We start from the raw sequence: 111,553 nt of genomic DNA on the forward strand, positions 1-111,553 counted from the left end.
GTTCCGGCCTGCCGGAAACATCGTTTCCAGGCTCACTCGCAGTCATAATTCGCAGCCTTCGTAATGCGACGCCGAAAAACCAACGCGGACGGCAGTAAACCCGTTCCTTTGATAGCACCATGCCGCCAATTGGTCGAGCCGCACGGGATGGCACCATGTTCCAATCGCTTGATCTGACGGACCCTCTGATCGCGCACCGATACATGGTGGCGATGCGCGTGCTGCACGAGCTGCCGGGCTTCGACTGGTATGACAGCCAGTTCCTCGCCAAGTTCGAAGCGGCACGCCAGATGCTGCAAATCGTCAATCCGGGCAGCGTCGCATCCTTCACGGCCGCTTTCGATGTCCTGCGCACCGCGCCGGACTTCAAGGTCTGCCACGTGCGCCCGCTTCTCGGCGATGCCCACTTCGAGACCCTGCTGGCCGAAGTCCGCGCGTTACCACCCAAGGCGCTGAAATCGCGTGAAAACGCCCAGTTCGGGCGCGACATCTTCCACGACCTTCCCGCGCTGGGCATTCTGCAACGCGAGCTCACGCCGCTGGTGTCGGAACTTGCCGGCGAAGAAGTCGAACCCTGCTACAATTTCCTCAGCCTATATCACGGCGGCGGACGGTGCCCCCCGCACATGGATGCACCCTCCGCCAAATGGACGCTCGACCTGTGCCTCGCGCAAAGCTGCGAATGGCCTATCCGGTTCAGCGACATAGTCCCCTGGCCAACCGCCGGAGAGGCTGCGACGGTATCCGACGAGACCGACCCCGCCCTGCTCGGTATCGTCTTCGAGGATCATATCCTGCATCCCAACGAAGCCTTGCTGTTCTCCGGATCCTCGCAGTGGCATTACCGCGATGCGATCCCGGATGGAGGGTTCTGCCACCTCGCTTTCCTGCATTATCACCCGGCGGGCTGCGCCGATCTCATCGACCCCGCCCGTTGGGCCACCCGTTTCGGCTTGCCCGAACTCGCCGTGCTTGACGCCGTGTTCGACGCCATGCGGCCGGTGGCGCAGTGATGACGGCAACGTACCGCGTCTTCGGCCTGGACGTCCGCTTTCCTCGCGAAGTTCCCACCTTGCGCGGTGCCCGCATCGGTGACGATACCGCCGCAGATGTCCACGTCGCCTTCGCCCCGGTCGCCCCGCTACCGGTTATGGAAACCGTCAACGACGACCTCGATACTTCGTGGAACGCCGAAGGGCTGACGATCGCGGTGGAGGAAGTGGGCCGGTTCCTGATCCGCGGCGGCCACACCATCGTCGTCGATCCCTATCCCGGCGTCAGCCAGGCCGAGATCGACCTCTACCTTGCCGGCTCGATCATGGGCGCCATCCTGCACCAGCGCGCGATCATGCCGCTGCACTGCAATGCCTTTGCCTGCGGCGGGGCAGCCGTTCTTCTGTGCGGCGATTCGGGCGCCGGCAAGTCGACCCTTGCCGCCTGGTTCGAAGGTCGAGGCCGCCCGCTTCTGACCGACGACGTCTGCGCAGTCACGTTTGACCCAAAAGGCACAGCGCTCGGCCATCCCGGAATGCCGCGCCTTCGCCTGTGGGACGATGCCCTTGAAGCCATGGAACGGATCGGCCAGGCGGCCTGTTCGGTCCCATGGGCGGACGGCAAGTTCGAACTCGAAATGTCGTCGGACCGCGTCCGGCAGCCACTCCCCATCGCCGCGATCTACCATTTGCGCGAAGCAGAGCCGGACAGCGGTTTTGCGATCACCGCGCTGCGCGGCCTGCCGGCCATCGATGCGATCACCTCCAGCATATATCGGCGGCGCATCGGCGACCTTGTCGGGCATACGGCCGGCTATTTGCAGGACACAGCACGCCTGGCGACCGGGACCCCGGTATTCCGGGTCGAGCGGACCTGGGGGATGGAACACTTCAACAGGGAAGCCGCGCTTATCGAAGATCATGCGATTGCCCTTTGCAGCCAAATCGCAGCATGAAAATTCTTTAACACCCCTGCCGCACTGCAATATAAACTTGAAGTAGACAGCAGCAATGTTAGCATTCAAATCTGCAACACAAGTAATATAAGAAAAGTATCTTTTTTGCGTTACTTAGTGTTGCTTTTTAAAGAAAGGCCGGTTCGAAATGACCAACTCCAACAATACCATGGGTACTTCGGGTCGCATGACCTGGCAGCGCCCGGCTGTCGTCCGCATGGGCGCAGCTGACGCCGAAGGTACGACGATGATGTCGATGCTCACCGACGGCGCCAACCCGCGCCGTATGATGGGCTCCTAAGGCCTTGGGGAAGCCGGCTCCGGCAGTTCTCACGAACTTTCGGAGCCGGCTTCTTTAGGTTTTCAGGTTCGAAGGCCTGCCCGGCTCGATCGTCAGGCGCCCTGCAATCTGCGCCACCGGCACCCACCTATCTTCTCTCACTTCGTCCTGCCCTGCTTTTCGGCAGTGCGCATGTGCCCCGGCAAAGGACCATCCATGACCGCTGTGATTACGAGTGTCGAAACTTTCACCAAGAACCCGACAACCGCAACGGCGGAAGTCGACGGGCAGTTGGTCGCGCTCGATATCCAGGCCGGCGTCTGCTTTGGCCTGAACGAGGTCGCCACCCGAATCTGGAAACTGCTCGACGAGCATCATGACGTGCCCGCGCTGTGCGATGCCCTTCTGGATATCTACGACGTCGACCGCGCCACCTGCGAGGAAGAAACGCTCGCGCTGCTGCGCGAACTCGTCGATGCCGGCCTGGTCGGCAGGGCCTGAAACGCAAACCATATGACGCGGCACAAGTCATCCGCTCGGGCGCAGGATCCGCTTAAGTGACTGCTATCTGCGCGCTCTGGAACCGCGACGGAGCCGACGCCACGGACATGGCCCGGCCATTCGCCATGGCATCCCGGCGTTATGGCCGCGAGCCCTGGCGTTCCTGGTCAGGCGGATCGGTGCTGCTGGGCAGGTGCCTGTTCCCGCTCCTGCCAGAGGATCGGCTAGACGAACCTTTGGACAATGAGCAGCAGCGCTGGATCGTCGCCGCCGACGTGCGGCTGGCGGAGCGCGAGGACCTTGCCGCCCAACTGAACCTCGATCCGGTGACGCTGTCAGACGGCGCGATTGTGGCGGCAGCGCTCGAACGCTGGGGCGAGGCTGCGTTCGAACGGATTTACGGCGTCTTCGCGGTGATCGCCTGGGACAGGCAGGAACGCCGCCTCGTTCTGGCCCGCGATGCCATGGGGGACCGCCCCCTTTATTACCATGCCGAGGCAGGACGCTTTGCAGCCGCCTCCATGCCGGACATCCTCCTTGCCGATCCGGCCACACCCCGCACACCCGACGTCGAGCAGTACCGCCAATTCCTGCGCATGAACTCGTTCGCGCCCGGGCGCTCTGCCTATACCGGCATCGATATCGTACGTCCGGGGCATATGCTGGCGGTGTCCAGCACGGGTCAGCAGGAAACCGCATGGTGGAAGCCTGACCTCACGCCGCTGCTGCTCAACACCCAGGCGGAATACGAAGACACCCTGTCTCAGGCGATCGAGAACGCCGTGGGCACCTGCCTGCGCCGCGCATCCGGCAAAGTCGGCGCGCACCTGAGCGGGGGTTTTGACAGTACCGCCGTCGCCACCACCGCTGCCCTCGCGCTCGCCCGTGACGGCCAGCGCATAACCGCCTTCGTCGCGGCGCCCCGCGAAGGCCCGGTGCGCACGATGGCCACGCGCCATTTTGCCGACGAATCGCATGTCGCGGCGCGCACCGCCGCCATGCATGACAATATGGACCTTGTGCGGGTCGTGCCCGGGCAAGGTCCGCTGGCCGGGCTTGACCGTACCCGCGCTCTTTACCCCTCGCCCATTGTGAACTTGTGCAACTTGCCCTGGTTCGAGGAAATCAACGACACGGCCCGCGACCATGGGGTCAGCGTCCTGCTTCACGGCCTTATGGGCAACAGTTCGATCAGCGAATCCGGCATCTGGGCCTTGCGCGAACTGGCTCGGCAACGCCGTTTCAAGCTGTGGCTGCGCACCGCGCGCGGCCTTGTGCGCGGCGGCTGGATGCGCTGGCGCGGCGTGCTGTTCAACACCGTCGAAGACCTTCTTCCCGACCGGCTCTGGCGCTGGGGCATGGTGCTTTCGGGCCGCCCTATCGAGGACGACCGCGACATGTCGCTGCTCACCGACAGCGCCTATGAAGAAGCTGCACAGGCCCATTGCCATGCTGCGGCAGAGGCCGGGGAACCAGTTCCCGATTCTGGACGATTCGGGCGGGAGCGGGGCATCTCCAGCGTCGAGGGCCGCCTGATCAGCACACGCACCAATGGCGCCGGCGACCACTACAAGGCCATGCTCGCCGAATGGGGGCTGGACCTGCGCGATCCCACCGCCGACCGCAGGCTGTTCGAACTGGCCTTGCGCATTCCGGTTGAACGGCTGGTCTGGAACGGTGAGCCGCGCGCGATCCTGCGCCGCGTGCTGGCCGACCGCGCTCCGCCCGAAGTGCTGGATAACCGCCAGCGCGGCTATCAGGGCGCCGACTGGGCCCAGGCGATCTGCCAGGACCGGCAGGCCTTCGTCGACGAGATGGAGCGGCTTGAACTGTACGAACCCACCGCCGCCTTCCTCGACACCGCCAAAGTTCGCCGCCTGATCGCCGATCTGCCCGAAGACGGTTCGTCCGATTGGGACAGTGACGAGGCCGAAAACAGTTACCGCCTGGCCTGCCTGCTCACGATCTCGGCGGCCAGCCACATGCGAAGCATCGCAAGGAGCAATCTGTGACGCCGAATACCCGGTTCCCGCGCCTGGCCGAAGCAGCGGTCGACACCCTGCTCGCCTCCGTCCACGGCAATGCGATCGCGATGATCAACTGCGCCCGCACGCTGCTGCGCGAAAACGACCAGCAGGAACGCGCCCGCGCCGTCTGCCGCGAGGCGCTGGCCCTCGCGCCGACGAACGCCGAAGCGCAGGCACTGGCGCGCCCGATTCTGTCCGAGGGTATCGGCAGTTGGTATTTCACCATGGTTCTCGACACGTATCGGCACGAACTTTACGCGCGCGCCCTGCGCCGGGTGCTGGCGAACGGCGGTGTGGTGCTGGATATCGGCGCGGGAACCGGGGTTTTCGCCATGCTGGCCGTCCAGGCCGGCGCCAGCCATGTCGTCGCCTGCGAACGCGATCCTGAAGTGGCTCGCGCAGCAAGCGAGATCATCGCACGCAATGGCTTTGCCGACAGGATAACCCTCCTGCCGATCGACTCGCGCGAACTGAACCTGGGCCGCGACCTGCCCGAACCGGCCGACGTGCTTTTGTGGGACAACCTCGCCAACAACTTCCTGGGGGCGGGCTGCGCCGCGACGCTGGCGGATGCCAAGGCCCGGCTGCTCAAGCCCGGCGCACCGGTGCTGCCGGGGCGGGCGGAACTGCTTGTCGCCCCCGTCACCAACCTCGAAGCCGCGCAGCACTGCATGGGCATCGTCGATGGACTGGACATGACGCCGTTCAACGCACTGCGTAGCACTGACTTCACACTGAGCTGCGATAAGTTCACGCTGCGCAGCGAACCTGTTACGCTGTTCGATTTCGACGTTACCGGCCCGGAGCCGATCCGCCCCGATCGGTCCAGCGCTGCTGTATCGCTTACCGCAGGGCAAGTGGACGGAATAGCCCAGTGGCTGCGCTTCCACCTTGCGGACGACATCGCCTACGATACGCTGGGCGAAGAAGTTCGTGCTTTCGGCGCGCAGTACCACGTCGTCGATTCGTTCGAGGCGGCCGAAAACCAGCAAGTGCGCCTCCACGGCGCTCATGACACGATCGACACCTGGTTCTGGATCGAGCCGTGAACCAGGACGACCTTGCTTCCCTGCGCACGAAGTTCGGTCGTTTCGACTGGGAGGAACGGCGCGCGCTGGTGGAAGCGATGGTGCTGCTGGTGCTCGCCGCCCCGCTGGTGCGGTTCCTGCCGCTGACGCTGATCGGCCGGATCGCCGCCGCCGGCCCTTTCGGCAAGCCGCCGGCCGCGACCGATCGCACCGAGGTGTTGACGTGGATGGTCGCATGGGCGGTTGACCGCGCCGCCAAACGCAGCCCCTTGCGCGCTCTGTGCTTCGAGCAGGGCCTGGCCGCGCAGATCATGCTGCGCCGGCGCGGGATCGATTCCACACTGTTTTACGGGGTCATGCCAGCATCCGGTACAGCGCGGCCGATCCGTGCCCATGTCTGGATCGAGACGGAACGCTTTCCGGTTATCGGCGATCCCGAACCCGGCGGCTTCGCGCTTCTCGCCACCTGGCCGCAAGGGCGCCGCGCCGTGTGGGCGCAGTGCCGGTCATGACGGCACCTTCCGGCACGCCTGTCCTGTGCCCTGAATTCGCATTCCTGCTGCATGCCACGCGCTGGCCGCACGACGCCGATGCGATCGAGACCATTCGCCATGCCGCAGCGGCCATTCGCGATCCTGCCCGGCTTATCGCCCTGGCCCGGCGGCACCATGTGACAGGACTGGTAGCCCGCGCCGTCGGCCATTGCGAGGGTTTGGCAGATACGCCGCTGCGCCGCGAACTGCGGCAGGACGCACTGGATCTGGCGGAGGAGCAGTTCCGCCAGCTGCTGCAAACCCGGCAGGCCGTGGCGGCTCTGCGGGCGCACGATATTCCCGTGGCGGTGCTTAAAGGAGCACCGGCCGCGCTCACCATCTACGGCGAGGTCGGGGTTCGAACGAGCATCGACATCGACCTGCTGATCGCCCGCAAGGATCTGGAACGCGCGCACGAGGTGCTGTCCCGCGTCGGCTACGAACGCAGCGAGCCGCCTTGCGGCGCAACGGCACGGCAGCTTGGAGCGGTGTCACGCTACGGCAAAGACTGGGCTTACGACCACGAGCATAGCGACACCGGCATAGAACTGCACTGGCGCCTGTTCCAGAACCCGCGCCTGCTCGGCCATGTCGGGGTGGACGATGCGGTCGATGCCGTGGTCTCCCCCGGCATCACCTTGCCTGTCCTGCCGCGCGACCTGGGCACGCTTTACCTCACCGCGCACGGGGCCGAACATGCCTGGTCACGCCTGAAGTGGCTGGCCGACCTTGCCGCCGTGTTGCGGCAGGAACCCGGCGCCGCTGACCGCCTGGTCACGGACGCCGCGGCCAATGGCATCGAACACATGACGATGGCCGCGCTTCTGCTCTGCCACGAACTCTACGCCACGCCCCTGCCTGAAAAGGACTGTGCGGCGCTGGCTCAGGAATGGCGCACCCGCAAGCTGCTGGACATCGCGCGCGCCAGCCTGATCGGCGAACAGGACGGGACCGAGCTGGAGGACCGCGCGATGGCGACCACGCGCAAGAATCTTGGCCACTATCTGTTTTCCAGCGATCCGCGCTACTGGTGGCGCGAACTGACGTATGACCTGTTCCACGATGCCGGCGCCGACCATTCCCGCAGCCTGGCCGGGCGTGTGATCCAGCGGATCGTCAACGTCATGCGCCTGCCCTCGGCCCGTGCGGCATCCTGATTTGGATGACTGTAATTTCACTTAGAAACGCCAAGTTTTAAACGTGATTTTCAGAATTTCGGGCGACAAGGGAGGCATGATGTCTTCCCTGCTCACGCCCCGGTTCCTCGTCAACGCCGCCAGGCTGGCGCTGCTGCCATGCCTGGGCGGGCTTGCCGCCGTCATCCTGGGTTTCGACGCGTCGCCCGCCTGCGCCGCCGCGGCGACGTTCCTTGCCGCCATCGTCATGCTTCAGGCGGCGCCCAAAGTGCGGGCCGCCGACATGCTTGGCATCCTCGCGCTTGTGGTCACGATGCTGGAGTGGGTCCATGCGGGAATGACCGGCGGCATCGACTTCGTACGGTGGCAGGCAGTGATCGCGGTGTCCGGCGCAATGGCGCTGCTGCTCAAGATACAGCATTTTCGTTCGCTCGCACGGGAAGACCCTTATGTGCCGCTGCGGCATCTGGAGCGGCGCGGCGCCCTGTTGAGCCGGCCCCCGCTGCGCACGGATGAAACCCCGGCGCCGCGCGCCCGGCGCGCCGCCTGAACACGGCGGGAAGCCTGCCCTTTCAATGAAAATCCCGCGACCGGGGCAGGATGCGCACATTGCGCGGATGCCCGCGCGAAGTGGGGCGACCGCGATCGTATCCGGGCTTGCGCACCTCATCGGCGGGTAGCGGCTCGGGCTTCAGCTCCGGCGACGACAGGACCGACAGCGCCGCGCTGGCATCGGTGACGCGCTCTACGATGAGGTGGACGACGTCCTCCTTGCTGCGCTGGACCGTCCCTTCAAGCACCATGAGGCGGGCCGCCATCACCGCGCGGCGCTGCTTTTCGAAATCGCGCGCCCAGAGCAGTCCGTTGACCACGCCGGTTTCGTCCTCGATCGTGATGAAGATCGCATTGCCCTTGCCAGGCCGCTGGCGAACCAGAACGACACCGGCAACGCGTACTTTCGCGCCGTCGCGGGCGGTGTCGACGGCAGCGCAGGTCCAGGCGCCCTGCCTTTCGAAATGGGGGCGCAGGAACTGCATCGGGTGGCCTTTCAGCGACAATCGCTGCGTCTGGTAATCGGCCACGACTTCCTCCGCAGGCGCCATGGCCGGCAGCGCTGCGTCCGCCTCCCGCGCCAGTTCGGGGGCTTCCAGGGCGGCAAAAAGCGGTAGCTGTGCCGGAGGTACGCGCCGCGCTTCCCATCCCGCCGAGCGCCGGCTTTGCCCGAGCGAGCCCAGCGCATCGGCATCGGCCAGCAGGTGCAGTGCACGCGAAGGCAGATCGGCGCGGCGGGCGGCGTCCTCAAGGCCGGTGATGGGGCTGACCTTGCGGGCTTCTTCCAACCCTTTCGCCCATTCTTTCTGAAAGCCGCCGATCTGGCGCAGGCCAAGGCGCAGCACGCGTTCGCCTTCCAGCGTATTGTCCCAGACGCTGGCATTGATGTCGATGGCGCGCACTTCAACCCCGTGCTGGCGCGCATCGCTCACCAGCTGCGCGGGCGCATAAAAACCCATCGGCTGGCTGTTGAGCAGCGCGCAGGTGAACACAGCCGGGTAATGGCACTTCAGCCAGGACGAGACGTAGGCCAGCCATCCGAAGGCCTGCGCATGGCTTTCGGGGAAGCCGTATTCTCCGAAACCCTTGATCTGTTCGAAGCAGCGCTCGGCGAATTCGCGGGGGTAGCCGCGTGTCACCATGCCCTCGATCAACCGTTCCTGATGATCCCCCACGTTGCCCCGGCTCTTGAAGGTCGCCATGGCGCGGCGCAGGCCGTCAGCCTCGGCAGGGGTGAAACCGGCGGCGACGATCGCCAGCTTCATCGCCTGCTCCTGGAACAGCGGCACCCCCAGCGTCTTGCCCAGAACATCGAGGAGTTGCCCCGGCGGCCCGGGAAATACGACCGCCTCTTCCCCGCAACGCCGGCGCAGATAGGGATGGACCATGCCGCCCTGGATCGGGCCGGGCCGCACGATCGCCACCTGAATGACAAGGTCGTAGAGTTCGCGCGGTTTCATGCGCGGCAGCATCGCGATCTGGGCGCGGCTTTCGACCTGAAAGGTGCCGATGCTGTCGCCCTTGCACAGCATGTCATAGGTGGCCTCGTCTTCAACCGGGACGGTAGCCAGCACCAGGTCATCCAGATGATGATCGCGCAGCAGGTCGAAGCTCTTGCGGATCGCGGTCAACATGCCGAGCGCCAGCACGTCGACTTTCATCAGCCCCAGCGCCTCCAGATCGTCCTTGTCCCATTCGATGAAGGTCCGGTCGGGCATCGCCGCATTGTGGATCGGCACCAGTTCGTCGAGCCGGGTTTCGCTCAGCACGAAACCGCCGACGTGCTGCGACAGATGGCGCGGGTATTCGAGTAGCTGGCCCACCATGTCGCGCAGGCGCTCCACCTGCGGGTTGGCGGGGTCGAAGCCGGCTTCGGTGAGGCGCTCCTCGGGCAGTTCATCGCCGCCCCAACTGCCCCAGACGGTGCCGGAAAGGCGCGCGGTCACGTCCTCGCTCAGTCCCAGCGCCTTGCCCACTTCGCGGATGGCGCTGCGCTGGCGGTAGCGGATGACGGTGGCGGCGATGCCTGCCCGATCGCGGCCATAGCGCCTGAAAATGTACTGCATCACCTCCTCGCGCCGCTGATGCTCGAAATCGACGTCGATATCGGGCGGTTCGTTGCGCTCGGTGGAGAGGAAGCGGGAGAACAGCAGCTTTTGTTGCACCGGGTCGATCGGGGTGACGCCGAGGAAATAGCAGACCAGCGAATTGGCCGCACTGCCGCGTCCCTGGCACAGGATCGGCGGTTCGAGGCTGCGCGCATGGTGCACGATGTCATGCACGGTGAGGAAGTAGCAGGCGTAGTTCTTGTGGCGGATCAGGTCGAATTCTTCGGCCAGCACCTTGTGGTATTCGGGGGCCAGGCCGTCCGGGAACCGCTCGTAGGCACCTTGCAGGACGAGGTTTTCCAGCCAGTCCTGCGGCTGCCAGCCTTCGGGTACGGGTTCGTGGGGATATTCGTAGCGGAGGTCGGTCAGGGCAAATTCGATGCAGGCCAGCAGGTCCTGCGTGGCTGCCAGAGCCTGCGGGCAGGCGTGGAACAGGCGGGCCATTTCCGCCGGGGTCTTGAGGTGACGCTCGGCATTGGCGGCGAGGCTGCGGCCGGCGGTCTGCACCGTCAGCCCTTTGCGGATGCAGGTGAGCACGTCCTGCATGGGCCGGTCGTCGGGCTCGGCATAGAGCGTGTCGTTGGTGGCGATCAGGGGCACGCCGGTGCGTTCGCCCAGCGCCATGCGCCGCGCCAGACTGCGCGCGTCCTGCCCGGCGCGCGGCATGGTGGCGGCCAGCCACAGCCGGGGGGTTGCCGCGCGCAGGGTTTCGAGCAGGGCCGCATCGCCGTCCATGGCGATGAGCGCCATGTCCTGCGCGTGGTCCAGAAGATCGGGCAGATGCAGTTCGCATTCGCCCTTTCGCGCACGGCGGTTGCCCAGGGTGAGCAGGCGGGTGAGCCGACCCCAGCCGTGCCGCGTCATCGGGTAGGCCACCACGTCGGGAGTGCCGTCCGCGAAGACCAGCCGGGCGCCGACGATCAGCTTCACGCCGCTGGCCTTGCCGCCGATATCCCGCCACCCGGCAAGCGCGCGCACCACGCCGGCCACGGTGTTGCGATCGGCGATGCCGATGCCGTTCATGCCCAGCATCTGCGCCCGTGCGACTATCTGCGCGCCCGGCGAGGCGCCGCGCAGAAAGCTGAAATTGGTGGCGGCGACCAGTTCGGCGAAGGCGGGCACGTTCATGGGAACAGGCCGTGCAGATACCAGCGCGGGCCGGGCGTTTCGCCGAACAGGCCGCTGCGGAATATCCAGTAGCGGCGGCCCTTGCCGTCCTCGATGCGGTAGTAGTCACGCGTATCGCCCGCGTTGCCGGGGATGTGGCCGCCGCGCTTTCGCCACCATTCCGCGCCGATCCGCTCAGGCCCTTCGGCCAGGCAGACATCGTGGAGGCGGCCCTGCCAGCGAAAACGCTGCGGCGGACTGTCGGGAACGCCCGCGATCACGTCCACCGGCTGGGGCGGGTCGAGCAGCAGCAGCGGGCGGGGCGGAGTCTCGCCTCCTGCCGGCCAGGGAGCGGGGCGCGCCTGCGCGGCGGGGACCAGCCCCTGCGCCTTTTCGGGCAAGTGCCGGTCGCAGGGGACGAGGCGGCTCACCCGCTCCTCGCCCAGCCGCACGCCCAGCGTATCGACCAGCGCGGCGATGCTGTCTTCGGCGTCTTCCTTGCCGCTTTCCAGCCCGATCTGGCGCGAGGGCAAATGCTCGGCGCCCAGCACCGCCAAGGTGATCGCATCGAAGCCGTACCCAGGATCGAGCGGGTCGGAAAGCGTGTCGATCCGTTCGCGCAGGAGACGCATGACGGCGGCGGGGTCGCGCACCGGCTGGCCGGTTTCCACGACGAGGCGCGGACGGACATTGTCGCTGCGGTGGAGCACCACGCGAAAGCGCCGCCCGCCGAGCTGGCGCTCCTCCATGATCCGGGCCGCCCGGGTCAGCAGTTCCTCGATCACGTCGAGCGCATCGTCGGTGCGGGCGAGCGGTTCGGGAAAGCGCGTTTCCAGCCGGATCGGTTCGGCGAGGCGGAGCGGGGTGATCGGGCTGCCCGCCTCGCCCAGAATCGCGCGCAGGCGCATGACCGCCGCTTCCCCGAAGCGCGCCGCAAGTCCTGCCATGGGCCGCGCCGCAAGATCGCCCAGAGTTTTGAGCCCGGCGCGGCGCAGGCCGGAAAGCGCGCGTTCGTCCAGTTCCAGTGCGGCAACCGGCAGCGCGCGCACATCATGGCCGGTGCCGTGCCGGGCAAGCGCCCGCGCGGCAGCGGCATGGGCGGCCAACGCGTGGCGCACGGTATACCCTGCCGCCGCCAGCACGCCGGCGACAAGTTCATCCTCGCCGCCCAGCAGGTGCGCGCAGCCGGTCACATCCAGCACCAGTCCATCGCAGGGATCGAGCGCGACGAGCGGGGTGAAGGCGATCATCGCGCCGGCCAGCCGGTCAAGCTCGCGGCTGTCGGCCACGGGATCGTGCGGCGCCGTCGCCAGATCGGGGCAGCGCGCGCGCGCATCGGCCAACGTCATGCCCGCGCTCAAACCCTGGCGGTGCGCGGCAACGCCAACCGCCGCCAGGCGCAGCGCCTGCCCGTCACGCGCCACCAGCGCGCTGGCCGCCGCCGCTTCAGGCAGTACGCCGCAGCGGCTCGCCCGCTCGCACGGCAGCCAGGGAAACCACAGCGCCAGATAACGGCGGGGCTTCGTCCGCACCGGGCTCGGCGCTGGCGGGAAGGATGGGTTCTTCGCGGAAACAGGCATTGTCTTCATTCCATTCCAGCCGCCAGTGCATTCCCGCCGGTCCGCCTCGTCGGCGCTGGAGTTCGACGAGGAGAGCGGGAGGCCCCGGCGCGCGCATTTCCAGCGGGCTGGAAGGAGCGCTGGAGACCATCCACCGGGTATGCGCGGCGCTGGCACGCGGCGGGGCATCGCCGCGCAGCATCACAACCGGGATGCGCGACTGTTCGGCGGCAAGGATCAGGCGGCGGCTGGCGACAAGGTCATATTCGCGCAGGTTCCCCCAGGTTTCCAAAACCACCGCCGCCGGCCCGGACTGGCGCGCGGCGTCCAGCCCGGCCCGCAGCAGCCCGGCATCGTCGCGCGCATCGACGATCAGCAGCCGCGCCGGGTCCAGCCCCAACGGCGCCCAGCCTTCGCCGCAAGGGTCCATCCGCATCTGGGCGCGCCGGTCCTTGCGTACCCGCAGCAGCAGGATCGGCCGCCGCGCGTCGGCCTCGATCGCGGCGAGGCAAAAGGCCATGGCCGAGGCCCAGTCGCCGGCGGCGGCATGAACTTCGTGCAACTGCGCCTTCACCAGCCAGAGAGGCCGGGGCGGCGTTTCAGGTGGGGGATCGGCGCGGGACGGCGCGTGGGTCTGGAACATTGGGGACCATGCCTCGAATCGGAGATATGTTCCTATTATGTTCCAAGATTGAGGTGTGAGTCCACTGCTTTGCGCAGACTTATCCCGCACCGCCAGCCGAAGGGGATGGTTGTCGTTTGCGTCAGGCGGCTGTGGCGAACGTGTCCGAAACGGCCAGCCCGGCATAGCGTTCGACCTGGTCGGCGGCCTCGCGCACCGCGTTGCGGCCCTTGAAAGTGGGCGTTCCATCTCGCGCCCAGGATATGCCGTCGATGGTATAGGCCATGCGCTCGCGCTGCCAGGCAAGGTAGGCGCCGTGATTGGCAAAGGCGCGGTCCAGCGCCGCAACCGGATCGGCTTCGGGCGCGATCACTTCGCCGAAGTGCCACATCGCGTAGTCCTCGCTTTCCTGCCAGTCGACGCCGTGGGCATCGACGAAGAGGCACGGACGCGGATGGGCGAGAAACTCGTAAACCTGGCTGCTGACGTCGCCGACGTAGAGATCGGCCCCCAGCGTATAACTCATGTCGTTGCAGCGCGCCGAGCCGAGGTCGACCACCACACGGCCCGGAACCGCCAAAGCCTCCCACTCGCGCCGCTCACGCGCGGACCAGCGCCGGGCGAGCCGGACATGCGGCGCGACCACCAGATTGTAGCGCCCGTCCTGCACGACCGCCTCGATCAGCTTTCGGCCAAAGACCTCAATCGACGAATGTTTTTTCGAGAAATGCGGATTGTATAGGATCGTCGGACGCGCGTTGTCGAACAGGGGCGGACGCGGGCGGGGGGAGGACAGGATCGTGGCCAGCTTGATCGGTCCGGTCACCGTGCAGGCGTCCGGCTCGACGAAGCCGCTCGCCAGCAGGCGGTCGCGGTCCTTGCGGCCGGCCACCATCACATGGTCGAACAGCGCGAAGCGTTTCTCGAAACCGACAGCGCGGTCGCCCGCGCCGTGAGGAATGTGCAGGATCGGCGGGCAATCGTCCCGCAGCCTGCCCAGCATCGTGGAAGTGCGTTCGGCGCAGAGGAGGACGGCGGCATCGCACAGGCGGGCTGCCCAGACGATCAGACGCGCCGCCTTGTGAAACCGGCGTGGCAGCAGGGCCGTGATGCCGGGCAATCGCATGACCTCCACGGCAGGGCATGGGCCGCCGAGTTCGCGGACCTGAGCCTGCGCGATTGCCGCTTCCTCCTCGCTGCAGACGAAGAAAGTCACCGAGCCGGGCTGGCGGCGTTCCAGTTCGCTGGCCACCGGCAGGATATGCGCAAACTGGTGCGCTCCGCCGATGGCCAGGACATGTATCCGCCGCAGCAACGCGTCGGGGCGACCTGAAGGGAGCAATGCGGGCATGAACCGCTCTTGCCTGATCGAGATGGGGAGCCGATGGAGCCTTCATGTGAATTTGCCCATGTCCATGGCGTGGTACTGCGCCGTCGACGCGGAGCCAGTACGCGGATAATGCTCGAGACCCCATGCAGATACTCCTGGTAGAAGACGATGCCGCCCTGGCGGCGCACATCATGGCCGGCCTGCGCGAAGCCGGGCACGTCGTGGAGCACTGCTGCGACGGGCGCGATGCGCTGGTCCGGGCGACCTGCGAGACTTACGATGCGATCGTGCTCGACCGGATGCTGCCCACGCTGGACGGCCTCAAGCTGCTGGCGGCCCTGCGCGCCACCGACGACGCGACCCCGGTGCTGATCCTCAGCGCGCTGGGCGATGTGGACGAGCGGGTGAAGGGCCTGCGCGCCGGCGGGGACGATTACATGGCCAAGCCTTTCGCGATGTCGGAACTGCTCGCCCGCCTGGAAAGCCTGGCGCGGCGCAATGCGCCGGTCGCGGAAAACGCCAGCCTGCTGCGGATCGCCGATCTGGAGATCGACCTTGCCTCGCACACCGTCACGCGGGCCGGGCGGCGCATCGCCCTCACCCTGCGCGAGCTGCGCATCGTCGCCTACCTTGCCCGCAATGCCGGGCGCGTGGTGACCCGCACGATGCTGCTGGAAAACGTGTGGGACTATAATTTCGACCCGCAGACCAACATCATCGACCAGCACATCTCCAAACTGCGGCAGAAGATCGCGGCGGAGCACGAGACGAACCTGATCCACACCGTGCGCGGTGTCGGCTACATGATGCGCGAACAATGACGCGGCTGCTGCGCAGCTTCTCGTTCCGGCTGGCACTGACCTATGCGGGGCTGTTCTGCCTCTCGGTGGCGCTGCTGATGAGCGCGGGGTACTGGCTGCGCGTGACCCTGCCGATGGACCGCACGCGCCAGTTGGTGGACGACGAATACCACAAATTCCGCGCCGCCTACCTCGCCCACGGCGTCGACGCGACGCGGATCGCACTGGACCGGAGGGCCTCCCATGCGGGGGATCGCAAGGCCTTCCATGCGCTGCTGGCACCGGATGGCCATGTCGCCACCGCCAACCTGCCGAGCTGGCCAGCAAAGCCGCTGGGCCATCTCACCATCATCGAAGCCGACACCTTCGTGGACGGGACGGAAATCGACCACAACGCCCTTGTCAGCGACCATCTGCTGCCGGGCGGCGCCCGCCTGATGATCGGGCGCGACGTCGAGGACATCACCGACGACGCCGAGGTACTGCGAACCGCCGCGATCTGGATCTTCGGTGTCACCGTGATGCTGGGCCTGTCCGGCGGCTGGCTGATGAGCCTGGCGATCGGCCGGCGTATCGAGGCGGTCACCCTGGCGGCGCGGCAGGTGATGGACGGCGACCTTGCAGGCCGCGTCCAGGTCCGGGGCACCAACGACGATTTCGACCGGCTGGGCGAAACGCTCAACCTCATGCTCTCGCGCATCCAGAGCCTGTTCAGCGCGGTGCAGAGCGTGTCCGACAACGCCGCGCATGAGCTGCGCACCCCCCTCGCCCGGCTGATCGGCCGGCTGGAGACGCTGGAACAGATCGCCGGAGACGACCCCGCGATGCGCATGGCCGCAGGCGACGCGATCGTCGAAGCCAACCGGCTCCAGCAGATCCTTTCCGCCCTGATGCGGATCTCCCGGCTGGAAAACGGGCGCCATCCGCTCGAACTGCAACGCACCGACGTGATCCAGCTGCTGGAGGACATCGTCGAATTTTACCAGCCCGAGGCCGAGCGGCTGGGCATGGAGCTGGTGGTTTCCGCGCGCCGTCCCCTCGTCGCCGACCTCGATCTCGACCTTGTATTCCAGGCCTTGTCCAACCTGCTGGACAATGCCCTGAAACATGGGGCAAGCGAGGGCCGCAGGATCGAGCTGGCCGCTGCAAAGACGAGGGACGGCCTGCACCTGAGCGTGCAGGACGACGGCCCCGGCCTGGACGCCGGCGATGCCCAACGGGTCACGCAGCAGTTCTATCGCGGGCGCTCCTCGGCCCGCGTGCCCGGTGACGGTCTGGGCCTCAGCATGGTCGCCGCGATCGCCCATGCCCACGGCGCGGCGCTGGAATTCACAGCGTCAGGCCCGGGCCTGCGCGTCTCGCTGGTATTCCCGTAAACAGCGGCATCAGGCCGCAGGCGTGCGCCATAATTTCGGCAACAGGATTTTCCTGTATCAGGATTTTCCTACATCGCCCGGCGGTGCCATGATCGCGCCCGCTCTTTCACATCGTCGTCACAAACCGCGCGCATCCTTCAACGAACGGGTGCCGCGCGCATGACTTTCATCAACAAACGCCCGGCCGGAAAATCCCGGCGCCCAAGCGACACGATCGAAACACGATTATGGGAGAAACGTAGGCCGAAACACAAAAAACCCGCTAACAAGGCGGGTGCCCGAAGGCGAAAATCAATGCTGTTTCAAATTCTGCTGGTGCGGTCGAGAAGACTCGAACTTCCACGGGCTTTCGCCCACAACGACCTCAACGTTGCGCGTCTACCAATTCCGCCACGACCGCATTTTTTCGGGGCTGGATAAACATCCGCCCCCGGCAGGAGCGCGCCATTAGCAAGGGCCTTCCCGGCTGGCAAGCGGCCAGCGCAGATTATTTTCGTTTCCTGCGATTTTCCTGAATGCGTCCCTCGGCAAGCCTCTTGCCGCGCACTGGCGCACCGTCCGCCACCGGGTTAGACGAGCCGAAACGCATTCGCCGTAACGGAAGGTAGCATGGGAGAATTCATCGATCCTGAACGCGTCTTGATCGTCGACGACCACTCGCTGGTTCGCGACGGCCTGCGATCGATCTTCGATGATGTCTTCCCCGCCTGCATCATACTTGAGGCCGACAGCCTGCAAACCGCGCTGCAGGCGCTGGACGCGGAAGGCGAGGTCGACCTCGTGCTGCTGGACCTCAATATCCCCGACGTCTCTTACCTCTCCGGCCTGGAGGCACTGCGCAGCCGTTTCCCGGCGACGCCGGTAGTGATGGTGTCGGGCATGACCGACCGCAATGTGGTGCGCGATGCTCTGGCCGCGGGCGCGGCGGGCTTCGTACCCAAGTCGCTGAAACGCGCCGCCATCGTCGATGCCCTGCAACAGGTGCTCTCGGGCGAGATCTACATGCCCGACCTGCCCGGCCACGAACGCCAGGCCGCCGAAGAAGACCTCATCCGCGCCCGCATAGATACCCTGACCCCGCAGCAGCGCGTGGTGCTGGGGCATCTGGTGGCCGGACTGCTCAACAAGCAGGTCGCCTATGAACTGAACGTCTCGATGACCACGGTGAAGGCGCACGTCTCTGCCATCCTGCAGAAGATGGACGTGTTTTCGCGCACCCAGGCGGTCATCATGGCAAACAAGATCGGATTTCGCGGCTGAGGCGTGCTTTTCGCGGCGGCGGCCTGTAGGGCGATCAGCCATGAGCCGAGAACCGCTACGCCCGCGCGGCGCCTACCGCGCCTTCGTGTCCACCCCCACGCGCTGGCATGACAACGACGTCTACGGGCACGTCAACAACGTGGTCTATTACGCCTTCTTCGATACGGCAGTAAACGCCTGGCTGGTTGAAACAGGCCTGCTCGACATCGAGAACGGCGATCCGATCGGTGTGGTGGTGGAGACCGGGTGCCGCTACGCCGCCTCGGTGCATTTCCCGCAGAAGCTGGAGGTCGGGCTCACCGTCGCCCGCCTCGGCACCAGCAGCGTGACCTATCACCTCGGCCTTTTCGTCGAGGGCGAAGACGAGCCTGCCGCCGAGGGCCACTTCACCCACGTCTACGTCGGGCGCGAAAGCCGCAGGCCCGTGTCCTTGCCCGAAAACTGGCGCGAGGTTCTTTCGCGGCTGGCCTGAGGGTTCCCAAAGGGCCTTTTCGCAGACCCCGCCCGGTCGGGATTCAAAGGTTTTGCAACGCCCCTCGGCACCGTTCAGCCCGAGCCTGTCGACGGCACCGGCAGTCGGCCCCTAAAGCACATCCATCTGCCGCAGCAGCGCGCGCAGCTGGGACGGTTTCACAGGCTTGTTCAGCAGCGGCAGCGACAGGCTTGCCAGCTGGGCCTTGGTCTGCACGCCCCTGTCGGCGGTGATGACCATCGCGGGTACATCGCGACCCGCCCTCGCCCGCAGCGCGGCGATCGCCTTGTCGCCGGTGAGATCATCGTCGAGATGATAGTCGACGATAAGCATCGCCGGTCCCTGCTCCAGCGCGGCAAGCGCGGCGGCGTCGGACGGATCGTTGGCGGTCGCCACGTCCAGCCCCCAGTTTTCCAGCAAGGCCGCCATGCCTGAAAGGATGGAGGGATCATTGTCGATCACCAGCACCAGCCCGCCCGGCCCGGCACGCGTGCCGATGACGGCGGCCCCGGCCTCGGGCAACGCCGCTGCCGAGACTGCGCGCGGCAGGCGGATCGAAAAGGCCGCGCCTTGCCCCGGCGCGGTGGTCAGGTCCATGCGGTGGCCCAGCATCGTCGTCATCCGCCGCACGATGGCGAGGCCCAGGCCCTTGCCGGGAATCGCCTGCGTCTTGCCGACGCGGCGAAACTCCTCGAAAATCTCGTCTCGGTCGCACAGCGCGATGCCGGGGCCAGTATCGCGCACCGTTACCCTCACGTCTTCGCCGTCCGGTTCCACCTCGACGGTGACGCTGCCCAGTTCGGTATAGCGGATCGCGTTGGAAACGAAGTTCTGCAGCACCCGGCGCAGCAGCCGCGCGTCGGAACGCACCCACATCAAGGTATCTGACACCACGAAAGCAAGCCCGCCCGCAGCCGCCAGCGGCGCGAACTCCACACGCAGGGCGGAAAGGATGGAGGCCAGCGGCAGGTCGGCGAACTCGGGCTGGATCGCGCCGGCATCAAGACGCGAAATCTCGAACAGGGCCTCCAGCAGGTCTTCCACCGAATCAAGCGCGGTCGACGCCTGCTGCACCAGGGCACGGGGTCGCTCCGGCATCGCGTGGCCGTCCATGGCCGAGACGAACAGCCGCGCCGCGTTCAGCGGTTGCAGCAGGTCGTGGCTGGCGGCCGCGATGAAGCTGGTCTTGGAGCGGTTGGCCGTCTCCGCCTCGTTCTTCGCCGCCACCAGCTGGCGATTGAGGTCGACCAGTTCGGCGGTGCGCTCGGCAACCCGGCGTTCGAGGGTTTCGGCGGTTTCGGTCAGCGAGCGTTCGAACTGCACGTGATCGGTCACGTCGTCGAACGTGAAGACCATGCCGCCGTTCTTCAGCGGCACCGAACGCACGGTGAAATGGCGTTCCTCGCCATCGGCTGCGCCCATGACGCAGTTGGTGGCCACCCGCGCCCCGCCGCTCTCGCGCCAGTCGAGCGCCTCCGCCCGGTCCAGTCTGCGCTGGTCGATGCACCAGCGTGCCAGTCCCTCGTGCGTATCGATGGCCGTGTCGATCCGCGATACGTCGCCTCCATCCCTATTCAATGCCAGGACCGTCAGCACCCCCTCGTTCCAGGCCTGCAACTGTCGCCGGGCATCGAACAGGCACACCCCTTCCGACAGGGTATCCAGCGTCGCCTGAAGCGCGAGGTTGCGTTCGGCCAGTTCGCGGGCGCGCTGACGGGCGTCCTCGGCCTTTACGGTGGTGATGTCGGTATAGATACCGACAGTGCCGCCCTCGCTGGTGCGCAGTTCGTTGATCTGGATCCAGCGCCCGTCCGCCAGCGCCTGTACATGCGCGCCTTTCGCGCGGCGATGCTGGGCCACACGGTCCTTGAGCCAGCGTTCGGGTGCCAGGCTGGAGCCAATCATCCCGCCCGACTGGGCAAGCCGGCTCGCCAGTTCTGCGAATTCCGGCCCATCCTCGCTGATATCCTCGAAATAGGGGAATATCTTAAGGTAGGCGCGGTTGCACAGGACCAGCCGGTCCTCGGTATCGAACAGGGCGAAACCGTCGGCCAGCGATTCGATGGCGTCGCGCAGCATCACCCTCGCGGCGGTGGCATCGGCATTCGCGGCGGCCAGCTCGGCGTTCACGGTGTTGAGCCGTTCCAGTGCCACTTCCAGCGCCCCGGTGCGTGTCCGCACCATCGCATCGAGAGAAATAGCCGTCTCGAACATCGAGAAGGCGCCGCCCTGCATGTCGGTCGATCTCTCGACCCGGTCCATCAGGGCGACGTTGATCTTCTCTAGCCGGGCCACGCGGCGGCGCAGTCCGGCCAGTTCATCGTCCCGCTCATGGCAGGCTGCACCGGCGCGCAGATGTTCTTCGACTTGCGCCATCCCCCGCCCTTTCAGCGCCCGCCGGAAGGCACGGGCGCCACCTGGTCCCCAGAACGACCGATCGCCAGCCCGCTGAAGGTCTGGTTCATGTGCGCGGCCAGAAATTGTTCGCCATAGGTGCTGAAACCCAGCACCTTGTTGTCCCTGTAGATCTGCGAAACCTCGTGCAGGATTTGTCGGTCCTCGGCATCGAGGCGGTTCAGCACGCAGTCGAACCCGATGATGTGATCGATCGCGCCGACCTTGCTGGAGACCGAACCGAACAGCTCGCGCATCCAACTGAGCCGGTCGACCGGCTTGCCGATAGTGAGGACGACGCCGGTGTCGATGGCACAATAGAAGGTCAGCGATCCGTCCGGGTTGGCCGACTGGATGGAGCGGACGTGGAACTGCCCGCCCGTGCGGACCATCGGCGGATGAGCGGCGAAGAAGTGCGCGTCCAGCGTTTCGGTCGGGCTTCCGGAAAGGCGCAGGTATTCCTCGGCGGCGGGTTCGGCGTTGATCTCGTAGACGGTGCGACTTTCCGGGTCCGCCTCGGTGATCACCATCTTGGCCGGGCCCGGGCGATAGTGGTTTGCGCAAAAGACATGCATCGGCCGCCGACTGGTCAGCACTGCGATCACTGCCGCATCGGAATGGAAGTGCCCTTCGTGCAGCACGGCGGTTTCGCGGAAGGAGAGCCCGTCGCCGCTCGACCCGCCGATCAACTGGACGTCGCCCAGCGCATGCTGCGCGGTCATCGTCAGCAGTTCCTCGCGGTGGGAAAGCCCGTCGACGAAGAACAGTGCCACCTGATGCAGATCGCCCGCAGCGGCATGGTCCAGCCGTGCGCCGGCCACCAGCTTGCGGATCGCGCCCTGCGCCGCCTCGGGATCGAAGCGATCGAGATCGTCAAAACGCAGCGAGGCCATCGAAAAACTCTCGGCCGGAAAGCCGATCAGCTGCAGACTATCGGTGTCATAGCCCCGATCGGTCAGTTCGCCCGCGCTGGTGCACCCGATCAGCGGCGCGCCCGGCAGCGCGGCCTTGAGCGCGCGGGCCAATTCATCGCTCGGGTAGGTGTACGAACAGAACAGCAGCGCGCCCGCTAACTCGACATCACCGATCGCAGCCACCAGCTCCGCGACGGCGACTTGCGGATCGGCCGCGCGCGAGGCGCAGGCAACCAGAGGTCGATCACTGCCTTGAAGAGTGGCGTTCATTCGCATGTCCCGCTCCGCGCCGGCCACCTCTTTGATCGAGCGGTCCGTGCGTTTGCGCGAAGTCTAGGCCTTGCCCGCCCCCTCGCCAAGCGCATTCGGATCATCGCCTCTCGGCGGTTCACCCGCTGCTTCGAGCGAAGCGTTCTCCGCGTCGGTGAAGATGCGGCTGCGCACGATGAAGCGCACGCCTTCGGGCGCCTCCAGGCTCATGCCCGAACCGCGCCCCGGCACCACGTCGATGGTCACCTGGGTGTGGCGCCAGTATTCGAACTGCGCCGCCCCGATCCATACCGGGGTGTCGCCGGTGACCTTGCCCAGCAGCACGTCCTGCCCGCCGACGCGAAACTCCCCGGCAACGAAACACATCGGCGCCGATCCATCGCAGCACCCGCCCGACTGATGGAACATCAGGTCGCCGTGGACGCCGCGCAGGCGCTCGATCCACTCCGCCGCCGCCGGGGAGGCGAGGATGCGGGCCGGAAGCATCAGAAGAAACCGAGCGCTTTCGGGCTGTAGCTGACGAGCAGGTTCTTGGTCTGCTGGTAGTGGTCCAGCATCATCTTGTGGTTTTCGCGCCCGATGCCCGACTGCTTGTAGCCACCGAACGCCGCGTGGGCGGGGTAGGCGTGGTAGCAATTGGTCCACACGCGCCCGGCCTGGATACCTCGGCCGATGCGATAGGCGCGGGTTCCGTCGCGGGTCCAGACCCCGGCGCCGAGGCCGTAGAGCGTGTCGTTGGCGATCGCGAGGGCCTCCTCGTCCGTCGAGAACTTCGTCACCGCCAGCACCGGGCCGAAGATCTCCTCCTGGAAGACGCGCATCTTGTTGTGGCCTTCCAGCACGGTGGGCTGGACGTAGTACCCCTGCGAAAGCTCACCTTCATGGGCGACTCGCTCGCCGCCGGTCAGAACCTTGGCGCCTTCGTCGCGGCCGATCTGGATGTAGCTGAGGATCTTTTCCAGCTGGTCGTTGGAGGCCTGCGCGCCGATCATGGTCGATGCATCGAGCGGGCTGCCCATCCTGATCGCCTCCACCCGCGCGATCGCCTTTTCCATGAAGGCGTCATAGATCGATTCGTGGACCAGCGCGCGGCTTGGGCAAGTGCAGACCTCGCCCTGATTGAGCGCGAACATGGTGAAGCCTTCCAGCGCCTTGTCGAGATAGTCGTCGTCGGCGTCCATCACGTCAGCGAAGAAGATGTTGGGGCTCTTGCCGCCCAGTTCCAGCGTGCAGGGGATCAGGTTTTCCGACGCATACTGCATGATGAGGCGGCCGGTGGTGGTCTCGCCGGTGAAGGCGATCTTGGCGATCCGCTTGTTGGCGGCCAGCGGCTTGCCCGCCTCTATGCCGAAGCCGTTGACGATGTTGAGCACGCCGGGCGGCAGGATGTCGGCCACCAGTTCGGCCAGCACCAGGATCGACATCGGCGTCTGCTCGGCAGGCTTCAGGACCACGCAGTTACCCGCAGCCAGTGCGGGGGCCAGCTTCCACGCCGCCATCAGGATCGGGAAATTCCACGGGATGATCTGGCCAACCACGCCCAGCGGCTCGTGGAAATGATAGGCCACCGTGTCGTGGTCGATCTCGGCGATGGAGCCTTCCTGCGCGCGCAGGCAGGATGCGAAGTAGCGGAAGTGGTCGATCGCCAGCGGCACGTCGGCGGCGGTCGTCTCGCGGATCGGTTTGCCGTTGTCGATCGTCTCCACCAGCGCCAGCCTGTCCAGATTGGCTTCCAGCCGGTCTGCGACCCTGAGCAGCGTGTTCGCGCGCTCGGTGGGTGATGCCTTGCCCCAGGCGTCCTTGGCGGCGTGCGCCGCATCCAGCGCCAGTTCGATATCCTCGGCCGTGCCGCGCGCCACCTGACACACCACCTGGCCGGTGACGGGCGAGACGTTGTCGAAATACCGCCCCTTGACCGGGGCCACCCACTTGCCGCCGATGAAGTTGTCGAACTTCGCGCGGATGAGCGCGTCGCCCGTGAATTTGCTCATGGCCTGTTCCAGCATCCTGGTAACTCCCTAATTTGTCGCCGGCCAATGTGGCCGCGCGGAAGCGGGCAGCCAATTGTACCTTGGGACGATGGAGGCCGGTGGGCGGGCGGGCTTCGACAAGCTCAGCCTGAGCGGGGTCCAGTAGGATAGGGGGCCCCGCTCAGGCTGAGCTTGTCGAAGCCCGCACCCCGCAGCACCGCACTTTGACGGCTTCCCCCGCCCAACCTCTGGATAAAGCCGCCTCCCCACCTTGCGCGCGCCCCGTCCCCTTTGGCAGGAGCACCTTCGTGAGCGCGAACATCGTGATCGGCCAGACGCCGCAAGGCCAGCCGATCGAGATCGACATCAAGGAACTTCTGGCGACCCGCCTGCTGGTGCAGGGCAATTCCGGGTCCGGAAAGTCGCATCTGCTGCGCCGGATCCTGGAAGAAAGCGCCAGCATCGTCCAGCAGGTGGTGATCGACCCCGAGGGCGACTTCGTCAGCCTCGCCGAGGAATTCGGCCATGTCGTGATCGACGGCTCCGCTTATGGCGAGGCCGAGATCGCCCGCCTGGGCGCGCGCATCCGCCAGCACCGCGCCTCCGTCGTGCTGGCGCTGGACGAGCTGGAAATCGACCAGCAGATGAAGTGCGCCGCGCAGTTTCTGAACGCCCTGTTCGATGCCCCGCGCGAACAGTGGTATCCCGCGCTGGTGGTGGTCGACGAGGCGCAGATGTTCGCACCCGCCGCCGCCGGTGAAGTGACCGAGGAAGCCCGCCGCGTCAGCCTTGCGGCGATGACCAACCTGATGTGCCGCGGGCGCAAGCGCGGCCTTGCCGGCGTGATCGCCACCCAGCGCCTCGCCAAACTGGCCAAGAACGTCGCGGCCGAGGCCAGCAACTTCCTGATGGGCCGCACTTTCCTCGACATCGACATGATCCGCGCCGCCGACCTGCTCGGCATGGAGCGACGCCAGGCCGAAGCCATCCGCGACCTTGCGCGCGGCCAGTTCCTGGGACTTGGCCCCGCCATCGCCCGCCGTCCGGTCTCGGTGAACGTGGGCACCGTGCGCACCGGCCAGAAGTCGGTCACGCCGGGCCTCGCCCCGCTGCCCACCGCCACGACGGAGGAACTGCGCGAGCTGCTCCACGAAAACCTCCACGTCGAGCCGGAGCGCCCCGAATTCCACCGCGCCGCCCCGAAAACCGAGGACGCCGAGACGCTGGCCCGGCGAATCGCCGAATCCGACCTGCTCGAACCGACCAGCTCGCAAGCCCGCGAGAGCGAACGCGAACGCCAGCGCCCCGAACCCGATGCGGAGGAAAGCCGCGCCGCCATGGTCGAGATCATGAACGCGATGGCGCAGGAGGACGATTGCACCTTCCAGTCGTCGACCACGCTGTTTCAGGATTTCACCATCCGCTGCCGGATGAAGGGCATTTCCGTGCGCGGCCTCGACGCGACGATGTTCCGCCGGGGCTTCGCCGCCGCACTGGCCGGTATCGACGATCCCGACGACGAGCGCTGGATGGACCTCATCAATCTGTCGAAGCATGTCCCCGACGATGCGCTGGCCACGTTCTATGTGATCGCCCGCGCCGCGATCGACGGCAAGCCCTGCCCCGACGACATGGACCTGGCCCGCATCTACGGCACCAGCAGCCCGCGCCGCGTGCAGCGCCTGCTGGATTACCTGGAAAAGGACGGGTTGATCGTGGTCCGCACCGATTTCTCGGGCAAGCGCTCGGTCGGCCTGCCGGACCTCGGGGTAACGACTTCGCCGGTCGAGGCCTGACGGACTGCTGTTTGCCGCAAGAGCACAGAAACGTGCATTTCGGATTAGTAAGCCCGCGAACTCAACTCTTTTTGATGATACTGGGCCGCCTCGCGCAAGTCCGAGACCGGTCCGAGACCGGTACGCAACACATAGTTACCGGCCTTGCCACCCGACGCCCTTCCCCGCGCATGCGATCCGCTGTAGTCGGTGATCCATGGCAGACATCATCAACCTGCGAATGGCCCGTAAGGCGCGCGAACGGGCGGCCGGGGAAACTCTGGCGCAGGCCAACCGCGCCAACTACGGTCGTACCAAGAACGAACGGACCGCGAAAAAAAACGAAGCCGCGAGAATCGAACGCATAGTCGACGGCGCTCTGCGCGAGCGTGAGGATAACTGATGCGCACGACAGACCTGGAGGCGAGCGTACGCCTCTATCATCTCGACGGAGGCCCGGAGGGCGGCGCGGCCACCACTCTGTTTTACGGCACATTGTCCGGGGCGATGGACATTGCCGCACAGCAAAGCGAAGACGTGCAGGACGGCCTGTTCATCGCGACCGACAATGACGTGGTTGCGTACCTCGACCTGATCGAAACCTGACCGGCAAGCCGCCTGCTGTCGGGTAGGCAGCGCCCAACGGGCTGTCAGGCACCGGTATCGCTTCATGCTGAAATCGCTCCATGATGGATCCAAGCCTGCCGCCGCAGAGCTGTTCCTCATGGTATGATCGGGATGCAGGGGGGAAGGGACTTCTTCCGCCCGGACCACCCGGAAAGCGCGATGTCGAACACTATTGGGCTGAACAGCATCGGCAGATCGACGTCGAAGGTCATCGCGGTATCCCGCGTGCTCTGTATCTTGTGCGTCATCTATGCACACACACCGCCCTACGGCGACGCTGTTCCCCGCACCCTGTTCGGGGGCGAAGCCGTGATCTGGATCTTGCGCGAAACCCTGGGCCGGTCGAGCGTGCCCTTGCTCAGTATCATCTCCGGCTATCTTGCGGCCCGCGTTGCCGCCCCCAACGGATTTGGCAGAACGCTTCGCAAAAAGGTGCTTACCCTGCTGGTCCCGCTGGTCCTGTGGAACGCGATCGCGATCCTGATCGACATCGTCTTCTCGCTGGGCGCTAAAATGCCGGCAGCCGATGCCCTGCCGCGCCTTCTCACCGGGATCGACGGATTTCCCCGCCTGATGCCGCTGTACTTCCTGCGCGACATCTTCCTGTGCAGCCTGTCTGCACCGCTTCTTCTCATGGGACTGCGGCGAATGCGGTGGCTGCTGCTATCGAGCCTGCTCGCCAACGCGGTGTGGAACCTCGACGGGCCGCTGTTTCTGGCGAGCGCCATTCCCCTGTTTTATACGATCGGCCTGGGCGCGGGTCAAAAGTGCTGGCAGGCACGGGCCATCCTCAGGCGCCCCGGCCTCTCATGGTCACTGGCGGCGGGGGTGCTCGTGATCCTGGCAATGCTTCCGTTCGTCATGACCGATTATTCCGCGCTGCGGGCAGACGGGCCCGCAAATGCCGCACTGCTCATCGTTCAAAGGGGAGCAGGTGCCGTCACGTTCTGCCTGACTGCCGTTGCCATCGCCGGCAAGGAGCAACTGGCGTCAGCCTTTGCGCGCTTCGAACCGGTTATCTTCTTCGTCTTCTGTTCCCACCCGCTGATCATCGGCCTTGTCTGGATCGTACTGGGTCCCGCAAGCGTGTCCCTGGGCGCAAATGCAGCGCTTGCTGCCTTCCTGATCGCGCCGCCCTTGGTACTGGCGATCGCCGTCCTGGCCGCGGGGATCCTGCGCCAGATGGTCCCCCGCCTCCTGCGTCTGCTGATGGCGGGGAAGCGGATCACCGACGCACAAATGGCGGCGATCACGCCGCCCCTTGCTCCTCTGCGCCGCAAAGCACCCGAAATCAGCTGACCGTCAGAACCGTGCCTGAACGCCTGCGGCGAGATAGTGGTCGCCGATGTTGCCCTTGAGGTCGATCATCGGCAGCAGCGGCATGGCCACCGTGCCATAAGCACGCAGATCGTTGCCGATCAGGCGCGCGCCCACGCCCACCGCAAAGGACATCGGCAGGCGATAGGTGGCTTCCACCTTGCCGAAGATCTTGGTGCCGGAATTGTCGCACTTGCCGTCAGACACCTGATCGTCATTGCTGCTGCGGAAGCACTGCGAATCGTCCTTGTAGAAGCCGTCGTGATCGCGCTTGTGGAAGAACGCGCCGACTGCCGGGGTAATCGCGAAACCGCCGTCCTCGATCACCGGCACGCCCACCGCCAGTTCGCCGCCCCATGATCCTTCCGAGCGTGCCACGTTGGCCTCGGCCGTGACTTTAGCAGCGGCGGGCGATGCGGCGGCAAGAGCGCACAGGCCGGCGCAAATGCCCAGCGGGGCGGCGATACGGAATTTCATGATGGTCCTGCGCTCCTTGAAACCGGATGGTCAGCCCGGGCTAGGTCCGGCAGCGAAAGCGGGCAAGGAGCGAGGTTTCCGTCCATCGCGGCAGGGACTCGGCCTATCCCTTTTAGTCGGGATCAGGGCTGAAAGACCACCTCGGTCCCGGTGTGGACCATCTGTGCAAGGCGGGCCGCGTCCCAGTTGGTCAGGCGCACGCAGCCATGGCTTTCGCTGCGGCCGATCGTCTGCGGCTCGGGCGTGCCATGGATGCCGTAATGGTCCTTCGACAAGTCGATCCACACCACGCCGACCGGGCCGTTGGGTCCGGGGGCGAGGCGCTTGGCCTTGTCGTTCTTGCTCGCGTCCCAGAACAGGTCCGGGTCGTACTGGTAATCGGGGTTGCGCGAAGTGCCCTTGATCTTCCAGGTGCCGATCGGCAGCGGATCGTGAGCGCTGCCCGTGGTCACCGGGAACTGGGCGATCAACTTCTCCGCCTTGTCGTAGACGCGCAGCGTGCCTTGAGACTTGTCGACGACGATACGCTCGGCATTGGGCTGATCGCCCGCCACGCCCAGGCGTTGCAGGGTATCGGCCCAGCCGCGTTCGTCTCCCTCGATCTTCGCGGGCGCCACGTTGGCGATCGCCGGCACGCGGATCGTGCGCCCCGCCGCCAGTGCGGTATTGGGGCCGTTGAGCGCGTACAGCGTGTCAGGCGTGGTGTGGAACCGTTCGGCCAGCGCTTCTGTCATCGAACGATAGCCAAGGTGGTCGAAACGGGCCAGCTCGGCCGTCTTGTGAGGCAGATCCCGCACGAACGGTCCGCGCGCGAAAGCCTCGGGGATCACGACCAGCAGCGTCGCCGCCGTGCCCTGCCCCTGGAACAGCGCCGTCTGCGTTGCCGGATCGAGCTGTCCGGTAGACGGCAGGCCGCGCGCTTCCTGGAAGGCCGCCAGCGCCAGCTTGTAGGACTGCCCCTGCCTGCCGTCGATCACGCCGGGCGAGAAGGCCAGCCGGTCGAGCGCCACTTGCGCGCGCATGATCAGGCTGTCGGCAGCCTCGGTCTCTCCCCCGCCGGGCGCATTGGCGAAGGCCAGCGTACCGCTCGCCGCTGCATTTGAGGGGTCGGCGGTCGGCTCGCTGCGCGGTCCGCAAGCGGAGATCATCACGAGAGCAGGAAGGCACAAGGGAAGTAAGCGTTTCAAACGGCACCCGTTATTCTTGTTCTGGTGCCCGTATCAACGCCCGGCCGCGATTTTGGCTCCGCCCATCGACGAAGATCGCGACTTGCCCCGGCGGAGACGCAGTTCAAAAGCACGCCGCCCACGAAAAAGGGCGGCCCTTTCAGGCCGCCCCTCTCGAATCTTGGCGGGGCCGATCAGCCTTCGCTGATGGTCGCCTTGACGATCTTGCCCGGCTCACGCGGGGGCTCGCCCTTGGGCAGCGCGTCGACCAGTTCCATGCCTTCTACCACCTGGCCCCAGACGGTGTACTGCTTGTCGAGGAAGCTGGCATCGTCGAAGCAGATGAAGAACTGGCTGTTGGCCGAGTGCGGGTAGCTGGTGCGGGCCATCGAGCACACGCCGCGCACGTGCTTTTCGGCGTTGAATTCAGCCTGGAGGTCAGGCTTGTCCGAACCGCCCATGCCGGTGCCGTTGGGGCAGCCGCCCTGCGCCATGAAGCCGGGGATGACGCGGTGGAACTTCACGCCGTCGTAGAAACCCTCGCCAGTCAGTTCCTTGATGCGGTCGACGTGGCCGGGGGCCAGGTCCGAACGCAGCTTGATCTTGACGTCGCCGCCTTCGCCATTGCCGGTGTCGAGCGTGAGGGTCAGAAATTCGTCAGCCATCGCATGTCTCCTATTGTCGGCGCGCAAGGTCGTTGGCGCGCGCCGGTCGGCTTGGCGCTCGATATAAGGCGCGCCGCGCCAATGTCACGCCTTGCCGAGCCATGCGCCCGATCGCCCGCCCGAACCATCTGCCGAAACGACTTGCGGGAAACCTCCGGCAACGCCCCTCCCGGCTGTTGCAATTGCGAAATAGCTGCGTAGACCGGCCCCTATGAGCGAAGCGGACCTCAAGGAAGAACTGCCCGGCGCAGCGGATGATACCGCGCCCGAAGGCATGCCCGAATCCGAGACCCTCGACGAAGACAACCGCCTCAAACCCGAATTCGTCCGCAACGTCAAAGAGGCCCTCGACGACGAGGACTCCGACCGCGTCTACGACCTTGTCGAACCGCTCCACCCCGCCGACATCGCCGACTTGTTCGAGCTGGTCGACGAACGCGAACGCCTGACTCTCGCCCGCTCGATCCGCGACCTGATGGGCGTGGAAGTCATCGCAGAGATGAACGACTGGGTCCGCGAGGCGCTGATGGAAGCGCTTCCGGCCGATGTCGTCGCCGAGATCGCCGGCGGTCTGGATACCGACGACGCCGTCGCGATGCTGGAAGATCTCGACGAGGCGGACCAGCAGGCCGTCCTCGCCGAGATGGAGCCGGAAGACCGCGCCGCCATCGAATCGGCGCTGTCCTACCCCGAAGAATCCGCCGGCCGCATGATGAGCCGCGACCATGTCGCGGTGCCCGAGACGATGACCGTGGGCGACCTCATCGATTACCTGCGCGAACACCGCGAACTGCCGACCGAGTTCTGGGAAGTGTTCTGCGTCGATCCGATGCACCGCCCGGTGGGAACGTGCTCGCTGTCCTGGATCCTGCGCTGCCCGCGCAATATCCCGCTTTACGACGTGATGGCGCGCGACCAGACCCTGATCCCGGCCGACATGGACCAGGAAGAAGTCGCGCTGCGCTTCCAGAAGTACGCGCTGATTTCGGCCGCGGTGGTCGACACCTCGGGGCGGCTGATCGGCCAGATCACCGTCGATGACATCGTCCACATCATCTCCGAGGAAGCGGGCGAGGATGCCCTGCTGCTGTCCGGCGCGGGCGACGGCGACATCAACGAGCCGATCCTGCTGACCGTGCGCGCCCGCCTGACCTGGCTGGTGGTGAACCTGGCGACGGCGATGCTGGCCTCCTCGGTCGTCGGCCTGTTCCAGGGCGCGATCACCCGCTTTGCACTGCTGGCGGTGCTGATGCCGATCGTCTCGGGCATGGGCGGCAATGCCGGCACCCAGACCCTGGCCGTGGTGGTGCGCGCCATCGCCACCAACCAGCTGACCGATTCGAACACCGCGCGCATGATCTGGCGCGAATTCCGCATCGCCCTGACCAACGGGCTGGCGCTGGGCGTCCTGATCGGCACCGGCACCGCACTGGTTTTCGGCAACCCGCTGCTGGGCGCGGTGATCGCCTCGGCCATGCTGATAAACAACCTCGTCGCGGGCCTTGCGGGTATCCTCGTCCCGGTAACGCTGGACCGCTTCAACGTCGACCCGGCGGTGTCCTCAGCAGTTTTCGTGACCACCGCGACCGATACGATGGGCTTCTTCACCTTCCTGGGCCTCGCGGTGCTGACGGGGCTGGCTTAGCCCGCGCCGTAATCTCCGGTTGGGGTGAGTGCGATATCTGGGGTTTGGCAGCTGTCGCCCCAAATCCGTCCTTCCAACCCCGCTCAGCCTGAGCTTGTCGAAGGCCCTACGGCGGGGCGCTGTGCTCCCCATGCTTCGACAAGCTCAGCATGAGCGGTGTGGGTGCGGCTATGGCAACCAACCACCCAAATCAGGCAAAAGTAGCCTGTCTGCTCGCGCCCCATTGCAGACCTTAGGCATCATTCTAAGCAACGTTATAATGTAGTAGATGGGCGGATCACGTCATGGGAAAAATGACAAATGAAGCTGCTTCTCGCCAGCCTAACAGCCTTTTCTGCAACCATGAGTGCTGCTCAGACACTACCATCATGGCAGCCCACTCGCCAGGACAGCAGTTTTACTGAGTGTGCGGCTGACGACATATTAGTAGTTTCCCCTCAAAAAAATACCTTCCCTGTTACGATCCGAAATTACACTGTCGAAAAGAACAATATTGAATTTATATTAAAATCAAAATCAGGATGTAGATTTGCTTTGATAGGATTCAGAGCAGTAGGGTCAACAACGATTTACACTAAAAATGGCCTGCAAGCGTCATTACCGGTGAATGGCTCGTTGCCGGCGGAAACTACGCTTTCAAAAGCAGAGATAATCAATCAACCGTCCAAATGCGGATCAATCCATTTAGATGAATCTCGCGTTCCTGGGTTTGCTACAGTGAAATATTGCTCTGAAGGCCAAAATATTGGAGGAGTAATTTCCTATAACAATGGAATTTTCAATGTTGTCGCAGCCCAAGGAGCCAGCCCTTTTGATAGCTTTACGGTCACGCAACCGGCGTTGCATGGTCGGGGATTCAATATCGGTGTTTTTTCATCGAAGGCAGCAACTTCAGTTCCTATAAAAATGTTGTTTTTCGACGCCCTCGCAAAACAGTAGCGACTCCTGCCCCCTGCGGTTCCAAAATCAATCGGGCCGCTAGCCACCCAAATCCGTCTTTCCAACCCCGCTCAGCCTGAGCTTGTCGAAGGCCCTGCGGCGGGGCGCTTTTTATGCTTCGACAAGCTCGGCATAAGCGGCGGAGGAAGTAACGCGCCTGCCTTTCCTGCCCGATAAGCGACAACCCTCAGCGTGAATTTGTCAGGCCGCATTGGGCAATTCTCCTTTCGCCCTATGCGGCGCCTCCCTATCTTGGCGGGTATGCCGCTGCACATGACCAAGATCGCGTATTCCGCAGAAAGCCCCGCCTCCCTTCGCGCCTGGCTGGAGAGCCATGCCGGGGGCGAGGCGCTGATGACCACGCGCTATCTGCCCACGCGCCATGCGGAGATGATCGGCGGCTCGCTCTACTGGATCTTCGAGCATGCGCTGATCGGCCGTTCGCCGATCGTCGGTTTCGAACAGCGCGAAAGCGACGGGCGCTGGCATATCCGGCTCGAACCCAGGCTCATCCCGGTAGTGACCAAGCCCAAGCGCGCCCATCAGGGCTGGCGCTACCTCAAGGACGAGGATGCCCCGCGCGACCTCGCCGAGGGCGAAAGCGCAGGCGACGCGATGCCGCCCAAACTGGCGCGCGAACTGATGAAGCTGGGGCTGATGTAACAGGCGGCCCGCCGGCCCGAAGGCTTTCCTACATCGCCGCCGCCTGTCATCCTCCCGCCGGCTCTTTCCATCGTCGATACCGCCACATCCGCAAGGCCTTGTACGAAAGGCCCCGCGCGCATGTACTTCATCAACAAACCGGCATCGTCACCTAAACCGCCCGGTCCACCCACCATTGCAGCAGCACATGGGCGACCGCATATTTCGGCGGCGCCCAGAAGGCACGGCCGCTTTCGCCGACTGCCGTGGCCTCCAGCGCGTCGATCACTTCGGCGCGGGTGAACCAGCGGGCGTCCTCCAGTTCGGTGACGTCGATCGTGATCGCCGGATCGTCCGCGAAGGCATGGCAGCCGATCATCAGCGAGGACGGGAACGGCCAGGGCTGGCTGGCGATGTACGTGACATCGCGGACCCGGACCCCCGCTTCCTCGAAGGTCTCCCGCGCCACGGCTTCCTCGATCGTCTCGCCAGGCTCGACGAAGCCGGCCAGCGCGGAGTAACGCCCCGCCGGAAAGCGCGGCTGTCGGCCGAGCAGCAGCTTGCCGTCATGCTCCACCGACATGATCGTCACCGGATCGACGCGGGGAAAATGCTCCGCCGTGCAGCCGGTGCAGGAACGCTGCCAGCCGCCCTTGGCGATCACCGTGGGCTGGCCGCAGACCGCGCAGAAACGGTGCCGCGCATGCCAGCCGACCAGAGCGCGGGCGCCGCCGTAAGCCGCCAGTTCGGCAGGTTCCAGCACCGTCATCGCGTTCCAGCTGGCGGGGCCGGCGTGGGGACTGCCGCCCGGATCGACGGGCACCACCTCGGCAAAACAACCGCGCTGGGCATCATCCAGGCCGAGGAATACCAGTTCGTTTTCCGGCGCTGCATCGGCAAGGCTGCTCCAGACGAGGCGGCCTTCCGGGGTCAGCACCGGGTCAAGCCCTTCCAGCTTCAGGAGGCGGGCACGGGCGGTCATCAGGGCGGCGATGGCGTCCGGGTCGCCTCGGATGTGATCGGCGCGGTCGATATGCGAGCCGGCGAAGGCTATCGGGGCAGAAGCGGTGATAAGCACGTCAACGGGTCTCCAGGATCGCAAGAACATCGGCCTTTAACGCGGCCTGGAATTCAGGCAGCAGGTCGAGCGCGTCGGGGGGCATGAACTGGACGAAAATCTGCGAACGCAGGCCGTGAACCATATCGACCATGCCGACAGTCCCCGCCGCGCCGGACCAACCGTAAATGCCCGCCTCCGCGCCCTTGCCCACACGGCCGCCCGCGCCAAAGCCGGAAGGGCCACCAAAGGCGGCAGGCACGCTGACGCCGGGCGGCAGAAGGTTAGAGGTGCCGGTGCGCACCGCGCTTTCGCTGAGCACGCGCCGCCCGTCAATCATGCCGAACTGGGCGAGCAGGCGCAGGAACCTGTCGTAATCGCGCGGGCTGCTGACCAGCCCGGCACCGCCAAAGGGAAAGGCCGGCTTGTCGAGGAAGATCGAAGTGGCGCCCTCGTCTATCGGGGCAAGAACCTCGCCGATGGCGACGTAGTTGGTGGTCAGCCGGTGTGCCTCGGCAGCCGGGACCTGGAACCAGGTACTGGTCATCCCGGCGGGCGCGAAGATCGTTTCGTGAAGGTAGACGTCGAAGGGCTGGCCGGTCACCACCTCGATCACCCGGCCCATCAGGTCGAGGCCCATCGAGTAGCTCCACCGCGTGCCGGGATCGGCGACCAACGGCACTTCGGCAAGTCGGTCGGCGAAGTGATCCAGTCCCTTGACCGGCGTGCCCCAGTCCAGCCCGGGTGCGGTCAGCCGGCTGATCTGGCCGGGAACGAGGCCCTTGCCGGTCATCAGCCGCCGGATCGCGCCGTTCTGGACGATGGTATAACCCAGCCCCGAGGTGTGCGTCATCAAGTGGCGCATCGTGATCGGCCGGGGCGCAGGGTGAAGCGCGGTGACCGAGCCGTCGTACGTGTCCTGCACCTGCATGGTGCGGAATTTCGGCAGTATTTCGTAAACCGGCTGGTCTAGCCCGAGGCGGCCCTGCGCGATCAGTTGCATCGCCGCCATCGCGGTGACCGGCTTGGTCATCGAATAAATGCGACACAGGCTGTCTGGCGTCACCGTGTCGGGGTCGTTGAAACCCTCCGACCCGCGCGCCACGAATTCCGGCTCGCGTCCGGGCAGACCGAGCGAGGCCACCATGCCGGGAAACCTGCCCGGCCCGGTCCAGCGTTCGACCACGGCGCGGACTTTGGGGAGCAGTTCCGGCTGCGCGGCGGCCCAGGCGAGCTTCGGCATCAGCGCCGCGCCCAGCCCGGCGGCACCGGCCATGCCCAGCAGCGCGCGCCGGTCCATCGCCGCTTCGAGGGCCCGGATCAAGCGTCCTGCCTTTCGGCGGCAAGAGCAAGGCGCGCGGCCTTGGCGAAAAGCGTCGGCAGTCCCGCCTCGTCCAGCCGGTCCAGCGGCCACCACTCACCTTCGGCGCCTTCGAACCGGCCGCCGAGATAGACCGCAAGGCTCAGTTCCAGGGAGAAGTGCGTGAACACGTGATCGACCTTGCCCGCGCTATCCCATGGTCCAGATGCCGGCCCCTCACCGCAACCATCGGCGCGGGCGGCCCAGCCATCGTCGGGGAGCGCGCGCATTCCGCCCAGCATCCCCTTGTCGGCGCGGCGCACCAGCCAGACCTGTGCCTCGCCGCCCAATTCACGCTCGATCCAGAAGGCGCGGCCCTTGCGCACAGGCTTGGCCTTCTTCGCCGCCTTGACCGGCAGGCGCTCCGGCTCACCGCTGGCCCGCCCGGCGCATCCGGCCGACAGAGGGCATAGCAGGCAGCGCGGGCTGCGCGATGTGCAGACGCCGCTGCCAAGGTCCATCATCGCCTGCGCAAAGTCGCCGGACCGCAGATCGGGCGTAATGACGTCGGCATATTCGCGGATCAGCGGGCGAGAGCCAGGCAGCGGCGTGTCGATCGCGAACAGCCGCGAGACGACCCGCTCGACATTGGCGTCCACCACCACCGCGCGCCGCCCGAACGCGATCGCGGCCACCGCAGCGGCGGTATAAGCGCCCAGCCCCGGCAGGGCGCGAAGGCCGTCCTCGGTATCGGGAAACTGCCCGCCGCGCGCCGCCACTTCGCGGGCGCAGGCCAGCAGGTTGCGAGCGCGGGCGTAATAACCAAGCCCCGCCCATGCCGCCATGACATCCTCGTCCGGCGCGGCGGCCAGCGCCATGACGGTCGGCCAACGCGCCGTGAAAGCGGCGAAGTAGGCCTTCACCGCGCCTACGGTGGTTTGCTGCAGCATCACTTCAGAAAGCCACACCCGGTATGGATCGGGCGCCGGGCTGCCGGGACGCGCGCGCCAGGGCAGGTCGCGGCCATGGGTGTCGTACCAACCCAGCAGGTCCTGCGCGATCCTCGTCGTACCTGTGGTATCCGAACTGGCGTCCATGCGCCCGCTATGGCATTGGAGCGCCGGTAATGGAACGCAATCCCGGCAAACAATCGGACAAAAAGGGCAAGGCATCGAAGCCGGGCCTGAAGCTTTATGAGCGCCCACGCGGCGGCCAGGCCCGAGCGATCTCCGATCTGATGCCGGAAGTGGGGCGCACCGCCTTTCGCCGCTTCGGCTTCGTCCAATCCAGCGTGGTATCGCGCTGGCCCGAGATCGTCGGCGCCCGCCATGCCCGCGTCTGCTCGCCGGAATCGATCCGTTTTCCCCCCGGCGAAAAGAGCGACGGCATACTTCAACTGGTCGTCGTCGCCGCCCATGCGCCGATGATCCAGCACGTCATCCCCGAGATCGTCGAGCGGGTGAACCGCTTCTTCGGCTACAACGCAGTGGCCCGCGTGAAAATCCGGCAAGGCGACGTTAAGCCGCCGGTCGCCACTCCGCCTCGCGTCGCCGCTTCGCCGACGCTGAAGCCGGTACCGTTCGAACTGGGCGAATCGCTGCGAGACATCGGCGATCCCGAACTTCGCGCGGTGCTCGAATCGCTTGCCCGCAGCATCGAGGCCAAGGGCGGCCAGGAATAACAGTGCCAGGAATGACCAGGATGCGTTTCGCCAGCATGAAGACCACGCTTCGTTTTACCGCCCTCGCCGCCTGCGCCGCGCTGAGCATTGCCGCCGCGCCTGCGAAAAAGCCGGCGCCCGCGCCCTCTTCAGCCGGAAAGAACTGGGCGGGTCAGGTCGTCGCCACTCCCGATGGCAGCCACCGCTATGGCAACCCCGACGCGCCGGTGAAGCTCAACGAATACGTCAGCTATACCTGCCCGCACTGCGCCCATTTCCACAAGGAATCCGACCCGGTCCTGCGCCTGACTGTAGTGCCGAAGGGGCAGGTTTCGGTGACGGTAACCAATTTCCTGCGCAATCCGATCGACCTGACCGTGGCGATGCTGACGAATTGCGGCGACCCCAAGCGCTTCTTCGTGCGCCACAACGCGTTCTTCGCCACCCAGGAAACCTGGCTGGGCAAAGTCGAAAAGTTCAGCCGCGACCAGCAGGCTCGCTGGTATCAGGGCCAGCTCACCGACCGGATGCGCGCCATCGCCAGCGACCTCGGCTTCTACGACCAGATGGGAGCCTGGGGCATGGGCCGCGCACAGACCGACGTCTGCCTGGCCGACAAGGCGATGCTCGACAAACTGCGCACCCAGCAGACCGAAGTCGAGAAGCTTGGCTTCCAGGGCACGCCCAGCTTCACGCTCAACGGCGAAGTACTGAATGCCAACGACTGGGCATCGGTATCCAAGGCGATCACCGCCAAGATCGCCGAGCAGCGCGCCGGCAATATCTGATCTGCCCGCATGGCGGCGGCAAGCTGTGGATGCAGCGCCGCGCCGTGCTTTGTCTTCGGCCCGTCCATGGGCTAGCCCTGTCACAAGTGCACACGTAAGGATTCGCCTCCGATGTTCCGCAACCGTTTCCGCCAGATCGCTCTTGGTCTGCTCGTCGCCCCGCTCGCTCTTGGCCTCGCCAGCTGCGGCAAGAAGGACGAGGCCGCCGGTCCCGTCTCGGGCGAACCGATCGCCAAGATCGCTCCGCCCGCCGGCAAGGCCTGGGCCGACATGATCGAAAAGACCCCCGAGGGCGGCTACCGCATGGGCAACCCCGACGCCCCGATCAAGCTGATCGAGTACGGCGCGCTCAGCTGCTCGCACTGCGCCGAATTCGCGAAGGAAAGCTTCGGCAAGCTGCGCGACGACTATGTCGCCAGCGGCCGCGTGAGCTATGAGATGCGCTACTTCATGCTCAATGTCTTCGACATCCCCGCATCGCTGCTGGCGACCTGCGGCACGACCGAAGCGGTGATCCCGCTGAGCGAGCAGTTCTGGGCCTGGCAGCCCAAGATGTTCGAGAACATGCAGAACGCCGACAAGGCGAAGCTGGCCGCGCTCGACACGATGCCCAAGGAACAGCAGATCGGCGCGGTCGCGCAGGTTTCCGGTATGAGCGACTTTTTCGCATCGCGCGGCATCGCCCGCGATCAGGCCAATGCGTGCCTTGCCGACACCGCCAAGGCCAAGGCGCTTGCCGACCAGACTCAGAAGGCGTCGGAGCAGTTCAACATCACCGGCACCCCCAGCTTCATCATCAACGGCAATTCGGTCGGTTCCGGCTCGTGGGCGGAAATCGAACCCAAGCTGCAGCAGGCCGGCGCTCGCTGATCTGATGTCCTGACGGTAATAACTCGATGCGCATCCACCGGCTCAAGCTCAGCGGATTCAAGAGCTTCGTCGAGCCGGCCGAACTGCGCATCGAGCCGGGGCTGACAGGCGTCGTCGGCCCCAATGGCTGCGGCAAGTCCAACCTTCTCGAAGCGATCCGCTGGGTCATGGGCGAAAGCTCGCCCAAGTCGATGCGCGGCGGCGGCATGGAAGACGTGATCTTCGCCGGCACGGACAAGCGCCCGCCGCGCTCCTTCGCCGAAGTGGTTCTCAAGGCCGAAACCGCCGCCCGCGCCGACGGCTTGCGTGAGGAACTGGAAGTCGTCCGCCGGATCGAGCGCGGCGCAGGAAGCGCCTATCGCATCAACGGCCGGGACGTTCGCGCCAAGGACGTAGCGCTGACCTTCGCCGATGCCGCCACCGGCGCGCACAGCCCCGCACTGGTCAGCCAAGGCCGCATCGCCGCCGTCATCGCCGCCAAGCCCGCAGAACGCCGGGCGATGCTGGAAGAGGCCGCAGGCATCGCCGGCCTGCACGTACGCCGCAAGGACGCCGAACAGCGCCTTAGAGCTACAGAAGCGAACCTGGCCCGCCTCGACGACCTCATGGCCAGCCTCGATAAACAGGTCGGGACGTTGCGGCGGCAGGCCAAGGCCGCCGAACGCTACAAGGCGCTGACCGACCAGATCCGCCTTTCCGAAGCGCGCCTCGTCTTCGCCCGCTGGCGCGATGCCGCCGAAGCCGCCGAGGCCGCGCGCAAGGAAGCGCAGGCCGCCGAAGCGCGGGTTACCATGGCGCAGGGCTTGGCCGTGGAAGCGCAGAGCCAGCAGGCCAAGGCCGCCCAGACCCTCGCGGAAACGCGCGACGAACTTGCCGACCGCCGCGACGATGCCAGCGCGCAGGGCCACCGCATGGCCACGCTGACCAGCCAGTTGGAAGCCGCCGAACAGCGCCTCGCCGATCTCGACCGCCAGCGCACCCGGCTGGAGGAAGACCGGCACGATGCCGACCGCCTGACCCGCGACGCCGCCGAAGCGCTCGCCCGGCTCGAACGCGAACTGGCGGACGGCGAGAAGCAACTGGCGGCGGACGAAGCCATGCGCCCGCGCTTCGCCAACACTCTCGACGGCGCCGAGCAAGCCTCACGTGCCGCCGAGCTGGACCTTGCGCAGGCCACCGCGCGGCAGGCCGGGGTCGAGGCCGAATGGCGCATCGCCGAGGCCGAAGTAGCGCAAGCCCGCAGCCGCAGCGCCCGCGTCCAGCAGGATATCGCCCGGATCGAGGGACAGATCGCCGCGCAGGCCGACGCCGCCGAACTCGACGCCGCGATCGCCGCCGCGAAGGCCTTGGCGGAGGATGCGAACGCCGCGCTGGCCAAGGCGCGCGAAGGGCTGGACGACATGCAGGCGCGCAAAACCGCCCTCCAGGCAGAGCGCGACACGGCCGCTTCCGCGCTGGCGGGAGCCCGCGCCGACCTAACCGGCATCGAACGCGAACATACCGCCCTGCAGCGCGACCGCGAGGCCCGCGCCAAGGGCGCCAGGGCGGCCCACGGCCTCCCCGTGGCCATCGATGCCCTGCGCGCCGCGCCGGGCTACGAACGCGCCCTTGCCGCCGTGCTCGGCCGTGATGCCAAGGCGCCGCTGGGCCTTGTCAAAGGCGCCGACGGCCGCTTCTGGACCGGAGCCGAGCCGCCCACGCCCGTCGCGGACAGCCTTGCCGCCCATGTCGGCAAGTGCCCGGACGAACTCGCCGCACGCCTCGCGCTGGTCCACGTCAGCGATGAAGACGACGGGCGCGTCCTGAAGCCGGGCGAGTGGCTGGTGACCCGCGCCGGCGTGCTGCGGCGCTGGGACGGCTTCGTCGCGCGCGGCGAAGGCGCTGCCGAAGCGGCCCGGCTTGAAGCGGAGAACCGCTTTGCACAGCTCGATTCCCAGCTTCCGCCCTTGCGCGAAGCCGTCACCGCCGCAGAGACGCGGCAAACAGCGGCGGGGCAGGAACTGGCGGCGCTGTCGTCGCAGCTCATTTCCGCCGAACGCGCCATCGCCGCAGCAGCGGAAGCCGAGCGCAGCGCCCTGCGCGCCGTCGATCAGGCCGAGGATGCGCGCAGCCGCCAGCGCGCGCGCCGCGCCGAACTCGATGCTGCGGTAGCCGACCTTGCGCAGCAGCAGCAAGCCGCCGCCGAAGAAGTCGCCGGCGCCAATGCCAAACTGGCCGCTCTGCCCGACCCGGCGGCAGGCCGCGCCGAACTGGAAGCGGCACGCGCCCGCAATGTGCAGGCCCGCAGCGCCCTGCAAGCCGCCATGGCCGCTCTTGCAGCACACGATCAGGCGCTGGCCGTCGCGCGGGAACGCACGACTGCCCAGCGCGGCGATATTCGCGGCTGGCAGGCCCGTTCCGGCGACGCCGCCAATCGCCTCGCGCAGATGGCTGGACGGCTGGAAGAAATCGAGACCGAACGCGCGGTCGTCGCCGCCAAGCCGGCCTCGCTGATGCAGCAGATCGAGCAGGGCGAAGCCGTGCGCACCCGCCTTGCCGATGAACTGGCGAAGGCAGAAGCCGCCGTCGCCGCTGCCACGGATGCTTCGCGCAAAGCTGAAACCGCGCTTTCCGCCGCGCAAGAAACCCTTGCCGCCGCGCGCGAAGGCCGCGCTGGAGCCGTCGCCCGGGCCGAGCATGAGGATTCGCGCCGCGTCGAAATGACCCGCGTTTCGGGCGAGCGTTTCCAGTGCCCGCCCCCGGTCCTGCCGGAGCGCTTCGCCTTTGCGTACGTTGAAGTGGGCAGCGCCGAGGGCGAAAGCATGACGATGGACCGCCTCGTTGCCGAGCGCGAGCGGATCGGCCCGGTCAACCTCGTCGCGGCCGACGAATTGGCCGAAGCCGAAGGCCAGCTAGGCACCAGCGCCGCCGAAAAGGCCGAACTGACCGAGGCGGTCAACCGCCTGCGCGGCTCGATCGGCAACCTCAACCGCGAAGGGCGCGAACGCTTGCGCGCTGCTTTCGAGGCAGTCGACGGCCATTTCCGGCGCCTGTTCCAGCAGCTGTTTCAGGGCGGCCAAGCCCACCTCGCGCTCGTCGATTCGGACGATCCGCTGGAGGCTGGGCTGGAAATCTACGCACAGCCTCCCGGTAAGCGGCTGCAATCACTCACTCTGCTTTCAGGCGGTGAGCAGGCACTGACGGCAGTTGCGTTGATCTTCGGCCTGTTCCTGACCAACCCCGCGCCGATCTGCGTGCTGGACGAAGTCGACGCCCCGCTCGACGATGCCAACATCGAACGCTTCTGCGACCTCCTCGAAGCGATGACCCGCGAGACGGAGACGCGCTACCTCGTCGTCACTCACAATGCCGTGACGATGAGCAGGATGCACCGCCTGTTCGGCGTGACCATGGTGGAAAAGGGCATCTCCCGCCTCGTCAGCGTGGACCTTGGCGGCGCCGAGGAACTGCTGGCGGCGCAGTAGGCCGTCAGCCCAGCACGAAGCGCGGCCCCGGGCCCTGTGCGCCCGCCGTGTCCTCGGCGTTGTAGAGCCGGCATTTCGTCAGGCTCAGGCAGCCGCAGCCGATGCATTCGTCGAGCTTGCGGCGGGTCAGTTCGAGCAGCGCGATCCGGGCATCGATCGATTCGCGCATGGACCGGCTGATCCGCTCCCAATCCGCCAGCGTCGGCGTGCGGCCCTGCGGCAGCTCCGCAAGTTCGCGCTCGATCTGGGCGAGCGCCAGTCCCAGCTTCTGGGCGATCAGGATGAAACTGACGCGCCGTATGTCGGAGCGCAGGAAACGCCGCTGGTTGCCGCCGGACCGCAGGCTCGTGAGCAGGCCCTTCTCTTCGTAGAACCGGATCGCCGAAACCGCGACGCCGGTGCGCCGGGAAAGGTCGCCGATGCTGATGAAGCGGTCCTGGACCATTACGAGAGCGTCCTTTGCAAAAGCGCTTGATCTCAAGTTAACTTGAGATTGCATCTTTGCCAAGCCGGCCGATTCGCCGGTGACACCAAGGAGACCGACACATGGCCCAGGGCCGCCTCGAGCATGCGAATATCACCGTCAGCGACATCGAGCGTTCCGCCACTCTCCTGCAGGACCTGCTGGGCTGGCATGAGCGCTGGAGGGGCCCGGCACTAGGCGGCGGCGAGACGATCCACGTCGGAGGAGATTTCAGCTACATCGCCGTCTACACCGACCGCAAGGAGCGCCACCGGTTCGCCAAAGGCGCCCCGCTCAATCACGTCGGTCTGGTAGTGGAAGACCTCGACGCCGCAGAACGCACCGTGATCGCAGCTGGGCTGGAGCCTTTTGCGCACGCCGACTATGATCCGGGACGGCGCTTCTATTTCTTCGATTGGGACGGAATCGAGTTCGAACTGGTCAATTACGACTGAGAGTTCCGGCGGCGCCCGGACGCCGCCTCCCGTTCAGATGATACCGGCGTTGCCTACCACCCAGCAGGCCAACGCCATGACCAGCCCGGCATCGCGATTCGAACGGAAGCGGGCCAGCGGGTTTTCACCATCCTCGGGGTCCAGCGTCAGGACCTGGAAGCCCAGATGTAACGCCATTGGCACAAGCGCGACAAGCGCCACCCAGTCCGGGCGTATGATCCAGAACGCCAGCGCCCAGAACGCCAGCGCCAGCGCATAAAACCCGCCAACGCCCGCGCGCACCCGCGATCCCAACCGCAATGCGGACGAGCGGATGCCCACCAGCGCATCGTCCTCGCGGTCCTGCAGAGCGTAGATGGTATCGTAGCCGATGCACCAGAAGATTGCGCCGAGATAGAGCGCGCCGATCGCCTCCAGATGGTCGCCGCGGATCTCCACCCAACCGACCAGCGCGCCCCATGTGAACACCATGCCCAGCCAGGCCTGCGGCCACCATGTGATGCGCTTCATGAAAGGATAGCCAGCCACCAGGGCGACACTTCCCAAGGCCACCAGCTGCGCTTCCCAGCGCAGTTGCAGCAGGACCACAAGGCCGACGGCGCACAGGATCAGGAGCCAAGCCCAGGCCGCGCCCTTGCTCACCCGACCGCTGGCAATGGGGCGCAGTGCGGTGCGGGCGACGCGGCGGTCAAGATCTGCGTCGACGATGTCGTTGTAGACGCAGCCCGCCCCGCGCATCGCGATCGAGCCGGCCAGCATCCACAGCACAAGGTCCCAGCGCTTTTCTCCGCCGGCCAGCATCACGCCCCAGACGCAGGGCCAGAACAGCAGCCACCAGCCGATCGGCCGGTCGAACCGGGCCAGCATGGCAAAGTCACGCAAGCGGGGTGGCAGCAGAGAAACCAGGCCGCGATGCTGACTGTCGGGGACGAGCGAAGGTTGAGTCACCCGTAATCGACTAGTCGATTACGCCTATTATGTCATCCCGAACGTGACTGGTGAACATAAGAAGGCGAAGCGTTGCATCGCCGCCGGGATCGGGCGACAAGGGCCGCCAGACCGCACGAAAGACCTCCCCAGATGCCCGCAACCCCCGCCTGGCCGCCGCGCTCGGCCCCGCGCCTGTTCGTTTCCGGCCCGCTTGCCCAGGATAGCGAGATCGCTTTGGAGGGGGCGCAGGCCCATTATCTGGGCAAAGTCATGCGGGTGGCGGTGGGCGACGCCGTAATCGCCTGCGACGACGAAACCGGCGAATGGGCCTGCGAGGTCGTCTCTGCCGGCAAGCGCGATGTCGTACTGCGTGCCCGCGATCTGCTGCGCGTGCGCGAGGATGTGCCGGACTTCGTGCTATGCGCGGCGCTGCTCAAGAAGCCCAATTTCGACCTCGTGCTGGAAAAGGCGACCGAACTGGGCGTGGGCGCAGTGCAGCCGCTGGTCACCCGGCGCTGCGTTGCCGACAAGCTCAACCCCGAGCGCGCCGTTTCCATCGTCACCGAGGCGGCCGAGCAATGCGCCCGCACCGCCCTGCCGCGAATCAAACCGGTGCTGAAACTCGAAGCGCTGCTGCGTGAATGGCCTGATGACCGCACCCTGTTTTTCGCCGACGAACAGGGCGGCGAACCGGCAGCGCGGGCCTTTACGGCAAATCCCGGCCCGGCGGCGCTGCTGGTCGGCCCCGAAGGCGGCTTTGACGAGGAGGAGCGGGCTATGGTCCGCTCCCACCCCAAAGCCCGCGCGATCACCCTTGGCCCGCGCATCCTGAGGGCCGAAACCGCCAGCATTTCCGCCACCGCGCTGTGGATGGCAGTGGCAGGAGACTGGTCGCCGGTTAATTCTTAGACCGAGCGGTACAAAAAGTTCTAGCGTCCGCGCTCAGGGATCACTAATTCCGCGCCCATGAGCACCCGTGAGGTTTCGGATCGTGAAGATCCGGTGGTCGAAAGCATGGATCAACTGGCCGCGCCAATGGCAGCGGGCGAAAAGCCGCGCGAGGCGTGGCGGATCGGAACCGAACACGAAAAGTTCGTCTACGACACCGCGGATCACCATGCCCCGTCCTACGACGAGAAGGGCGGCATCCGCGACCTGCTCATGGACCTGACCGAGTTCGGGTGGGAGCCGATCGTCGAGGGCGGCAACGTCATCGCGCTCAAGGGCGCAGACGGCAACGTCAGCCTTGAACCCGCCGGCCAGCTGGAACTTTCCGGCGCCCCGCTCCAAACCCTTCACGAAACCTGCGCCGAGACCGGCCGCCACCTCACCCAGGTCAAGACCATCGGCGACCGCACCGGCAAGGCCTACCTCGGCCTAGGCATGTGGCCGGACAAGACCCGCGAAGAACTGCCGATCATGCCCAAGGGCCGCTACGGCATCATGCTGAAGCACATGCCCCGCGTGGGCACGATGGGTCTCGACATGATGCTGCGAACCTGCACCATCCAGGTCAACCTCGATTATTCGAGCGAGGCCGACATGGTGAAGAAATTCCGCACCAGCCTTGCCCTGCAGCCGCTGGCAACCGCCCTTTTCGCCAACTCGCCCTTCACCGAAGGCAAGCCCAACGGCTACCTTTCCTACCGCAGCCACATCTGGTCGGACACCGATCCGCACCGCACGGGCATGCTGCCCTTCGTGTTCGAGGACGGCTTCGGCTACGAACGCTACGTCGAGTACATGCTTGACGTGCCGATGTACTTCGTGTTCCGCGACGGCAAATACATCGACGCCGCCGGCCTCTCGTTCCGCGATTTTCTCAAGGGCCAACTGTCAGTCCTTCCCGGCGAATTCCCGCGCCTGTCCGACTGGCAGGACCACCTCTCCACCGCCTTTCCCGAAGTGCGCCTCAAGTCGTTCCTCGAAATGCGCGGCGCCGATGGCGGCCCCTGGGGCCGTATCTGCGCCCTGCCCGCGCTATGGGTGGGCCTGCTCTACGATCAGGGCGCGCTCGATGCGGCATGGGATCTGGTCAAGGACTGGGACATGGAAGGCCGCGAGGCCCTGCGCTCAGCCGCGCCGAAGATGGGCCTCGATTCGCCGATCCCCGGCGGCGGTACCCTGCGCGATATCGCCGCCCAAGTGGTCGAGATTTCACGCTCCGGGCTTGCGGCGCGTGGGCGGCTCAACGCCAGCGGGGACAACGAGACGGGCTATCTGGAACCGCTGGCCGAGATCGTGGCTTCGGGCAAGGTGCCGGCGCAGAAGCTGCTCGACCTGTATAACGGGGAGTGGGGTGGGGATCTTTCTAAGATCTACGCGGTGAAGACCTTCTAAAGATAGGAAGGCCTGCGGCAGCAAGGAGTGCGCGGCGCTGCTGCGCGCGCGGCGACGACAGTAAAGGGGTCTGGGGCGATGGCCCCAGGTATTCCCTTTACTTCGTCCCCTTGGGCAGCATGGCCAGCAGTCGCCCGAACGTCCCCGTAATCAGCGCGTTCTGCGCCATCCACGCGTGATATTCGCGGTATTTAGCATCCTCGCCCAGCAGGTGCGCTTCCTCGGTCCGGGCGCGCCAGTAGTAAATGCCGCTCACCACGCCCAGCAGCACCGTATTGCGCACAGCATCGGTCAGCGAGCCGTTGGTGACGATGAACGGCAGCGTCGAGGTCCACCAGAACAGGTTCTTCGACAAGTAGGCCGGATGCCGGGTGAAGCGGTACGGCCCGTTCGTCAGCACGCCGCGATAGGTGAGGTTGGAGAAGCGCAGGCCGAAGGCGAAGGTCGCCCAGGCGTAGATGGCGGTGAGAGCCACCATGACCGCCGCCCAGAGCCACAGCAGCGCATCGTGACCCGCCAGCCAGTAAGCCCAGCCGCCGGTGTTGACTTCGTAACCCAGCACGTCGGCGCGGCCCATGGTTCCCCATACGAAGGGGGGATAGCACATCAGCGCCGCGACCCAGCCGGCGAGCAGCGGGTTGCCGCTGCGGATGTGGGCGTCGAGCGGGCGGAAGGTGAACAGGTAGCCGACGGTGCCGATCTGCACGTCGATGAGGAACAGCGCCTCGATCACCATCGAGCCGAGATCGACGGGATTGTGGGCGATGCCGCCGAAGTCGGCCTCTACCACGCGCGCGAAGCCGCCAGGGAGGATCGAGATCATGAAAGCGCCGAAGAAGCCTTTGATCGCCCAAGCGCGCCAGTGCTTCTTCACCTCGCTTGCGTCCCAGCTTTCGCGCGCGACGAGCATTGCGCCGAAGTGCCAGGAATGGTCGCGCGGGTTCACCATGCGGCGGTCGATCCACAGGACGTAAGGGATGGAGAGCACGAACAGCGGCCCGACCGCCGCGCCCAGCACCTCCATTGCGAACAGGTACTGCCCGTCCCAGTACCAGCGCCCGATGCAGTAGAAGACTGTTATCGCGCCCCAGGTGCACCACAGGCCAGTGAGCTTGGTGATCGAGATATCGAACGATTCGGACCAGGGCCGCCGCAGCGCCCAGTCGATCCCGGTGGAGGCGCGGCGGTGGACCTTGTCGACAAGAAGCGACCAGATTGTCATCGCAGTGCCGGTTACAAGCACCGTGGCGACCGAAGCGTAAGGTCCACTCAGTGGCGCGCGCGGGCCGGGAAGTGCAAAAGTATCGGCGACCGCGGCCCAGTTGCGGCAGACCATCAACCAGACAATGAGAGCGACGAGACCTGACAGGCCCACGCCGGACGAAACATCACTGGCGGGTCTGCTGAGGGCGGGAAACGCGGCATTGCTCATGCGCTATCGCCTAGCCGCAATTGGTTAAGGGGCGGCAAACCTTGAAGGCATTCGTCGCCCCGAACGCAGGGTCCGGGGCGACGCAAAAGCATCACCGAAACGCGCTGATACGGCCCGAATCGTCGAGGATGTAGAGCGTCTGGTTCGCTACCACCGGAGCAAGCGAGATCGCGCTGCCCAGTTCGGTGAACGGCGTCATCGTGCCAGTCGTCGGATCGACGGTCGACAGTTCGCCGCGCGAATTGCCGATCCACAGCTTGTTGCCAGCGAGCACAGGGCCGACCCAGAAAATCGGGTTCTTGCGCTTCTTGGCATTCTTGTAGCGGGCCAGCTCAGTCAGCCAGCGGACCTTGCCAGTCGAACGGGCGATGGCCAGGATCTCGGCGTGATCGTCGAGGGTGAAGACCCAGTCACCTGCGACCGATGGGGTCGAGATGCCCGCAAGGTTGAGCTCCCAGATACGCTGCCCGGTGATCAGCTCATAAGCGGCCATTCGGCCGCCCTGACCCAGCGCGTAGACACGCCCGCGATCGATGATCGGATCGGCATCGACGTCGGTGAGGCTGCCCACTTCGGTGGAAATCGAAGTGCGCGCAAGCGCGTCAGACCACAATTGGCGACCGTTCTCATAACGGTAGGCGACCAGTTCCCCCGATGAAAAGCCAGCGATCACTGTGCCCTGCCCGGCGGCGGGAGCGCCAACGCCGAACACGCCCGACTGCGTCACCGAAGCCGATTCGCTCCAGACCGAAGTACCGTCCGACGCATTGAGCGCGACGATCTGGTTGTCCTGGGTCATCACGAACACCGAGTTGAAGCCGATCGTCGGCGAACCGCGCAGCGGGCCGGCGGGCTTCTTGGTCCATACCTGGCTCCCATCCGCGACGTTGAGCGCGGCAACTTCGCCAAGGCCCGTGGTCACGTAGAGGCGGTCCCCATCTACGCTGACGCCGCCGCCGAACAGGGAATTCTCGTTGCTGCCATCCACCGAGAAGCTTTTGGTCCAAAGGCTCGCGCCGCTCTGCGCGTCGAAGGCGTGGACGACGCCGCCCGTGTCCATGACGAACAGCTTGCCACCCGCAATCACCGGAGCAGCCGCGAGGCGACGGCGCGGCGAAGAACCGGCAATCTGCGCGGTCCATGCGCGGGTCGGAGTCTCGGCCAAGGCCAGGTGGCCGTAAGCCTTGCTGGCGGTGCCGCCGCCCTGCGCCCAGTCGGCGTTCACTTCGGCAGGCGGCAGTATCACCGAAACCGCGCCGAGCGTGGTGTCGACCTTGGCGCCGCTTTCAATGCGAGAGAGGATAGGCACGCGGTTGCCCACGGTCGGGGTCTTGGCCGGGCCCTTGCCGCCGCCGAAGACTTTGCAACCCGAAAGCCCCATGACGAGCGCCAGAGCGATCAGCGGCACAACCTTGCGCGCGCGCAGAGTGCCGGTTGACTGGTTGTTGCGGACGGCTGCATTCATGCGAATATCCTCAGAAGGCATGCTCATTCTCCGGCGGCCGTGGCATCGGCGGGCGCCTTGGCGGCCGGCTTGCTCAGGGATTCGCCCTTTTCATCGACGACATCGTCGACCGCATCAATGCCCAGCACGGCGGCCAGCTGGCGTGCGCGGCTGCGCAGGCCGTCCTCGACGTTCTCGTCCTTGGCGATGGCCGCGAACAGCGGGCCTGCCTGATCCTGCTTGCCTTGCTTGAGGTAGGCCATGCCCACCATCTCGCCCGCGACGCCGAACCAAGCATTGCCCGGCGCGGCCAGCGGCTTGAGGCGATCGACCACGTCCTGCGGTTTCATTGCATCGAAGTTCGCACCGATCTCGCGCACGGTGGCAAGATCACGCAAGGCCTGCGGCGCCTTGGCGTCGGCCGCGACCTGGGCGTAGAGCTTCAGCGCATCAGCCTTTTTTTCCTGGCGCAGCGCGATGCCGGCCAGCGTCAGGCGCGCCGACGTGACCGTGGCATCCGAAGCACCGGCAGCCGCGATCGGGGCCAGCTTCGCCTTGGCGGCGTCGAGGTTCTCCGACTGGAGGCTGTCGAGCGCCTGCACATAGGCCTCGGCGCGCTCTTCACGCTCCTTGGTCTGGCGGTGATCCCAGTAAATCCAGCCTGCAAAGGCCAGCAAGGCGATCACGATGACCGCGAACAGCAGCTTGCCGTAGCGGGCCATGAAGCCCTCGAGCTGGTCCTGGCGTACGGCTTCGTCGACTTCGCGCAGGAAAACGTCACGCTGGGCAGCGTCACGTACGGCCGAAGGGGTGGTATTGTCGGGAGGCAGGGCCAAGATTCGGGCGCTTTCTGCGGAAAATCGGGATGGTTGCGGGGCTGTTTAGCGAATGGGCGGCGCTTTTCAACGGGGATGTCGGTGCATGTCCCGGCGTGAAGCGCCGCTGAACGGGGATTCGCTCAGGGGAAGCGGGCTGCTCCCATAGCCTTGCCGTAGACTTGCGCATAGGCGCGAATCATCGTGTTTTCGTCATAGTGCGCCTCGGCACGGGAGCGATTGGCGGCGCCGACCGTTTCGCGCAGCGCCGGATCGGCCGCCAGTTCGGCCATCGCCCATGCCAGCGCCGCCTCGTCGCCGGGCGGCGTTACGTAGCTCCGGTTTTCCACCGATACCATCTCGGCGACATCGCCAACTGCGGGGGAGGCGACTGCAAGGCCCGCCGCCATCGCCTCAACAACCGATATCGGAAACTGCTCGCTGTCGGAAGAAAGCGCGAAAAGGTCGAACAGTCCCACCGCGCGCGCAGGATCGGGCACGAAGCCGGGCATGTGCAGGCGATCGGCAACGTCGCAGGCTCTGGCCTGCGCTTCGATCACGGCGCGTTCGGGGCCTTCGCCCAGTATCACCAGATGCCATTCGGGCGGCAGACCGGCAAAGGCGCGCACCAGCCGGGGCAGGTTCTTCACCGCGCGCAGGCCCGCCAGTGTGCCCAGCCACTTGTCACCCGTCGCCTTGGACAGGCCGGGAATCGCACCGGGCGGGGGCGGTTCGCGGTAGGCGGCGACCGGGATGCCGTTGATGATCAACCGCACCCGGCGGCGCGGCTGCTTCCACGCGTCCAGCGCGATCGCCTCAAGGCGGCGCGAGGGCACCACCAGCGCCGACGCCCCAGCCAGAGCAGCCCGGCGGAAAAGGTTGCGAGCCGGTTTGAGGCCAGCTGCCTCGTCCTCGTTGAAGCCGTCTTCGTGGTGGACCAGTGGCGGCAGCCTCAGCACACGGCCGTAAAGCCGATGCGCGAGAACCGCGTCCATAGCGCCCCAGTTGTAGGAGAGGACGAGGTCGAAGCCTTTCATGGCCCGCGCGATACGCAGCAACCGGGCGGGCGTGGGCAGCCCCTGAAGACTGGGAAAATCGCCTGGAAACCGCACGTCGAGCGATGGGTCCAACGCTACTTTCGCCCCGAATGCACCGGGCTGCGCGGATACGACGGTATGCGCGATGGCCCGCTCGCCACCCGCCCCTGCCTGAGCGCCAAAGACGTTCATCAGCCGCGCCGCCCGCAGTTCCTTGCCGCCGGCAGAGAAGCTCGAATGGAGATGCAGCAGACGCAAGGTCAGGACACGCGCGCCAGCAGCCGGTCGATCGCGGCGATCGATTCGGGTTCGTCCAGCGTCGGGGCATGGCCGACGTCGGGCAGCGTCACCGCCTCGGCGCCGGGTATGCGCCGCAGCATCTCGGTCAGGGTCGCATCGGACAAAAGATCGGACAGCGCGCCGCGCAGGATCAGCACTGGCGTCCCGGACAGCGCCTCCCAAGCCGGCCACAGGTCGGGCTGTTCGTCCACATCGAGTTCGAGGAAAGGCTCGGCGATCTTCATGTCGTAGTCGAAGGCCACGCGCCCGTTGCCGGTAATCGTCATCAGCCGCTTGGCCCGGCCGATCCAGAAATCGAGGCTGTGCCCCGGATGGGCGGCCCCCTGTGCGTCCTCCAGCCCCCGCGCAGCGTGGACCCAGGTGGCGAACGAACGCCCCTGCCCCACGTATTCCTTGATCCGCGTAAGGCCCACCGGCTCAAGCCACGGCCCGACATCGTTGAGTACTGCGCCCGCGATCCTGTCCGGGATCACGGTGGCAAGGCCCATCGTCATCAGGCCGCCCAGCGACGTGCCGATCGCCACGAAGCGGTCGATGCCTTCCTGATCGAGCAGGGCAAGCACGTCCTCGCAGTATTGCATCGGCGTGTAAGTGGCCGAATCGCGGGCATATTCGCTGTCGCCCCGGCCGCGTAAGTCAGGGCAGATCACCCGGCGGCTTGCCGCGAGACGCGGCGCCAGCACATCGAAATCGCGTGCGTTGCGGGTCAGCCCATGCAGGCACACCACCGGCAACAGATCATCCGCCGTTTCCGGGGCAGGATAATCGCGGAAATGGAGCTTGAGACCGTCGCGGCTCGACCAGAAGCGATCTTCAAAAACCTTCATGCCGGGGCGACGACCTCTCAAAAGTCGAAAAAACAAAGGAAACCCCCGCCTTGATCGGCGGACGCGTGGGCCCCACTATCGCCTGATGACCAGCGAACCGCAAGCCGATGCCTATCATCCCGACCCGCGCATCGAGACTATCGCCGAGTGGATCGGCGACGCCGTCCACCCCGCCCGGTTCCCTCGCCACGAACTGCGCTGGCGAAACGACCGCTGGGCGGCGCCGGTCGGGCTGGATACACTGGGCGATGCGGAATGGATCACGCATTTCGGCCGCTTCGAGCCTCTGCCCGGCAATCTGCCCCAGCCATTGGCGCTGCGGTATCACGGACACCAGTTTCGCCACTACAACCCGGACCTTGGCGACGGCCGCGGCTTCCTGTTCGCACAGATGCGCGATGCTGCCCCCGGCATCGAAGGCGGCCGCCTGCTTGACCTGGGCACCAAGGGCTCTGGGCAGACCCCGTGGAGCCGCGCCGGCGACGGACGGCTGACGCTGAAGGGCGCGGTGCGTGAAATCCTCGCCACCGAAATGCTGGAAGCGCTGGGCGTCTACACCAGCAAGACCTTCTCGGTGATCGAGACCGGCGAGGACCTGCAGCGCGGCGACGAGCCCTCACCCACAAGATCCGCCGTGATGGTGCGCCTGTCACACGGGCATATCCGCATCGGCACTTTCCAGCGCCTCTACGCTCTGGAAGAGACCGCACACATGGCTGCGCTGGTGGACTATTGTCTGGAAAACTACCCCGGCGCGATGCCGCCCGAGGATGCGCCGGGCCGGGACGAACCCGCCGTGATCCTGCTCCACCAGGTGGTGGAGCGGATGGCCGACCTTGCCGCCTCGTGGATGGTCGCGGGCTTTGTCCATGGCGTACTCAATACCGACAACATGAACATTTCCGGCGAGAGTTTCGATTATGGTCCATGGCGTTGGCTGCCCAACTGGGACCCACGTTTCACCGCCGCCTATTTCGACCATTCCGGCCTCTACGCCTTTGGCCGCCAGCCTGAGGCAGTGTTGTGGAACTGCAGCCAGTTGGCGGCCTCGCTGCGGGTCCTGGCGGAAACCGCACCGCTGGTTGCCGCGCTCGACCGATTCGGGCCGCTCTACCAGGCCGCGATGTGTCGCCGCTTCGTCTGGCGCCTTGGCGTTCAGTCACGCGGGATCGAGGCCGACACCGCGCTGATCCAGGCATCCGAAAAGGCCATGGTCGAAAGCGGCGAGGCACCCGAGCAGTTCTTCTTCAACCACCGCGCGGGCCGCAACTCCGGCGAGAACGAGTTCGGTGCCCTCTTGCGAGGCTACCGGCCTTCTGCCGCCGTCGATGATGCCTTCTGGCAGCAGGACGCCCCTCCCGGCGTGTTGATCGACGAGGTGGAGCGTATCTGGGCGGCAATTGACACGGACGACGACTGGAGCGAACTGGACGCCAAGGTAGCGGCGATTCGCGAACTCGGCCGCCAGTTGGGCCCCGCCCCCGAACCTGCGGGGCAGGCCGTCGCCGTTGCATGACCGCGTACCGGCCGTTAGCATCACGGTAGGAATACCTGTGCGATACAGGAAAAATCTCGACGTTTCACAGTTAACGGATCATCAGCCGCGATGAACGGTGCAACCACCAGCCCAGCGCCGGCAACCAGCATCCGGGAACTGAGCACAGCTGTGTCCAAGACAGAAATCGTCTCCTACGAACCGGCAACGGGCGCGGAAGTCTGGCGTGGACCAGTCGCCGACATCGACGAAACCGTCGCGCGTGCGCGCCGCGCCTGGCCCGCCTGGGCAGCGCAGCCGCTGTCGACCCGCATGGAACTGATGCGCCGCTTCGCCAACGAAGTGCGCAAGGACGCCGAGAAACTCGCCGTGATGATCGCCCGCGAAGTCGGCAAGCCGCTGTGGGAAGCGCGCGCCGAAGTCGACAGCGTGATCGGCAAGGTCGAATTATCGATCCGCTCCTATGCAGAGCGCACGGCCCAGCGAAAGCTCGATTCGGCGCTGCAGGGCACGATGGCGGTGCGTCACAAGCCGCACGGCGTATTGGTGGTGCTGGGGCCGTTCAACTACCCCGCCCACCTCGCCAATGCGCATATCGTGCCTGCACTGATCGCCGGTAACGCGGTGATCTTCAAGCCGAGCGAGCGTGCGCCTGCGTCGGGCGAGATCCTGGCGCGGTGTTTCCATCGGGCTGGGATTTCGGCCGCGGTAATGCAGTTTGCCCCCGGCGGCCCGGTGCAGGGCGCGGCCTTCGTCGCGCATGAAGGTGTCGACGGGGTGCTGTTCACCGGTTCCGCCAATACCGGCATCTCGATCAACCGCCGGCTCGCCGCACGCCCCGACAAGCTGGTGGCGCTGGAGATGGGCGGCAACAACCCGATGGTCGTCTGGGACACTCCCAAGCTGACCGACGCCGCCTCGCTGATCGTCCAGTCTGCTTTCGCCACCACCGGCCAGCGCTGCACCGCCGCGCGCCGCCTGATCGTGCGCGATACGATGTACGACGCGGTGATGTCAGAGGTGAAGGCCCTGGCCGACCGCGTGATCTTCGGCGCGCCCTTCGACGAACCCGCGCCTTTCATGGGCCCGGTGATCGACAACGCCGCCGCCGACGGACTGACCGAAAGTTTCCTTTACCTGCTCAGCCACGGCGGCAAGGCGATCAAGCACCTTGTCCGCCCGCATGAGACGCTGCCGTTCCTCAGCCCCGCGATCATCGATGTGACGGCCATGAAGGATCGGCCCGACGTGGAACTTTTCGGCCCGATCCTGCAGGTGATCCGCGTCTCCGATTTCGACGAGGCGATCGCGCAGGCCAATGCCACCCGCTTCGGGCTGGCGGCATCGTTGATCGGCGGCACCCCGCAGGAATACAACCGTTTCTGGGCCAATGTACGGGCCGGGATCGTCAACTGGAACCGCCCGACGATCGGACCCAGCCATGCCGCGCCGATGGGGGGTATCGGGCTTTCCGGAAACCACCGTCCGACGGGGTATTATGCCGCCGATTACTGCGCTTATCCGGTCGCCTCCGGCGAGATGGAGCAGCCGCGTGCCATGATCGGGGTTGGACTGAAGTAGCGCGCCGTTCCTCCCCATCGCTTCGCGGCAGGGAGGTGTCGGGCTTATTTCCCGCTGGCGACCAGATCGACTTCGGTCAGGCCGTTGGCCTGCTTGCGCGCATAGACCACGTAGGCCCTGCCGCCCTTGCGGCCCCCCAGCACATGGTCGCTGCCGTCCAGCTTGTATTGCGCGCCGTAGCCAGCCTTCGCCGCCTTGGTGTAGTAGAAGCTGATGACGTCGGCCACGCTCACCGGAGTGGCGAAGTTGACCACGCGCAGGGCGCAGCCATTGCCGTCGATGCCCGCCGCTTCCTGCACGGCGCCGCGCGGATAGACCGGGATTTCCGCAGGCAGTTTGGCCGCCCAGGTGTTGGAATACTGCACCTTGGCCGCGCAATCAGCATTGGCGGTCTTCGATTTGGCGGCGACCTGCGCCGCCGTTGCCGCGCCCTGGGCCAGCGCGTTTGCGCCGCCCTGAGCGGGAGCAGGGGCGGGCTGGAGCGCGCCGCCCGCCATCTGCACGGCCTGCTTCTTCGCAGCCGCGATCGCGTCCGCCGAGCGGTCCTGCGGGGGAATGGTGATCTGGCCGCCGGAGGGCCCCACTGCCCCGCCCTGTTCGCCCGACATGTCGGGATCGACCATGACTTGGTCGCCAAGCGCGGCGCTCAGGGCCGGGTCGGTCTCGCCCGCCGTGGGCTTCTTGCTGCCCGAACCGCAACCGGCCAGCAGCAGGGATCCGGCAATACCGAGCACGGCGAGGCGGGCCTGGGTGTTCATCTTCGCGTTCCTTCGTGCAGCCATGCGTCTGGCCTTATTCTGAATGTCTTAGGAAAACGCGAAAACGATAGGAGTGCCAGCTGGTTGAATCCCTCGTCCCATTTCGGGAAGGTCGGGACGGTATGCATTACCCACGGATGAAGGCGCCCGCGCTACCGCGGACGCCCTCCCGCCCGGACATAGGAATGAACCCGGCGGCTCCCCCGCACGTCGCCGTTCGCGCGGGGAAACGGTATTCAAGGGTATGGTGTCAGCGGCAGCGCGACGAACCACCGCGTTCGACTTCGCGGCCTAGCAGGGCGCCGGCGGCGGCGCCAAGAACGGTGCCGGTGGCGCGGTCGCCGCGGGTATCGATGCCCCGGCCCAGCAGGGCACCGGCTGCACCGCCGACCAGAAGACCGGTGGTTCCGCCGGACTTGCGGCAATAATCGCGGCGGTTGTCGTTGCGATAGTTGCGGCGGTCATAACGGTCGTAACGGTCGCGGTTGCCGTAGCCACGGCGATAGTCCTCGCGCGAGTAGCGCTGGCGGCCGTAGTCCGAAACTTGCTCACCCGGCGCTGTGAAGCTGGAGGTGGTGTGGGTCGCAACCGCAGCGGTCGCCGGAAGTGCGGTGGCCAGGCTGGCAGTCGCGGCAATGATGGCCGAAGCCTTGAAGAATGCGTTCATCTCAACTCTCCTCGTTGGTGAGGCGAACCGGCCATCAGACCCGATCCGCTGTATGCATTCATCTTTAGGGGAGTTATTATGAATGATCCGCAACGCCGCTGTCAGGATTAGAATATGCGATGAAGCGACAGCGCGGAGGCGATAAGCCGAGCAGTTGCCCCGGGCTTCGCACGGTTCTAAAGGCGCATGCCAGGCAGGCCGCGACGTCGAATGGGCTGTACAGAGAGAGCCGATGCGCCAGAAGCTTGCCGTTTCGAAGAGTTACGCGGGCCTGCCGCAGGCGCTTGGCGCCTACGCGGTATGGTGCCTGTTCCCGCTGTATTTCGCGCTGCTGCACGATGTCGCCCCGTTCGAGGTGGTAGCCTGGCGGCTGCTGTTCACACTGCCCTTCTGCCTGGCTGTGATTTTGGTGATGCGTCAGGGCGCGGCGCTATGGACGGTGCTGACCACGCCGCGTATCGTTGGCGCACTGGCGCTGAGCGGCCTATTCATCGGCACCAACTGGCTGACATACGTAATAGCGGTGGTGGACGGCCACGTCCTGGCCGCCAGCCTGGGCTATTATATCAATCCGCTGGTCAACGTGCTGGCCGGCACCATCTTCCTGCACGAGAAGCTGACCCGGCGGCAGTGGATCGCGGTGTCCCTCGCCGCCATCGGCGTGGCGCTACTGGCGCAAGGCGCGCTGGAAACGCTGGGGATCAGCCTGCTGATGGCGGTGAGCTTCTCCGCTTACGGCCTTATCCGCAAGCTGGTCCCGGTCGATGCGCTGACCGGGCTTACCGTGGAAACGATACTGCTACTGGTGCCTGGCCTCGGCCTTCTGGCATGGCAGCTTTCCACGCCGCAGGGCCTGATGATGGGCACTTCGCTGCGCCTTGACCTGCTGCTCGCCTGCGCGGGGCCGCTGACCGCTGTTCCTCTGATGCTGTTCGCCAGCGCGGCCCGGCGGCTAGACTTCTCGGTGCTGGGATTCATCCAGTTCGTGACGCCGACGGGGCTGTTCCTGCTCAGCATCTTCTACTTTGGCGAACCGCTGCGGCCGATCCAGTTGGTGTGCTTCGCGTTCATCTGGACCGCGATCGCCGTGTTCTGCTGGGATATCCTGTCGCGGCGTAAATCCGCCTGAGCAGGGCGGCGTCCCGAACGTGATCCGGGACGCCCTATTCTTCAGAGCGCGCCGGCAAACCGCAGCGGTTCGCCCACGGCCTCGTTCGAGAGCTGGGCTTCCCACATCGCGGTATGGCCGCGCACGATAGTGCCGATGACGCGGCCTTCCAGTTCCATGCCGGTGAACGGCGACCATCCGCAGCGGCTTTCCAGCCAGTCGTCGGTAATGGTGAAGCGGCCCTTGCGGTCGATCACGGTGAAGTCGGCGTCATAGCCGGTGGCGATCCTGCCCTTGCCGACAAGGCCGAACACGCGCTGCACGCCTGCCGAAGTCATGTCGATCAGACGCTCCAGCGTCAGGCGGCCCTTGGCAACATGGTCAAGCATTAGCGGCAGCAGCGTCTGCACCCCCGGCATGCCCGAGGGGCTGGCCGGATAGGGCTTGGCCTTCTCCTCCAGAGTGTGCGGCGCGTGGTCCGATCCCAGCACGTCGGGCACGCCCTGGCGAAGCCAGTGGAACAGTCCGTCGCGATGCGCGCCGGAGCGGATCGGCGGGTTCATCTGCGCGAAGGTCCCGATGCGGGGATAGGCTTCTTCGGCGGCCAGCGTCAGGTGCTGCGGGGTAACCTCGCAGGTCGCGATGTCCCGGTGCTGGGCAATCAGCTCCAGCTCGGCCGGGGTGGTGATGTGCAGGATGTGAATCGGGCGCTGCGCCTCGCGGGCCAGGCGCAGGATGCGCTTGGTGGCGAGCAGAGCGCTTTCATCGTCGCGCCAGACCGGGTGGCTGGAGGGATCCCCCTCGACCCGGAAATCCTTGCGCGCGTTCATCCGCGCCTCGTCCTCGGCATGGATGGCCACGCGGCGGCGGCCATGGGCCAGCACTCGGGCAAGCTGCTCGTCCTCGGCCACCAGCAAGCTGCCGGTGGAGGCGCCCATGAAAATCTTGACGCCCGCAGTTCCGGGGATGCGCTCCAGCTCGGCCAGTTCCACGGCGTTGTCGGCGGTAGCGCCGACGTAGAATGCGTGGTCGCAGAACATGCGGTGACGGGCGCGGGTCAGCTTGTCGTTGACGCGGTCGTAAGTGTCGGTGTTGGGATTGGTGTTGGGCATCTCGAACACGGCGGTGATGCCACCCATGACCGCCGCGCGGCTGCCGGTTTCAAGGTCTTCCTTGTGCTCCAGCCCCGGCTCGCGGAAGTGGACCTGGCTGTCGATCACGCCGGGCAGCACGTCCAGCCCGGTGCAGTCGATACGGCGCGCCGCATCGGGATAGGAGCCGACGCCGATGATCTTCCCATCGCGAACCGCGACATCGGCTACCACCGGGCCGTTCGGAGTATGGACGGTGCCGCCGGAGAGAACCAGTTCGGGTGCGTTTGCGCTCATCGAGGGGGCCTTCCTGCTGCCGATGTATGGGGCGAAGTATAGGGTATGCCGCCGACCTAAGCCCGTCCGGCTGGGCTTTCAAGGCAGGTTTTCGCGAATATCGGAAGCGTCAGGCAGCCCTGCCCCGCCGCAGCAACGCCTGAACGAAAGCATCGAGGTCGTCGATATCGACGTCGAGCACCTCGTTCCAATCCTCCAGCACGGCGACAATGTCTTCGCGGCTATAGTCCGGCGCGGGGGGCGGTATGTGAACCACGCGCGGCGGTCGGTGCGGCCACGGGTGCCCGGTGAGGTTGTTGTAAAGCCAGCCGAATGCGCACAGCAGCAGCACATTCGCCGTGATCGGCGCCATCCACGTCCAGTCCCAGGGCACCCTCCCGCTCGCCCCCAGCGCACAGAGCAAGGCGCAGGCCCCGCCCGGCGGATGCAGGCAGCGCCCCACCGACATCACCGCGATCGCAACCGCGACAGCCACGCTGCCCGCAATCCACGGGTCCCCCAGCATATGGCCTGCGATCAGCCCGACAGCGGCGGAGAGCAGGTCACCCCCGATCACCGACCAAGGCTGCGACAACGGGCTGGCCGGAACGCAGAACACCAGCACCGCCGATGCTCCCAGCGGCGCGACTAGGAACGGCAGCGCATCGCTGCCCCCGCCTGGCATAAGGCCCAGGACCAGCCACGTTGCGATCCCGGCCAGCGCGATCCCGGCGCCTGCACCTACCGCGCCGCGCGCCCAGCCAAGGTGGCCGATGGCGTGGGCGCGCCAGTCCTGCCGAGACGGCGATACGAGGGGTTGCGACATGGCCGGGGCTCTTCTTTCAGGGTGCCGCCCTATGACCGATAGCGCGCGCCGTGGCGAGCCAAGGCTTGGCTTGCCCGCCGATAGCCCGGCTTTCAGAACTTCACCTTGCCCCCGATCATCAGGCGATTGCTCACCGCGCCGCCCGGCATCCCCACCGCCTCGGCATGGATATCGACGCTTACGCCCCCGCCCAGGTCCATCGCAGCGCGCGGCAGGCCCTCCTCCACAACATAAGTATTGGGAAGCGGGCGCACGCGCTGTTTCTCAGGGTCCGGGGCGCAGACGACGATCTCGCCCGCGCGGCCTGCCGGACAGCGGGGTTTGACCGCCCTCAGGTCCACATTGCCATCACCGGCCGGAAGGCGGGCCAGATCGAAAACCTGCGCCTGCTCGGCGGCGGGCGGCGGGGCAGGCGGCAGGTCGGCAAAGGGCATGGTCGGCCTCGCGGTGGTGTCAGCGCGGCATCAGGCCATTCAATAAAGGCGGTTTCGTGACCGGATATGCGTCAAAAACGCACTGTCATCCGGGACTCGATTTTCGACGACGAAAGAAAACGGCCCGGTCCGCTCATAAGAGCAGACCGGGCCGAGAGCGCCCGCAGCTTGAGGGGGGATGCACCGGGCGCCCGAACTCTACCGCATCAGGCGAACTTGCCGGCCTTGGCGATTTCGACGACCGGCTTGCGGTTGCTGACGACTTCGCGCTCCTGAAGGAACTCGGGCAGCGAGGACTTGTCGCCCTGCTTGCCGATCACGAAAGCCGCTTCCAGACGGTGGTCGGCGGGGATGCCCAACGCGGCTTCCGCCTCACCGAACTTCAGGCCGGTCATGCCGTGGGTGTGATAGCCCAGCGCCTGCGCCTGAAGCGCGGCCAGAACCCAGGCAGCACCGGCATCGAAGCTGTGGCTGTGGTTATCGGAATTGCCCTTTTCCGAACGCATGTACTTGTCCGAGACGATGTACACGATCGCCGAGGCTTCCTTGGCCCAGCCCTTGTTGAAGTCGATTAGCTGGTCGAGCAGCAGCTCCCAGTTGGCATCGCCCTTCCTGGCGTAAAGGAAGGTCCAGGGCTGTACGTTGTACGCCGAGGGCGCCCAGCCGGCCGCTTCGAAGATCGCGTCGAGGTCTTCCTGGGGCATCTCGCTGCCGTCGAAGGCGCGGGGGCTCCAGCGATCGACGATGAGCTTCTCGATCTTGGGGTTGGCAATGCGTCCGGTCATCGAAAACTGTCCTTGTTTGCAAATGAGAGAATAGGTTTGCGCAAGCAGGAAGGTGGCCGTGCCCCCATGAATTTGAACTCATGGGCTTTCGAATCACCTTCCCGCGCTATGTCAGGCTGCGTCCACGAGCACCAGTTCGGCATCCTCAAGTGCGGTCACCGAAATGGTATCGAGGCCGGTGATTGCCACACCGTCGCGGGCGTTGGCTTCCACGTCGCCCACCTTTATCCGCCCGGTGGCTGGAACGAGGTAGGAATGGCGGCCTGCTTCGGTTTCATACGTCACCGTTTCGCCGGCCTTGACCGTGGCCGCCAGAACGCGGGCCTCGGCGTTGATCGGCAATGCGTCCTCGTCCCCGGCGATGCCGCTGGCCAAAGTCACGAAGCGGCCGGTGCGGTCACCCTTGGGGAAAGGGCGCGCGCCCCAGCCGGGCTTTTCGCCGCGGCGGTCGGGCATGATCCAGATCTGGAACAGCGTGGTGTCCTCGTCCTCCAGATTGAATTCGGAGTGCTGGACGCCGGTGCCCGCGCTCATCACCTGAACATCGCCGGCGCCGGTGCGGCCTGTGTTGCCCATCGAATCGCGGTGAGTGATCGCGCCGGTGCGCACGTAAGTAATGATTTCCATGTCGTGGTGCGGGTGCGGCGGAAAGCCGGACTTCGCGGCGATGGTATCGTCGTTCCACACGCGCAGGCGGCCCCAGTTGGTACGGGCCGGATCGTGGTAATCGGCAAAAGAGAAGTGATGATGCGCATCGAGCCAGCCATGGTTGGCGGCGCCGAGAGTGTCGAAGGGGCGCAGTTCGATCATGGGGGTACGCCTTTCTTGCGAAGAAGGTTGAAGGCCGCTTTCGGCCTGGATTGCCCCCTATCTAGGCCTTGTCAGGCAATCGCATAATTGCGATAAAATCGACTGAATTATTCGGAAAAGTTGAATGGTTGAACTCGTCCCGCCCAGCCTCGATCATTTGCGCTGCTTCCTTGCCGTGGTGGAGGAAGGCAGCTTCAACGCCGCCGCGCGCAAGCTGGGCCGCGCGATCTCGGTGGTCAGCTACGCCATTGCCCAGCTTGAGGCGCAGCTCGACGTACGCCTGTTCGACCGTGAAGGCTCACGCCGCCCCACCCTGACGGAGGAAGGCCGCGCCCTGTTGTCCGAGGCTCACGCAATCTCGGACGATGTCGACGCCCTGCTCGCCAAGGTCCGCAGCCTGCGTCAGGGGCTGGAGGCGGAACTGTCGCTGGCGGTGGACGTGATGGTGCCCGGCAATGTGCTGGCCCGCCTGCTTCGCGATTTTCAGGCGCGGTTCCCGACGGTGCCGCTGCGCCTCCACGTCGAGGCGCTCGGCGCGGTGGCGGCGCTGGCGCTGGAAGGCCGCGCAACGCTGGCCATCGCCGGACCGGACATTCTAGACCTGCCGGAGATCGAGCGCGAGACCATCGGCACGGTGGAACTGGTTGCCGTGGCGGCGCCGGATCACCCCCTCGCCAGAGCCGGACGAATCGCCCCCGGCGAAGCGCGAAAGCACCTCCAACTCGTCCTTACCGACCGCTCACCACTGACCGAGGGGCGCGATTTCTCCGTGTTCAGCGCGCGTTCGTGGCGGCTGGCCGACCTTGGCGCCAAGCATGCGCTGCTCAAGGAAGGGATCGGCTGGGGCTCGATGCCGCGCCATGTCGTGAAGGACGATCTGGCATCGGGCGCGCTGCTCGAACTGTACCTGCCCGAGCGCCCAGTGATCGATTACGCCCTCGTCGCCCTGTGGCGCAAGGACACCCCGCCCGGCCCGGCGGCGCTATGGGTGCTGGACGAATTGCGCGACCGGCTGGCGAAGTGTCCTTCGGGGTCTTGAGCATGGCTGCGATTCGCCCCACTTAGGGGCCATGACCGCAACCCGCCTGTTTGACCGCGCCCTGATCCGGCTTTCCCCGCGTACTGATTCGGAAGGGGCCGAGTCGGACGAAGACGTCGTCGATTTCCTGCAAGGGCTGGTCACTTCCGACGTCGCCAAGGCGCTGCCCGTCTGGGCCGGGCTGCTGACCCCGCAGGGCAAGGCGCTGTTCGACTTCATCGTCTGGCCTGCCGGTCGCGGACTGCTGCTCGACTGCGAGGCGGAGGCCGCCGACGCGCTGGTAAAGCGCCTGTCTATGTACCGCCTCCGCAAGGCGATCGACATCGTCCGTGATGACCACTCCGCCGTCCACTGGCGCCCCCATACCGGCGACGGCGCCGCACTCGACCCGCGGCTTCACGCGCTGGGCGAACGCTGGATCGCCGCTGTCGATCCCACCGACCCCGAGGACGCGGAAACCGGCGCCGACACGGCATGGCGCGCGCACCGCCTGTCGCTGGGCGTGATGGAAGGCCGCGCCGAACTGGGGGACGCCGAAACGCTCTGGCTCGAATGCAATGCGGCCGAGTTGAACGGCGTCAGCTTCACCAAGGGCTGCTACGTCGGGCAGGAAAACACCGCCCGCATGAACTGGCGCGCGAAAGTGAACCGCCGCCTCGTGGTAGTCCCACTGGACCGTTCCGACGAAAAGCGGCGGCGGGCCGCCTATCCAGACCTCGGCCTTGCAGTCGACCACCTGAGGGTGGAAGACCTCGCTGCGGATATCACGCCGGTGTGGATGGCTGCACAGGCCTGACGCGCAGACAGCCCACCCGGCAATGACGAGGCAGCAGCGGCCTTAGGCCGCAGTCTGCGCGATCATTGCCGAGCCAGACATGTCCATCCGGGGGCTGGCGCGCCTCTCCAGGTCCGCCGTGTAGATATGCACTGCGACTTCCATTGCCCGTCCGGCACTGTAGCGCGAGCGCACTTGCCCAGTATCGCGGAAGCCTGCATTTTCGAGCACGCTTTGGGTTCCCACGCAATCGGCGAAGTGACTGGCGACAAGCCGCCGGTAGCCCAATGCCCGCGCCTGGGCGATCATCGCCCGCAGCGCCTCGCCTGCAAACCCGCGTCCGCGCTGGCCCGGTACGATCCAGCAGCCCACCTCCACATCACCCTCGTAACGACCAAGGCCGATCCCGCCGACAAGCTGCGGTCCACCCGGCGCGCGCAGGTACATGAAGAAATTTGGCAGACGCGGATCGCCCGGCCCTTCTATGTAAGCCTTAATGCCCTCGATCGTACTGGGCAGCGGCGCTACCCCCAGATTGCGTTGGATGTCCTCGTCCAGAAGCGCCTCGACTATGTCGTCAAGGTCTTCGGGCCAGGCAGGCCTCAGAAACAGTCTCTCCGTGCGGACGAACATTCGATGGTTCTCCGTCATTTTGCGTACAGCGATAATGCCTGCATGTTTCAGCGAATGCACTACGTTTTCTGCACTTCACATGGGGGAAGATACCAAATTTCTGACAATGATGGATTAACGCCCCATTAGAACAGCATTACGGCGAAACCCTGAAGGTCGTTCTCATGGGCGAATCTTACAATAATCTGCGAATCGCCCTTTCAGGCGGCCTGAAGGCCCACCATGGCATCGTCGTCGCAGTAGCCGGGCGAATCGAAGCGCACTTCGTATTCGCGCGTAGGGCTGGCGAAGCCGCGCCCTTTGCTGAACCGCTCGATCACACGGCCAGTGCGCCGGAAGCCCGCCTTTTCGAGCACCCGGCCCGAAGCCGCGTTGTCGATGTAATGGCTGGCGACCACGCGCCGGTGGCCCAGCGCATGGGCAATGCGCAGAACCGCGCCCGCAGCCTCGCTGGCATAACCCCGCCCCCATTCGCGCTGCGCGATCCAGTAGCCAAGGTTGACCTCGCCATCGAGCAGCGACAAGCCGCAGCCGCCGATCAGCCGCGCGCCATCCGCGCCTGGTGCGGTGATAAGGAAGCGCGGCAGCAGGTGGTCCTGCGGCATCGCGATGAAGCTGTGCGCATCCTCGGCCGTATAGGGCCAGGGCGCATTGGCAAGGTTGCGCACGACCGTCTCGTCGCCGAGCAGGGCCAGCAGCTCTTCCCAGTCCTCGGCCCAGCCGGGACGCAGGAACAGCCGTTCACTGCGAATGAACATATCGTCTCTCCATCCGCCCCGCCGGCCGCCTAGCAGCCGGGCGTGACAATGCGATTACGCGAATATCGCGTAACGGGGAGCGCCCCCGGACCGGCTGAAACCGGGCGGAAACACAGGTTGCGGGAGGGAGAAACGAAAAAAGGGAGACGGGCTTTATGGCCCTCTCCCTCTAATGCCACGCTCAGGAAGCGTGGCGGGGCCATCCCGTCAGGATGGCCCGTATATCGACCATCCGATTATTCGGCGGCTTCCGCCATCACGGCGTCAACCGAGACGTATTTGCGTCCCTGCTTGCCGCCATGGAAGCGCACGCGGCCTTCGGCCGTCGCGAACAAGGTGTGATCCTTGCCGATGCCGACGTTCACGCCCGGATATACGCGGGTGCCGCGCTGGCGAATGATGATGTTGCCGCCGATCACTTCCTGACCGCCGAACTTCTTTACGCCGAGACGGCGGCCAGCGGAGTCGCGACCGTTACGCGACGAACCGCCTGCTTTCTTATGTGCCATTTCTGGTCCTTCCGAAAATCTGGATCAGCCGACGGACACGATGCGCAGCAGCGTCAGCTGCTGGCGGTGGCCGTTCTTGCGACGGTAGTTGTGACGGCGGCGCTTCTTGAACACCACGACCTTCTCGCTCTTGGCCTGCGCGATGATCTCGGCAGCGACCGTAAGGTTCGCAATGTCCGCGACCTCGCCGTCCTTGCCGGCAAGAAGAATGTCACCCAGGGTGATCTTGTCGCCGGCTTCTCCAGCCAGCTTCTCAACCGCGATCTTGTCTCCGGCGGCAACCCGGTATTGCTTGCCGCCCGTGCGCACAACTGCGAACATGGTGCCCTTACCTAATATCAAATGCCCGAAACGAGCCGAAACAGAACTTGCCCCGGCGCTCTGGTTCCCGGGGGAACCTCGAGCCTTTCGGGCGACGCGCCGACCATCCCACTTGGCGCGGGGTGCCGGAAAGAGCGCTGCCGTTAGGGGATGCACCGATTCGTGTCAACCTGATTGCAGCAGCTGGCAGGATGATCCCGCAGCCGAACAAGGTCTCCACGAAAGACACTCCCGCTATGGCGCGGCCATGCTATGGCAGCATCATGACCCGCGCGAAAGCCCGTTACCTCGCCATCCTGCTCCCTTTCGGCATGGCTGCCTGTTCCACCTCCGGCGCCTACCCCTCGCTCGCCCAGCGCGATGTCGAGCGTGTCAGCGGCTCGGGCACGCCCGCAGCCGCTGATGAAGCCGCGCCTGTCCCCGCGCTGCCCCCACCCAGCGCCGATCTCGTCACGAGGCTAGCGGGGCTGGTGAAAGTCGCGCAGGCAGCCGATCGGCAGTTCCAGTCGAATCGCTCCGCCGCCACGCGCGCGGTCGCAGCCGCCGGCGGTGTCGGCACCGATTCGTGGAGCACGGCCAGCGTTGCCCTCGCCAAGCTCGAGTCGAGTCGCTCCAGCGGTATGGGGGCGCTGGCCGATCTCGATACGCTCTATGCCGATGCGCGCGACACCGCCCCGCTCGACGAATCGCCCAGCACTCTGGCGATCACCTCGGCACGGTCTGAAGTCGCCGCCTTGCTCGATGCGCAGGACAAGGTCATCGCCGATCTTTCGGGACGCCTAAGGGGCTGAGTGGACGCGAAAAGCCCCTCCCCCTTGCGAGGGTGGGACTCTTCGAACATTCTGCATGCACCGCCTGAAAGCCCCCGGCGCGGATGGGACATTTCAGGCGAAGGCGACGATGACGGCGACCGCAAGACCCCAGCCCAGGATCAGCACGGGCAGCGTGAGCACCTGAACCGCCGCTTCGCGGGCAGTGAGCCTTCCGCTCAGAGTATCGATACCGCGCGCGGCGAACTGGCTCCAGCTTAGCGGGGCGGTATCATTGTGAGGCTGCATCTTCGTCCAGAGGCCAGCCAGCCCGAAGGCCATCAGCACGAAGCCCGCGAAAATAACCGCCGGAATGCCCAGTTCCGGGTTCATGAACACCGTGATCATCACACCGATGAACGCGAGGTACAGCCCCACTGTCCCCACATAGAGCCGGGTCGGCAGTCCGAAGTTACGATCAACCCGTGTGCGTGCCCGCCCCGCCAGACCGGGGACAACGGCAACGGCGAGGGTCCGAATTTCTTGCTGGGTAAGGCGCTGAGACATTATGCTGATCTCCTTGAGAGATCAGCTTCTGCGCCTGTCCGGCAAATGATTCTTTGATTCGCGTCAAATGCGGCGAATTTTGATCAAAGGCGACGTTAGCGCCAGCGGCCGATATCCTCGAAATCCTGCGCGCGCGGTTCGATCCAGCGCCATTCGCCGCCGACTTTCTCGCGCTTCCAGAACCACGATTCGCTCTTGAGGTGGTCCATCGCGAAGTCGGCGGCGGCAAAGGCATCGCGGCGGTGCCTTGCAGCCGCAGCGACGAGGACGATCGGCTCGCGCGGGACCAGCACGCCGCTACGGTGGATCACCAGCAGCCCGTCCAGCTGCCAACGCACGCGCACCCGCGCAGCAAGGCCCTCCATCGCGGGAAGGGTCAACGGATCATAATGCCTGAGTTCCAGCGCCTCGATGCCGCCCCCTTCCCGCACCTGCCCAAGGAAGCTGACGATCCCGCCAGCCATCGGCAGCGCGGCGGTGAACGCGCGCAATTCCTCCGCCGGATCGAACGACGAAGTCAGCAGACGGACATCGGACATGTCAGCCGCCCGATACTGGCGGGAGGAAGGCGATCTCGTCACCGTCATTCACGGTAATGGCGTATTTATCGGCAACCAGGGCGCCGTTCAGCGCGACCTTGACCTTCTCGGAGCCTACAGCCCCGGCCAGCTCAGAGCCGAGATGCTCCACCAGACCCGGCCAATCCAGCGGCGAGTCGGGGGAGATATCCGCGAAACCGTACCCGGCCTGCTCCTCGAGCCGGCCCAGGAACACCAGCTTTACCTTCATGTCAGCCCCCAGTCATCGACATGTGACGCGTCAGCGCCGGAGCGCCGCCCGGCGCATCGATGGCAAAGCTGTGCCGCGCAGGCTTGATCTTCATGGCAAGGTCCAGAGCATCGGTAAGCGCGGCGCCGGGATCATCCGAACGCAGCGCCGCGCGCAAATCGACCTGCTCGTTCCCGCCGAGGCAGGCGTAAAGTTGTCCGGTGGCGGTCACGCGGATGCGGTTACAGCCCTCGCAGAAGTTGTTCGTCAGCGGCGTGATCAGACCAAGGCGCCCCCCGGTTTCCGCCACGTCCCAATAGCGCGCCGGGCCACCAGTACGGTGCCCGCTGGGAGTGAGCGTCCAGCGCCGGGCCAGATCGTCCTGCACCGCCACCAGAGGCAGGTAATGGTCGAAACGGTCTTCCTCCACCTCGCCGAGCGGCATGACCTCGATTAGCGTCGCGTCGAAGCCCTGCCCGTGCGCCCAGGCGATGATGTCTGCGATCTCGTATTCGTTCACGCCCTTCAGCGCGACGGTGTTGAGCTTCACCCTAAGGCCCGCCGCCTTCGCCGCCGCCAGCCCTTCGAGCACTTGCGGCAGGGAATCGCGGCGGGTGAGACGGGCGAAGGTGTCCCGGTCCAGCGTATCGAGCGAGACATTGATACGCCGCACACCCGCGCGGTAGAGATCATCGGCAAATTCAGGGAGTTGGGTGCCGTTGGTCGTTAGGGTCAATTCCTCAAGGTGGCCGTGCCCGTCATCCGCTGCGATCCTGCGGCCGATCGCGTAGACCAGATCGATCATGTCGCGCCGCACCAGCGGTTCGCCGCCGGTCAGCCGAATCTTCGTGATGCCGCGTGCGATGAAGCCGAGTGCGAGATCATGCATCTCATCCAGGCTCAGCACGTCCTTCCGGGGGAGGAAGGTCATGCGCTCGGGCATGCAATAGGCGCAGCGCAAATCGCACCGGTCGGTAACCGACAGGCGCAGGTAGGTGATCCTGCGCTGGAATTGATCGACGAGGGGCGACAGAGTGCTCATTGCGCCGGATATAGCACTCCGAACGCGCCGTTGCCATCAAGCGATAGTATCTGTCCGGTAACGCCGCCTGCTCCGGCAAGCCAGCGTTGTGCAGCGCCAATGGCGTCGGCCTCGTCGCTCTCCACCGCGTTGAGACGCGAGGGCGCGAAACGACGGGCCAGTCCCTGCACGGCGGCAAGGCGCCAGGCGCGGTGATTGCTGCCTGCGGGAAGAAACACCAGCGTGAGCGGATCGGCGCCGCCCAGTAAGGTCATCTCGATCGCGGGAAGCAGCCGCGCGTGGAAATCGGCGGCGGCCGCAAGCGCATCTTCGGCGAGCGGCCCGAGATGCAGCAGTTCGCTCACCGCCAGTTCCTCACCGGCGATCCCGCGTCAGTGTCATGCCGATCAACTCGCCATTTTCGCTGAGCGCCAGCTTGACGATCTTTACTGTGACGGACTCGATCCGCTCGTCCTGCACGAACAGCGTCTCGCAGACGTGATCGGCCACGGCCTCTATCAACTTGAAGTGAACCCCGGCCGGCAACCCTTCGGAGGCCGCGAACTTCAGATCCATGTAGTTCTTGCTGGCCGTCAGCGGCGTGTCGGGGGCGTAGTGGTCCGCAGGCTTGAGCCGCACCGAAATGGTGAAGCGCAGCGGCTGTGGCTTGCCTGTTTCCTCCGAATAGATGCCGGTGAGGACGTCCTGTTCGAAGTCGGCAATTTCAAGAATCAGCGAATCGGCCATGGCGCGGTTTACTCAGGATTCGACCAGCGCGCGAAGATCGCGGTGGGAAGCAGTCTGCCGCTCTCGTCCTCGCGCACGGCAAGGTCACCGTGTTCGATGGTGCCGGGCAAGTCTGCGAAAAGTTCGGCCATCAGCCCGGCCAGCGCCAGCGACGACATGCGCACCGCATAGACGGTGAGGAACAGGAAGCGGCTGTCACCGTCGAGCAGGCGGCGGCAGTCGGCCAGCAGGTCCGGGAGGTTCTCCTCCAGACGCCATGTCTCGCCGGTAGGGCCGCGCCCGAACTTGGGCGGATCAAGAATGATGCCATCGTAGCGCTTCTCACGGCGAACCTCGCGCGCGGTGAACTTGGCGGCATCGTCGATCAGCCAGCGCACCGGGCGGTCGTCCAGACCGGCCAGGGCAGCGTTCTCACGCGCCTGTGCCACCGACTTCTTCGAGGCGTCCACATGCGTCACCGGGCCATGCGCCGAAAGCGCAAGGCTACCGACACCGGTGTAGCCGAACAGGTTCAGCGTGCTGGCGTCATCCTTGCCAGCCAGCATGGCGCGCATCCAGTCCCACACCGGGGCCATGTCCGGGAAGAAGCCGAGGTGGCGGAACGGCGTGCACTGCGCGGTGAAGGAAACTTCGTTCCACGCCAGCGGCCAGCCGTCGCGGGGCACTGCCTTGTCGAACTGCCAGCGGCCGCCGCCGTCCTCGTCGGAACCGGGCACGAACTCGCCATGCGCTTCCCACTCGGTTTCGGCAAGGCGCGGGGACCACATCGCCTGCGGCTCGGGCCGGACGAAACGATAAGGGCCGTAGCGCTCCAGCTTGCGGCCGTGGCCCGAATCGACGAGGCCATAGTCCGCCCAACCCTCACCCGTGAGGATCTGCGGCTGAGAGAGCAGCTGCGCCATCAGACCTTCGGGCTGGCGAGTTCGGCAACGAACTCCGCCACCGCCTCGAACGTGCCGGGAAGCGTGCTGCACTTTTCTTCGCGCTCGAACAGGTCGCCGACGCGGGCGGGCAGGCTCGGGCGGTGGCCGGTGGCGCGCTCTACCGCCTCGGGGAACTTGGCCGGATGCGCGGTCGCCAGCGTGACGACCGGAATGCTGGCCTCGACCCCTGCCGTGCGGGCAGCGAACAGGCCGCAGGCGGTGTGCGGATCGATCAGCTCACCGCAGCTTTCCCAAGCCCAGGCGATGGTCGATGCCATTTCATCGGCATCGGCGCGGGCGGACTGGAACAGCCCCGATGCGCCTTCGCGCTGGGCATTGGTGAGCTGCATCGAACGGGTCGATTCGAAGTCTGCCATCTGCTCCGCCAGGGCAAGGCCGTCACGGCCACCAAGGTCGAACAGCAGCCGCTCGAAGTTGGACGAAACCTGGATGTCCATCGAAGGCGCGGCGGTGGGCGTGACCGTCCCCTGCGAATAATCGCCGTCCGACAGCGCGCGGTGGAGGATATCGTTGACGTTGGTTGCCACGATCAGCTTCTCGATCGGCAGGCCCATCTGCGCGGCAACATAACCGGCGAAAACGTCGCCGAAGTTGCCCGTTGGCACTGAGAACGCCACCTTGCGATGCGGCGCGCCCAGCTGAAGCCCGGCGGCGAAGTAGTAGACCACCTGCGCCATCAGACGCGCCCAGTTGATCGAGTTCACCGCGCCGATGGCGAAGCGGTCGGTCATGCCCTTGTCGTTGAACACGCGCTTCACGATCGCCTGCGCGTCGTCGAAGTTCGCATTCTCAAGCGCGATGTTGTGCACGTTTGGCGCCAGCACCGTGGTCATCTGGCGGCGCTGCACGTCGGACACGCGGCCCTTGGGGTGCAGCATGAAGATGTCGACCTTGGCGCGGCCCGCAACGGCGTCGATCGCCGCGGAACCGGTATCGCCCGAAGTCGCGCCGACGATCGTCAGGTTGCCCTCGGAACGACCAAGGAATTCCTCGAACAGCAGACCCAGAAGCTGCAGCGCCACGTCCTTGAACGCCAGTGTCGGGCCATGGAACAGCTCCAGCACCCATTGCTGCTCGTCAAGCTGCTTGAGCGGGGTGACGGCCTTGTGCGCAAAGCGGCCGTAAGCCTGCGTGGTCAGCTCCAGCAGGCGCTCTTCGCTGAGGCTGCCGGCGACGAAAGGCGCCATGACCTTTGCGGCCAGCTCTGCATAAGGCAGGCCTGCCATGGCCTCGATCTCATCCGCCGAGAAGCGTGGCCATTCGCGCGGCACGTAAAGGCCGCCGTCCGATGCGAGCCCGGCGAGCGTCGCGCCTTCGAAGTCGAGCGCCGGTGCGCTGCCGCGGGTGCTGATGTAGTCCATGGGTTAGCGCGGTTAGCGATGGCCGGGGAAGAATGCAATCGAGGCGTAGGGAAGAAGTAGACCGGGGGCCATCGCCCCAGCCCCTTTACTGTCGTCGCAGAGCATGCAGGGGCGTTTTGTGCGCATCGTAGCGGCGCTGGACAAGGTGCGCCTGGCACCTGGGGGTGCTTGCCGTCGGAGGCCATGAATGGCTCCGCGCTTACCGTGGGCACGCAAACGAGACTGCACCCATGACCTCGACGTTCCGGGGGGATTGGGCGAGGAGCCCAGATCTTCCTACTTCCGCTTCTTCAACGCCAGAAAGTAGATCACCAAAGCCGTCCCCGCAAAAAGGAACCACTGATACGCATAGGACAGGTGGTTGTTCGGCAGTTCAGCCGGATCGGGCACCGCGTTGGCCTCCAACCCTTCAAGCGGGGGATCGGCTACCAGACGCGGTCCGGGCGCGATCACGCCGGTTACCGTGCCGCCCTTCCAGTTAGGCGTCACCAGCGGCTGTAGCGACCAGCCCAACACGACGAGCGCCTGTCCGCCGCCCGGAAGTGTGCAGCGAACCGTCTGCGCAACGCCCGACTGGTCTGCGGTGTTACGCCCGGCAATGCTGCTGCGCTCACCTGTTCCCACACACTCGAGGCGCGCGCGGCGGTAGAGCAGGTCTTCCCCCACTCCCGCACTGGTCCACTCGACAAGTGAGGGATTGCCCCTTGCGGCGGTATAATGCGCCAGCAACGCCTCTTTCTGGTGCAGACGGCGCAGCTGCCAGAAGCCGAGCGCCATCATGAGCGCCACGGCAGCGAGAACGATGATGGTGGCGATAATCGGAATGCGGCGCATTCGGGGTTCCTGCGCTGAAGATGCGAAAAGGGCAGCCGAAGCGTTCTGCGGCTGCCCTTTTCGTCAGGTGCGGGGTCGATGCATCAGTGCGTCGGGTAACCCCAGCCGCCCCAGATGTAGACGGCTACGAAAAGGAACAGCCACACCACGTCGACGAAGTGCCAGTACCATGCAGCCGCTTCAAAACCGAAGTGCTGACGCGGTGTGAAATCGCCATTGTAGGTGCGCTTCAGGCAGACGATCAGCATGATCGTGCCGACGATCACGTGGAAGCCGTGGAAGCCGGTGGCCATGTAGAAGGCCGAGCCGTACGTGTTCCCACCGAAGCCGAACGGTGCGTGGATGTACTCGTAAGCCTGGATGAACGAAAAGAACACGCCCAGCAGGATCGTGGCCCATAGGCCCTTTTTGAGGCCGTCGCGGTCACCGTGGATCAGCGAGTGGTGCGCCCAGGTTACCGTGGTGCCCGAGCACAGCAGGATCAGGGTGTTGAGCAGCGGCAGCGCGAAGGGGTCCATAACCGCTTCAATCGCCTTGGGCGGCCACTGTCCGCCGATCGATTCCGCCAGTTCCGAAGGGAATAGCGAGAAGTCGAAGAAGGCCCAGAACCAGCCGACGAAGAACATCACTTCGGAAGCGATGAACAGGATCATGCCGTAGCGCTGGTGCAACTGCACCACCGGCGTGTGATCGCCGGCATGGGCTTCATGGATGATCTTGGAGAACCACATGAACATCGAGGCGAGCAGGATCGCCATGCCGGCCCAGGGCACGAACATGCCGCCGGGCATCTCGTGCATGAACAGGACCATGCCGGTAGTGAACGTGAAGGCGCCCACGGTGGTGGCGAGCGGCGCGATGTCCGGCGGAAGGATATGGTAATCGTGGTTCTTCGTGCCTGCCATGGTACCTTCGTCCCCGTTCATCCAATCTGTCAGCCGTTTGCGCAGCGCTTTGAGCGAATTATTACGCAAACGGTTCCCGTGCCGGCCTTAACCGCCTGCTTGGGTTCGGTCCAGTGTCTTTGCATCGGCGCCAGAGTTGTCCTGAACCGAAGTGACATGGAAAGTGTAGCTCAGGGTTATCTGCTGGACGTCCTTGTTGTCCGGATCGTCCAGGATCGCCGGATCGATGTAGTAGAGCACCGGCATACGCACTTCCTCACCGGGCTTCAGCGTCTGTTCGGTGAAGCAGAAGCACTGGATCTTGTTGAAGTAGCGCGCCGCCTGTTCAGGCTCGACATTGAAGCTGGCGGTACCGGTCACCGTCTTGTCGGAGGTGTTCTTGGCCCAGAACAGTGCCATGTCACGCGCGCCGATCGAGACGGTGTCGGTGCGCTGAAGCGGCTTGAACTGCCAAGGCATGTTGCGTTCCACATTGGCGTCGAAGCGGATCGAGATGGTACGCCCGCTGTCCTTGACGGTGGCGGCCTGCGCCTCGTCGACGCGCTGGGTAGTGCCGCCGTAGCCGGTCGCCTGGCAGAACATCCGGTATAGCGGCACCGAGGCATAGCCCAGCCCCAGCATGGCGAGCGCCGCCGACAGCGCCGTCAGCGCAGTCTTGCGATTGCTACGGCGCGGCGTGGGGGGAGCGCTTGCCACCATGTCAGCCCATCTTGGCGATCGAGATGAAGAAGATAAGGACCACGAAAGCGCCCAGGCTAAGCGCCAGTACGCGGTTACGGCCGCGGCGGATCTGGTCGACGCTCTGGGGGACATGCTGTTTGGGCGTTTTAGACATCGTCTGGTTCCGATCAGAGGGGGATGAAGCGGTCGACAACAAGCGCCGCAAACAACGCGAAGAGGTAGAGGATCGAATAGGCGAACATCTGCTTTTCCGGCTTCATCGTATCGTCCGGGCCCGTGCGTTCACGCAGGCCAACGCGAATCGCGAAGCCAAGGAAAATGCTCGAAAGGGCGAGCGCCGAGACGCCGTAGATCGCCCCGGCATGCTCGTCACCCGGTAGCCACCACGGCAACACACTGAGCGGCAGCAGCAGTATCGAGTAAACAAGGATCTGGCGGCGGGTCGATCGTTCGCCCGCGACCACCGGCATCATCGGAATTCCGACCTTGGCATAATCGGTCTTCACATAGAGCGCGAGCGCCCAGAAATGGGGCGGGGTCCACATGAAGATGATGGCGAAGAGCACCAACGGCATAGCCGAGATGTGGCCGGTTGCCGCGACCCAGCCGATCAACGGCGGGAACGCGCCAGCACCGCCACCAATAACGATGTTCTGCGGCGTACGCGGCTTAAGCCAGATCGTGTAGACGACTGCATAGTAGACTATCGAGATCGCCAGGATCGCGGCGGCGAGCCAGCTGATCGCGACGCCCATCAGGAACACCGAAGCTGCGCACAGCACGCCGGCGAAATCGCGCGCGGTGGTGCGATCAAGCCGCCCTTGGGGAAGCGGGCGCTGCGCGGTGCGCTTCATGCCGGCATCGATATCGGCCTCCCACCACTGGTTGAGTGCAGCGGCGCCGCCCGCGCCCATGGCGATGCACAGGATGGCGGTGAAACCGAGGACCGGGTGAATGTGCTGGGGCGCGGCAAGCAAACCGCACAGGCCGGTGAAGATGACCAGGCTCATCACCCGCGGCTTGGTCAGCGCGATAAGATCCCGCCAATCGGCCGGGAGCGGCGGGTTGGCGGTTGCGGCCGCTGGGGTGGGACTCGTCATTGTCATTTCGTCATACACCTGCCGGCACCCTAAAAGCGAGGGGCCTGAATGCAAACGATCCAGGGCAACTCGCATCGAGGCCCTGGATCATTTCTTCGCAGCTCGGCTCGTGGGAGCCGGGCGGGATCAGTGGTGAGCCGTTTCGCCGATCACGGGAAGCGTCTCGAACTGGTGGAAAGGCGGCGGGCTGGGAAGCGTCCACTCAAGCGTGGTCGCGCCTTCGCCCCAGTAGTTGTCTTCCGCCTTCTTGCCCGCGACGTAGGCGTAGATGATGTTGACGAACCACACGACCAAGCTGCTCGCCATGACCATGTAGCCGATCGTCGCGATGTGGTTCCAGTACTCGTATGCCTCGGCGTAATCCGGGTAACGGCGCGGCATGCCCTGCAGGCCCAGGAAGTGCATCGGGAAGAAGATCATGTTCACGCCGATGAAGAAGATCACGAAGTGGACATGCGCCAGGAATTCCGAGTGCATCTTGCCGCTCATCTTCGGGAACCAGTAGTAGAACCCGGCGAAGAGCGCGGTTACCGCACCCAGGGACAGCACGTAGTGGAAGTGCGCCACGACATAGTACGTGTCGTGCATCACGTCATCCACGCCGCCGTTCGCCAGCACAACGCCGGTGACGCCGCCCACGGTGAACAGGAAGATGAAGCCCAGCGCCCAGACCATCGGCGATTTGAACTCGACCGAACCGCCCCACATCGTGGCTATCCACGAAAAGATCTTGATGCCGGTGGGCACCGCGATGACCATGGTGGCGGCGGTGAAATACATCTTGGTGTTCACCGACAGGCCGGTTGCATACATGTGGTGCGCCCACACGATGAAGCCAACGACGCCGATAGCGACCATGGCGTAGGCCATGCCGAGGTAGCCAAACACCGGCTTCTTCGAGAAGGTCGAGACGATCTGCGAGATGATGCCGAAGCCGGGCAGAATCATGATGTAGACTTCGGGGTGGCCGAAGAACCAGAACAGGTGCTGGTACAGGATCGGATCGCCGCCGCCCGAAGCGTCGAAGAAGGTCGTGCCGAAGTTGCGGTCGGTCAGCAGCATGGTGATCGCGGCGGCCAGAACCGGCAGCGAAAGCAGCAGCAGGAACGCGGTGACCAGCATCGACCAGACAAACAGCGGCATCTTGTGGATGGTCATGCCAGGCGCGCGCATGTTGAGAATGGTGGTGATGAAGTTGATCGCGCCCATGATCGAGCCTGCACCGGCAAGGTGCAGCGCGAAGATACCGAAATCGACGGCGGGCCCGGGCGAACCGCTGGTCGACAGCGGGGCATAGACGGTCCAGCCGGTGCCAGCGCCGTTACCCGTGCCGCCCGGCACGAACGGCGACACCATCAGCGACAGGAAGCCGGCCACCGTCATCCAGAACGAGATGTTGTTCATGCGCGGGAAGGCCATGTCCGGCGCGCCGATCATGAGCGGCACGAACCAGTTGCCAAAGCCGCCGATCATCGCCGGCATGACCATGAAGAACACCATGATCAGACCGTGCGCAGTGATCAGGACGTTCCAGGTATGCAGCGTCGTGTTGAAGTCGGGGTTCACCGCGCCAAACCAACGGGCGAAGGTATCGAGATACTGGATGCCCGGATGGGCAAGCTCGACGCGCATCATGCCCGAGAAGGCACCGCCCACGATCCCCGCGATGATCGCGAAGATCAGGTACATCGTACCGATGTCCTTGTGGTTGGTGGACATGAACCAGCGGGCGAAGAACGCCGGCTTGTGTTCATGATCGTGATGCCCGTGTTCTTCCGAGTGAGCCTGGAAGTGGTCAGCGGTGGTTGCCATGGTCTGGACCCTGTCCTGAATTTTCTATTATTCGGCTTCGGCGGTTGCGTCGGCGGCGGGAGCCGCTTCGGACGCGTCCGCTGCCGGGGCGGGCACCGCAGCAGCGGCTGCCGGCTTCTTCTTGCCGGTGTCGATCTCGGCACCGGCGTGGGTCAGGACCCAGGCATTGTATTTGTCGCGCGGCAGGGCCTCGACGGCGATCGGCATGTACCCATGCTTCGCACCGCACAGTTCCGAGCACTGGCCATAATAGACGCCCGGCTTTTCGACCACGAGGACCTTCTCGTTGATGCGGCCAGGCACGGCGTCCAGCTTGAACCACAGTGAAGGCACGGCGAACGAGTGGATCACGTCGGCTGCGGTAATCTGGAGACGGATGGGTTCACCCACCGGCACGACCATGCGGTTGTCGACTTCGAGGTGCGAGGGGCCGTCCCAAGGCTTGGAGCCGACTTCGCGCACGCCATTGTTGATGGTCGGCGCGCCGGGGACGTTCAGCATGTTCGAGATAACCTCGAAGTCGCCGTTGTCCGGGTAGCCGTAGGTCCAGAACCACTGGTTGCCGGTGACCTTGATGGTCAGCGCGCCTTCGGGGGCGGGCTTGTACTGCTTGGCGATCAGGTCGATCGAGGGGACCGCGATGCCGATCAGGATCAGCACCGGAACCAGCGTCCACACGACTTCGAGGATCGTGTTATGGCTGGTCTTCGAGGCGACCGGGTTGCGGCGGCGGTTGAACCGCACCGCGATGACCGCCAGCAGAATCAGCACCAGCACGCAGATGGCGGTGATGATCGGCATCAGGATGATGTTGTGGATCCACTCACCATATTCGCCGGTCTTGGAGAACTGGGTCTGCAGCCCGTAGGCGCCGTCGATCGGCATGCCGATGCCTTCGACCGGCTTCATCGGGGTGTAGCTGCCCGCACCGGAAGCCATGGCGGCTCCCTGCGCGGCGCCGGTGGCGATGGCGGACGGCGCAGCGGGCGCATCCTGCGCAAAAGCGGGAACAACGGCGGTCAGGGCAGCGACGGCGGATATCCCGAGGGCTCCGATCGTCTGCCCCAGGCCATGAGAAATTTTGCCGAATGCCATGGTTTTTTGCGCTTCCACTTCCTTCGAACGCGCGATCCGGCTTGCCCCGTCCCACGCGCACCCCTGTTATGGAGGCGTTCGCCCCCTTTGGGCCGGGCTATACGCGCGCTTGCCGCGTGTCTCAAGCGCCTCTAGGGGAATTTTTGACGCAAGGCGCAGTGTAACTGTGCCAGATCAATGAAAATCGCACCAAGGGTAACGTCCGTAATGCTCGAAGAAGAGGTCCTCGCCGAGTTCCGTGCCAGCAAGGCTTTGCTGGAAGGTCACTTCCTGCTTTCCTCCGGCCGTCATAGCGCACACTATCTGCAATGCGCGCGAGTACTGATGAATCCCGACCGCGCAGCAAGGCTTGCCGTGGCAATTGCCGCCAAGCTGCCGCACGACATCCGCAGGCAGATCGCCAAAGTCGTCTCCCCGGCAATGGGCGGCGTCATCATCGGCCAGGAGATGGGCCGTGCGCTTCAGGTCGACGCGATGTTCGTCGAGCGCCCCACCGGCACTTTCGAACTGCGCCGCGGTTTCTCGCTGGAACCGGGCGACAAGGTGCTGATGGTGGAAGACGTGGTGACCACGGGCCTCTCCAGCCGCGAAGCCATCAAGGCGATCGAGGAAGCTGGCGGCGTGGTCATCGCCGCGGCCTCGCTGGTTGACCGTTCGGCCGGGTCGGTGGACCTTGGCGTGCCGTTCTTCCCGCTCGTCGCGCTCAACTTCCCGACGTATGCGCCGGACGAACTGCCGCCCGAACTCGCTTCCAGCCCGGCTATCAAGCCCGGCAGCCGGGCACAGGCCTGATCCTTCCTTCGCCGCGCTCAGGATGAGCGGACCCCAAGTTCAGGATGAACGGATGAACGTGCACAACCCTTCGCGGCTTCGCCTCGGCGTCAACATCGACCACGTCGCGACGATCCGAAACGCGCGCGGCGGGATGCATCCCGATCCCGCGCGCGCCGCGCAGATCGTGGCGCAGGCGGGCGGCGACGGCATCACCGTGCACCTGCGCGAAGATCGTCGTCACATCCGCGACGAAGACCTGTTCCGGGTGTTCGAGGCGACCGGCCTGCCCATCAATCTGGAAATGGCCGCGACCGATGAAATGCTGGAGATCGCGCTGCGCCACGCGCCGCACGCCGCCTGCATCGTTCCCGAACGGCGCGAGGAGCGCACGACGGAAGGCGGCCTCGACGCCGCCGGCCAGCACAACCGCCTCGCCCCCATCGTCGCCCGGCTGACCGACGCCGGCATCCGCGTCAGCCTGTTCATCGCCCCCGAGCCGCGCCAGATCGAAGCGGCGATGAAGCTGGGCGCGCCGGTGGTTGAATTCCACACCGGCGAATATGCCCATGCCGAAGGCGAACAGGTCCAGCTCGAACTGCGCCGGATCGTCGACATGGCCGCGCTTGCCGCAAAGAATGGCATCGAGCCGCATGCCGGGCATGGCCTGACTTACGACAATGTTCAGCCCATCGCGGCGATTCCGCAACTGGCGGAACTCAACATCGGACACTACCTCATCGGCGAGGCGATCTTCTGCGGGCTGGACGTCAGCGTGAAGAAGATGCGCGCGCTGATGGACGAGGTGCGGTGATGGAAAAGACGGCGGTGGAAGCTCCGGCAACGGCAGGCGCGGCATGATCATCGGGCTCGGTTCTGACTTGTGCAACATCGAGCGAATCCAGAATTCGCTCGACCGCTTCGGCGACCGGTTCCTCAGTCGCGTCTTCACCGAGGTCGAGCGTGCCAAGGCAGCCCGCCGCCCGCACACCATAGCCGGCACGCTTGCCAAGCGCTTCGCCGCCAAGGAGGCCTTCTCCAAGGCGGTTGGAACCGGCTTCAAGGCCGGCGTGTTCATGAAGGACATCGGCGTCGTCAACGCAAAGTCCGGTGCGCCTACCCTGGAGCTTACCGGCGGTGCGAAGAAACGGCTCGATTCGTTGATTCCCGAGGGCCACGAAGCCGTGGTTCACCTGACGCTCACCGACGACCACCCATGGGCACAGGCCTTCGTCATCATCGAAGCCCGTCCGGTTACCCCGATCAGCGCCTGAAGCCGAGTTCCTCCGCGACCATGACCAACCAGACCGCCCTTCCCGGCAGCAAAACCCTGATCCCGCCGGCTGAAGAAAAGAAGCCGACAGCGCCAGCCACTAATTGGGTGCAGGAACTGCGCGGCCTGGCTTTCATGTTGCTGGGGGTGCTCGCGTTCCATTCGTTCATCGCCAAGCCGTTCTACATCCCGTCGATCTCGATGATGCCAGGACTGCTCGTGGGCGACCGGCTGGTGGTATCGAAGTACCCCTATGGCTGGAACTGGTCGTCGCTCAGCTTTCACCTGCTACCGCGCGCGCCATGGCGGATCCTGGGGCAGACCCCGCAATACGGCGATGTCGTCATCGTCGTGCCGGGCAACCGCAAGGCGGACCTCATCAAGCGCGTGGTCGCCCTGCCGGGGGACCGGATTGCCGTGATCGACGGGCGCATCCGCCTAAACGGCAAATTCATCGAGCGCGAGATCGAACCGCCAGTACAGATCGCAGCCGATGACAAGCTCACCTGCGAAGGCCAGGAGCCCGGCCATTGCTATGATGGTTTCGGCCAGTACCGCACCCGCCTGCCCAGCGGCCGCGAGGTTTACGAATTGCCGACCTACCGTGAAACCCTGCCCAACGGCGCGAGTTATCAGGTGATCGACTATATCGACCAGGACCTCGACAATTATGCGGAGATCACCGTGCCCGAAGACCATGTCTTCCTGATGGGCGATGACCGTGACCGTTCGGCCGACAGCCGCGCGCCGTTTTATGTCAACAGCCGGGGCGAGCCTGACGGCGGCCTGGGTGGTCCTGTTCCGCTGTCGAACATCGGCGGGCGGGCGGAATTCATCACTTTCTCTCTCGACGGCACCCAAGGCTGGAATCCGCTGACCTGGTGGAGCGCCATGCGCGATGGCCGTGCCTTCACCAGCCTGCGCCCCCGCATCGACGCGGCCAAGTGACGGCGGCCGAAACCGAAGCCGAAGAGCTCTCGCCCCGCCGCGCCGGGCCGACCGACATTGCAGATCCGCTGATCCGGCATGAGGCCCGCAAGGCGTTCGTGTGGATAGGCATGGTGGCGCTGTTTGCGTTGGGCGTGTTCCTTTCGCAATCGTTGCTGGTTATCTTCGGCGGCGTCGTCTTCGCCGCGCTGATCGACGGCGGTGCGCGGATGATCGGTCGGGTGCTGCCGATCGGGCGGGGATGGCGCGTCGCGATGGTGCTGATGGCATCGCTGCTATTCCTGTTCTGGCTCGGCCGCTTCGCTGGAAGTCAAATCACGCAGCAGGCTGCAGAACTGCCCGACACCATCGAAAGCCAGTTCCACCGCGGCCTCGCCTGGCTGCAGCAGCACGGCATGGAAGTGCGGGTGCGCGACGTGCGCTCGATCGCGCAGGAGGCCATGGGCGGGATCAGCCAGGTCACCGCCGTGCTGGGCGGCCTGTTCGGCGCCCTCACCACCCTGTTTCTGATTCTGGTGCTGGGCATCTACATGGCGATGGAGCCGCGCCTCTACCGCCGGGGAGTGGGCTGGATGCTGCCCGTCGACCGGCGCGTCCATTTCGAGGCGACCGCACAGGTCATGGGCAGCGCTCTGCGCCGCCTGCTGCTGGGCCGCGTCATCGGCATGACCGTTGAGGGCCTGTTCACCTGGTGCATGCTGCAGTTCTACGGCGTGCCAATGGCAGCGTTGCTGGGCCTCATCACCGCCCTGCTGGCGTTCCTGCCCAACATCGGCGCGCCTATCTCGGGCGCGATCATGGTCATGGTAGGCTTCTCGGTCAGCGCCGAGATGGGAATCTACACGATCTTCGTCTACGTGCTGATCCACCTGATCGATGGCTACCTGATCGTCCCTTACATCGCGCGCAAGACGGTGGACCTGCCGCCTGCGCTGGTGCTGGCGGCGCAGCTCATCATGGGCGTGCTGTTCGGTCTGCTTGGTCTTGCCCTTGCCGATCCGCTGGTGGCGATGATCAAAATCTGGCTTGAGCGCGAAGCGGCACGCAACGGCGGTGAACCGGCAGACAAGCTGGCGAATCTGGAGCATTCCTGAAGCCATGGCGCGCAAGTTCCTGTATGTGATAGCGGGCGTCACCGTCCTGCTGCTGGCACTGCTCCTTGCCCTGCGCCTGTGGTCGGAGGACCTGACGGAGATGGCCTTCGTGCCCGGCGTCTCCTTCGCCGGCCAGCAGGCCCTGCCGCCTGAATCGTGGGAGAACCCGGCGATGTGGGTAGCCCGCCCGGGGCTGAAGGACGATCCGTCGTCATGGCTCCCTCCCGGGGTCACCGCGCCGGAAAAAAAGCTCCCGGTCGCGGTGTTCTTCGTCCATCCCACCAGCTACGTCGCGCGCGATGCCTGGAACGGTTCGCTGGACGATGCCATCAGCCGCCAGCGCACGGCGCTGTTCGTGAAAGGCATGGCCAGCCCCTTCAACGAAGCTGAAGCGCTCTGGGCTGCGCGCTATCGCCAGGCGGCGATCGGCGCCTTCCTCACCGCCAGACCCGAGGCCGCACAGGCGCTGGATCTCGCATATGGCGACGTCCTTGCCGCATTCGAGATATTCACCCGGCACCTGCCCGAAGGCCGGCCCATTGCGCTGGCTGGGCACAGCCAGGGCGCATTCCTGCTGCGCCGCCTGCTGCGCGACCGCATCGCCGGCACTCCGCTTGCAAAGCGCCTTGTCGGCGCATGGGTTATCGGCTGGCCGGTTTCGATGGACCACGACCTGCCCAAAATGGGAGTACCGGCGTGCGAGCGAGCCGATCAGGCAGGCTGCGTGGTAAGCTGGCTATCGGTTGCGGACCCGGCCGATACCGAGATGCTGGTGAAGGCCTATGCCCGCCGCACCGGACTGGACGGCAAGTCCGTCGCCGGCAGCGCGTTTCTATGCACGAATCCCCTAACCGGCACGCCGGGCACCAGTTCGGATGCGGGTGCGAACCTAGGCACGCTCGTCCCCGATTTCGCGACAAGCGGCGGTACGCTGGCCGCTCAGGTAGTCCCTGCCGCCTGCGGGCCCGACCATTTCCTTCACATTGGCCCGCCCCCCAAGCTGGACCTTGGGCCTTACGTACTTCCCGGAAACAACTACCACCTCTATGACGTCACGCTGTTCTGGGCCAATCTGAGGGCCGATTTCGAAAGGCGCGTCGCAGCATGGCAGAAAACACAGGCGCGAAAGTGACCGCGGTGGTCACCACCAGCGCACTGGATTTCCGGGCCGAGCTGCCCCAGGCCGGCGCCCTGCTGGCCCTGGACCTTGGGACGCAGACCATCGGGACCGCGTTCTGCGACCCCGGCTGGCGCTTCGCCTCGCCGGGCAAGACCATCAAGCGCGGCAAGTTCGGGGCCGACAAGGCGCTGATGGAAGCGCTGATCCGCGAACGCTCGGTCAAGGGTATCGTCATCGGCCTGCCCCTTAACATGGACGGGTCGGAAGGCCCCCGCTCGCAGTCGAGCCGGGCCTATGCCCGCAACCTTTCCGTACTGGGCCTGCCGATCCTGCTGTGGGACGAACGCTGGTCCACATCCTCCGCCGAACGCGGCCTGATCGAGCAGGATATGAGCCGTGCCAAGCGTGCAACCCGCATCGATTCGGCTGCGGCGGCGGTGATCCTCCAAGGCGCCATCGACGCGCTCGTCGGCGGCAGATTTTAAGGCGACATCGCCCGGCGCCGCGCCGCCGAGGCCGCTGCAACGACGCGGCTTCCGCAAGCCTCGGCCTCGGCCCAAACCGCGTCCTGCGCCTCGCCGCTACCGGCGGAAGCGGCGAGCGCACGCCACGCGCATAGCCGCATGCGGTCGCTGGGGTGATGGCGGCCGAACCGGGCTGCAAGGTCCTTCGCTTCCTCGCCGCCAAGCGCGACGGCGATGCGCAGAAACGCCTCGCTGGGACCATGGCCCAGCACCCGCGCGATGCGCCCCGCCTCCACGTCGAACAGGTAGTGGTCCATCCATCCCTTGGCCGCATGTTCGTGTGACAGGGTCAGCGCCACCGAAAGCGACTGCGGCGGATGGAGGACGTGGATGTCGCGGTGAGCGCGATAGTGAAACAGGCTGCCCGGCGCCAGCCGGGACCGCCCGAACGGGAGCAGATCCACCGGCTCGCCCCGCCAGCCCTCCACTGGGTCGTACCGATATTCGTAATTCTCGAACTCCACGCCGGGGCCGAAATAACCAAGAACGAGGAAGTCGTGGTTATGATCATGCGCCAGTCCATAAGCGAAGGCTTCGGACCCGCTGGCGCGCAGTATGTTTTCCTCCTGCGAAGGCCAGATGCTGGCGCTGAGCGAGAAATTACCGCGCCCCGGCGTTGCGAGGACGACGCGATTGGTTTCTCCCACGTCAATGCCATCCTCCCCCGCAGGCGATCGCCCGGCCAGCATACCGATAAGCAAGTCGCCCAGAAAATCGCGGTCGTTGCCTAGCCGCTGCAGCCAGTGCGCGGCGTGCGCGATGCTTTCCTCCTCCGCCGGGTCGAAGCCCCAGACCGTCAGCGCATCGCAGACTTCCTCCAAAGAGGCCGTGGTGGGGTCGTTCGATTCGATCAGACGTGCCATGCCGCGCCGCCCTGCAAGTCGGGCCGCGATGCCAGCAATTGCGCCAGCAACGCCCCCGCCGGCTCCCTGAGCGAATCCTCCGGGTCGGCGGCCACCTGCGCAAGGAGTTCCACTCCGGCAAGTGCATCCAGCACGATCACTTCATGCAGGGCCTGCCAGCGCATCGCATCGCCGCCGCCGCCGCCCAGAGCCGCCCGCGCCATCTGCGGAACCGCGTCGATCCGGCCCATTCGGCCCAGCAGCGCCATCGCCAGTTCGGCGCGGCTGTCGTCCTTGCGCGCGCTGGCCTGATGCACGAGCGCACCATCGGCCAACGCATATTCACGCACCGGCTCATGATCGTCGAGCTGGCGTTCCAGTTGCAGCACCGCCATCGCACCGTCGACGCTGCGCACTTCGACCGCTTCGTTCGGACCGTGGCGATAGTGCAGGTCGCCGGCGGTGAACGTGCACAGCTCTGTCGTCAGGGCACCGTCGTCATCGCGCAGCGCCCGGTCCCCCTTGCACGCCCCCACCAGCACCAGGGCCCAGTTCTCCACCGGACGAAACCGCGCGGTGCGGGCCGCCGGAAGCAGCGCCAATGCCGCCCCGTCGTAGGCCGAGAGAGTCAGCCTGGCACTACCCGATTCCGCCAGAACGAGCAGCGGCGCCGCATCGCGGCTGCCATGGCTCAACGGCAACTGGCCAAGTGGATGACCGTCCAGCGCTGCAAGACCCGCATCGACCAAACTGCGCGACAAGGTCAGCGCCCGCCCGCTCGCCGGGTCGAACAGCAAGGCCAGGGCACGGCATTTTTCGAGCGGGGCGCCCGCGCCGAAACGCTTCATCGCCGCCAGCACCGGCGCCACTACTGGCTCCGCCCGCCACGCCACAAGCGTCCTGCTCAGGGCCTGCTGCCCGCGCTCCCATTCAATGTCATCCTGGCGAAGGCTCGCCAGCGGTCCGCGCAGTTCCATGAGGGCAGCGTCAGCCTTCGCGGTGAAACGGGTAGAGGCAGGACATGAGTTCGGCGTTGTTGTCATCCCCCGCATCGATCCGCACAAGATCGCTGCGGCTACCGAATATTCCGGTAGGCACTTCCAGGTCCGGCAGTTCGGCGCGATCGACGCGCACGATCTCATTCGACGTTGCCGCCGGATCATCACGCTGAGTTGTCATGCTCGAAGCCCACATGAAGAACGCCCTGCCGCAACCCCGACGATGTGCTGAATTAAAAAACTGTCATCGGCACATTCACCGGACCAAAGCTAACGCTGCGCAAAATTGTATTGTATATCAGCAACGACCGCGATTTGGGTGAGCCATTTGCCGACCGTTGTAGCCAAACAGCCGCATCACCGCACCTCTCGAAGGTTAACGCTTCAAAAGGGTGCCCGCAAAACGACCGTCAAACCCGCTATCCGGTGATACGGCGACAAACCATCGCTTTCCAGCCGCACGGCATCGGCCCGGGCGCGGTCAAGCACTACGGTGGGGACTCGCGAATCGTGCACGATGACATCGGCCGTGCCCAGCAGACGGGCCTCGCGCAGGGTCAGGTCTTCGGGGTCGCCGCTGCGCAGGGCAATCTCGGCAACCCCTGCCGCGCCTGCGGGCGCGCCGGCTAGCCATGCATCAATGTGGTCCGCGCTACTGTCCGCCAGCGGATCGAGCGCACTGCCCGCCGCCAGCGCGGCATCGAGCGCACGGCGCCGCTCACCCGCCTCGGGAAAACGCTGGCGCAGCGCCGCGCGCGCCGCGCCAAGGCCTGAAGCGAGAGCGCCGAGCGACTGCGGTAGCAGAGCCTCAAGCCGCAGCCGCAATTGCTTGGCAAGACCTGCCGAAGCACCTCCCGTACCGATCGCCACCAGCACCGGCGATCGGTCGAGAATCGAAGGCACAGTGAAATCGCATAGCGCCGGGCGGTCGGTCGCATTGACCAGCATTCCGGCGGAGCGGGCCTCGGCCACGGCGACTCGCGCGGCCTCGTCGTTTTCAAGGGCGATGAAGGCGAGGCGGGCACCGCTGGCGATGCCGGTGTGCAGGTCGGTCACGATGATCGCCCCGGCCCGCTCGACCAGACGACGCTTGGCCTCCGCGGCCTCGCCCTCCCCCAGCACAACGACCGGGCGGCCCGAGATACGGTGGAAAAGAGGGAGCGTTTCGATCATATGCCTAGCCTAGCGTATGGGAAGACCACGCCAAACCCCTCCCTCGACCGAGAGGGAAGGAGGATGTCCTCGCGCTCAGTCAAGCCAGGCCGGTACCTGCTCTGCTGCGAGGATCGCGGCGGGCTCGATGCGGTTGGCGACGATCGCCCACTTGTCGCCGTCGACCATGACCTCGGGCACCAGCGGGCGGCTGTTGTAGGTGTTGGCCATCGTCGCGCCGTAAGCGCCGGCGGTGCGGAAGATCGCAAGGTCGCCTGCCTTCACCACATCGATATCGCGGGCCATCGCGAACGTGTCGGAACTTTCGCAGATCGGGCCGACGATGTTGGCGATCATGCTTTCGCCCGAAGGCTTCACCGCCGCGAAATCGTGCCAGGCATCATACATGGCCGGGCGAGCAAGGTCGTTCATAGCCGCGTCGACGACGATCCAAGGCTTGTCCGTGCCCTGCTTCACGCGCACCACTTCGGTGACGAGCACCCCGGAATTGCCGGTGATGACACGGCCCGGCTCGAACATCAGAGTGACGCCCCAGTCCTGCGCAACGTCGCTGACCATGCGGCCATAGTCGGCCGGGGTAGGCAACGCATCGTCCGCCTTGTAGGGCACACCAAGGCCGCCGCCGAGATCCATATGCGTGACCGACTGGCCCTTTTCGCGAAGGGTCATCATCAGCGCGCCCATCTTGATAAATGCCTGCCGCGAAGGCTCCAGATCGCTGATCTGACTGCCGATATGAACGGCAAGCCCGCGCATATCGAGACCCGGCAACGCAGAAAGCCGCACGTAAATGTCGGCAGCGCGGTCGTATGCGACGCCGAACTTGTTCTCCGCCTTGCCGGTCGAAATCTTGGCGTGGGTGCGCGCATCGACATCGGGATTCACGCGCAGGGTGCAGACGGCCCTGGCGCCAAGGTCCACGGCGATCTCGGAAAGCTCGACGCCCTCTTCCTCGCTCTCGAGGTTGAACTGGCCGATACCGGCGCGCAGCGCCGCGATCAGTTCGGCGCGGGTCTTGCCGACGCCCGAGAAGACGATGTCCTCAGGCTTCATCCCGGCTGCCAGCGCGCGGTTCATCTCGCCTTCGGAGACGACGTCGGCGCCGTAGCCTTCCTTGGCCAGCAGGCGCAGCACCGCGAGGTTGGGGTTCGATTTCACCGCAAAAGCGATATGCACCTTGGGCAGCGCGGCTAGCGCCTCGCGGAATACCCTGGCGTGGCGCGACAGCGTGGCGCGCGAATAGACGTAGACCGGGGTGCCGACCTCACGCGCGATGACGGCGAGCGAGACCTGTTCGGCGTGAAGCTCGCCGCCGGTGTTTGCAAAATGATCCATGGAAGTTTTCTGGCCTTATTGAGGCTTGGCTGATTCGGGCTTGGCGGCTTCGGGTTGCGGCGATTCCGGCGGCGGAAGATCGAAAGGATCGTCTTCGCGCTGCTCGGAACGGGTACGTAGTTCAACGCTGCGCTCTGGAATGGCCTGCGTGGGCAGTTTCAGCAGTTCGGCCGCAGCCGGGCGGTCCGCACGGCCGTAAGGCGCGGGCGGCAACTGCTGGCCCGGTCTGAGCCCCAGCGCCGAACGCTGCCCGCAGGCAGCAAGCGCCGCCAGCATCAGAATAACCGCGACCTTACGCATCAACACTTACTCCAGACCGAGCGCATCGCGGGCATCCGCCACGCGCAGGCGCACCTGCTCGGGCGCGGTGCCGCCGTGCGATTTGCGCGCGGCGACCGAAGCCTCGACCGAGAGCGCCTTGAATACGCGTTCGTCGATGCGGCTGTCGATGGCCTTGAGGTCTTCCAGCGGCAACTTGTCCAGCGCCGTGCCCCGGCTCTCGGCCAGCTTGACCGCGGCGCCGGTGATGTGGTGCGCCTCGCGGAAGGGAATGTCGGCCTGACGAACGAGCCAGTCGGCCAGGTCGGTGGCGGTGGCGAAGCCCAGTTCGGCGGCTGCGAGCATCCGTTCGGTACGGAACTTCGTCTCGGCGACCATGCCGGTCATCGCCGCGATCGACAGGGCAAGCAGGCCGGCGGCTTCGAAGACCGGCGGCTTGTCGTCCTGCATGTCCTTCGAATAGGCGAGCGGCAGGCCCTTCATCGTCATCATCAGCGCCATCAGGCAGCCCGAGATGCGCCCCGAATGGCCCCGCACCAGTTCGGCCGCGTCGGGGTTCTTCTTCTGCGGCATGATCGAGCTGCCGGTAGACAGCGCATCGGGCAGCGTGACGAAACCGAAGGGCTGGCTGGCCCAGATGATGAATTCTTCGGCGAGGCGCGACAGGTGCAGCGCGCACTGGGTGGCCGCCATCAGGTAATCGAGGGCGAAATCGCGGTCGGATACCGAATCGAGGCTGTTGTCGGTCGGCCCGTCGAAGCCCAGCGCCTGCGCGGTCATCAGCCGGTCGATCGGAAAGCCGGTGCCGGCCAGGGCCGCCGCGCCCAGCGGGCTGCGGTTCATGCGCTTTCGGGCATCGGCAAAGCGCGAACGGTCGCGGCCGATCATCTCGTAATAGGCCATCAGGTGGTGGCCCAGCGTGACCGGCTGCGCGGTCTGGAGGTGAGTGAAGCCGGGCATGATCGAGCCGGCATGTTCCCCTGCGCGGGTCACCAGCGCGACCTGCAGCGCCTCCAGCCCCGACTGCGCCTGGTCCATCGCGTCGCGCACCCAGAGGCGGAAGTCGGTCGCCACCTGGTCGTTGCGCGAACGGGCGGTGTGCAGGCGCCCGGCGACCGGGCCGATCAACTGCGCAAGGCGCGATTCGGTGGTCATGTGGATGTCTTCGAGGTCCCAGTCCTCGGGCACGCCATTGGCTTCGTATTCGGCGGCAACCGCGTCCAGACCGTCGCGGATGGTCACCGCATCTTCGCCCGAAACAACCCCGCAGGCGCCCAGCATAGCGACGTGCGCCTTGCTTGCCGCGATATCCTGACGCCACAATGCCTTGTCGAAGGGAATCGAGGCGTTTATCTCGCGCATGATCGCCGACGGTCCTTCCGCGAACCGTCCGCCCCACATCTTGTTGCCCGACTGGGCATTGGAGCCAGCCTTGCCCTCATCCAAATCGCTCAAGTCGCTCGTCCTGTGTTCGCTTGCCGGGGCATCGGCCCTCATGATCGCTGGATGCGATAGGCAAAGCGACAAGCAGGCGCAACCGCAGGCTTCGCAAGGCGCGCAGCCCGCCGATGCCGCGCAGACCCCTGCCAAGGCCGACAAGCTCGACCGTTCGCACAAGGGCGAGGCGATGCCGACGGTGTCGCTGGTCGACAATACCGGCGAAAGCCTCGACCTTGCCTCGTTCAAGGGCAAGCCGCTGCTCATCAACCTGTGGGCGACGTGGTGCGCGCCGTGCATCGCGGAAATGCCCACGCTGGCCAAGCTGATCGCCCGCGAGCCGGAACTGGGCGTCACCGTCCTGCCGATCTCGCAGGACATGGGCCAGACCGACAAGGTGGTGGAAATCCTGCGCCGCCGCGAACTGGAGCAGATCCAGCCCTGGGTCGACGAGCAGGGCGACCTTGGCTTCCAGTATGGCGGCAACCTGCCGGTCACGGTGCTGTTCGACGCCAAGGGCAAGGAAGTATGGCGCTATACCGGTGGCAACGACTGGACCAGCCCGGCCGCGCTCAAGCTGATAGCCGAAGGAAAGTAGTTTAGTTGATGGCCGGGTTTGGTTGATGAAGTACATGCGCGCGGCGCCCTTCATGTAAGGGGCCGGGCGGTGGATGGATCGACGATGGAAAAGAGCGGGCGCGAAAGTAGCAGGCGCCGGCGATGTAGGAAAACCCTCTCCTCCCCCGGCAGGAGCGGGTTTCATTTTTTTGGAAAACCGAATGACCCTTCATACCTGGTGGCTGTTCGTCGCCGCCGTGTTCCTGCTTTCGGGCACCCCCGGCCCCAACATGCTCCACATCCTGTCGCGCAGCGTCGAGATGGGGATGAAGCGCAGCGTCATCGCCATGGCCGGATGCCTTAGCGCGATCGTGCTGGTGCTGGCGGCTTCGGCGGCGGGGCTGACCACGCTGCTGCTGGCCCTGCCCGGCGCCTTCGAGGTGCTGCGCTATGCAGGCGTCGGATATCTGGTGTTCCTGGGCATCAAGGCGTGGCGCAGCAAGGTGACACCGCTGGACGTCGGCGATGCGCCGCTGCCGGTCGCGGTATCGGGCGCGGCGCTGTTTCGCGGCGGCTTTACCATCGGCATCAGCAACCCCAAGCTGATCCTGTTCGCGGCGGCCTTCTTCCCCCAGTTCATCGACCCCGCCCTGCCCAAGGCGCCGCAGTTCGCGATTCTGGTCGGCTCTTTCGCGGTGGTGGAAACATTCTGGTACGGCGTCTACGCATCGGGCGGGCGCTCGCTATCGCGTTACCTCAGCCGCCCGGCGATCAAGCAGGCGTTCAACCGCGTGACCGGCGCGATCTTCATCGGGTTCGGGCTGGCGCTGCTGAAGATCAAGCCTTCCTGAAGCGCCCCGGCTTTGATCGCACCGCCGGATAGCCGGCGGTGTCGCAGTCAATACGTCTTCGGCCCGCCCGTCCCCATGAACTTCGCCAGGTTCATGTGCAGCGAGGCGACCGAGCGTTCCATGTAGGGATTGGGCTGCGCGCCCCGGAAACCCACGTTCTTCATGCCCTGCTGGACGGCGGCCATGTTGGTGAAATCCTGCTGCAGCACCGGCGGCCAGTCGGCAGGTTCGGTATATTCCCATTCGGTCCGGGGCGCCTCACCCTCGGGGTAGAGTTCGTAGACCGCCGCTTCGAAGATGCACTTGTCCGGGTCGCCCTTGTAGGGCCGCGCCTGATAGCACAGCATGTTGTTGACCGCGTGGCCGATCTGGAAGTTTGGGAAGATCTGCCATGCCGTCCCGGCCTTCGCCGTGTGCTGCGGGTCTACCTGCGCCCATTCCACGCCGCGTTCGGCATCTTCCCGGCGCGCCGTGCTGATCCAGTAGGCGGAAACTTCGGCGGGCGGCGTGCCTTCGGGCAGTTCGTCCTTCAGCCGGTTCGCCACCGCCACCAGCGTGGTGGTGGTGTTGGTATTGGCGTTTTGCCAGGTGAAGTTCTGCATGTCCGCCGTGGTCAGGCGCGGGTCTTCGCCGGCGCCCAGCCGCAGCTTGCCGGAGTCCTCCTCCTGCCCCTTGGCCGCGTCGTAGCCGATGTTGGAGTGCAGGCCCTGGTTCCTTGCCCAGCCCCGGAACTGGCCGAATTCCATGAATTCGGGGTGAGTGGTGGAAACGTGGTAGGTTTCGCAGAAAGCCTCCATCGCGACCTTCCAGTTGCAGTCGAACACCACCCATTTGCGCCAGCGCGGGCGCATTTTCTCAAGGCCGTAGGGGTCCAGCATCCCGGCGGCCGGGTGCAGGTATTCAGCCAGAGGCATGGCTTCGGGATCGAGGGTGATCCAGATCCAGCCGCCCCAGCTTTCCACCCTCACCTTGCCCAGATCGGCAAGCCCGCCGCACAAGTGGCCCTGCCAGTCGTCCTGATGCTCGATATACGTGTTGGTGCCTTCGAGGTCGAAGGTCCAGCCGTGGTAACCGCAGATGAAGTTCGGGCGGCTGGCATGGGCGTTGCGCTGGCCCGGCGGGGTGTCCACCAGCTTGCGGCCCCGGTGCGGGCAGACATTGTGGAAAGCGCGAATCTCATCCGCCGAGGACCGGACCACGATCACCGAATCGTCGAGGATGTCGAACGTGATGTAGGCGCCGACCTGCTCGATATCCTCCATCCGCCCGGCCTGCAGCCACACCTTGCGCCACAGCCGGTCCCGCTCGGCCCGGGCATATTCGGGGGAAGTGTAGGCTTCGGGGGGCACGTTGACCGGCGCGACCAGATCTTCCGGCGCCTGCACGATCTTGCCAATTTCGCCCATGATCATCCTCACATCTTTATACCGATTTGCGTCGGTTATCTCATTATCGGCACGCAGGGGCAAATCGCTGGAGCGGCTTTCGTCAATGCGCGGCAAAGGCCGCGCGCCCTCTCGGCAGGCTGCCGATGGCGATGCTGCTGGCCGCCATGAAGCCAAGCGCAAGCCACAGGAACCCCGAATAGCTGCCGGTCCGGTCGAAGACCTGCGCGGCGGCGAGCGGGCCCAGCGCGGTGCCGATCGAAAGCGCCGCAAGCAGCCCGCCATAAAGCCCGCCGAATTGGCGCAGGCCGAAATGGCGGGTGAGAAGGTAGACGACGACGTCGATCTCCGCCCCCAATGTCAGCCCGATCAGCGCCGAGGCTCCCGCCATCGCGGCGAACGATCCGCCTCCCAGCAGAAGCAGCAGGCAGCCCAGCACCGGCAGCAGGAACACCGCCGCGCCCACCAGCGACGCGGGCATCCGGTCCAGCAGCATCCCCGTCCCCAGCCGCCCGGCAAGCGAGAACCAGCCGATGAACGAGGCGATCCCCGCCGCCGCCATCGGGCTGGCGCCGCTGTCTCCCAGGATCGCGGTGAAGTGGACCACCAGCGCGATGATGGTGAAAGTGAACAGCAGGCTGGCGATGAACAGGCGGTGGTAGACGCTGGAAGTCAGCCCTTCGCGCAAGCTGGCGCCGGGCAGGTCGGCGGGTTTCGTGCCCCGGTCCTCGGTCTTCTGGCGCCGGCCGGTATCGTAGCGGCCGTGGAAGAACACGAAGATCACCGGGAAGGCGATCGCCAGCCAGATCGCCGCCTGCACCGGGAAGGCGGCGCGCCAGCCCAGCGCACCGATCAGCGCGGTGGCCATCGGCGGGAACACGCCCGCCGCGATGGAGGCCCCGCACAGCGTCACCGCGAAAGCCATCCCGCGCGCGGCGGTGAAGCGCGAGGCGACCGCGCTTGTCCATACCGAAGCCTGCACCGGCAGCGCCGCCAGCGCGATCAGGCCCCAGAGCAGATACCAGTTCAGCAGCGAACCGTCCGTGCTGCCCAGCGCCGCGAAGGCAAGCCCCAGCAGCACCAGCCCCGCCACCCCGAACCGGCGCGGGCCGAAGCGGTCGACGGCAAGACCGATAAACACGCCGCCCACCGCCTGCACCAGCGTGGCGATGGTGAGGCCGAAGGTAACCTCGGTGCGGCTCCACCCGAACTGCGCGGCCACGGGGCCGTAGAACGGGCCGATGCCGTAGATGTGGATGACGCTGGTGGCATAGCCCAGCCCCGCCGCCACCGGCAGCAGGGGGTTTCGGCGCCACTCCTCGCGGGCGGTGGACGGCGTGGGTGCGTGCATCTCAGCCGCCATGCCGCAGGTCGAGGTGGGGCGCCTCGCCTATGCAGTCGAAGCCGGTCATGTCGGGGCGCTTCCTGAAAAACCGGGGAGCGGCCTGGTGCGGCAGAATGGGCAATGCCCATTCTCAAACGGTCTATAAGGCATATGGCTGGGCCCCCGGGTCAGAGCCGGCGCAGGGCAAGCACGCTGCCCTCGGCATCGGCGGAAAGGTAAAGGGTGCCGTCCGGCGCGGCGGCGATGCCGTTGAAGGTGTTCATCGGTCCGCACATGTCGCCCACGCCGCCCAGCTGCGCCATCTGCGCGCCCGCCGCCCCGCCGATGGGCAGCCCGCTGGCAACCGTCTCGCGCGCGCCGCCGGCAAGGTCGCTGGCGATGACGGCGTTGGCGCCCGGATCGGCGACGAACAGCGTGCCCCCGGCAATCGCGATGCCTTCCGGCCGGGCAAGACCGTCGAGGACGGTTTCCCTGCGTCCGCCGACCAGCTTGACCACGCGCCCCGCGCCGCTTTCCGCAACGAAGACGGTGCCGTCCCCCGCCACCGCCACGCCCATCGGCCGGTCCAGCCCCGAGGCCAGCTCCACGACGTTGCCGCTCCCCGCGCCGCCGCCTTTAGCCCTGCCCTCGATGGCAAAGACCTTGCCGGTGTCGAACTCGGCGAAAACCGCATCGCCGCCCGGGCCGACCGCCACGCCCATGAGCCGCGCATAGCCGCTTGCCAGCACCGTGCTTTCGCCCGCAGCGGGCCGCCACCGGGCCACGTCGCCATTGGCGGTGGTGACGATCCACTCATCCGGCCCGCTTGCTGCCACGTCGCGGATCCAGCCGGGGAAGCCGGGCGAAAACAGCATCCCCGCCAGTTGCAGCGCCTCGCCCGGCCGCAGCAGGTACGAGAACCCGCCGTCCGCCACGAGGACATGGCCCGCCTCATCCACCGCAAGGCCCAGCGGCCATTGCAGGCCCTTTTCGACCAGCGGCTTCGTCCGGCCCGCCTCGACGATCTCGGTGATCGAACCGTTGATGTGGCTGACGAACGTGCGCCCGTTCACGAAGGCGACGTTATCCAGCCCCGGCCCGATATCCGCCAGGATCGACTTCGCGCCGGTGCGCGGGTCGATCTTCAGCACCTGCCCGGAATAGACCTGGGTCGAGACGATATAGCCGTCGGGGTGGAACTTGACCGAATCGGGCACGCCAAGGTCTTTCGCCACCACTTCCGGCTCTCCGCCATCAAGGCCGATGCGCCAGATTTCGTTGGCGCCCTGCGCGGGGAAATAGAGCTTGCCATCGGGGCCCACCTCGAAGGCATTGGCCATCGGCACACCTTCGTAGATGACGCGCGGGGCGCCGCCGTCGCGGTCCAGTTCCATGATCCGCCCGCCAAGGCGCAGTTCGCCCGCGATCAGCCTGCCCTGGTGATAGGTGATCGGGTTGGCCACGGGCATGTCGCCATGGATCACGCGGTATTCGCCCCCCGGCGTCATCATCGAGACGCGGCCTTCGGTGATCTCGGTGCAGTAGAGGTTGCCCGCCTCGTCGAAGGCGAGATCGTCCGGCCCGACGATGCCGCCGCCATTGGGCGAAATCGTCTCGATCAGGCCGGTATCGACATTCACCGCGCTCACCTTGCTGCCCGCCACCTGCGCCACGTAGATGCGCCCGTCCGCGCCGGTACGGATGCCGTTGGCGCCGTTGAGACGGCTGGCGGGGGTCATGCGGTGCAGCGCCCAGCCCTCTCCCGGCGTGGCGGCCAGAGCATTGCGGTTACGGCCGGCTGCCTCGAGCATGTATACATCCCTCTCCCCCGGCATTGAGCCGAGTCTTTGGCCGAGTGGTATAGCCCGGCACAGCGCCGCGCAACGCGAGTGCCGCCCCCGGCGCCGGCCATGCATGCAGCATCGCCCCGGCGACGGACCCGCCGTTGCCAAGCGGGAATGCGTGCGGATACTCGTGCAACAGACCGATACCCAATTCAGCAGGCCACGCGCCGGGAACGCGACACGCGAGACGCAGCCGTTTCCGCCGCGCAGGACCGCGCCGCACGAGAGGACATTTTGCCATGAGCCATCCCTCCCAGGACGCCGACCTGCGTTTCGACGGCCGCGTCGCGGTGGTCACCGGCGGCGGGCGCGGCCTTGGCCGGGCCTATGCGCTGCTGCTGGCGCAGCGCGGCTGCAAGGTGGTCGTCAATGACCTTGGCGGCGCGATCCGGGGCGATGGACCGGATACAAGCGTGGCGCAAAATCTGGTCGACGAGATCGTCGCGGCGGGCGGCGAGGCGATCGCCAATGCCGATAGCGTCGCCACGCCCGAGGGCGGACGCGCCATCGTTCAGGCCGCGCTGGACACCTGGGGCCGCATCGACGTGCTGATCCACAACGCCGGCAACGTGCGCTACGGTTCGATCCGCGATGTCTCCTACGACGACTTTCGCAGCGTGGTCGACGTACACCTGATGGGGGCCTTCCATGTCGTCCAGGCCGCGTTCGGCCCGATGTGCGACGCGGGCTATGGCCGCATCGTCCTGACCAGCTCGGTCGGCGGCATCTACGGCAACGAAAACTGCGTGAACTACGGCATGTCGAAGGCCGGAATGCTGGGCCTGAACAACATCGCCGCGCTGGAAGGCGAGGCGTTCGGCGTCAAGTGCAACACCATCGTGCCGGGCGCCGTCACCCGCATGGCGGAAGGCATCGACATCTCGCAGTATCCGCCGATGGGACCGGAACTCGTCGCCCCGGTGGTCGGCTGGCTGGCGCATGAAAGCTGCCCGGTCACTGGCGAGATGATCGCCTCGATGGCGGGCCGCATCTCGCGCGCCTTCGTGGCGGAAACGCGCGGGGTCTACCGCCCGCAATGGTCGATCGAGGACGTCGCCGCCGCCAGCCCGGCCTTCCACGACAAGGGCCCGGACAACCCGCAGGTCCTCGACTTCGGCCTCCACGGCCACGTCGAGCACATCGGCTACAGCTTCGCCATGGCGCGTTCCGAGGCCTTAATAGGCAACACTGTTGACAACTAAAAGGAGCAAAGCCACATCGCGGATATAGGGCACCCGCGCCAAGGGCCTGCCCGCACGACAACGAAGTGGGACCGGAATGATCTGCCAGAAAACCAATGTGCCCGCGCCCGAGGAACTCGACATCCCGGCACTGAAGGCCAGATACCTCGCAGAGCGTGACAAGCGCCTGCGCCGCGAAGGCGGAGAGCAGTACGTGCGCCCCACCGGCGATTTCTCGGACAACTACGCACACGATCCCTTCACTCCGGTGACCGAGCGCGAGCCGCTGGTCGAGGACCTTGACGTGGCGATCCTGGGCGCGGGCTTTTCCGGCATCCTGGCGGGCTATCACCTGCGCCAGCAGGGCGTCACCAAGGTGCGCAACATCGACCACGCAGGCGGCTTCGGCGGCGTGTGGTACTGGAACCGCTACCCCGGCGTGCAGTGCGACAACGACGCCTACTGTTACCTGCCGCTGCTGGAAGAAACGGGCTTCATGCCCAGCAAGAAGTTCTCGGACGGCTGGGAAATCCAGGCCTACTGCCAGAAGATGGCGACCGACTTCGACCTTGCCGACAAGGCCCTGTTCCACACCCTGGTCGAAAGCATCACCTGGGACGAGGGGATCAAGCGCTGGCATGTGAAGACCAGCCGGGGCGACGATCTGCGCGTGCGTTTCGTGGTCATGGCGGGCGGCGTGATGAACATGCCCAAGCTGCCCGGCATCCCCGGCATCCACGATTTCAAGGGCAAGATGTTCCACACCAGCCGCTGGGAGCATGACTATACCGGCGGTTCGTGGACCGCGCCCGAACTGGAAAAGCTGAAGGACAAGCGCGTCGCCATCGTCGGCACCGGGGCCACTTCGGTCCAGGCGGTGCCCTTTCTGGGCAAGTATGCCAAGCAGCTCTACGTGCTGCAGCGCACCCCTTCGAACATCGACGAGCGGCCCAATCCGCCCACCGATCCCGACTGGGCCGCCGCGCTGCAACCCGGCTGGCAGCAGGAGCGCATGGCCAATTTCCACCGCGGCGCGCAGCAGTTCTTCCTGCCGGGCGAACCGGATCTGATCTGCGACATCTGGACAGAAATCAGCCGCAACCTCCATGTCGAGCTTGAGGCGGACGACTTCTTCAAGAATTTCCCCGAGATGGACATGGCCGATTTCATGGCCCGGCGCGAAGTGGTGGACTTCCAGGTGATGGAACGCCTGCGCCGCCGCGTCGACGATCTGGTCGAGGACGGCGCCACCGCCGAAGTGCTGAAGCCGTGGTTCCGCTTCATGTGCAAGCGGCCACTGTCGAACAACGACTATTATCCCACCTTCAACCAGCCCAACGTCAAGGTGATCGACGTGTCACCGACGCAGGGCGTTGAGCGGATGACCGAAAAGGGCTTCATCGCCGACGGCGTGGAATACGAAGTCGACCTGATGATCTTCGCCTCGGGCTTCGAAGTCACCTCGGACCTCAAGCGGCGCTGGGGCATCGATACGGTGGAGGGCGAAGGCGGTCTGTCGATCTACGATCACTGGACCAATGGCCCCAGCACCCTGCACGGCGTGACGACCGACAAGTTCCCCGGCATGTTCTACATGGGCTACATCCAGGGCGCGACCAATTCGAGCACGACCGAGCAGTTCGGCCGTCAGGCAGAGCACATCGCCTTCATGATCGGCGAGACCGTGCGGCGCGGCGCGGACAAGTTCACCGCCACGGCCGAAGGCGTCGCCGGTTACGTGGCGCACTGCCGCGCGAACGAAATCGACATGTCGGAATTCCAGCAGGGCTGCACGCCCAGCTACTTCAACAACGAAGGCGACAAGGAACTGAAGTGGGCCCTGTTCAAGGGCTATCTGCCCGGCTGGGACGCCTGGCGCGACATGCTGGCCGACTGGCGCAAATCGCCCGACCTGCCGGGCGTGGCGTTCGAGGCGAAAGAAACGGTGAACTGAGGGCGCGGCCGGATCGACATTGGGCTTTGCCGAATGATCCGGCCACCCAACACTGAACACCTAACATCCCACATCGTCACCCTGAATGGCGAGGAGCAGGTCAGCCCGGGTTCCCGAACCGCTCGGCCTGAATGGCGGTGAGGTTTTCGGAAAACGCGGGCGACAGCTTGCGCTCGATCTTGCGGCAGCGGTCGGCGTGGTCGATCAGCGCCTTGGCGATGTCGCGCAGGATGCCGGTGTCCAGATCCTCCTCGCCGGAAAGCCGGGCGCGCAGGTCCCGCTCGTCGACGCCCAGCGTCCGGGCCGTCACCCGTTGCCCGCCCAGCGCCTCGACGGCCTGGGTGAAAAGGGCGAGCTGGACCATCGGATCTTGCGGCATCGTGTCAGGGGCTTTCTGTCGAAGGTCCGGCTTGGCGAAGCAAAACGCTTCGCGCCGATGCGGCATTGGCGCCAACACAGCCCCCACGTCAAACCATCCCGGGCAAGGTATCACCGACCGCGAACGGCCCAAGGCTGTTTATTGGCCCCTGTTTATCGGCTCCTGTTTATCGGCCGCTCCACACCGGCCTGCGCTTCTCGGCGAAAGCGCGCGGGCCTTCCTGCGCATCCTGCGAATTATACGTATGCTCATGCGCGCTGCGCGCCGCCGCCAGCGCGGCGCTGCGGCCCATCTCGGTGGAGAGCATCACCGTCTCGCGCGCGGCCTTGACCGACAGCGGCGCGCCTTCCAGCACCTCGCGCGCCAGTTCGATCGCCGCATCCAGCACCGCGCCCGGCTGGGCAAGGCGGTTGACGAGGCCGATCTCATAAGCGCGGGCCGCGTCGATCGGCTTGCCGGTCAGCACGATCTCCATGAAGATGCGCTGCCCGATCATGTGGATCAGCGGCGCCGCCCAGGGACTGCCGCGCCCCACCTTGACCTCGGTGATCGCGAACTTCGCCGCCGTGGAGGCCACGCACAGATCGCAGGCCTGCGCGATCATCCAGCCGCCCGCGAAGGCCACCCCGTTCACCGCCGCGATGGTCGGCTTGGACAGCTCGATGGTGTCGTAAGGCAGCGCATACATATCGCGCGGGGGCACCGCCATGCCGGTTTCGACCATCTCCTTGAGGTCTCCGCCCGCGCAGAACGCCTTGTCGCCGCTGCCGGTGAGGATGGCGATGCGCAAGGCATCGTCGGCCTCGAAGCGCGCCCATGCAGCACGCAGGCCCTCGCGCACTTCGGCGGTCAGGGCATTGCGCTGTTCGGGGCGGTTGAGGGTGATGACGGCAATGCCGTCTTCGCGGGCATCGAACAGGACGGCGTCGTTCATAGTCAAAACCCTCTGCGCGTGATCTCGAAAGCCGCCCGTTCCAGACCCTCGCGAAAATCCGGGTGCGCCACGCAGACGAGCCGCCGGGCGCGCGTCGCCAAAGTCTGCCCCTTCAGCTGCGCGGCGCCGAATTCGGTGACCACCACGTCCACTTCGCTGCGCGCGCTGGTGACCGGGCCGGAAAGCATCGGCACGATCTTGCTGACCGTCCCCCCCTTCGCGGTAGAGGCCAGCACCATCAGCGAAGCCCCGCCCGGAGAGCGCGCACCGGCCCGCACGAAGTCCACCTGCCCGCCGGTCCCGCCCATGTAGGACGCTCCCGATTGCTCGGCATTGGCCTGCCCGCCAAGGTCCACTTCCAGCGCGGAATTGATCGTGACCAGCCGCGAAAGCTGCCCCAGCACGCCTGCATCGTGGGTATAGCTGGTGGGTGTCATGCGGATCGCGGCATTGCGGTGCGCCCAGTCGTAAAGCCGCCGCGTGCCGATCAGGGCGCCGTTCACCGATACGCCCGCGTCGATTTCCTTGCGGGCATTGGTCAGCACGCCCGCTTCGGCAAGGTCGACCAGCCCGTCGCCCAGCATCCCGGAATGGACGCCAAGGTCGCGGCGGTCGTGCAGCAGACGCAGGATCGCATCGGGCACCGCGCCCACGCCGGTCTGGATGACGCAGCCATCGCCGATGAACTGCGCGCAGAGCCGGGCGATCGCCTCGTCGACAGGTCCGATCTTCGCCGGCACGACTTCCACCGGAGCACGGCTGACCTGGACCGCCACGTCGATGGCGCTGGCGGGGATCAGTTCGCCCGGCACGTAGGGAACCTGGTCGTTGACCTCGGCTATCACCACGCGGGCCTTGTCCACGGCGGCGCGCACGTAGTCCGAGATCAACCCGCAGGAGTGGTTGCCCTGCGCGTCCGCCGGGCTGACCTGGATCATCGCCACGTCGCAGCGCATCACCCCGGCCGTAATCAGCGGCGCGACCTGGCTGACGTGGACCGGGATCACGTCGAGAAGATGGGCTCTGGCCATGACCCGCAGCGCCCCGATCGCGCCCATCGAGGAGAGCCGGAACGCGCCTGCGCTCTCCGGCGTGAACAGGCCGGAAAAACTGGTGGCGATGAAAGCGTGAAGGCCGCCGATGCCCGCCCCTTGCGCGATCAGCGCCTCGACCAGCACGGTGGGTTCGCCGCAGGCCTGACCGAACACGATGTGGTCGCAGGGCCTGAGGTAGCGGGTGAGGTCCAACGCCTCTGGCGTAGTGTAATTCATGACGCCCGCGCCTTCCCGCCGTCGTCACCCTGAACTTGTTTCAGGCTCCATCCCGCCAGATTGGCCGATGGCCTGTGCCATAGCGCGGCGCTGCGAGCGCGGCCTCCAAGGCACCGCGCTTGCAGCACGATGGACCCTGAAACGAGTTCAGGGTGACGGGTTATTTGGCGGTGGGCGGCCTGCTTCACAGTGTCACAGCCTCACAGCTTGCCCGCCTGGCGCAGCAGGCGTTCGGCCCGCGCCAGATAGGGCCGATCCAGCATGCCGCCCTTCCAGCCGATGGCACCGACGCCGGGGTTGGCGGCGAACACGTCGACGACTTCCTGCGCCTCGGCGATCTCCGCTTCGGTGGGGGTGAAGGCGGCGTTTATCACCGGCACCTGCGCCGGGTGGATGGCCATCATCCCCCGGTAGCCATCGCGGCGCACCTTCTCGGCCCGCGCGCGCAGGGCTTCGAGGTCCTTGTAGTCGGCGCTGATCGTCTCGATCGCGGTGACCCCCGCCGTCGCCGCGCCCAGCACGGTGAGGCTGCGGGCCAGTTCGTAGGTGAAGGAATAGGAACCGTCGGCATTGCGGTTGGACGATGCGCCGATCGAATCGGCAAGGTCTTCCGCTCCCCAGGTCAGCGCCGTGACGCGCGGCGCGCCCTTGTAGCTGCCGGTGTGGAACATGGCTTCGGCGGTTTCGGTGATGAGCACGATGACCGGGGTGGAACCTTCCTCGATCCCGTTCGCCACTTCCAGCGCGGACAGGCAGTGGTCCAGCTTCTCCACATCGGCGCGGCCATAGACCTTGGGCAGCATGATGCCGCCGGGGTGCGCGGGCATCACGGCGGCAAGGTCCAGCAGGGTGTGCGGCCCGTCCAGCGGGTTGACGCGTACCCACAGGCGGGCGCGCTGCGCGGGATTGGCCTTGATGAAATCATGCACCATGGGGCGCGCGGCGGCCTTCGCATCGGGGGCGACGGCGTCCTCCAGGTCGATGAGGACAATGTCGGCCTCGCCTTCCATCGCCTTGGTCATCTTCTTCTCGCTGTCGCCGGGGGCGAACAGCCAGGAACGGGCCGTGGCGGGCTGGTGGGTAAAGGGCATATGGTCCTCTTTTTCATGTTACGCTGGTATCGGAACCTGGTCCCGTCCCACGCCTTTTTTCGTCACCCTGAACTTGTTTCAGGGTCCATCCCGCCGATCAACCCGCCATGTGCACGGCGAAATGGATCCTGAACCAGGTTCAGGATGACGGCGCGTTTCAATGCCACGGTGGCCGGACACGCTGATGCGCGTCAATCAATACGACCTCGGCAGCTCCAAAACCCTCTCCGCGATGTAGTTCATGATCTGGTGCGGGCTGACCGGCGCGATGCGCGGGATCATCACTTCGCGCAGGTAACGCTCGACGTGGTATTCCTGGGCATAGCCCATGCCGCCCATCGACATAACCGCCGTCTGGCAGGCTTCGAAACCGGCCTCGGCGGCAAGGTACTTGGCGGTATTCGCCTCTACCCCGCAGTCGAGCCCCTTGTCGAACATCGTCGCCGCCTTGAACACCATGAGGCTGGCCGCCTCCACCTGCATCCACGCCTTGGCGAGCGGGTGCTGGATACCCTGGTTCTGCCCGATCGGCCGCCCGAAGACGACGCGCTCCTGCGCATACTTCGACGCCTTCCTGATCGCCACGCGCCCCAGCCCGGTCGCCTCCGCGCCCAGCAGGACTCGTTCGGGGTTGAGGCCCTGGAGCAGGATCTTGAAGCCCTGCCCCTCGGCGCCGATGCGGTCTTCCTCGGGGATGAACAGGTCGGTGATGAACAGCATGTTCGATCCCACCGCGTGGCGGCCCATCTTGGGGATCAGCTGATGCTCGATATGGGCGCGGTCGAGCCTGGTGTAGAACAGCGTCAGGCCGTCGGTCTTCTTCTTCACGTCCTCCAGCGCCGTGGTGCGGGCGATCAGCAGCATCCGGTCGGCGACGTGGGCATTGGTGATCCAGATCTTCTCGCCGTTGACGCGGTAGCCGCCGGGCACCTTGTCAGCGCGGGTCTTGAGGCTGGTGGTGTCGAGGCCGGTGTTCGGCTCGGTCACCGCGAAGCACATCTTTTCCTCGCCCGAAAGGATCGGCGGGATCATGCGCTGCTGCTGTTCCGGGGTGCCGAACAGGGTGACAGGTTCAAGCCCGAAGACCGGGCCGTGGATCGCGGAGGCCGCCGTCATGCCGCCGCCGCTTTCGGCCACCGCCTGCATCATCACCGCCGCCTCGGTGATGCCAAGGCCCGCGCCGCCCACCGATTCGGGCATGGCGACGCCCAGCCAGCCGGCCTGCGCCATCGACATATGGAACTCGGCCGGGAATTCGCCGCTGCGATCCTTTTCCAGCCAGTAGTCGTCAGGGAACTGCGAACAGTGCTTCAGGACCGCTTCGCGGATATCCTGCTGGTCCTGGCTAAGTGCAAAATCCACTGGGTTTCGGCCCTTCTTCCCATGTTCCGCCGCTGTCCGGCGCCGGGCGAGAAGTAGCAGCGCAGCAGCATGGAGACAACGGCGTTGTTCCGATATCGGATCAATGAACCAAAATGGGCATGGATTCCCATCCTCCCTTCCGGTAAGCCTCATCCCCAGAACAAGGGAGAGCCGCATGTCCGAAAAGCCAGACAAGGCGGCGCAAGGCCCGCTTGCGGGGGTCCGCGTGATCGACCTCACCAGCGTGGTCTTCGGGCCATATGCCACGCAGATCATGGCCGACATGGGCGCCGAGGTCATCAAGGTGGAGCCGCCCGCGGGCGACAACACCCGCTGGATCACCACCGGCCCTGTGCCCGGCATGGGCGGCATCTACGTCAACGTGAACCGGGGCAAACGCGGGCTGATGCTGGACCTGCGGCAGGCGGACGACCGCGAGACGCTGCGCCGCCTGATCGCCACCGCCGATGTCTTCATCCACTCGATGCGGGGGCGGGCGATCGCCAAGCTCGGCTTCGATTATGCGGCGGTGAAGGCGATCAACCCGCAGATCGTCTACACCAACTGCTACGGCTATTCCCGGCGCGGACCGGACGGGGACAAGCCCGCCTACGACGACACCATCCAGGCCGAATGCGGCATCCCCCACGTCCAGGGCCTGATGAACGGCGAGCCCGGCTATGTCGCCACGATCATGGCCGACAAGGTGGCCGGCCTCCACGCGCTTTACGCCACGATGATGGCGCTGTTCCACCGCGAACGCACCGGCGGCCGCGACCGGGGAGAAGGGCAGGAAGTGGAAGTCACCATGTTCGAGGCGATGTCCTCGTTCATGCTGGTGGAGCACGCCAATGGCGCGATGTTCTCGCCGCCGACGACGCCCGCCCACTATCACCGCGCGGTCGAACCCAACCGCCGCCCCTACAAGACGCAGGACGGATACGTCGCCGCGCTGGTCTATAACGACAAGCACTGGGACGCCTTCATGGCCGCCGTGAACCCGCCCTGGGCCAGCCCGGAATTCGCCACGCTGGCCCAGCGGGCGAAACAGATCGGCCGCGTCTATGCACTGCTGGGCGAGACGTTCCTCACCCGCACCACGCAGGACTGGCTGGACACGCTGCGCGCGCTGCACATCCCCTGCGCGCGCTTGCAGACCACTGACGAGCTGTTCGACAACGAGCACCTGAACGCCATCGGCTTCTTCGAGGAAATCGAAACGGCGCAGGGCCCGGTGCGCTTTCCCGGCGTGCCGACCTGGTTCTCCGCCACCCCCGGACGAGTGCGCGGGCCCGCGCCCACGCTGGGCCAGGACAACGAAGCAGTGCTGTCCGAACTCGAAAGCGTCGCCCCGGCGATAGTCAGCGAGTCGAAGTGAACAGCGGTGTTGATTTCAACTGACAGCATCGAAAGGCTTGGGCTAACCACCTGTTCAAGCCGAACCCTGGGAGCGTGATCGGCACACCCGATCTCCCATGAAAAACGCACGGCAACGATAACGGATCGGAAGAAAGGCAACCACGATGTACGACGACCAGCCCCAAGCGGAGGCGCCGGTGAAGGCGTCGAAGGGTACGCCCGTGTTCAAGCGCATGCTCGACCTGTTCGAGGCCGAGGGCATCAGGACGCTGTTCGGCATTCCCGACCCCAACTTCGTCCACCTCTTCCTTGAGGCAGAGACGCGCGGCTGGACCGTCGTGTCGCCGCACCATGAAGCGTCCGCCGGCCACATGGCCGCCGCCGCCGCGCGTATCACCGGCAAGCCCGCCCTGTGCATCGGCACGTTGGGCCCGGGCATGGCGAACATGATGCCCGCGATCCAGTGCGCCAAGGTGGAGAACGACCCCGTCATCTTCATCGGCGGCCAGCGCGCCCGCATCACCGAGCGCCGCGTGCGCCGGGGCCGTATCCAGTTCGTGCGGCAGGAGCCGATGATCGAGGATTCGGTGAAGTTCTCCAGCTCCATCGAATATGCCGACCAGACCGACGAGATCGTCCGCGAGGCGATCCGCATCGCCATGTCGGGCACGCCGGGACCGGCCTATATCGAGTTCCCCTCGCACATCATTCTCGAAGAACTCGACCTGCCGCCGGTACTGCCGCCGCACCGCTACCGCCTGACCATGCAGGGCGCCGATGGCGACCGCATCGCCGAAGCCGCCGAGATCATCCGCAACGCCAAGAACCCGGTGCTGCTGGTCGGCCACGGCGTCTACACCGCCAAGGCGGGCGCGGCGGTGAAGGAACTGGCAGACCTGATGCAGTGCCCCGTGGTCCAGACCTCGGGCGGCACATCGTTCATCGCAGGGCTTGAGGACCGCACTTTCCCTTACGGCTTCTCCGAAGCCTCGATCGACGCGGTGGTCGAAAGCGATTGCTGCGTGGCGCTGGCCACCGAACTGGGCGAACCCAGCCACTATGGCCGCTGGCGCCACTGGGTGGACAACGAAGCCAATCGCAAGTGGATCTACGTCCAACAGGACCCCACCGCGATCGGCGTCAACCGCCCCATCGACGTGCCGCTGGTAGGCGACGTGCGCGCCGTGGTGCCGCAGCTTGTCCGCGCGCTGAAAGACACGCCTCGGGGGGCTTCGGCCGCGCTGTCGGAATATATCCAGCGCGATGCCCAGCAGCTTGAGGAACTGGCCGAGGACGCCGCTTCCAAGCCCGACGGTTCCACCTCGAAGATGCACACCAGCCAGTTCGTCACCGAAGCGACCAAGGCCTTCCCCAGGGACGGCATCCTGATCCGCGACGGCGGCGCCACGGTGATCTTCCAGTGGACCTATTCGCAGGCCAAGCCGCTCGACGTGATCTGGAACCAGAACTACGGCCACATCGGCACCGGCCTGCCCTATGCCACCGGCGCCATGCTTGCCGACCAGGCCGCGACCGGCAAGGTCCGTCCGGGTATGCTGCTGACCTCGGACTCCTCGTTCCTGTTCCATGTGGGGGAACTCGAAGTCGCGGTGCGCCGGAACCTGCCGCTGGTCTGCGTGGTCGGCGTCGACTTCCAGTGGGGCCTCGAAGTGGGCGTCTACAAGCGTACCTTCGGCCACGGCACCAAGGAGACCGGCGTACACTGGTCCGACAAGGTCCGCTTCGACAAGATCGCGGAAGGCTTCGGCGCGGCGGGCGAATATGTCGAGAAGGCGGAGGACATCGGCCCGGCCATCGCGCGCGCTTACGAGCGCGGCGGCTGCACCGTCATCCATGTACCGATCGACCCGGCGGCGAACTCGGAAGAAATGCCGAACTATAGCGAGTTCCGCACCTGGTACGCCGAAGGCACGCAGTAAGAAACGTGGTCCCCCTCCCCGGGCAAAAGCTCGGGGAGGGATAGGGAGAGAGCACAATGCGCCGCTACACGCAGTTCTACATCGACGGCCAATGGACCGCGCCGATCACCCCCAGGACCGCCGAGGTCATCAACCCGGCCACCGAGGAAGTATCCGGCGAAATCTCGCTCGGCTCCCCCGCCGATGTCGACAAGGCCGTGGCCGCCGCCCGCCGCGCCTTCGCCAGCTATGGCGAAACCAGCGTCAAGGACCGGCTCGACCTGCTCGAAGCCATCCAGGCCGAATATATCCGCCGCGAAGCCGAACTGGGCGAGGCGATCATGATCGAGATGGGCGCACCCACCGCGCTCGCCAACGGCTTTCACACCCTGCTCGGCAAGGGCCACCTCGGCACCGCGATCGAAGTGCTGCGCGCCTTCAAATTCGAGGAGCAGCGCGGCCCGACGATGATCCGCAAGGAACCGATCGGCGTGTGCGGCCTCATCACGCCGTGGAACTGGCCGATGAACCAGACCTGCGTGAAGATCTTCCCCGCGCTCGCCGCCGGGTGCACGATGATCCTCAAGCCCCCGCAGCTTGCTCCCTACTCGGCCCAGATCCTGGCCGAGATGATCCATGCCGCAGGCGTGCCCGCGGGCGTGTTCAACATGATCCAGGGCCAGGGCTCGGTGATCGGCGCGGCGCTCTCAAAGCATGAGGACGTCGACATGATCTCGTTCACCGGCTCCGAGCCGGTCGGCGTGCAGATCACCAAGGACGCCGCCGACACCGTGAAGCGCGTGGGCCTGGAACTGGGCGGCAAATCGGCCTGGATCGTCCTTGACGATGCCTCGCTCCCCGCCAATGTGGCCGGTGCGACGGCGGGCATGATGGGCAACTCGGGCCAGACCTGCTCCGCCGGTTCACGCCTGCTGGTGCCTGCCTCGCGCATGGCCGAAGTGAAGAAGATCGCCGCCGAAGCCGCTAACGGCGTCACCGTGGGCGATCCCACCGGCAACTTCGCGATGGGCCCGGTCGTCTCCAAGAGCCAGTACAACATCATCCAGCAGTACATCGAGAAAGGCGCCGCCGAAGGCGCGGAACTGGTCGCCGGTGGCCCCGGCCGCCCCGAAGGGCTGGACAAGGGCTGGTACGTGAAGCCCACCGTGTTCGTGGGCACCAACGACATGGTCATCGCCCGCGAAGAGATCTTCGGCCCGGTCCTCGTCATCATCGGCTACGACGATCTCGACCATGCCGTGGCCATCGCCAACGATTCGCACTTCGGCCTGGGCGGCTATGTCTCGGGCGAGGACGTCGACACCTGCCGCGCCGTCTCGCGCCGGATGCGCACCGGAGCGATCTGGGTGAACGGCGGGTTCGATTTCAACGCCCCCTTCGGCGGCTACAAACGCTCCGGCAACGGACGCGAATGGGGCGAGCTGGGCTTCCATGAATATCTGGAAGTGAAGTCCGTCGTGGGCTGGTAGAGCCAGGCGGGGAAGACCTGGAGCGACGGCTTCAAGGTCTTCCCCGCCCCCTTCCTTCTCAAGTGACATCCCGGACCCAACCCGCTAAAGGCGCAGCCGTGGGCAAAATCAGGCACTTCTTCCGGGACCGCCCGGCGCTTGCAGCGATGCTGCTGGCGGCGGCGTTGCTGCTCAAAGCCCTGATCCCCGCCGGTTACATGCCCGCCGCGCCTGACACCGGCCTGATCGTCGCGCTCTGTTCAGGCACGATGCCCGCCGGCAGCACGGTGACGATCACGATCCCCAAGAAGGGCTCGCAGCAGGATCACACCGCCACCACCGCCGACCACCCCTGCGCCTTCGCGCCGCTGGCCGCCGCCATGACGGGGGCGGACCTTGCCCCGCTGATCCTGGCCGCGCTGGCCTTCGTCTTCGTCGCCGCGATCGTGCGCGCGCCGCTGGCCCTGCCCGCCAAGGCAGCGCGCATCCGGCCGCCCAGCCAGGCCCCGCCCCGCTTCACCTGACGCCGTAGCCATGCCGCAGCCCTCCCGCGCTGCGGCTCCAATGCTTCGCCCGCGCGCCTGACCCCAGAGCGCGACCGGGCCGTTCAGGTGAATTTTCCGCCATGTTTCGTATCATGCTCGCGCTCGGCGCGGCTCCGCTCGCCCTGCTCCCCGTCCTCGCCAATGCCGCCGAGGCGGACGAGGCCCCCGCGAACACCATCCTCGTCGTCGGCCAGCGTGACCGCGATATCAGCCTCGACGCGCGCGGCCTTTCGGTCAGCCTGGGGGACGAACAGTTCGCCGGCGTCAACGCCCGCAACGTCGAGGACCTGATGAAGTACGCGCCCGACTTCTTCGTGCGCACCCGCTATGCCGGCGATTCCAACGGCGTGCCGGGCTTTCGCGGCACCCACTCCACCCAGAGCGCCCGGACGCTGGTGATGGTGGACGGGTTCACCGTGTCCAACTTCCTCGGCAATTCCTTCGCTTATGCCCCCAAGTGGGGCGTCGTCGGCCCCGGCGAGGTGGAGCAGTTCGACGTGGTCTACGGGCCGTACTCCGCCCGGTATGCGGGCAATTCGATGGGCGGCGTGGTCAACATCACCACCCGCTCGCCCGAAAGGACCGAGGCTTTCGCCACCGTGCAGGGCATGGCCCAGCCTTACGACCAGTACGGCACGCATGACACGTACCGGGGCTATTCCGCCGAGGCCGGTTTCGGTTTCCGGCAAAAGGATGGCCCGTGGTCGCTGCGGGTTTCGGGGCGGCATTTTCGCAATACCGGCCACCCGCAGATGTTTCAGGGCCTGACCCGTTCGGCCAGCACCGCCGCCGCCGTGCCGGTAACGGTGATCGACCCGCAGCAGGCGATAACCGGCGCACCGGGCACTGCCGCCAGCCCGATCTTCGCCGCGCAAAGCCCCGCGCGGATCACCCAGGACCAGGCCAAGCTGCGCCTCGGCTACGACGGCGCTTCGGGGGTGACCGGCGAATTCCTGCTCGCCTACTGGCACAACCTCGACAGCCAGACGGCGCCTGACTGCTATTTGCGCGGCGCGGGCGGCAACACGGTATGCGACGGCCTCGTCTCCATCGGCGGGCAGAAATACACCGCCAGCGGCGCCAACTGGTCCCGCACGGTGCGCGACGAACTGCTGGCGGGCCTCAAAGTCTCCGCACCCCTGTCCGATGATGTGGCGGTACAAGCCAATGTCTCTACCTACCAGATCCTGCGCTCGGACGGTTTCACATCGAAGGGCTACGATGCCGGCGCGGCAAACGGCGCGGGCACGCTGGCACGGCA

At 65.8% G+C, this 111,553-nt stretch carries 112 protein-coding genes and 1 tRNA gene (2 of these 113 only partly in view); 49 read left to right on the forward strand and 64 right to left on the reverse strand.

Going from position 1 to position 111,553, the window contains the following annotated elements; translation table 11 throughout:
- A protein-coding gene (locus tag V474_RS12415) for a hypothetical protein (protein WP_148649382.1) crosses the window boundary here: on the reverse strand, positions 1–121 show its start. 191 nt of this gene lie to the left of the window's left edge; only the first 121 of its 312 coding nucleotides appear in the window; its start codon is at positions 119–121; its stop codon lies beyond the left edge, outside the window.
- Between the two features lie 34 nt (positions 122–155).
- Between V474_RS12415 and V474_RS12420 the strand changes: the two genes are divergently transcribed.
- The 9 genes from V474_RS12420 to V474_RS12455 all read left to right on the forward strand — a co-directional run bounded on the left by V474_RS12420 (position 156) and on the right by V474_RS12455 (position 8,003).
- A complete protein-coding gene (locus V474_RS12420) occupies positions 156–1,013 on the forward strand; it encodes a hypothetical protein (RefSeq protein ID WP_059151788.1) in 858 nt (285 codons plus the stop codon).
- Positions 1,010–1,948: a hypothetical protein gene (locus V474_RS12425; protein ID WP_148649383.1), complete on the forward strand. Its 939-nt coding sequence runs from the start codon at positions 1,010–1,012 to the stop codon at positions 1,946–1,948. Before V474_RS12420 ends, V474_RS12425 begins: the two co-directional genes overlap by 4 nt.
- Positions 1,949–2,096: 148 nt before the next feature.
- The gene (locus tag V474_RS26200; RefSeq protein WP_169795065.1) at positions 2,097–2,249 is read left to right on the forward strand and encodes a hypothetical protein; all 153 of its coding nucleotides are present in this window, start codon (positions 2,097–2,099) and stop codon (positions 2,247–2,249) included.
- Between the two features lie 195 nt (positions 2,250–2,444).
- Entirely contained in the window at positions 2,445–2,729 is a 285-nt protein-coding gene (locus tag V474_RS12430; RefSeq protein WP_059151790.1) for a PqqD family protein, read from the forward strand.
- Positions 2,730–2,785: 56 nt separating this feature from the next.
- Entirely contained in the window at positions 2,786–4,741 is a 1,956-nt protein-coding gene (locus tag V474_RS12435) for an asparagine synthase-related protein (protein WP_148649384.1), read from the forward strand.
- On the forward strand, positions 4,738–5,805 hold the full coding sequence (locus V474_RS12440) for a 50S ribosomal protein L11 methyltransferase (RefSeq protein WP_059151792.1): 1,068 nt from the start codon (positions 4,738–4,740) through the stop codon (positions 5,803–5,805). The genes V474_RS12435 and V474_RS12440 overlap by 4 nt, the downstream gene beginning before the upstream one ends.
- A complete protein-coding gene (locus V474_RS12445; RefSeq protein WP_059151793.1) occupies positions 5,802–6,296 on the forward strand; it encodes a lasso peptide biosynthesis B2 protein in 495 nt (164 codons plus the stop codon). The genes V474_RS12440 and V474_RS12445 overlap by 4 nt, the downstream gene beginning before the upstream one ends.
- Positions 6,293–7,474: a nucleotidyltransferase domain-containing protein gene (locus V474_RS12450; protein ID WP_148649385.1), complete on the forward strand. Its 1,182-nt coding sequence runs from the start codon at positions 6,293–6,295 to the stop codon at positions 7,472–7,474. The genes V474_RS12445 and V474_RS12450 overlap by 4 nt, the downstream gene beginning before the upstream one ends.
- 76 nt (positions 7,475–7,550) lie before the next feature.
- A complete protein-coding gene (locus tag V474_RS12455; protein ID WP_059151795.1) occupies positions 7,551–8,003 on the forward strand; it encodes a hypothetical protein in 453 nt (150 codons plus the stop codon).
- A gap of 22 nt (positions 8,004–8,025) precedes the next feature.
- On the opposite strand, the gene V474_RS12460 is transcribed toward V474_RS12455, so the two are convergent.
- The 4 genes from V474_RS12460 to V474_RS12475 all read right to left on the reverse strand — a co-directional run bounded on the left by V474_RS12460 (position 8,026) and on the right by V474_RS12475 (position 14,752).
- Entirely contained in the window at positions 8,026–11,241 is a 3,216-nt protein-coding gene (locus V474_RS12460; RefSeq protein WP_059151796.1) for an error-prone DNA polymerase, read from the reverse strand.
- Positions 11,238–12,752 (reverse strand): Y-family DNA polymerase, encoded by a 1,515-nt coding sequence (locus V474_RS12465; RefSeq protein ID WP_059151797.1) that lies wholly within the window; start codon positions 12,750–12,752, stop codon positions 11,238–11,240. Before V474_RS12465 ends, V474_RS12460 begins: the two co-directional genes overlap by 4 nt.
- A complete protein-coding gene (locus tag V474_RS26400; protein ID WP_059151798.1) occupies positions 12,667–13,422 on the reverse strand; it encodes an ImuA family protein in 756 nt (251 codons plus the stop codon). Before V474_RS26400 ends, V474_RS12465 begins: the two co-directional genes overlap by 86 nt.
- Positions 13,423–13,543: 121 nt before the next feature.
- Positions 13,544–14,752 (reverse strand): glycosyl transferase, encoded by a 1,209-nt coding sequence (locus V474_RS12475; RefSeq protein ID WP_059151799.1) that lies wholly within the window; start codon positions 14,750–14,752, stop codon positions 13,544–13,546.
- Between the two features lie 122 nt (positions 14,753–14,874).
- On the opposite strand from V474_RS12475, the gene V474_RS12480 reads away from it, so the two are divergent.
- Positions 14,875–15,552 (forward strand): response regulator transcription factor, encoded by a 678-nt coding sequence (locus V474_RS12480; RefSeq protein ID WP_059151800.1) that lies wholly within the window; start codon positions 14,875–14,877, stop codon positions 15,550–15,552.
- Entirely contained in the window at positions 15,549–16,907 is a 1,359-nt protein-coding gene (locus V474_RS12485) for a sensor histidine kinase (RefSeq protein WP_059151801.1), read from the forward strand. Before V474_RS12480 ends, V474_RS12485 begins: the two co-directional genes overlap by 4 nt.
- Before the next feature lie 313 nt (positions 16,908–17,220).
- Here V474_RS12485 and V474_RS12490 read toward each other — a convergent pair.
- Positions 17,221–17,307, reverse strand: a tRNA-Leu gene (locus tag V474_RS12490).
- 209 nt (positions 17,308–17,516) lie between these two features.
- Between V474_RS12490 and V474_RS12495 the strand changes: the two genes are divergently transcribed.
- Positions 17,517–18,167, forward strand: coding sequence for a response regulator transcription factor (locus V474_RS12495; RefSeq protein WP_082699771.1), 651 nt, complete (start codon positions 17,517–17,519; stop codon positions 18,165–18,167).
- Between the two features lie 40 nt (positions 18,168–18,207).
- On the forward strand, positions 18,208–18,639 hold the full coding sequence (locus V474_RS12500; protein ID WP_059151802.1) for an acyl-CoA thioesterase: 432 nt from the start codon (positions 18,208–18,210) through the stop codon (positions 18,637–18,639).
- A gap of 111 nt (positions 18,640–18,750) precedes the next feature.
- On the opposite strand, the gene V474_RS12505 is transcribed toward V474_RS12500, so the two are convergent.
- From V474_RS12505 to adh, 4 genes are all read right to left on the reverse strand, one after another.
- Positions 18,751–21,015 carry a hybrid sensor histidine kinase/response regulator gene (locus tag V474_RS12505; protein ID WP_059151803.1) on the reverse strand — a complete coding sequence of 755 codons (2,265 nt, stop codon included), beginning with the start codon at positions 21,013–21,015 and terminating at the stop codon, positions 18,751–18,753.
- Positions 21,016–21,026: 11 nt separating this feature from the next.
- Positions 21,027–22,217 (reverse strand): FIST N-terminal domain-containing protein, encoded by a 1,191-nt coding sequence (locus V474_RS12510; protein ID WP_059151804.1) that lies wholly within the window; start codon positions 22,215–22,217, stop codon positions 21,027–21,029.
- 63 nt (positions 22,218–22,280) lie between these two features.
- Entirely contained in the window at positions 22,281–22,703 is a 423-nt protein-coding gene (locus tag V474_RS12515) for a DUF779 domain-containing protein (RefSeq protein WP_059151805.1), read from the reverse strand.
- Entirely contained in the window at positions 22,703–24,223 is a 1,521-nt protein-coding gene (gene adh / locus V474_RS12520; RefSeq protein ID WP_059151806.1) for an aldehyde dehydrogenase, read from the reverse strand. The genes V474_RS12515 and adh overlap by 1 nt, the downstream gene beginning before the upstream one ends.
- Before the next feature lie 272 nt (positions 24,224–24,495).
- Between adh and V474_RS12525 the strand changes: the two genes are divergently transcribed.
- From V474_RS12525 to V474_RS12540, 4 genes are all read left to right on the forward strand, one after another.
- Positions 24,496–25,983 carry an ATP-binding protein gene (locus V474_RS12525; protein WP_059151807.1) on the forward strand — a complete coding sequence of 496 codons (1,488 nt, stop codon included), beginning with the start codon at positions 24,496–24,498 and terminating at the stop codon, positions 25,981–25,983.
- Positions 25,984–26,179: 196 nt separating this feature from the next.
- The gene (locus V474_RS12530) at positions 26,180–26,365 is read left to right on the forward strand and encodes a DUF4169 family protein (protein ID WP_059151808.1); all 186 of its coding nucleotides are present in this window, start codon (positions 26,180–26,182) and stop codon (positions 26,363–26,365) included.
- A complete protein-coding gene (locus V474_RS12535; protein WP_059151809.1) occupies positions 26,365–26,568 on the forward strand; it encodes a hypothetical protein in 204 nt (67 codons plus the stop codon). The genes V474_RS12530 and V474_RS12535 overlap by 1 nt, the downstream gene beginning before the upstream one ends.
- Positions 26,569–26,748: 180 nt before the next feature.
- Positions 26,749–27,888 carry an acyltransferase family protein gene (locus V474_RS12540; protein WP_059151810.1) on the forward strand — a complete coding sequence of 380 codons (1,140 nt, stop codon included), beginning with the start codon at positions 26,749–26,751 and terminating at the stop codon, positions 27,886–27,888.
- Positions 27,889–27,891: 3 nt separating this feature from the next.
- On the opposite strand, the gene V474_RS12545 is transcribed toward V474_RS12540, so the two are convergent.
- From V474_RS12545 to V474_RS12555, 3 genes are all read right to left on the reverse strand, one after another.
- Positions 27,892–28,383 carry a hypothetical protein gene (locus V474_RS12545; protein ID WP_059151811.1) on the reverse strand — a complete coding sequence of 164 codons (492 nt, stop codon included), beginning with the start codon at positions 28,381–28,383 and terminating at the stop codon, positions 27,892–27,894.
- Between the two features lie 122 nt (positions 28,384–28,505).
- Positions 28,506–29,531, reverse strand: a complete 1,026-nt coding sequence (locus V474_RS12550) for a L,D-transpeptidase family protein (RefSeq protein ID WP_082699773.1) — start codon at positions 29,529–29,531, stop codon at positions 28,506–28,508.
- Between the two features lie 212 nt (positions 29,532–29,743).
- Complete coding sequence (locus V474_RS12555; protein ID WP_043971565.1) at positions 29,744–30,214, reverse strand: peptidylprolyl isomerase; 471 nt, start codon at positions 30,212–30,214, stop codon at positions 29,744–29,746.
- Between the two features lie 211 nt (positions 30,215–30,425).
- On the opposite strand from V474_RS12555, the gene mgtE reads away from it, so the two are divergent.
- The 3 genes from mgtE to V474_RS12565 all read left to right on the forward strand — a co-directional run bounded on the left by mgtE (position 30,426) and on the right by V474_RS12565 (position 33,461).
- On the forward strand, positions 30,426–31,859 hold the full coding sequence (gene mgtE / locus V474_RS12560; RefSeq protein ID WP_059151813.1) for a magnesium transporter: 1,434 nt from the start codon (positions 30,426–30,428) through the stop codon (positions 31,857–31,859).
- A gap of 300 nt (positions 31,860–32,159) precedes the next feature.
- The gene (locus V474_RS25605; protein WP_148649387.1) at positions 32,160–32,798 is read left to right on the forward strand and encodes a hypothetical protein; all 639 of its coding nucleotides are present in this window, start codon (positions 32,160–32,162) and stop codon (positions 32,796–32,798) included.
- Positions 32,799–33,059: 261 nt separating this feature from the next.
- Positions 33,060–33,461, forward strand: coding sequence for a DUF1489 family protein (locus V474_RS12565; protein WP_059152134.1), 402 nt, complete (start codon positions 33,060–33,062; stop codon positions 33,459–33,461).
- Positions 33,462–33,612: 151 nt separating this feature from the next.
- Here the strand turns inward: V474_RS12565 and nudC are convergent, their stop codons facing one another.
- The 3 genes from nudC to V474_RS12580 are packed head-to-tail and all read right to left on the reverse strand — an operon-like array spanning position 33,613 to position 36,894.
- The gene (gene nudC / locus V474_RS12570; protein ID WP_059151814.1) at positions 33,613–34,548 is read right to left on the reverse strand and encodes an NAD(+) diphosphatase; all 936 of its coding nucleotides are present in this window, start codon (positions 34,546–34,548) and stop codon (positions 33,613–33,615) included.
- Positions 34,520–35,821, reverse strand: a complete 1,302-nt coding sequence (locus V474_RS12575; RefSeq protein WP_236711236.1) for a serine hydrolase domain-containing protein — start codon at positions 35,819–35,821, stop codon at positions 34,520–34,522. Before V474_RS12575 ends, nudC begins: the two co-directional genes overlap by 29 nt.
- Entirely contained in the window at positions 35,818–36,894 is a 1,077-nt protein-coding gene (locus V474_RS12580; RefSeq protein WP_059151815.1) for an A/G-specific adenine glycosylase, read from the reverse strand. The genes V474_RS12575 and V474_RS12580 overlap by 4 nt, the downstream gene beginning before the upstream one ends.
- 29 nt (positions 36,895–36,923) lie before the next feature.
- Between V474_RS12580 and V474_RS12585 the strand changes: the two genes are divergently transcribed.
- From V474_RS12585 to V474_RS12600, 4 genes are all read left to right on the forward strand, one after another.
- A complete protein-coding gene (locus V474_RS12585) occupies positions 36,924–37,478 on the forward strand; it encodes a DUF721 domain-containing protein (RefSeq protein ID WP_059151816.1) in 555 nt (184 codons plus the stop codon).
- An 11-nt stretch (positions 37,479–37,489) separates the two neighbouring features.
- A complete protein-coding gene (locus tag V474_RS12590) occupies positions 37,490–38,245 on the forward strand; it encodes a thioredoxin domain-containing protein (protein ID WP_236711237.1) in 756 nt (251 codons plus the stop codon).
- Between the two features lie 111 nt (positions 38,246–38,356).
- Entirely contained in the window at positions 38,357–39,115 is a 759-nt protein-coding gene (locus V474_RS12595) for a DsbA family protein (RefSeq protein ID WP_059151818.1), read from the forward strand.
- A 26-nt stretch (positions 39,116–39,141) separates the two neighbouring features.
- Positions 39,142–42,579, forward strand: coding sequence for a chromosome segregation SMC family protein (locus V474_RS12600; protein WP_059151819.1), 3,438 nt, complete (start codon positions 39,142–39,144; stop codon positions 42,577–42,579).
- A 4-nt stretch (positions 42,580–42,583) separates the two neighbouring features.
- Here V474_RS12600 and soxR read toward each other — a convergent pair whose 3' ends face one another.
- A complete protein-coding gene (gene soxR, locus V474_RS12605) occupies positions 42,584–43,024 on the reverse strand; it encodes a redox-sensitive transcriptional activator SoxR (RefSeq protein WP_059151820.1) in 441 nt (146 codons plus the stop codon).
- A gap of 101 nt (positions 43,025–43,125) precedes the next feature.
- Between soxR and V474_RS12610 the strand changes: the two genes are divergently transcribed.
- Positions 43,126–43,497 carry a VOC family protein gene (locus V474_RS12610; RefSeq protein ID WP_059151821.1) on the forward strand — a complete coding sequence of 124 codons (372 nt, stop codon included), beginning with the start codon at positions 43,126–43,128 and terminating at the stop codon, positions 43,495–43,497.
- 33 nt (positions 43,498–43,530) lie between these two features.
- Here V474_RS12610 and ubiA read toward each other — a convergent pair whose 3' ends face one another.
- The gene (gene ubiA, locus V474_RS12615) at positions 43,531–44,445 is read right to left on the reverse strand and encodes a 4-hydroxybenzoate octaprenyltransferase (protein ID WP_059151822.1); all 915 of its coding nucleotides are present in this window, start codon (positions 44,443–44,445) and stop codon (positions 43,531–43,533) included.
- Between the two features lie 132 nt (positions 44,446–44,577).
- Between ubiA and V474_RS12620 the strand changes: the two genes are divergently transcribed.
- Positions 44,578–45,336: a 16S rRNA (uracil(1498)-N(3))-methyltransferase gene (locus V474_RS12620; protein ID WP_059151823.1), complete on the forward strand. Its 759-nt coding sequence runs from the start codon at positions 44,578–44,580 to the stop codon at positions 45,334–45,336.
- A gap of 57 nt (positions 45,337–45,393) precedes the next feature.
- Positions 45,394–46,767, forward strand: coding sequence for a glutamate--cysteine ligase (locus V474_RS12625; RefSeq protein WP_059151824.1), 1,374 nt, complete (start codon positions 45,394–45,396; stop codon positions 46,765–46,767).
- A 97-nt stretch (positions 46,768–46,864) separates the two neighbouring features.
- Here V474_RS12625 and V474_RS12630 read toward each other — a convergent pair whose 3' ends face one another.
- The 5 genes from V474_RS12630 to V474_RS12650 all read right to left on the reverse strand — a co-directional run bounded on the left by V474_RS12630 (position 46,865) and on the right by V474_RS12650 (position 52,622).
- Entirely contained in the window at positions 46,865–48,199 is a 1,335-nt protein-coding gene (locus tag V474_RS12630) for a methyltransferase family protein (RefSeq protein WP_059151825.1), read from the reverse strand.
- Positions 48,200–48,290: 91 nt separating this feature from the next.
- Positions 48,291–49,664, reverse strand: coding sequence for an outer membrane protein assembly factor BamB family protein (locus V474_RS12635; protein WP_059152136.1), 1,374 nt, complete (start codon positions 49,662–49,664; stop codon positions 48,291–48,293).
- A gap of 23 nt (positions 49,665–49,687) precedes the next feature.
- Positions 49,688–50,479 (reverse strand): tetratricopeptide repeat protein, encoded by a 792-nt coding sequence (locus V474_RS12640; protein ID WP_059151826.1) that lies wholly within the window; start codon positions 50,477–50,479, stop codon positions 49,688–49,690.
- Positions 50,480–50,601: 122 nt separating this feature from the next.
- Positions 50,602–51,753 carry a glycosyltransferase family 4 protein gene (locus tag V474_RS12645; RefSeq protein WP_059151827.1) on the reverse strand — a complete coding sequence of 384 codons (1,152 nt, stop codon included), beginning with the start codon at positions 51,751–51,753 and terminating at the stop codon, positions 50,602–50,604.
- A gap of 2 nt (positions 51,754–51,755) precedes the next feature.
- On the reverse strand, positions 51,756–52,622 hold the full coding sequence (locus V474_RS12650; RefSeq protein ID WP_059151828.1) for an alpha/beta fold hydrolase: 867 nt from the start codon (positions 52,620–52,622) through the stop codon (positions 51,756–51,758).
- Positions 52,623–52,707: 85 nt separating this feature from the next.
- Between V474_RS12650 and V474_RS12655 the strand changes: the two genes are divergently transcribed.
- Positions 52,708–54,138 carry a protein adenylyltransferase SelO gene (locus tag V474_RS12655; protein WP_059151829.1) on the forward strand — a complete coding sequence of 477 codons (1,431 nt, stop codon included), beginning with the start codon at positions 52,708–52,710 and terminating at the stop codon, positions 54,136–54,138.
- Positions 54,139–54,288: 150 nt separating this feature from the next.
- A complete protein-coding gene (locus V474_RS12660) occupies positions 54,289–55,698 on the forward strand; it encodes a succinylglutamate-semialdehyde dehydrogenase (protein WP_059152137.1) in 1,410 nt (469 codons plus the stop codon).
- A 44-nt stretch (positions 55,699–55,742) separates the two neighbouring features.
- On the opposite strand, the gene V474_RS12665 is transcribed toward V474_RS12660, so the two are convergent.
- Together V474_RS12665 and V474_RS12670 are read right to left on the reverse strand one after the other, a co-directional pair.
- Entirely contained in the window at positions 55,743–56,456 is a 714-nt protein-coding gene (locus tag V474_RS12665; protein WP_059151830.1) for a hypothetical protein, read from the reverse strand.
- Between the two features lie 250 nt (positions 56,457–56,706).
- Positions 56,707–57,123 (reverse strand): glycine zipper 2TM domain-containing protein, encoded by a 417-nt coding sequence (locus V474_RS12670; protein WP_059151831.1) that lies wholly within the window; start codon positions 57,121–57,123, stop codon positions 56,707–56,709.
- Between the two features lie 232 nt (positions 57,124–57,355).
- On the opposite strand from V474_RS12670, the gene rarD reads away from it, so the two are divergent.
- On the forward strand, positions 57,356–58,252 hold the full coding sequence (gene rarD, locus V474_RS12675) for an EamA family transporter RarD (protein WP_059151832.1): 897 nt from the start codon (positions 57,356–57,358) through the stop codon (positions 58,250–58,252).
- Positions 58,253–58,293: 41 nt separating this feature from the next.
- Here rarD and V474_RS12680 read toward each other — a convergent pair whose 3' ends face one another.
- The 5 genes from V474_RS12680 to V474_RS12700 all read right to left on the reverse strand — a co-directional run bounded on the left by V474_RS12680 (position 58,294) and on the right by V474_RS12700 (position 62,453).
- The gene (locus tag V474_RS12680) at positions 58,294–59,619 is read right to left on the reverse strand and encodes a dihydroorotase (RefSeq protein WP_059151833.1); all 1,326 of its coding nucleotides are present in this window, start codon (positions 59,617–59,619) and stop codon (positions 58,294–58,296) included.
- Positions 59,620–59,728: 109 nt separating this feature from the next.
- Positions 59,729–60,424, reverse strand: a complete 696-nt coding sequence (locus V474_RS12685) for an HPP family protein (protein ID WP_059151834.1) — start codon at positions 60,422–60,424, stop codon at positions 59,729–59,731.
- A 92-nt stretch (positions 60,425–60,516) separates the two neighbouring features.
- A complete protein-coding gene (locus V474_RS12690) occupies positions 60,517–60,858 on the reverse strand; it encodes a hypothetical protein (RefSeq protein ID WP_059151835.1) in 342 nt (113 codons plus the stop codon).
- A gap of 206 nt (positions 60,859–61,064) precedes the next feature.
- The gene (locus tag V474_RS12695; protein WP_059151836.1) at positions 61,065–61,643 is read right to left on the reverse strand and encodes a nitroreductase family protein; all 579 of its coding nucleotides are present in this window, start codon (positions 61,641–61,643) and stop codon (positions 61,065–61,067) included.
- A 111-nt stretch (positions 61,644–61,754) separates the two neighbouring features.
- Positions 61,755–62,453, reverse strand: coding sequence for a pirin family protein (locus tag V474_RS12700; protein WP_059151837.1), 699 nt, complete (start codon positions 62,451–62,453; stop codon positions 61,755–61,757).
- A 124-nt stretch (positions 62,454–62,577) separates the two neighbouring features.
- Here V474_RS12700 and V474_RS12705 point away from each other — a divergent pair, with 124 nt between their 5' ends.
- Positions 62,578–63,492 (forward strand): LysR family transcriptional regulator, encoded by a 915-nt coding sequence (locus V474_RS12705; protein ID WP_059151838.1) that lies wholly within the window; start codon positions 62,578–62,580, stop codon positions 63,490–63,492.
- Positions 63,493–63,523: 31 nt separating this feature from the next.
- Positions 63,524–64,288 carry a CAF17-like 4Fe-4S cluster assembly/insertion protein YgfZ gene (ygfZ, locus tag V474_RS12710; RefSeq protein WP_059151839.1) on the forward strand — a complete coding sequence of 255 codons (765 nt, stop codon included), beginning with the start codon at positions 63,524–63,526 and terminating at the stop codon, positions 64,286–64,288.
- 42 nt (positions 64,289–64,330) lie between these two features.
- Here ygfZ and V474_RS12715 read toward each other — a convergent pair whose 3' ends face one another.
- From V474_RS12715 to rplU, 4 genes are all read right to left on the reverse strand, one after another.
- On the reverse strand, positions 64,331–64,900 hold the full coding sequence (locus V474_RS12715) for a GNAT family N-acetyltransferase (RefSeq protein WP_059151840.1): 570 nt from the start codon (positions 64,898–64,900) through the stop codon (positions 64,331–64,333).
- A 200-nt stretch (positions 64,901–65,100) separates the two neighbouring features.
- Positions 65,101–65,658, reverse strand: coding sequence for a GNAT family N-acetyltransferase (locus V474_RS12720; protein ID WP_059151841.1), 558 nt, complete (start codon positions 65,656–65,658; stop codon positions 65,101–65,103).
- 236 nt (positions 65,659–65,894) lie between these two features.
- The gene (gene rpmA, locus V474_RS12725; RefSeq protein ID WP_043971617.1) at positions 65,895–66,167 is read right to left on the reverse strand and encodes a 50S ribosomal protein L27; all 273 of its coding nucleotides are present in this window, start codon (positions 66,165–66,167) and stop codon (positions 65,895–65,897) included.
- A gap of 24 nt (positions 66,168–66,191) precedes the next feature.
- Positions 66,192–66,488, reverse strand: a complete 297-nt coding sequence (gene rplU / locus V474_RS12730; RefSeq protein ID WP_007685436.1) for a 50S ribosomal protein L21 — start codon at positions 66,486–66,488, stop codon at positions 66,192–66,194.
- A gap of 263 nt (positions 66,489–66,751) precedes the next feature.
- Here rplU and V474_RS12735 point away from each other — a divergent pair, with 263 nt between their 5' ends.
- On the forward strand, positions 66,752–67,279 hold the full coding sequence (locus tag V474_RS12735) for a hypothetical protein (protein ID WP_059152138.1): 528 nt from the start codon (positions 66,752–66,754) through the stop codon (positions 67,277–67,279).
- Positions 67,280–67,372: 93 nt separating this feature from the next.
- Here V474_RS12735 and V474_RS12740 read toward each other — a convergent pair whose 3' ends face one another.
- The 15 genes from V474_RS12740 to coxB all read right to left on the reverse strand — a co-directional run bounded on the left by V474_RS12740 (position 67,373) and on the right by coxB (position 79,072).
- On the reverse strand, positions 67,373–67,804 hold the full coding sequence (locus V474_RS12740) for a hypothetical protein (protein WP_059151842.1): 432 nt from the start codon (positions 67,802–67,804) through the stop codon (positions 67,373–67,375).
- A gap of 95 nt (positions 67,805–67,899) precedes the next feature.
- Positions 67,900–68,343, reverse strand: coding sequence for a molybdenum cofactor biosynthesis protein MoaE (locus tag V474_RS12745; RefSeq protein WP_059151843.1), 444 nt, complete (start codon positions 68,341–68,343; stop codon positions 67,900–67,902).
- 1 nt (position 68,344) lies between these two features.
- Positions 68,345–68,593: a MoaD/ThiS family protein gene (locus V474_RS12750; protein WP_059151844.1), complete on the reverse strand. Its 249-nt coding sequence runs from the start codon at positions 68,591–68,593 to the stop codon at positions 68,345–68,347.
- A gap of 1 nt (position 68,594) precedes the next feature.
- On the reverse strand, positions 68,595–69,614 hold the full coding sequence (gene moaA, locus V474_RS12755) for a GTP 3',8-cyclase MoaA (protein WP_059151845.1): 1,020 nt from the start codon (positions 69,612–69,614) through the stop codon (positions 68,595–68,597).
- A complete protein-coding gene (locus V474_RS12760; RefSeq protein ID WP_059151846.1) occupies positions 69,611–69,958 on the reverse strand; it encodes a Rossmann fold domain-containing protein in 348 nt (115 codons plus the stop codon). The genes moaA and V474_RS12760 overlap by 4 nt, the downstream gene beginning before the upstream one ends.
- A gap of 10 nt (positions 69,959–69,968) precedes the next feature.
- Positions 69,969–70,340: a dihydroneopterin aldolase gene (locus V474_RS12765; RefSeq protein ID WP_059151847.1), complete on the reverse strand. Its 372-nt coding sequence runs from the start codon at positions 70,338–70,340 to the stop codon at positions 69,969–69,971.
- An 8-nt stretch (positions 70,341–70,348) separates the two neighbouring features.
- The gene (locus tag V474_RS12770) at positions 70,349–71,242 is read right to left on the reverse strand and encodes a class I SAM-dependent methyltransferase (RefSeq protein WP_059151848.1); all 894 of its coding nucleotides are present in this window, start codon (positions 71,240–71,242) and stop codon (positions 70,349–70,351) included.
- Positions 71,242–72,645, reverse strand: coding sequence for a threonine synthase (gene thrC / locus V474_RS12775; RefSeq protein ID WP_059151849.1), 1,404 nt, complete (start codon positions 72,643–72,645; stop codon positions 71,242–71,244). Before thrC ends, V474_RS12770 begins: the two co-directional genes overlap by 1 nt.
- A gap of 276 nt (positions 72,646–72,921) precedes the next feature.
- A complete protein-coding gene (locus V474_RS12780) occupies positions 72,922–73,479 on the reverse strand; it encodes an SURF1 family cytochrome oxidase biogenesis protein (RefSeq protein WP_059151850.1) in 558 nt (185 codons plus the stop codon).
- An 83-nt stretch (positions 73,480–73,562) separates the two neighbouring features.
- Positions 73,563–74,384 carry a cytochrome c oxidase subunit 3 gene (locus V474_RS12785; protein ID WP_059152139.1) on the reverse strand — a complete coding sequence of 274 codons (822 nt, stop codon included), beginning with the start codon at positions 74,382–74,384 and terminating at the stop codon, positions 73,563–73,565.
- 87 nt (positions 74,385–74,471) lie between these two features.
- Entirely contained in the window at positions 74,472–75,083 is a 612-nt protein-coding gene (locus V474_RS12790; protein WP_059151851.1) for a cytochrome c oxidase assembly protein, read from the reverse strand.
- 1 nt (position 75,084) lies between these two features.
- Positions 75,085–75,219, reverse strand: a complete 135-nt coding sequence (locus V474_RS26815) for a hypothetical protein (protein WP_269085138.1) — start codon at positions 75,217–75,219, stop codon at positions 75,085–75,087.
- A 13-nt stretch (positions 75,220–75,232) separates the two neighbouring features.
- Positions 75,233–76,171: a heme o synthase gene (locus tag V474_RS12795; protein ID WP_059152140.1), complete on the reverse strand. Its 939-nt coding sequence runs from the start codon at positions 76,169–76,171 to the stop codon at positions 75,233–75,235.
- Between the two features lie 120 nt (positions 76,172–76,291).
- Positions 76,292–77,977 carry a cytochrome c oxidase subunit I gene (ctaD, locus tag V474_RS12800; RefSeq protein WP_059151852.1) on the reverse strand — a complete coding sequence of 562 codons (1,686 nt, stop codon included), beginning with the start codon at positions 77,975–77,977 and terminating at the stop codon, positions 76,292–76,294.
- A 27-nt stretch (positions 77,978–78,004) separates the two neighbouring features.
- Positions 78,005–79,072, reverse strand: coding sequence for a cytochrome c oxidase subunit II (coxB, locus tag V474_RS12805; protein ID WP_059151853.1), 1,068 nt, complete (start codon positions 79,070–79,072; stop codon positions 78,005–78,007).
- Positions 79,073–79,279: 207 nt separating this feature from the next.
- Here coxB and pyrE point away from each other — a divergent pair, with 207 nt between their 5' ends.
- The 7 genes from pyrE to ruvX are packed head-to-tail and all read left to right on the forward strand — an operon-like array spanning position 79,280 to position 84,763.
- Positions 79,280–79,864, forward strand: a complete 585-nt coding sequence (pyrE, locus tag V474_RS12810) for an orotate phosphoribosyltransferase (protein ID WP_043971642.1) — start codon at positions 79,280–79,282, stop codon at positions 79,862–79,864.
- A gap of 52 nt (positions 79,865–79,916) precedes the next feature.
- Positions 79,917–80,657 (forward strand): pyridoxine 5'-phosphate synthase, encoded by a 741-nt coding sequence (locus V474_RS12815; protein WP_043971644.1) that lies wholly within the window; start codon positions 79,917–79,919, stop codon positions 80,655–80,657.
- Positions 80,658–80,700: 43 nt separating this feature from the next.
- A complete protein-coding gene (acpS, locus tag V474_RS12820; protein ID WP_059151854.1) occupies positions 80,701–81,117 on the forward strand; it encodes a holo-ACP synthase in 417 nt (138 codons plus the stop codon).
- Between the two features lie 20 nt (positions 81,118–81,137).
- Positions 81,138–82,064 carry a signal peptidase I gene (gene lepB / locus V474_RS12825; RefSeq protein WP_059151855.1) on the forward strand — a complete coding sequence of 309 codons (927 nt, stop codon included), beginning with the start codon at positions 81,138–81,140 and terminating at the stop codon, positions 82,062–82,064.
- Complete coding sequence (locus V474_RS12830) at positions 82,061–83,158, forward strand: AI-2E family transporter (protein ID WP_059151856.1); 1,098 nt, start codon at positions 82,061–82,063, stop codon at positions 83,156–83,158. The genes lepB and V474_RS12830 overlap by 4 nt, the downstream gene beginning before the upstream one ends.
- 4 nt (positions 83,159–83,162) lie before the next feature.
- Positions 83,163–84,290 (forward strand): DUF3089 domain-containing protein, encoded by a 1,128-nt coding sequence (locus tag V474_RS12835; protein ID WP_059151857.1) that lies wholly within the window; start codon positions 83,163–83,165, stop codon positions 84,288–84,290.
- A complete protein-coding gene (gene ruvX, locus V474_RS12840; protein WP_059151858.1) occupies positions 84,263–84,763 on the forward strand; it encodes a Holliday junction resolvase RuvX in 501 nt (166 codons plus the stop codon). The genes V474_RS12835 and ruvX overlap by 28 nt, the downstream gene beginning before the upstream one ends.
- Here ruvX and V474_RS12845 read toward each other — a convergent pair.
- The 7 genes from V474_RS12845 to argH all read right to left on the reverse strand — a co-directional run bounded on the left by V474_RS12845 (position 84,760) and on the right by argH (position 90,830).
- On the reverse strand, positions 84,760–85,665 hold the full coding sequence (locus V474_RS12845; RefSeq protein WP_059151859.1) for a hypothetical protein: 906 nt from the start codon (positions 85,663–85,665) through the stop codon (positions 84,760–84,762). The two genes, ruvX and V474_RS12845, sit on opposite strands and share 4 nt — an antisense overlap.
- A complete protein-coding gene (locus V474_RS12850; RefSeq protein WP_059151860.1) occupies positions 85,653–86,621 on the reverse strand; it encodes a hypothetical protein in 969 nt (322 codons plus the stop codon). Before V474_RS12850 ends, V474_RS12845 begins: the two co-directional genes overlap by 13 nt.
- 10 nt (positions 86,622–86,631) lie before the next feature.
- The gene (locus V474_RS12855) at positions 86,632–86,823 is read right to left on the reverse strand and encodes a hypothetical protein (RefSeq protein ID WP_148649388.1); all 192 of its coding nucleotides are present in this window, start codon (positions 86,821–86,823) and stop codon (positions 86,632–86,634) included.
- Between the two features lie 203 nt (positions 86,824–87,026).
- Complete coding sequence (locus tag V474_RS12860; protein WP_059151862.1) at positions 87,027–87,815, reverse strand: precorrin-2 dehydrogenase/sirohydrochlorin ferrochelatase family protein; 789 nt, start codon at positions 87,813–87,815, stop codon at positions 87,027–87,029.
- A gap of 75 nt (positions 87,816–87,890) precedes the next feature.
- Positions 87,891–89,150, reverse strand: coding sequence for a diaminopimelate decarboxylase (gene lysA / locus V474_RS12865; RefSeq protein WP_059151863.1), 1,260 nt, complete (start codon positions 89,148–89,150; stop codon positions 87,891–87,893).
- A 15-nt stretch (positions 89,151–89,165) separates the two neighbouring features.
- Positions 89,166–89,450, reverse strand: a complete 285-nt coding sequence (locus tag V474_RS12870) for a hypothetical protein (RefSeq protein ID WP_059151864.1) — start codon at positions 89,448–89,450, stop codon at positions 89,166–89,168.
- A 6-nt stretch (positions 89,451–89,456) separates the two neighbouring features.
- A complete protein-coding gene (gene argH / locus V474_RS12875; protein WP_059151865.1) occupies positions 89,457–90,830 on the reverse strand; it encodes an argininosuccinate lyase in 1,374 nt (457 codons plus the stop codon).
- Between the two features lie 94 nt (positions 90,831–90,924).
- On the opposite strand from argH, the gene V474_RS12880 reads away from it, so the two are divergent.
- Both V474_RS12880 and V474_RS12885 read left to right on the forward strand, forming a co-directional pair.
- On the forward strand, positions 90,925–91,464 hold the full coding sequence (locus V474_RS12880; protein WP_236711238.1) for a TlpA family protein disulfide reductase: 540 nt from the start codon (positions 90,925–90,927) through the stop codon (positions 91,462–91,464).
- A gap of 181 nt (positions 91,465–91,645) precedes the next feature.
- Positions 91,646–92,275: a LysE family translocator gene (locus V474_RS12885; RefSeq protein WP_059151867.1), complete on the forward strand. Its 630-nt coding sequence runs from the start codon at positions 91,646–91,648 to the stop codon at positions 92,273–92,275.
- 47 nt (positions 92,276–92,322) lie between these two features.
- On the opposite strand, the gene V474_RS12890 is transcribed toward V474_RS12885, so the two are convergent.
- From V474_RS12890 to V474_RS12900, 3 genes are all read right to left on the reverse strand, one after another.
- Positions 92,323–93,681, reverse strand: a complete 1,359-nt coding sequence (locus V474_RS12890; protein ID WP_059152141.1) for an aromatic ring-hydroxylating oxygenase subunit alpha — start codon at positions 93,679–93,681, stop codon at positions 92,323–92,325.
- 82 nt (positions 93,682–93,763) lie between these two features.
- On the reverse strand, positions 93,764–95,023 hold the full coding sequence (locus V474_RS12895) for an MFS transporter (protein WP_236711246.1): 1,260 nt from the start codon (positions 95,021–95,023) through the stop codon (positions 93,764–93,766).
- A gap of 149 nt (positions 95,024–95,172) precedes the next feature.
- Positions 95,173–96,795, reverse strand: a complete 1,623-nt coding sequence (locus tag V474_RS12900) for an NHL repeat-containing protein (RefSeq protein ID WP_059151868.1) — start codon at positions 96,793–96,795, stop codon at positions 95,173–95,175.
- Between the two features lie 272 nt (positions 96,796–97,067).
- Here V474_RS12900 and V474_RS12905 point away from each other — a divergent pair, with 272 nt between their 5' ends.
- Complete coding sequence (locus V474_RS12905) at positions 97,068–98,030, forward strand: SDR family NAD(P)-dependent oxidoreductase (protein WP_059151869.1); 963 nt, start codon at positions 97,068–97,070, stop codon at positions 98,028–98,030.
- Between the two features lie 76 nt (positions 98,031–98,106).
- A complete protein-coding gene (locus V474_RS12910) occupies positions 98,107–99,963 on the forward strand; it encodes a flavin-containing monooxygenase (protein WP_059151870.1) in 1,857 nt (618 codons plus the stop codon).
- Positions 99,964–100,063: 100 nt separating this feature from the next.
- Here V474_RS12910 and V474_RS12915 read toward each other — a convergent pair whose 3' ends face one another.
- The 5 genes from V474_RS12915 to V474_RS12935 all read right to left on the reverse strand — a co-directional run bounded on the left by V474_RS12915 (position 100,064) and on the right by V474_RS12935 (position 105,000).
- A complete protein-coding gene (locus V474_RS12915; RefSeq protein WP_236711248.1) occupies positions 100,064–100,342 on the reverse strand; it encodes a hypothetical protein in 279 nt (92 codons plus the stop codon).
- 166 nt (positions 100,343–100,508) lie between these two features.
- Entirely contained in the window at positions 100,509–101,276 is a 768-nt protein-coding gene (locus V474_RS12920; protein ID WP_059151871.1) for an enoyl-CoA hydratase/isomerase family protein, read from the reverse strand.
- Positions 101,277–101,278: 2 nt separating this feature from the next.
- Positions 101,279–102,547: an acetyl-CoA hydrolase/transferase family protein gene (locus V474_RS12925; protein WP_059151872.1), complete on the reverse strand. Its 1,269-nt coding sequence runs from the start codon at positions 102,545–102,547 to the stop codon at positions 101,279–101,281.
- A gap of 200 nt (positions 102,548–102,747) precedes the next feature.
- Positions 102,748–103,638, reverse strand: coding sequence for an HpcH/HpaI aldolase/citrate lyase family protein (locus tag V474_RS12930; protein WP_059151873.1), 891 nt, complete (start codon positions 103,636–103,638; stop codon positions 102,748–102,750).
- Between the two features lie 195 nt (positions 103,639–103,833).
- Positions 103,834–105,000 (reverse strand): acyl-CoA dehydrogenase family protein, encoded by a 1,167-nt coding sequence (locus V474_RS12935; RefSeq protein WP_059151874.1) that lies wholly within the window; start codon positions 104,998–105,000, stop codon positions 103,834–103,836.
- Positions 105,001–105,175: 175 nt separating this feature from the next.
- Here V474_RS12935 and V474_RS12940 point away from each other — a divergent pair, with 175 nt between their 5' ends.
- The 5 genes from V474_RS12940 to V474_RS12960 all read left to right on the forward strand — a co-directional run.
- On the forward strand, positions 105,176–106,378 hold the full coding sequence (locus tag V474_RS12940; protein ID WP_059151875.1) for a CaiB/BaiF CoA transferase family protein: 1,203 nt from the start codon (positions 105,176–105,178) through the stop codon (positions 106,376–106,378).
- A gap of 145 nt (positions 106,379–106,523) precedes the next feature.
- Positions 106,524–108,299, forward strand: coding sequence for a thiamine pyrophosphate-binding protein (locus V474_RS12945; protein ID WP_059151876.1), 1,776 nt, complete (start codon positions 106,524–106,526; stop codon positions 108,297–108,299).
- A gap of 56 nt (positions 108,300–108,355) precedes the next feature.
- Entirely contained in the window at positions 108,356–109,768 is a 1,413-nt protein-coding gene (locus V474_RS12950; RefSeq protein ID WP_059151877.1) for an aldehyde dehydrogenase family protein, read from the forward strand.
- Between the two features lie 98 nt (positions 109,769–109,866).
- Complete coding sequence (locus V474_RS12955; RefSeq protein ID WP_059151878.1) at positions 109,867–110,271, forward strand: hypothetical protein; 405 nt, start codon at positions 109,867–109,869, stop codon at positions 110,269–110,271.
- A 101-nt stretch (positions 110,272–110,372) separates the two neighbouring features.
- Positions 110,373–111,553, forward strand: partial view of a TonB-dependent receptor gene (locus tag V474_RS12960; protein ID WP_059151879.1) — the 5' portion only. The gene runs 1,105 nt beyond the window's last position; the window shows 1,181 of its 2,286 coding nt (coding positions 1–1,181); its start codon is at positions 110,373–110,375; its stop codon lies beyond the right edge, outside the window.

It is taken from the genome of Novosphingobium barchaimii LL02, from assembly GCF_001046635.1.
GTDB lineage: Bacteria > Pseudomonadota > Alphaproteobacteria > Sphingomonadales > Sphingomonadaceae > Novosphingobium > Novosphingobium barchaimii.

What these genes read in the sequence shown, in the direction of transcription:
- V474_RS12550 (WP_082699773.1), bottom strand. Translation starts at nt 29,531, where the DNA reads ATGATCTCCGCTTGCGGACCGCGCAGCGAGCCGACCGCCGACCCCTCA.
- V474_RS12565 (WP_059152134.1), top strand. Translation starts at nt 33,060, where the DNA reads ATGCCGCTGCACATGACCAAGATCGCGTATTCCGCAGAAAGCCCCGCC.
- V474_RS12620 (WP_059151823.1), top strand. Translation starts at nt 44,578, where the DNA reads ATGCCCGCAACCCCCGCCTGGCCGCCGCGCTCGGCCCCGCGCCTGTTC.
- V474_RS12625 (WP_059151824.1), top strand. Translation starts at nt 45,394, where the DNA reads ATGAGCACCCGTGAGGTTTCGGATCGTGAAGATCCGGTGGTCGAAAGC.
- V474_RS12795 (WP_059152140.1), bottom strand. Translation starts at nt 76,171, where the DNA reads ATGACAATGACGAGTCCCACCCCAGCGGCCGCAACCGCCAACCCGCCG.
- V474_RS12700 (WP_059151837.1), bottom strand. Translation starts at nt 62,453, where the DNA reads ATGATCGAACTGCGCCCCTTCGACACTCTCGGCGCCGCCAACCATGGC.
- V474_RS26400 (WP_059151798.1), bottom strand. Translation starts at nt 13,422, where the DNA reads ATGTTCCAGACCCACGCGCCGTCCCGCGCCGATCCCCCACCTGAAACG.
- V474_RS12500 (WP_059151802.1), top strand. Translation starts at nt 18,208, where the DNA reads ATGAGCCGAGAACCGCTACGCCCGCGCGGCGCCTACCGCGCCTTCGTG.
- V474_RS12845 (WP_059151859.1), bottom strand. Translation starts at nt 85,665, where the DNA reads ATGGCACGTCTGATCGAATCGAACGACCCCACCACGGCCTCTTTGGAG.
- soxR (WP_059151820.1), bottom strand. Translation starts at nt 43,024, where the DNA reads ATGGTCCAGGACCGCTTCATCAGCATCGGCGACCTTTCCCGGCGCACC.
- V474_RS25605 (WP_148649387.1), top strand. Translation starts at nt 32,160, where the DNA reads ATGAAGCTGCTTCTCGCCAGCCTAACAGCCTTTTCTGCAACCATGAGT.
- V474_RS12555 (WP_043971565.1), bottom strand. Translation starts at nt 30,214, where the DNA reads ATGGCTGACGAATTTCTGACCCTCACGCTCGACACCGGCAATGGCGAA.
- V474_RS12925 (WP_059151872.1), bottom strand. Translation starts at nt 102,547, where the DNA reads ATGAATTACACTACGCCAGAGGCGTTGGACCTCACCCGCTACCTCAGG.
- V474_RS12580 (WP_059151815.1), bottom strand. Translation starts at nt 36,894, where the DNA reads ATGGACGCCAGTTCGGATACCACAGGTACGACGAGGATCGCGCAGGAC.
- V474_RS12670 (WP_059151831.1), bottom strand. Translation starts at nt 57,123, where the DNA reads ATGAACGCATTCTTCAAGGCTTCGGCCATCATTGCCGCGACTGCCAGC.
- V474_RS12510 (WP_059151804.1), bottom strand. Translation starts at nt 22,217, where the DNA reads ATGAACGCCACTCTTCAAGGCAGTGATCGACCTCTGGTTGCCTGCGCC.
- V474_RS12690 (WP_059151835.1), bottom strand. Translation starts at nt 60,858, where the DNA reads ATGCCCTTTGCCGACCTGCCGCCTGCCCCGCCGCCCGCCGCCGAGCAG.
- V474_RS12450 (WP_148649385.1), top strand. Translation starts at nt 6,293, where the DNA reads ATGACGGCACCTTCCGGCACGCCTGTCCTGTGCCCTGAATTCGCATTC.
- V474_RS12920 (WP_059151871.1), bottom strand. Translation starts at nt 101,276, where the DNA reads ATGAACGACGCCGTCCTGTTCGATGCCCGCGAAGACGGCATTGCCGTC.
- ruvX (WP_059151858.1), top strand. Translation starts at nt 84,263, where the DNA reads ATGGCAGAAAACACAGGCGCGAAAGTGACCGCGGTGGTCACCACCAGC.
- V474_RS12515 (WP_059151805.1), bottom strand. Translation starts at nt 22,703, where the DNA reads ATGCTTCCGGCCCGCATCCTCGCCTCCCCGGCGGCGGCGGAGTGGATC.
- V474_RS12930 (WP_059151873.1), bottom strand. Translation starts at nt 103,638, where the DNA reads ATGCCCTTTACCCACCAGCCCGCCACGGCCCGTTCCTGGCTGTTCGCC.
- V474_RS12720 (WP_059151841.1), bottom strand. Translation starts at nt 65,658, where the DNA reads ATGTTCATTCGCAGTGAACGGCTGTTCCTGCGTCCCGGCTGGGCCGAG.
- V474_RS12765 (WP_059151847.1), bottom strand. Translation starts at nt 70,340, where the DNA reads ATGGCCGATTCGCTGATTCTTGAAATTGCCGACTTCGAACAGGACGTC.
- V474_RS12915 (WP_236711248.1), bottom strand. Translation starts at nt 100,342, where the DNA reads ATGCCGCAAGATCCGATGGTCCAGCTCGCCCTTTTCACCCAGGCCGTC.
- rpmA (WP_043971617.1), bottom strand. Translation starts at nt 66,167, where the DNA reads ATGGCACATAAGAAAGCAGGCGGTTCGTCGCGTAACGGTCGCGACTCC.
- V474_RS12880 (WP_236711238.1), top strand. Translation starts at nt 90,925, where the DNA reads ATGATCGCTGGATGCGATAGGCAAAGCGACAAGCAGGCGCAACCGCAG.
- V474_RS12595 (WP_059151818.1), top strand. Translation starts at nt 38,357, where the DNA reads ATGTTCCGCAACCGTTTCCGCCAGATCGCTCTTGGTCTGCTCGTCGCC.
- V474_RS12940 (WP_059151875.1), top strand. Translation starts at nt 105,176, where the DNA reads ATGTCCGAAAAGCCAGACAAGGCGGCGCAAGGCCCGCTTGCGGGGGTC.
- V474_RS12860 (WP_059151862.1), bottom strand. Translation starts at nt 87,815, where the DNA reads ATGATCGAAACGCTCCCTCTTTTCCACCGTATCTCGGGCCGCCCGGTC.
- V474_RS12655 (WP_059151829.1), top strand. Translation starts at nt 52,708, where the DNA reads ATGACCAGCGAACCGCAAGCCGATGCCTATCATCCCGACCCGCGCATC.
- V474_RS12945 (WP_059151876.1), top strand. Translation starts at nt 106,524, where the DNA reads ATGTACGACGACCAGCCCCAAGCGGAGGCGCCGGTGAAGGCGTCGAAG.
- V474_RS12905 (WP_059151869.1), top strand. Translation starts at nt 97,068, where the DNA reads ATGAGCCATCCCTCCCAGGACGCCGACCTGCGTTTCGACGGCCGCGTC.
- V474_RS12535 (WP_059151809.1), top strand. Translation starts at nt 26,365, where the DNA reads ATGCGCACGACAGACCTGGAGGCGAGCGTACGCCTCTATCATCTCGAC.
- V474_RS12790 (WP_059151851.1), bottom strand. Translation starts at nt 75,083, where the DNA reads ATGGTGGCAAGCGCTCCCCCCACGCCGCGCCGTAGCAATCGCAAGACT.
- V474_RS12610 (WP_059151821.1), top strand. Translation starts at nt 43,126, where the DNA reads ATGGCCCAGGGCCGCCTCGAGCATGCGAATATCACCGTCAGCGACATC.
- V474_RS12600 (WP_059151819.1), top strand. Translation starts at nt 39,142, where the DNA reads ATGCGCATCCACCGGCTCAAGCTCAGCGGATTCAAGAGCTTCGTCGAG.
- V474_RS12485 (WP_059151801.1), top strand. Translation starts at nt 15,549, where the DNA reads ATGACGCGGCTGCTGCGCAGCTTCTCGTTCCGGCTGGCACTGACCTAT.
- pyrE (WP_043971642.1), top strand. Translation starts at nt 79,280, where the DNA reads ATGCTCGAAGAAGAGGTCCTCGCCGAGTTCCGTGCCAGCAAGGCTTTG.
- V474_RS12855 (WP_148649388.1), bottom strand. Translation starts at nt 86,823, where the DNA reads ATGACAACTCAGCGTGATGATCCGGCGGCAACGTCGAATGAGATCGTG.
- V474_RS12590 (WP_236711237.1), top strand. Translation starts at nt 37,490, where the DNA reads ATGACCAGGATGCGTTTCGCCAGCATGAAGACCACGCTTCGTTTTACC.
- V474_RS12890 (WP_059152141.1), bottom strand. Translation starts at nt 93,681, where the DNA reads ATGGGCGAAATTGGCAAGATCGTGCAGGCGCCGGAAGATCTGGTCGCG.
- V474_RS12475 (WP_059151799.1), bottom strand. Translation starts at nt 14,752, where the DNA reads ATGCCCGCATTGCTCCCTTCAGGTCGCCCCGACGCGTTGCTGCGGCGG.
- ygfZ (WP_059151839.1), top strand. Translation starts at nt 63,524, where the DNA reads ATGACCGCAACCCGCCTGTTTGACCGCGCCCTGATCCGGCTTTCCCCG.
- V474_RS12430 (WP_059151790.1), top strand. Translation starts at nt 2,445, where the DNA reads ATGACCGCTGTGATTACGAGTGTCGAAACTTTCACCAAGAACCCGACA.
- V474_RS12850 (WP_059151860.1), bottom strand. Translation starts at nt 86,621, where the DNA reads ATGGAACTGCGCGGACCGCTGGCGAGCCTTCGCCAGGATGACATTGAA.
- V474_RS12740 (WP_059151842.1), bottom strand. Translation starts at nt 67,804, where the DNA reads ATGTCTCAGCGCCTTACCCAGCAAGAAATTCGGACCCTCGCCGTTGCC.
- mgtE (WP_059151813.1), top strand. Translation starts at nt 30,426, where the DNA reads ATGAGCGAAGCGGACCTCAAGGAAGAACTGCCCGGCGCAGCGGATGAT.
- rplU (WP_007685436.1), bottom strand. Translation starts at nt 66,488, where the DNA reads ATGTTCGCAGTTGTGCGCACGGGCGGCAAGCAATACCGGGTTGCCGCC.
- V474_RS12745 (WP_059151843.1), bottom strand. Translation starts at nt 68,343, where the DNA reads ATGTCCGATGTCCGTCTGCTGACTTCGTCGTTCGATCCGGCGGAGGAA.
- V474_RS12885 (WP_059151867.1), top strand. Translation starts at nt 91,646, where the DNA reads ATGACCCTTCATACCTGGTGGCTGTTCGTCGCCGCCGTGTTCCTGCTT.
- V474_RS12635 (WP_059152136.1), bottom strand. Translation starts at nt 49,664, where the DNA reads ATGAATGCAGCCGTCCGCAACAACCAGTCAACCGGCACTCTGCGCGCG.
- argH (WP_059151865.1), bottom strand. Translation starts at nt 90,830, where the DNA reads ATGTGGGGCGGACGGTTCGCGGAAGGACCGTCGGCGATCATGCGCGAG.
- V474_RS12680 (WP_059151833.1), bottom strand. Translation starts at nt 59,619, where the DNA reads ATGAGCGCAAACGCACCCGAACTGGTTCTCTCCGGCGGCACCGTCCAT.
- V474_RS12665 (WP_059151830.1), bottom strand. Translation starts at nt 56,456, where the DNA reads ATGAACACCCAGGCCCGCCTCGCCGTGCTCGGTATTGCCGGATCCCTG.
- lepB (WP_059151855.1), top strand. Translation starts at nt 81,138, where the DNA reads ATGACCAACCAGACCGCCCTTCCCGGCAGCAAAACCCTGATCCCGCCG.
- moaA (WP_059151845.1), bottom strand. Translation starts at nt 69,614, where the DNA reads ATGAGCACTCTGTCGCCCCTCGTCGATCAATTCCAGCGCAGGATCACC.
- V474_RS12950 (WP_059151877.1), top strand. Translation starts at nt 108,356, where the DNA reads ATGCGCCGCTACACGCAGTTCTACATCGACGGCCAATGGACCGCGCCG.
- V474_RS12895 (WP_236711246.1), bottom strand. Translation starts at nt 95,023, where the DNA reads ATGGCGGCTGAGATGCACGCACCCACGCCGTCCACCGCCCGCGAGGAG.
- V474_RS12685 (WP_059151834.1), bottom strand. Translation starts at nt 60,424, where the DNA reads ATGTCGCAACCCCTCGTATCGCCGTCTCGGCAGGACTGGCGCGCCCAC.
- lysA (WP_059151863.1), bottom strand. Translation starts at nt 89,150, where the DNA reads ATGGATCATTTTGCAAACACCGGCGGCGAGCTTCACGCCGAACAGGTC.
- V474_RS12835 (WP_059151857.1), top strand. Translation starts at nt 83,163, where the DNA reads ATGGCGCGCAAGTTCCTGTATGTGATAGCGGGCGTCACCGTCCTGCTG.
- acpS (WP_059151854.1), top strand. Translation starts at nt 80,701, where the DNA reads ATGATCATCGGGCTCGGTTCTGACTTGTGCAACATCGAGCGAATCCAG.
- V474_RS12540 (WP_059151810.1), top strand. Translation starts at nt 26,749, where the DNA reads ATGTCGAACACTATTGGGCTGAACAGCATCGGCAGATCGACGTCGAAG.
- V474_RS12870 (WP_059151864.1), bottom strand. Translation starts at nt 89,450, where the DNA reads ATGCGTAAGGTCGCGGTTATTCTGATGCTGGCGGCGCTTGCTGCCTGC.
- V474_RS12530 (WP_059151808.1), top strand. Translation starts at nt 26,180, where the DNA reads ATGGCAGACATCATCAACCTGCGAATGGCCCGTAAGGCGCGCGAACGG.
- adh (WP_059151806.1), bottom strand. Translation starts at nt 24,223, where the DNA reads ATGCTGGAACAGGCCATGAGCAAATTCACGGGCGACGCGCTCATCCGC.
- V474_RS12910 (WP_059151870.1), top strand. Translation starts at nt 98,107, where the DNA reads ATGATCTGCCAGAAAACCAATGTGCCCGCGCCCGAGGAACTCGACATC.
- V474_RS12735 (WP_059152138.1), top strand. Translation starts at nt 66,752, where the DNA reads ATGACCCGCGCGAAAGCCCGTTACCTCGCCATCCTGCTCCCTTTCGGC.
- coxB (WP_059151853.1), bottom strand. Translation starts at nt 79,072, where the DNA reads ATGGCATTCGGCAAAATTTCTCATGGCCTGGGGCAGACGATCGGAGCC.
- ctaD (WP_059151852.1), bottom strand. Translation starts at nt 77,977, where the DNA reads ATGGCAACCACCGCTGACCACTTCCAGGCTCACTCGGAAGAACACGGG.
- V474_RS12695 (WP_059151836.1), bottom strand. Translation starts at nt 61,643, where the DNA reads ATGACCGGACGCATTGCCAACCCCAAGATCGAGAAGCTCATCGTCGAT.
- V474_RS12750 (WP_059151844.1), bottom strand. Translation starts at nt 68,593, where the DNA reads ATGAAGGTAAAGCTGGTGTTCCTGGGCCGGCTCGAGGAGCAGGCCGGG.
- rarD (WP_059151832.1), top strand. Translation starts at nt 57,356, where the DNA reads ATGCGCCAGAAGCTTGCCGTTTCGAAGAGTTACGCGGGCCTGCCGCAG.
- V474_RS12705 (WP_059151838.1), top strand. Translation starts at nt 62,578, where the DNA reads ATGGTTGAACTCGTCCCGCCCAGCCTCGATCATTTGCGCTGCTTCCTT.
- V474_RS12585 (WP_059151816.1), top strand. Translation starts at nt 36,924, where the DNA reads ATGGAACGCAATCCCGGCAAACAATCGGACAAAAAGGGCAAGGCATCG.
- V474_RS12650 (WP_059151828.1), bottom strand. Translation starts at nt 52,622, where the DNA reads ATGAAGGTTTTTGAAGATCGCTTCTGGTCGAGCCGCGACGGTCTCAAG.
- V474_RS12505 (WP_059151803.1), bottom strand. Translation starts at nt 21,015, where the DNA reads ATGGCGCAAGTCGAAGAACATCTGCGCGCCGGTGCAGCCTGCCATGAG.
- V474_RS12455 (WP_059151795.1), top strand. Translation starts at nt 7,551, where the DNA reads ATGATGTCTTCCCTGCTCACGCCCCGGTTCCTCGTCAACGCCGCCAGG.
- V474_RS12815 (WP_043971644.1), top strand. Translation starts at nt 79,917, where the DNA reads ATGAACGTGCACAACCCTTCGCGGCTTCGCCTCGGCGTCAACATCGAC.
- nudC (WP_059151814.1), bottom strand. Translation starts at nt 34,548, where the DNA reads ATGTTCTTGCGATCCTGGAGACCCGTTGACGTGCTTATCACCGCTTCT.
- V474_RS12480 (WP_059151800.1), top strand. Translation starts at nt 14,875, where the DNA reads ATGCAGATACTCCTGGTAGAAGACGATGCCGCCCTGGCGGCGCACATC.
- V474_RS26815 (WP_269085138.1), bottom strand. Translation starts at nt 75,219, where the DNA reads ATGTCTAAAACGCCCAAACAGCATGTCCCCCAGAGCGTCGACCAGATC.
- V474_RS26200 (WP_169795065.1), top strand. Translation starts at nt 2,097, where the DNA reads ATGACCAACTCCAACAATACCATGGGTACTTCGGGTCGCATGACCTGG.
- thrC (WP_059151849.1), bottom strand. Translation starts at nt 72,645, where the DNA reads ATGGACTACATCAGCACCCGCGGCAGCGCACCGGCGCTCGACTTCGAA.
- V474_RS12900 (WP_059151868.1), bottom strand. Translation starts at nt 96,795, where the DNA reads ATGCTCGAGGCAGCCGGCCGTAACCGCAATGCTCTGGCCGCCACGCCG.
- V474_RS12495 (WP_082699771.1), top strand. Translation starts at nt 17,517, where the DNA reads ATGGGAGAATTCATCGATCCTGAACGCGTCTTGATCGTCGACGACCAC.
- V474_RS12770 (WP_059151848.1), bottom strand. Translation starts at nt 71,242, where the DNA reads ATGGCGCAGCTGCTCTCTCAGCCGCAGATCCTCACGGGTGAGGGTTGG.
- V474_RS12780 (WP_059151850.1), bottom strand. Translation starts at nt 73,479, where the DNA reads ATGCGCCGCATTCCGATTATCGCCACCATCATCGTTCTCGCTGCCGTG.
- V474_RS12785 (WP_059152139.1), bottom strand. Translation starts at nt 74,384, where the DNA reads ATGGCAGGCACGAAGAACCACGATTACCATATCCTTCCGCCGGACATC.
- V474_RS12715 (WP_059151840.1), bottom strand. Translation starts at nt 64,900, where the DNA reads ATGTTCGTCCGCACGGAGAGACTGTTTCTGAGGCCTGCCTGGCCCGAA.
- V474_RS12545 (WP_059151811.1), bottom strand. Translation starts at nt 28,383, where the DNA reads ATGAAATTCCGTATCGCCGCCCCGCTGGGCATTTGCGCCGGCCTGTGC.
- V474_RS12630 (WP_059151825.1), bottom strand. Translation starts at nt 48,199, where the DNA reads ATGAGCAATGCCGCGTTTCCCGCCCTCAGCAGACCCGCCAGTGATGTT.
- V474_RS12460 (WP_059151796.1), bottom strand. Translation starts at nt 11,241, where the DNA reads ATGAACGTGCCCGCCTTCGCCGAACTGGTCGCCGCCACCAATTTCAGC.
- V474_RS12420 (WP_059151788.1), top strand. Translation starts at nt 156, where the DNA reads ATGTTCCAATCGCTTGATCTGACGGACCCTCTGATCGCGCACCGATAC.